A 114,560-nucleotide genomic window follows, 5' to 3' on the forward strand; every position below is an offset into this window, starting at 1 on the left:
ACATGCCCTGATCAATCATCCCCCTTGACAACCATATCCCCATACAAGCCCGGATGCTGGGATTGAATCACCTGGCCGACACTTGCCGCACGCATGACGTCACCAAGTGGGATCATCGGAATATAGGTGTCTCGCCTTATCCAACCGCTCTGGGTGGGATCGAACGAGAGCCAGAGATTGCGAACCAGGAGCTGGCCCTGATCGGGGGCGCAGGCTGAGAACGTGAAGTTCCGTTCGGCATGGATGATGGCTTTGAAGGATCATATCGTTCGGACTGGGCTAAGCCAGTCCGAAGCCGCCAAGCTGCTTGGTGTTACCAAGCCACGTATCTCTGATCTCATGCGCGGCAAGATCGAATTGTTTGGCCTCGATACCTTGGTCAATATGATCGGAGCCGCTGGCCTGCATGTTGAAATGCGCATCTCAGACGCAGCCTGATCCAAGGCCGGCTTGCCGACGGCGTCCCACCAACGCACCCGCGAGGGTGCGCTGCTAGATGCGCAAGTTGCACAGCAACTCACCTATTCCGGTGTCGACCTCGATCTGCCATCCGCACTGTTTCCGTCGCGCCTTCACGCGACCTTCAAGACTTCCTTGCTGTCGGCGTCCAGGAATCCCGTAAGCCGGCCCCTGATCAGCCGCTCGGCATCCGCCATAATACGGTCGATCAGTTCCTTCACCGTCGGGATGTCGCGAATGAGCCCTGCGACCATGCCGCAGCTCCAGGCGCCAGCGTCCATGTCGCCGTCGATCATCACCTTGGGATAGACGCCCGCCACCTGATCGTGGATATCGTCAATCTTGAGGCCTTTGCCCTTCTCTCGCTCAATCTCGAGCAGGTGCTCGACGCCCTTGTTGTTCAGCACCCGCTCGGTATTCCGCAGCGCGCGCATGACCAGGCGCGTGTCAAGCTCTGATGCCTTGACGAGCGCATTCTTGACGTTCTCGTGCACCGGCGCTTCCTTGGTGGCGATGAAGCGCGTGCCCATGTTCATGCCGGCGGCCCCCATCGCCAGCGCTGCAACTAGGCTGCGCGCGTCGGCCATGCCGCCGGAGGCGACGAACGGTATTTTTAGTTCCTCGGCCGCACGCGGCAACAAGATCATGTTGGGCATGTCGTCTTCACCGGGGTGGCCGCCGCATTCAAAACCGTCGACGCTCACGGCATCGCAACCGATCTGCTCAGCCTTCAGCGAATGCCGGACCGACGTGCATTTGTGGATCACCTTGATGCCGCCTGCCTTCAAGGCCGGCATGTATTGTTCGGGGCTGCGCCCGGCGGTTTCGACGACCTTGACGCCGCCTTCCCTGATGGCAGCGATGTATTCCGGATAGGGCGGCGCGGTAAAGGTCGGCAGAAAGGTCAGGTTCACACCGAACGGCTTGTCCGTCATATCGCGGCAGCGCGCGATCTCTTTGGCCAACAGTTCCGGCGTCCGTTGCGTCAGGCCGGTGATGATTCCGAGCCCGCCGGCATTCGACACCGCGGCGGCGAGTTCGGCGAACCCCACATAGTGCATGCCGCCCTGGATGATCGGATGTTCGATGCCGAACATCTCGGTAATTGCAGTCTTCACGTGTACCTCCGATAGGTTAGAGATCTACGGCCTTGCTGGCCCGTCGTTCGTCAGTGGACAATTTCGAGGAGGCCCGCGGCACCCATGCCGCCGCCAATACACATGGTAACAACAGCATACTTGGCCTTGCGCCGGCGGCCCTCGATCAGGGCATGGCCGGTCAGCCGTGCTCCGGTCATGCCGTAGGGATGACCGACTGCGATCGATCCGCCATTGACGTTGAGCTTTTCCGGGTTAATCCCGAGCTTGTCGCGGCAATAGATCACCTGCACCGCAAAAGCCTCATTCAATTCCCACAGATCGATATCATCGATCTTAAGTCCGTGACGCTTGAGCAGCCGGGGCACGGCGTAGACCGGCCCCACTCCCATCTCGTCAGGCTCGCAGCCCGCTGCGACAAAGCCGCGGAAGATACCGAGTGGCTTTAATCCTTTCTGCGCAGCCAGCTTGTCGCTCATGATGACGGCGGCACTGGCGCCGTCCGAGAGCTGGCTCGCATTGCCGCCGGTAACAGTGAAGCCCGGCCCCTTTGCCGGCTTGACGCCCGCAAGACCCTCGGCCGTGGTATCGGGACGCGGCCCCTCGTCGGCCGATAGCGTCACTTGCTGATACGACATGGCGCCGGTCGCCTTGTCCGTGACCGCCATCGTGGTCTTGATCGGTGCGAGTTCGTCGTTGAAGCGGCCGCCCTGCTGCGCTGCCGCCGTCCGGCGCTGGCTCTCCAGGCTATATTCGTCCTGACGTTCGCGCGAGATGTCGTAGCGCTTCGCAACGATCTCGGCAGTATCCAGCATCGCGATGTAGGCGTCCCCTTTCATCGCGAGCAGTTCGGGATCGACGGCATGAAAGCTGTTGAACTGGTTGTTCTGGACCAGGCTGATGGATTCGCCGCCGCCGCCGATGGCAACCTCCACGCCATCGAAGATGACCGAACGTGCAGCCAGCGCAATCGCCTGAAGGCCGGACGCGCATTGGCGATCGATGGTCGTCCCAGCCACGCTTACCGGAAGTCCGGCACGCAGCAGCGCCTTGCGGGCAATGTTGGTACCTGTGGTGCCCTGTTGCATGGCGCAACCCATCACGACGTCCTCGACCTCGGAGCCCTCCACGTTGGCGCGTGACAACGCAGCGGAAATGGCATGACCCAGCAACGTCGCGCCTTCGGTATTATTGAGGGCGCCCTTGTAGGCCTTGCCAATGGGGGTGCGAGCAGTCGAGACGATTACGGCTTCGGTCATTATTTACCTCTGGTCGGGGGCAGGCAGTCGATTTGCCGCGTTGGAAGGACATTCAGCTCTGCTGCGCGTACCGCATCAGGTGATAGGCAGGATCGCCGAACTGGACGTTGATGGAGCTTATTCGCTTGAAGTAGTGGCCGACGTTCAACTCGTCGCTCATGCCCATGCCGCCGTGTAGCTGCACGGCCTGCTCCGCGACAAAGCGTGCGGCGTATCCGACCTTCGACTTCGCGCCGGACGCCAGTTTCGATCCATTTGGCTCTTGGGCCGCGAGGCTGAGGTTCAGATGCTGGGTGAGCGAAATCGCCTCTTCGAGCGCGATGAACATGTCGACCATGCGGTGCTGCAACACCTGAAAGGTCCCGAGAGCGACACCGAACTGCTTGCGCGTTTTACTATACTCCAGCGTCGCGGAATTCAGCACAGACATGGCCCCGACCGCTTCGGCGCAAAGGGCTGCGATGGCACGATCGCGCGTCGCCTCCAGCGCAACCACACCCGCGCCGTCGCTGCCCAGCATCTGGTCGGCAGACACCTCGACGTTCATCAGCGTGAGTTCGGCGGCGCGCCGGCCGTCGATGGTCTTGAAGCTCTGCAGGTGAAGATTGGCTGCATGGCGATCCACGACAAACAGACTCACGCCGTCGCGATCGCGTGGTCCACCCGACGTGCGAGCCGAGACGATCAGCTTATCAGCCCACGGCGCACCGACCACCGCAGCCTTGGTTCCGCTCAGAACAAATTTGTCCCCTTGGCGGCGCGCGGTGGTGGTGACGTTGTTGAAATCATAACGTGACCGTCCTTCCGCCCAGGCCAGCGCCCATGTCGCCTCGCCCTCCATGATCTTCGGAAGGAACGCCTGGCGCTGCTCGGCCGAGCCGACGTCCTCGATCAGGCCACCGGCGAGGACAACCGTCTCGAAATACGGCTCGACAACGAGATTGCGGCCGAACTCCTGCATCACGATCATCGTCGCGAGCGAGCCGCCGCCAAGGCCGCCCGAGCTTTCCTGGAATGGCGCGGCGCAGAGCCCAAGTTCGGCGAAGGATTTCCAGTGCCTGCGGCTCCAGCCTTCATCGGTCGCCACGATCTTGCGACGCTCGTCAAAATCGTACTGCTCGCGCAGGAAGCGTTGAATGCTGGACCGAAGCAATTCCTGTTCTTCCGTCAACTGAATATCCATTGGATGCCTCGTGCGATGTGGTCAGAGACCCAAAACCGCTTTCGCGATGATGTTGCGCTGGACCTCGTTCGATCCCCCGTAAATGCTGAGTTTTCGGGAGTTCAGGTACTTCTCGGTCGCGGTGTGTCCGTAGTCCGGCCCCGGCATGAAGCGATTGGCGGTTACCGGGTGCTCGCGTATGGCCAGACCGTAGTTGCCGATCGCCTGATGTGTCAGGTCGGTGATGCGCTGGAATATCTCGGTGCCCCTGATCTTGAACAGCGATGCGGCCGGTCCCGGGTCGATGCCGCGCGACATCTGCGCGACGATGCGCAGTTCCGTCGCCTCCAGCGCGAGCACATCGAGCTCGACGCGCGCGATCTCCCTGATGAACTCCCCGAACGCTGGATCGTCCTCGTCGACTTCGGTTGTCACGATCTGCTTGAGACGCGCGAGATAACGTGTCGACCGCCCGATCCCGGCCATGCTGGTACGCTCGTTGCCCAGCAGGAATTTTGCGTAAGTCCAGCCCTTGTTTTCCTCGCCGATCAAATTTTCGGCCGGGACGCGCACGTCCTCGAGGAAGACGTCGTTCACCTCGTGCGATCCGTCGATCGTAATGATCGGCCGTACGGTGACGCCGGGCGACTTCATGTCGATCAACAGGAAGGAAATGCCGGCCTGAGGCTTCGCGCTGGGATCGGTTCGCACCAGGCAGAAGATCCAGTCGGCATGCTGAGCCAGCGTCGTCCAGGTCTTGTGGCCGTTGACGATGTAGTGATCGCCGTCACGCACCGCCTTGGTGCGGACCGAGGCGAGGTCGGAGCCAGAGCCCAGCTCCGAATAGCCCTGGCACCACCAGTCGTCACCGGACAGGATTCGCGGCAGAAACTTCTTCTTCTGCGCATCGTTGCCGAAGGTATAGATGACCGGGCCGACCATGGTGACGCTGAACGCCAGCGGCGGCAGCGTTCCGGCGCGCGAGGTCTCCTGCTCAAAGATGAAGCGCTGCGTGACAGACCAGCCGGGGCCGCCATATTCCTTGGGCCAGAGCGGCGCGATCCAACCTCTCGTGTAGAGGATCCGGTGCCATAGCAGCGACTGCTCCTTGGTCAAATCGGTCTCAGGGTTTGGAACGCACATTTCCTGCGGATAATTCTCCGCAATAAAGGCGCGCACCTCGTTGCGAAACGCAGCGTCTTCGCGGGAAAGATTGAGCTCCATCGTGCGAGGCTCCCGCTACCACTTCTCGCCGAAGGGACGGATCTCGAGCTCAAAGGTCCAGGCGCTTCTGGGCTGCTGATAAAGCAGCCAATAGGACTCCGCGACCGAGGACGGCGGCATCAAAGCGTCCGGATCATCCAGCGCACCCGGACCGAGCGCCTCGATCCGCCGCTGGCGCACCCATTCGGTGTCGACGCCGGAATCGATGATGAGATGCGCCACGTGGATATTCTTGGGCCCCAACTCACGTGCCGTCGCCTGTGCTACGGCCCGCAGACCGAACTTGGCGCTGGCGAACGCCGCATAACCCGCCCCACCGCGGAGACTCGCGGTCGCGCCGGTGAAGAAGATGTTGCCCTTGCCCCGGGGCAGCATCAGCCGCGCGGCTTCGCGCCCGGCGAGGAAGCCGGAATAGCAGGCCATCTCCCAGACCTTTCGGAACACGCGCTCGGTGGTTTCCAGGATCGGAAAATTGACGTTGGCCCCAATGTTGAAGATGCACACCTCAAGCGGCGCATGCTTATCGGCATCGCCGAGGAACGAGATGATCTCCTCCTCCTTGCGTGCGTCGAGCGAGCGCGCGTGAATTTCGCCGCCGGCCTTCTCGATCTCCTTGACGAGCGGTTCGAGCTTGGCGCCGTTGCGGCGCCCGGCAAACACCGTGAAGCCCTCTGAGGCGAACTTCTTTGCGATCTCGCCGCCGATAAAGTCACCGGCGCCGATCACAGCCACGGTTGCGTTTCTCTTTTGCAAAGGCCTTCTCCCGGTCAAGTTAACTGAGTTCGTCGTTGGAATTTCACCGCGTGCCTGGCAGCATCTCGGTCGCGATGCAAACAGGCCGCGAGCTCATGCTCGCGGCTCTTGCCAATTAAGCTTCCCGGCAAGACGTCGACCACGACGATTTTCGGCGGCGGAATATAGGCGGTGAGCCAAGGCTTGATGGAATCCATCAGATCCGTCGCCTTGACGCGCGCTCCTGGTGAAGGTTGCACGAACGCGACAAGCTCCCCATCACCATTAAGGCCTCGTCCAATGACGGTGGATTGCACATCCTCGTGTGAATTGAGAACTGCCTCGACCTTGGCTGAGACGGCGCCAATCATTTCTTTGGTACGACCGAGAATGTACAGGCAATCGCCGTCAAAGCGGGCAATATTGCCGGTATTGAACCAGCCTTCGCTGTCGATCACTTTGCCTGTCAGCTCGGGAGCGAGATAATAGCCGCGCATCACGTTGCGTCCGCGCACGTGGAGTTCTCCGACTTGTTCCTTTGATAGTGGTATGCCGTCGAGTGTTCTGATGCGCCCTTCTACTCCCAGCGGCAACGCGCCAACAACGCCCTGCCCCAGATCGCGGTGGCCCCAGGACGCCCCGTTCTCGACCAGCGCGATCCGGTCGGGGGCTTCGGCAACCTGTCTTGCCGTTACTTCATGGATCCGGCTCGGCAAGCTGGCAGCAATCTCGTCGAGATTGATCGCCTCCGAAAGCTCCGCCACGACTGACCTCCCGACCAAAGCATGCCAACTTTCGCACGCGGCACATTCGCCACCACCTAACGTTCTTTTTTAGAACTCGTCAATCGCTATTTCACCACCCTGCCTTCATAAACCTCGAAAGGGGCAACTTGGCTGCCCTATTCAACGGCGCATTGTTGAAGACGTTCGTTTACAAGGCATCGTATCGCCGCTAGGATTACAGTATCAAATCGGAACTGAATGGGAGAAACGGAATGGCGGGGGGCCGCGGCGTGGCGATACTTGTGGGCGCAGGCGACGCCATCGGAGCGGCCGTCGCACGGCGCTTTGCGAAGGGCGGCTATACGGTTTGCATCTGCAGGCGTGATGCGTCCAAGTCGCAGGGGCTTGTGGGCGAGTTGAGAGCTGCGGGACATAACATTCACGCGTTCAGTGTCGATGCCCGCCAGGAAGCAGAGGTCCAAGGCATATTCGCGCGAATCGAGAAAGAGTTCGGCCCCATCGAGGTCTGCCTCTTCAACGCGGGATCGAACGTCAACAAGCCATTGCTGGAGACAACCGAGAAGCTGTTCTTCAAGGCTTGGGAATTGGCCTGCTATGGCGGCTTCCTGGTCGGACGTGAGGCTGCGCGCGTCATGCTTCCGCGCAAACACGGCACCATCTTCTTTACAGGTGCCACGGCCAGTGTGCGTGGCGGCCAGGGATTTGCGGCATTTTCATCAGCGAAGTTCGGACTTCGAGCAGTAGCCCAGGCGATGGCGCGCGAGCTCGGGCCGAAGAACATTCACGTCGTGCACCTCCTGATCGACGCCGGCGTCGACAGCGAGGCAATTCACCAGCGCATGAAAGCGGCGAAGGGGATCGAGGCAAGCGAAATTCCCCCAGACAGCCTGACCAAGACGTCTTCCATTGCCGAAGCCTATTGGTTCACCCACCAGCAAAGCAGGGATGGCTGGACCCACGAGCTCGATCTCCGCCCCTCTGTGGAGAAGTGGTGACATGAACGCGACGCCAAACCTGACCCTGTGGGGCGTTGGGACAAGCCGCACCATTCGTCCGCATTGGGCAATGCACGAACTGGGCTTAGCCTACGAGACAAAGCCCATCGGACCGCGAACGGGCGAGACCAAGACCGCTGAATACACCAAGCTCAATCCGCGCCAGAAGATTCCCCTGTTGCAGGACGGCGACTTCTGCATCGGCGAGAGCGCCGCGATTGTTGCCTATCTGTCGCGAATGTATTCCACGACGGAACGCTCGCTGATTCCGGAAACCACCCGCGACTATGCCGCGTGGCTGGAGTGGTGCTTCTTTATTGTCGCGGAGCTGGATTCAACCAGCCTTTACGTGATGCGCCGCCATCGGGCCGACGCGCTCGGTCCGATCTACGGTATTGCGCCCGAGGTCGTTGCCCAGGCCGGCGAGTACTTTCGCCAACAGTTGCGCCATGTCGAAGTCGCGCTTGCAGACGGACGGCAATTCTTGATGGGCGCCCGCTTTACCAGCGCAGACATTCTGCTCACGACCTGCCTCGATTGGGCCATCGCTTACGGCGTCGGCATTTGTGAGAACGCACACCCCTATCTCGAACGCATCCGGAAACGGGAGGCCTTTCAGCGAGCCGTCGCGGCAAATGCTCCGTTGGCACCGATCACGCCGGCGCCGGCGAAAGCTTAGAACCAACCACCACTCGCGCAGGACGGCTTGGCGTCAGACCGCCACGCGCACGCTGCGTTCGGCGATCATCTTGTCGATGGCGCTATCGTCGTAGCCCAGTTCCCGCAACACGTCGCGCGAGTGCTCGCCGACCCGGGGAGCAGGCCCGCCGATCGCGGCCTCATTGATCTCAAAGCGGGCCGCCGGCTTCGGCTGCCGCACCCGCCCGACCTTCGGCTGATCGAACTCCGCGATGATCTGGCGCGCGATCACCTGTTCATTGTGGATGATTTCGCCTCGGCGCAAGATCGGCGCGCAGGGCACGTCGGCAGCGTCGAGTCGCTCAAGCCATTCAGCCGTCGTGTGCAGGCCGATATATTCCGCCATCTTGTTGATGCGCGCCGTGGCGTTGACCGAACGCGCCGATGGCGTCGCAAAGCGGGGATCCTTGGCAAGCTCGGGATCGCCCGAGGCCCGGCAAAACCCCTGCCATTCGGAATCAGAAATGGTACCGGCCGTGATGTAGCCATCGCTGGTCTTGAACACGAGATCCGGCCGGTCGTTGGGATCGGCGGCGGTGGCCTCGGCGCCTACCACCGTGTACTGCATCATGCCTTCCGGCCACAGGTAGGAAATCATCGCATCCAGCATCGCGACCTGAATATGATCGCCCTGCCCGGTTTTCTCGCGGGCGTAGAGCGCCGCAGCCACGGCCTGCGCGGTGAACACCGCGGTGGTCTTGTCGCATACGATGGTACGGATCATCTGCGGACGGTTCGTGACCGGCTGCGACTGGATATCTGCGAAGCCCGACAGGCCCTGAATGATCGGATCGTAGACGCGCTTCTTCACGTACGGGCCGGTATCGCCGACGCCGCTGATCGAGACGTAGATCAGGCGCGGATGGCGCTGGCGCAACTCATCGACGCCGAGACCGAGGCGCTCCATAGTGCCGGGCCGGAAGTTCTGCACCAGCACATCAGTCTGCGCGACCAACCTGGCGAGCACCTCGCGGCCGGCCGCGCTCTTGACGTCGATCGAGAGCGAACGCTTGCCGCGGTTCGAAGAGATGAACAGCGCGGAGAACTCGCCGTCCTTGTCGATCGTGGCACGGCTGCGGCGGGTGATGTCGCCGCCGATCGGCTCGATCTTCAGGACGTCGGCGCCCTGATCCGCCAGAAACATGGTCGCGAACGGGCCCGACACAACGCCAGTCAGATCGAGGACGCGAACACCGCTAAGCGGGCCAGGCATGGGCATTCTCCCTAAGTTTGCTTTTGCGGTCCGAGAGATTTGGCTTTTGCCACTTAACCCGCGACAGCCGCCGCTGTTAAGCCGTCTTGGGAACAGGTTGTCTGATCTGCTCGACGATCGACTCCTCGACGTCGCGAAGCTGATCCTTGCCGAAGAACATTTCCTTTCCAACAAAGAAAGTCGGCGATCCGAATGCTCCCCGGCTGACTGCATCGTTGGTCAGGTCGATCAGCCTCTTCTTGACGTCATCCTGTTGTGCGCGCGCGATCAACCGGTCGATATCGATCCCTGAGGAGATGAATGCATTCCGGAAGATTTCGACGTCGTCCATCTTCTTCGGCTCTTCCCACATATGATGGTAGGCGGCGCGGAAATAGGGCTCGAACACGCCTTCGAATTGGGCGGCGACGGCGCCGCGCATCAACATCAGCGTATTGACCGGAAAGAAGGGATTCTGACGGAATTTCGTGACGTTGTGGCGCCGGATAAACCGTTGGGTCTCGAGTGCCTGGTATTCCGGCTTGTTCTTGATTCCGCGAAGCGAGTCGAACGGCGACATATTGCCGGTGGCCTTGTAGATGCCGCCAAGCAGAACCGGGACGTACTCGAATTTCACACCGGTACGTCGTTCGATCCCCGGAATGGCTACTTCCGCCAAATAAGCGTTCGGACTGCCGAAATCGAACTGGAATTCAACCTTCAGGGGCATGTCGGCTCCTCCCGCGAGTGCATTGAATGATGAGGTTTGGTGTCCAGTAGCCGAACTCCGGCTACCAACTGTCTTTACAGTTCTAAAAACGAACTGTCAAATTCTTGCGAATTTCCACTGGTTTTACCTAATCCATAGGGGGATTGTTTGGAGCTGAGTACCTATCTAGAATGATAGAAAAGCTGAGGTTCCCTGGACGATTCGAGCGGAGTCTGGCTGCCGGATGGACTGGAGAGCAGGAAATGCGATGGGATGCCCTTGAAGAAGAGCCGTGTTCGATGGCCCGGACGATCGGCGTGATCGGCGACCGTTGGACCCTTCTTATCTTGCGCGAATGCTTCCTGCGCACGCGCCGCTTCGAAGGATTTCAGTCCGCGCTCGGAATAACACGCCATTTGCTCGCGGAGCGGCTGAAGAAGCTGGTCCGGCAAGGCGTGCTGCGCCGCATTCCCTATCAGGAGTCGCCCAAGCGGCATGAATACATCCTCACCCAGAAAGGACTCGATCTCTATCCGATCATGATGGCGATCGTGCATTGGGGCGACACGCACATGGTCGACGAACGTGGTCGGCCGTTGCTGCACCAGCACCGCAAATGCGGCAAGAACTTCGATCCGGTCATGGTGTGCTCGGAGTGCGGCGAGCCGCTTTCGGCCAAGGAGGTTCATACCCACCCCGGCCCCGGTGCCCGAAGCACCCCGGCAATAAAGGCGCCGGAGAAACCGAAGGCAAAGGCACGCCGCAGCGCCGCTTGAGGTGGCCGCTCACGCAGGCTACCGCAATGCTAAGCAGATGTCAGCGCAAGCATACCCGTAGGCACCAAATGGCGGACACGAGATGTCCGTCGACGGTCGCGAACGGCTGAGCTCGCCCTTAGACCCGAATTACATCTCGACTTGCTTCCTTGTGGTAGAGACGTTCGACCTGTTCAGAGCGATTTTTCAGCACAGCACGCTGATTGACATAGGCCTTGTCCGTGATTTCCCCTGCCGCCAATGACGGCGGCTCCCTCAGCAACAAGAAGGAACAGATTCCTTCGCTGCTTCCGACCGTTTCATTGTACTCCTGAAAACGTTCTTTCAGAAACTGAACCACGACAAGGTCGCAGGTCAAATCTGACGCTGGAGTCTTCGAAATCCGCGCCGCCTCGGTCGGATTCAACCAGCAGAGCAGCGCGCATGATTCACGATTTTCTCCCGCAACGACAATGTCCAGCAACACGCCGCGCGTTGCGGCCAAAATCGCCGCACGCATATTCCCGATCGAGACCCATGTGCCGTTCGCCAGTTTGAAGTTTTCAGAAATTCTGCCTGTAAAACGCAGCCCAAGCTCCGGCTTTTCAGGATCCAGAAACGAGACGGTATCGCCGATGCGATAGAACCCTTCCTCATCGAAAGCCTTTTCCGTCAAATCCGGCCTTCCGAGATAACCTGGCGTAACGTTGGGTCCCTTCACCCTTGCCTCGTAAGTATCGGACACCGGGATCAGTTTTAGCTGCAGACCCGGCGCGGGAAGACCAATCTCTCCCGGCTGGTCCGTCGCCCAGTGGGTCGTACTGATTGTCGGGGCGGTTTCGGTGGTGCCGTAGCCCGACATGACCGGAATTCGCCGGCCGGTGATCGACGATGTCAGCCGATAGAGTTTTTCAAGCGTGCCCTGCGAGATTGCAGCCCCGGCATAACTCAATCGATCCATCCGCTTGAACACGCTGGCGCCGAGATCGAGGTCGTTCTCGATCGCGTCACATAAGAGATTATAGCCGGCAGGTACGTTGAACATGGCGGTCGGCGAAATCTCCTTGAGATTCGCGACCGTCTTGTGGAAGAGCTGAGGCAGCGGCCGGCCATCGTCGATATAGAGGGTCCCGCCATTCTTGAGAATACCGTGAAGAATTACGTTACTGCCCATCGTATGGTGCCAGGGCAGCCACTCGACCTGCACCGGCGCGTCCGGAGGAGACACCAGCAGACTGCCCATTTGCAGGGAGCTCGCCATCATGCGGTGGGTATTGAGCACGCCCTTGGGGAAACCCGTCGAACCGGACGTGAAGAGAATCTTTGCGACAGCGTCGCAAGAAACCGCACGTGAAGCATCCGCGAATCCTTCACTCGCCGTTCGGGATGTCAGTACGCTGAACGGCACGGTGTCCGGCGCCCCATCGACACTGATCCAGGTTGCGGCTGCCAGCTCGGGAATGGAGCGCCCAGCCGAAAAGTCGCGCCCGCTCTGGACGAAAACGAAATTCGGGCGGAGCGCTTCCGCTATATCCCTGAGACGAGCCAGGCCGCCGGGCATCAGCGTGTAGTTCGGCGATATCGGCGCCAGGATCACCCCTATCGACATTGCGGCAAACGAGATCACCGCGTTCTCGATGGAGTTCCCTGAAAGTATCGCAAGCTTGTCAGCCGGCCTTGCGCCCATATCGATCAGGCTTTGGCCGACCGCCTGAACCTGCAACCATGCCTCGCTATAGGTGATCTCGTCCCATCCCCCTTTCGCATTGCGTTGTGCAAGAAAAATTCTATCGGGAACAGAATTTGCCCAGGCCGGAAGAAAATCGGTGATGCGCCAGTCACAGTTCCCCAGCTCAAGGGGCGAGCTCAACATGAGCGTGCCGTCGGTTCGACGCTCGATGGAAAGCTCCCTTGGCGCAAACGTCAGTGGCTTCGTCGACATCGAAAACAATCTCCTGAATTGCTGTGATGGTCCGATGAACGACCGGTCGGCAGTTGCACCCAACCCGCCAACTGCCGCGCCCGTCACTTCGCCGGTGCGCGGTTCACTCGGACCTGGCGTCCAGCACTTCCCCGAAAGCTTGCCAGCTCGTGCCGCTCCACCGCTGCAATCGCATCTGCGTCCAGATCATGTTCTCGGTGTCGGTAGTGTTGACCTTGATGCCGGGCAGCGCAGTCGGAACGACGAAGTCTTTCAGGTTCTTGGCCTGCGCAAGAATATTCTTGCGTGAAAGGTCATTGCCGCATTGCTTTAGAATCTGCTCGAGCAGGACACCTTGCTGATAGCCGGTCAGATAGCTGCCGTTGGTGATGTCGGCGCCCGGCAAATACTTGTCAAAGAACACCCGAAAGGCCTGCATGCCCGGGTCGTCTTTCCATGCCGAATCCAGAACATCCTTGTTGGTCGTACCGACGATCACGCCGACCGATTTGTCGAGACCGGCGGGCGCTAGCGTGCCTCCGACCGAGCCCGAAGGAAAATTAATGATCACGGTCGCCTTCCAACCGATCACCGAGGCTTGCCGGATGGCCTGAGCGGCGAACTTCGGTGTGCCGGCGATGACAAGCGCGTCCGCACCGGAACTCTTCAGGTTGACGACCTGTGAATCGACCGTCGGCTCGGTGACTTCATAGGAAGCGCTCACGACTTTTCGATCGAAGTCCTTGCCGAGAAACGCCTTGAAGGCGTTGAGGTAGTCCTTGCCGAGGTCGTCATTCTGGTAGAGGACAGCATACTTGGCGTTTGGCAGCGCCTTCGTCAGATATTTGGCGTAGATTTTTCCTTCGGTGTCGTAGCTGACAAGACCTGTCGTGGTGAGCGGGTAATTGGCGACGTCCGTGAATTTGGATGACCCGCTGATAATTGCGATGCTGGGCACCCCCTTCGACCGCAGGTATTTTGCGGTGGCCGAGATGCCGGGAGTGCCGAGCTGGCCGAACATAAACGACACTTCGTCGCTCTCAACCAGTTTGCGGACGTGCTCCACGGCTTTGGGAGGGCTGTAGGCGTCGTCATACGCGATGTAGTTGATCTTGCGTCCGTTGATGCCGCCGCGGTCGTTGATCGCCTGAATGTAGGCCATAACTCCCTTGCCCACGAGACCGATCGATGACGCAGGTCCACTGAAGGGAAACACCCCGCCGATCTTGATTTCGGTAGCAGAGATTCCCGGCTCGTCGGCCGCGAATGCCGGACCGCTCAAAAGCAGAGCCACAGCCGCAACAGCCTTCCATTTCACCAACATTGCTCGTCCTCCCGAACGCGCACCCTTCCGGGGTACGTCGTTCTCGCGAGACTACAGTTCTTTTTTAGAACCCGTCAAGCTCTTAGATGATCGTCTGCCGGCCGGCCGGCGGAAGCCGCTGACTCATGGAGAGCCATGCGCGATCGCACGCTGAATACCAGCCAGGAGAGTGAGGAGGCGTCCCTCTTCCAGCCGACGAGACCATTCCATTATCAAACTAACGATGACGTGGTGCGCCTTGATGATCGCCCAGTTCTCCTGCATTGTTGGCAGGCGACAATCAGGTCGCGCATGTGCTTTTCCTTGACCGGCGTCATCTTGTTGTGGCGGTGAACGACGGTCAGGCGCTGGTCGAGTTTCTCCATGGCCGGCGCGTTCGTGCGATCGCAACGGCGATGTCTTCCAGAACTGAGCAAGCGAAGTCAGCGAGCGAGAACCTGAACCGTCTCGCCCGACAACAGAGCCCTACTCGGCAGCCATTGCTGCTCGAAATTCCGGTTCCTCCGTAGAATCCTCATGGATCTCATCTGCAGTCGGCTTGATCCGAAACCACGCGGCATAAAGCGCAGGAAGGAACAGCAGGATCAGCACTGTGCCGACCGCGGTGCCGCCGATCAGCGTATAGGCCATCGATCCCCAGAAGACGGAGTGAGTGAGAGGGATGAAGGCCAGCACGGCGGCAAGTGCGGTCAGGATCACCGGCCTCGTGCGTTGCACTGTCGCCTCGATCACGGCGTGATAGTCATCAAGGCCGGCAGCTCGGTTCTCCTTGATTTGTTCGGTCAGGATCAGAGTGTTGCGCATCAGGATGCCCGCCAGTCCTATCAGGCCCAGAATGGCGTTGAATCCGAAGGGCTGATTAAAGGCGAGCAACATCGGCACGACGCCGACGAGGCCAAGCGGTGCCGTCAGCATGACCATGGCCATCGTCGAGAACGATCGCACCTGCAGCATGATGACGATCAGCATGGCGGCGATCATGGCGGGAAAGACCGTCGCCAACGCGTCATTGGCCTTGGTTGCCTCCTCGATCGATCCGCCCAATTCGATGCGATAGCCGGCCGGAAGCGATGCGATCAGTGGCTGAAGGGCCGTCCTGATCTCCTTGGAGACCTCTGGAGGCTGAGTGGCCTCATTGATGTCCGAGCGAATCGTGACGACGGGTGTGCGATCGCGGCGCTTCATAATCGGCTCTTCCAGACGGATTTCCGAATGGCCGATCTGGTCGAGCGGAATCGGGCGGCCGTCCCGGCTCATCAGTGAGAAATCCGCCAGACGCGTCGGATCCAGCCGCTCGCCGCCTGCGCTGCGTGCCACGATGGGGACATTGCGGATGTCCTCGCGGACTTGCGTAACGGCGACGCCGGTGAGAAGAAACTGCAGCTGCCGGCCCACCTCCGCCGGCGAGAGGCCGATGAGGTTCAATCGATCCTGATCCGGGATGAAGCGGAGCACGGGTGTGCGGTTACCCCAATCGCGGTTCGCTTGCCGCACATCGGAAACGCCACGCATGATAGCGAGGGCTTGTTCAGAGATGGCGTACAATCGCGCGGGATCAGGCCCCATGACCCGAAACTCGACCGGGAACGGCGTGTAGGGTCCGAACACAAGCTGAGTGACGCGCACACTAGCCTCAGGTGCAAGCCCATCTGACACCGCCTGTCTGAGCCGGTGCTTCAAAGCCTCGCGCGCCTCCGCGTCCGGCGTAAGCACGACGATCTTGGCGAAGGACGGATCAGGGAGCTCCGGCGCCATCGCGAAAAAGAAGCGGGGGGCCCCCTGACCGACATAGCTCGTTACGATCTTGGCCTCCGACTGATGGTCCAGCCACTGTTCGAGCTTCTCGACTGTGGCGGTCGTCGTCTCAATGCTGGTGCCTTCCGGCAGGCGAACCTCCACCAGCACTTCGGGGCGGTCGGACGTGGGGAAAAACTGCTGTTTGAGGGAGCCCATGCCGACAACGGAAAGCGCGAAGGCGATGGCGACGATACCGCTGGTTACGAACTTGTGGCGCACGGCGAAGGTGATGATCCCTCGCAGGCGCCGATAGTTCGGTGTGTCGTAGATCGCGTGGTGACCGCCTTCGACTGGTTTGATCGCGGGCAGCATCTTGACGCCAAGATAGGGCGTGAAGATCACCGCGACGATCCAGGAGACTATGAGGGCGAACCCCACGACCCAGAAGATGTTGCCGGCGTATTCGCCGGCCGTCGAGCGTGCGAAGCCGACCGGCAGGAACCCGGCGACTGTCACGAGCGTGCCCGACAACATTGGCGCCGCAGTGTGGCTCCACGCATAGGCCGCCGCCTTGATGCGGTCCATGCCCTCTTCCATTTTCACCACCATCACCTCGATGGCGATGATGGCGTCGTCCACGAGAAGGCCAAGCGCCAAGATGAGGGCGCCGAGCGTGATGCGGTCGAAGAACCGGCCGGTTTCCAGCATGATGAGGAACACGACGGCAAGCGTCAGAGGGACGGCAGCCGCCACCACGATGCCGACGCGCCAGCCGAGGCTGAGCAGGCTCACCAGCAGCACCACGCCGAGCGCCATCGCGAACTTCATCATGAATTCGTCAACAGCCGAGGTGATGTTGACGGCCTGGTCGCTGACCTTGGCCAGAGTCATGCCGAGTGGCAGCGTCCGAGCGATAGCTGCGGACCTCTCCTCCAGCGCCTTGCCGAGCGCGAGGCCATCCCAGCCCTCTTGCATCACCGCCGCGAGCATGATGGAGGGCTCACCCTGGTGTCGGATGAGGTAGGTGGGAGGATCCTCGTAGCCGCGGCGGACATCGGCGATGTCGGCGAGCTTCAGCGTCCGCCCCGCAGCGACGATCGGCGTGTCGGCGATCGCCTGGACGCTGTCATAAGCGCCCTCGACCCGGATGAAGACCTGCGGCCCCTTGGTGTCGATTGAGCCCGCCGGTGTGACGGTGTTCTGCCGCTGCAAGGCGGCAACGATATCCTGTGCCGACACGCCGAGGGTCGCCAATTTGGCGTAGGAGAACTCGATGAATATCTGTTCGGGACGTTCACCGACGATGTTGATCTTCTTGACGCCGGCCACGTGCAGGAGGTCCTGGCGAATGGTCTCGGCTTGCCTGGCGAGTTCCCGCATCGGCATGCCCTTCGCCTTGAGGGCATAAAGGGCGAAGCTAACGTCGGAATATTCGTCATTGACGAAGGGGCCGAGCACACCAGACGGCAGCTTGCGCGCTTCATCCCCGAGCTTCTTGCGGGCCTGATAGAACTCCTCCTGCACGCTGGATGGCGGTGCGCTGTCCTTCAGCGTAACCGTCAGATACGCATAACCTGGCCGTGTGGTCGTCTCCACCCGGTCGTACCAGGTCAGCTCCTGAAGCCGCTTCTCCAACGGTTCGGCGACCTGGTCCTGCATCTCACGCGCCGTCGCGCCCGGCCATACCGTCGTGACCGTCAGGGTCTTGATGGTGAAGGAGGGATCCTCTGCCCGCCCGAGCCTTAGGAAGCCGTAGACGCCTGCGAACGCCAGCAGGAGAATGAAGAACAGGGTTACGGCCCGTTCGCGGACGGCGATCGCGGAAAGATTGAAATTCATGATTTGGCCACTCCTATTTCCTCGACGTTCGTCCTGACGCTCGCGCCGTCCTGCAGCAGGTGGGCGCCGAGTGAACCGCGCTTACCTAAAAAGCGCGCGCCCTCTGACTGCGCTTCTGCGAGCTTTCAATTGGTTCGGCGACAGCTTCCTTGAGGCCGGCTGCCGCTTGGGCAGCAAGCCCACGGGCCGCTTCTTGTGAATCCTGAAATTCCTCGAGTGCGTAGACTCTACCCCACCGCAGGGTAAACACGTGGAGACCACGGTTGACGTACGACGCGTCGCCGTTGAGCAGCGTTGCGGTGGCGTCCCACTCGGCAAACACGGTGGTACGCCACGGCAAGCCCGTCACCCAGATGTTATTGATCGTGAGATGGAGATTGGGCAGGACACGGCCGAGGCGCTCAAACCAGCGGCGCAGATCTTCTTTGTTGTGGCGCTCACCACCAAGCGCGTGAGCGCCGGAAACGCGGTGATGGACATGCGGCGCGACCGCTTTCACCGCTTCATCCCAGCGATGGTTGTTGACGTGGTCGAAGGTCTTTCGGATTTCTTTCTTGACAATGTAGCTGTATAGCATTTGCCGTCCTCCGACGGTGATCGCGGAAAGATTGAAGCTCGTTAGTTTCCCTTGTTTTCAGATGCAGTCCTGACGCGAGCGCCCTCCTGGAGAAGGTGAGCGCCGAGGGAAACAATCGGATCACCAGAGCTCAATCCGGAGATCACGGCGGTTTCGCTGCTCACCCGAACAAGCTTGACGGGCCGAAAGTGTACGGTCGAGGTGGCGCCATCCAGGACCCACACACCGGTCTTCCTGCCGTCATCGAGCACGGCTCCCAGCGGCACCTGAACTTCCGGCTGACTCTCTTGGCTTGCCAGCCGAATGGTTACCGTCGCGCCAAGGGGTGCTGCCGCGGCCTCACCGTCGAGCACATAACGGGCCTCATAGGTACGGGTCTGAGCATCGGCGGCATCCGACAACTGCCGCAGATGCGCCGTATAGCGCCGCCCATCGGCTCCATACACGCGGGCCTCGGCCGCGGAGCCGATCGCTGGTCGGATCGTTTCGGGAAGCGCAACCACCGCTTCGCGGGGGCCGGCCTTTGCGATTCGAACGACTGTCTGGCCGGCAGAGACGACCTGCCCGGGCTCGCCAAGCGTTTCGACCACCGTTCCGTCCGCGTCCGCGACCAGAACCGAATAGGTCGCCTCATTCTCGGAGACCCGCGCATCAGCTTCAGCGGTGGCGAGTTGCGCCTCGGCCGTATCCAACGCGGCCTTCGCTTGCTCGTAGCGCTGTCGGGAAGCCCATCCGTTGCTCACCAGCTTGGCGTATCGCTGTTCATCCGCTTCGGTCTGAACGAAAGATGCTCGCGCTGCGGCAACGGCGTTGCGCTTTGCCGTGACCGCAAGGCGAAGGTCGGTTTCGTCGATCCGCATCAGCGGCTGACCGGCTTTGACCTGCTGACCCGTATTCACAAGCCGTTCCACGATCTTGCCGGCGACGCGAAAACCGAGGCTGCTCTGCACCCTCGCCCCGATGATGCCCGTGAAGCCGCGCTCGGATCCGGTCACTCGCGCTGCCGTGGCCAGTCTGACGACCGGTGGCTCCTGCCTTGGATCTCCAACGGCAGAGGCTTCCTGGGTGCGAAGTGTGACGAACGCAGTTGCCGCTAACGCCGCGATCAGAACGCCCCCTAACACGATGATAGGTCTTCGCTTTTTCATGTCCGCCTCCTCATCACATTTAGATTGCGTTCCAACTCTATATCTGATATAGATTACGAATGCAATCTAAAAAATGGAGGTCGACAATGCGAGTGAGTCGCATTCAGGCCGCGGAAAACCGCGAAACTGTAATCAATGTGGCAAGTCGCCTTTTTCGGGAGCGCGGCTTTGATGGCATCGGTCTTAAGGATCTGATGAGTGCTGCCGGCCTGACCCAAGGTGGCTTTTACAAGCAGTTCGCATCAAAGGAGGATTTGACGGCACTGGCGTCCAGGCGGGCATTGGAGAGCGCCTCCCGCCGATGGTCGGACGCGGCCGCGGAGAATCCTGATGATCCGCTTGGCGCGGTGATCGCGTTCTACCTCAGCGCCGACCATCGCGAAGAAAAGATGGACGGCTGCCCGATCGTGGCGCTCGGCTCAGATGCCGCCAGACAGGCGCCTGACGTGAAAGCGGCATTCGAAGCGGGGATCAAGGCGCATCTCGAAGTCCTCGGCCGCTTCATTGCCGAAACAGACGGCGAGGAGTCCAAGGGCAAGGCCATGGCCATTCTCTCGACGATGGTCGGTGCGGTAACGCTATCGCGCGTCGTCAATGACCCTGATCTGGCTCAGGCCATCCTGGATGCGGCGGTCGAACAGGTTCGCGAACGCGCCGCCGGTTGAAAGATCGCCCCCTCAAAGCACAGGAGAAATCGAATGCTTAGCGTGACGAAAGCCAAACCAAGTTTGCTCAAAATATCGGATACGCTTAGCCTGCGTTTTCAAAAGATCGGCAGCGGGCCTCCGTTACTCCTTATACATACGATCCGGACGCAGCTCGAATATTTCCGCAGTCTGGCGCCCCTCCTCGCGAGATCGCACACGGTGTACACCATTGACCTCCCAGGCCACGGACACTCACCAATAGATGCAAGCGCAAGCTTCGACGAACCCTACTTCAGGCAGGCCGTCATTCGCTTCATCGAGGAGCTAAACCTCTCGGTCGTCACGGTTGTTGGCGAGTCGATCGGCGGGGCATTGGCCCTTACAGTGGCGGCGGCGCTTCCGCAGCGGGTGAAGCGGGTCTATGCGATCAACCCCTACGACTACGAGACCCGCTACGGGGACGGTATTCGACGCGGCAACTGGTTCGCCAATTTTATCATCGGAAGTTTGCAGATCCCGATACTCGGCGCGATGAATGCATCGCTCGAAAACAAAATGGTTCTCGGCAAGATCATGGGCGGCGGATATCACGACCCGCGCAAACTGCCGGCCGATTTGCTTGCTGAGTTCGATGAAGTAGCCCACCGCCCGGGATACAAGCGGATCGCACGCAAGGTGCTGGCAGGCTGGCCATCCTGGAGCAAGGCACGCGATTACTATGGGCAGATCTCGGCGCCTGTGACGCTCATTTATGGCGATAGTGATTGGTCTAGGCCAAATGAACGCGAACGCACACGGTCCCTGATTCCTGCCTCGCAGATGGTGACACTCAAAAATACCGGCCACTTCTCAGCTGTTGAGAATCCGTCGGAGCTGGCTCGCGTGATAATGGGGACAGAATGGCCGCAATGATCAAACACAGGAGTGTGCAACTATGTTCAAGCGCTTCTGGGCGCTTCGCTAACTGCGGATTCGTTCTCATAGGTTACCTGGAGCAGATATGGGCGAAGTTATTCGATTTGTGCCAAAGTCTGAGCGCGAGCGAGACCATCTCATTCGAGAGGCGCGCGCGATTTATGACAGCATCTTCCCGCCGGCCGATCCAGTCAGCGAGAAGCGGAATAATGCACCGGTGAGGCATACTGTCAGCGGCGCTAATACCTATCGTAGCGACCAGTTTTTCCTGTCTTGATCAAGATCATTGCGCAGTCCTCGACTGCACCTTGCCGTCACTATTGATAACGTAGTCACTTGCTTTTTAAGGTAGGGAGGACAAAAAATGCGCAGGACTGGTGTACACAACTTTCCAGCAATTGATCGAGTCATCTATGGCAAAGCTGCGTCTGAAGCTCTGAACGAAGAGGCAGAGCGATTGAACGCAAAGCGCGTCTTCCTTCTCGCCAGTCGAACGTTGAATACCAAGACCGATGAGATCGAGAAGATTCGGCGTACGCTCGGCGACAAACATGTGGCGACCTTTGACGGAATTGCACAGCACACGACGCGCAAGCAAGCTGCCGAGGTTGCCCATCAAGCCAAAGACGCAAGAGCTGATCTGATTGTCGCTGTCGGTGGAGGCTCTGCCGTCGATCTCGCCAAGATTGTCATCATGGCAATGGAACACGATATCCGCGATGAAGCGGGCTTTGATCCCTTCCCCATGAGCCCGGGCGTGAACTATTCTCCGTTCCGCTCACCGACAGTCCGACAGATCGCAGTACCATCCACGCTGAATGGCGGCGAATACAATGCCGCAGCGCTCGTCACCGATGAGCGCAACAAGTTAAAGCAGATTTTCTTCCATCCCCAGATGATGCCAGTGGCGATTATTCTCGACCCTTCCCTCACCCTTCATACGCCTTCGAAACTCTGGATGGGATCGGGAACGCGCTCGATGGATCACGGCATCGAAGCATTGTGCTCGCCCGCCGGCACCCCCTTAGCTGACGAAGTCGTCTTGGCAGGCATCCGTATCCTGCGCGAGGCAATGCTCCGGACCTTGGATTATCCTGGCGACCTTGAGGCACGCCGTCTTGCACAACACGGCTCATGGCTCGCCTCCTTTGGCCTCCAGGCACGCATCCCGATGGGAGCAAGCCACGGAATTGGCCACGTGCTTGGAGGCACCTTCGGCGTTCCCCATTACTACTGCACACCTGTTATCATGCCGAGCCTGCTTCGTTACAACAAGCCATTCACCGAGGACGCGCAGAAGCGTCTGGCGACGGTTCTCGGCGCCCCGGGCATCGAAGCCGCAGACGCCTTTGCAGAATTCACCAATAAACTTGGACTACCTGGCCGCCTCGCCGATGTTGGCATCGGCGAGCATAAATTCGATCAGATCAGCAAGATTGCAATCAATCATCGCTTCGTGCAGGCCAACCCGCGGCCTTTCAAAAGTGAAGCCGATATCGTCGATCTGCTGCGAGCGGCCGCTTAGCCGAGGCGGATGTGAGGACAAGTCCGATGGTGGAAAGCTGACCAGCGATTGGCCTCGCGTATCTGGTCAGACGAGCGACCGCACAAGTTGAGATGGAGCGTTAGCTTTGACGTCTGGAACTGCGCCCGCCTCGCCGTAGCCCATTTGAAGTCATCACAGTCTTCCGGCAACGTTCCGTTGCCGTCGAGAGCAATTCACGGCCAAGATTGCTCGACGCCGGCAGCGCTCTGGCCAAAACCAACGCTCCGACCATACGACAAACCAGATCCACCGCTTCCTCGCGCGTAGACGTCTCAGGCAACGAACCTGCAATCGACAAGATCATCCGCTCGACGCCCTCGGCGAAAACACGTTTGATGCTATCCGGCTGTCGCGCGACCTCGCCGGCCAGCGCCGCCGCCGGGCACGTAGCGCCAGGCGCCTTCCGAGCCTCTTCCGACAGATAAGACGTAACGAACTCCTCAAGGCTCGGCATTTGTTCTCGCACGCCGTCCATCTGGCGGAATGCGTAGTCAAGAGCCTCGCATGCCAACGCGCTCTTCGATTCGAAATGATTGTAGAATCCGCCATGCGTGAAGCCCGCGGCTTTCATCAGATCGTTGACCGAAATGCCGTCGAAGCCGCTCTCGCGAAAGAGCTTTGATGCCCTTGCGACGACTTTTTGCCGGTTCTTCTGGGCCTGACTCTCGGTAATCCGCACGCACAATCTCCCAAATCTCACGATATTACGATGATACATGTCATTATTAGTGATTGACAAGGCTTGCATAGAATGATGATCATCAAATCAATAATGATGACCATCATCTATAAATCCCGGCGCATCTCGATTCAGGAGGGAAAATGCCGTTTTGGAAAATTTATCATCCGATCGGCGCCTTCACCGCTGAGGACAAGCGCGCCTTGTCACAGCGCATTACCGAGCTTTATCGCGCGCTACCGAAGTTCTACGTCATCGTCGTGTTTCAAGAGGTTGCGCCCGAGTCCTTCTACATGGGTGGCGAGCCGGCGCACAATTTCGTTCGCATCTGGGTAGATCATATCGCGCGATCATTCCCGCCCGACGCCAAGAAGCTGAAAGCCAAATGGATGGGCTGGGTTGAAAAGGCGCTAGAGCCCTACATCAAGGACCGCGGCAGGGATTGGGAAATCCACATCGACGAAACGCCTTTTGATCTCTGGCAGATCCAAGGCATGCCCGCGCCACCACCAAATTCCGAGTATGAGAAGCTCTGGCTCGAACAAAACAAGCCAGTGCCATACCCAATTCAAGAACCGGCCTAGATCCATGCCGAATGTTGGAGGCTTAGATTAAGATGAGGAATCACCACCGTTTTGCCGTTGTCACCGGAGCGTCGTCAGGGATTGGCGTTGCTTATGCCGAACGAATGGCGGAACGCGGCTACGACTTGATTCTCATCGCCCGCCGTCGAGACCGGCTAGAGGACGTCGCCAAAAGAATTACAACCAAGGCAACGCGCGCGGTCGAGATCGTGACTGCCGACCTCGCCGATGCGAAGGACCTGTCGCGCATTGAAGCACTAATAACCGAGCGGGAGGACATCGACGTCCTGATCAACAATGCCGGCTTGGGCGCACTTGGACCGACCTCGCAAGTAACTGCGGACGCGCTGGAGAACCTGATAAAGATCAATATCCTGGCACTGACGCGACTGACTCATGCCGCCCTGCCGGGCTTCCTGCGGCGCAATTCCGGTACGATCATCAACATCGCCTCCATGATCGCGGTCATGCCGACGCCCTCCGGCGCGGGTTATTCCGGCTCCAAGGCATATGTTTTGAATTTCACGCGCTCGCTCCAGATGGAGCTTGCCAAGACAAGCATCATCATTCAGGCGGTACTTCCCGGTCCAGTTCGCACCGAGTTTTTTGAAGCATCCGGTCTTGCGGCTGCCCCCTTCCCCAACGAACTCTTCATGTCCGCGGAGCAATTGGTCGATACCGCTCTCCAGGCATTGGACCAGGGCGAGCTTGTCTGCTTTCCGTCTTTGGAGAACGCGTCGCTCTGGACGGGCTTTGAGGACGCTCGCATCGCATTGAGCCGTGCGCTCATGCAGTCGGGTAGGCCGGCGACGAGGTATTTGGAAAAAGCTCAGTAATAAACAATGGGCTGTTATCGCCGTGGCGGGGCTTGCACCGCTCGGATGCGCGACGCTGATCAATTCCATCGAGGAGGCCTTTATGCGACGAGACGGTAAAGTGGCGATTGTGACCGGGGCTTCTGCAGGAATCGGGCAGGCCTCCGCAAAGGCGCTGCACCAGGCTGGATTCCGCGTGTTCGGCACCAGCCGGCGCGCCGTCGCGAGTGCCCTCGGGGGGATTACGATGGTCACCTGCGATGTGACGGACGACGCATCAGTGAAGGCGGCCGTCGACAAGGTGTTCGATACGACAGGCAGGATCGACGTTCTGGTGAACAACGCTGGGACCGGCCTGCTTGCCGGAGCTGAAGAATCTTCAGTGAACCAAGCCCAAGCGTTGTTCGACGTAAACCTTTTCGGAGTGATCCGCACGACCAACGCCGTCCTCCCGATCATGCGACGACAAAAGGCGGGACGGATCGTCAATATAAGTTCGGTCCTCGGCTTGATACCCGCGCCATTCTCGGCCCTTTACTCGTCCACGAAGCATGCTCTCGAAGGCTATTCAGAGTCTCTTGATCATGAGGTGCGGACCTTCGGCATTCGAATTTGCTTGCTTGAGCCGGCATATACCCGCACTTCGTTCGAACAAAACATGGTGCTTCCGGATCGGAGCCTGGACGCATACGTCTCGGCGCGAATGCGCTCCAGCGCGGTTATGCAAGAGGTCATGAAGACAGCCGATAGTCCCGAGGTTGTTGCCGAGAGGGTCGTGGAAGCCGCGACTACCGCATCGCCCCGTCGGCGATATACCTGCGGTAAGATGGCGCGGCAGGTGAGCGTGTTGCGTCGCTTCGTCCCTGAGCGGATGTTCGACAAGAGCCTTCGCAAGCAGATGGGATTACCGGCTTAGCCATACTGGCCAATCGGATATCGAAAGTCAGTCATCATGCGTCGCGTCGTCGTTACGGGATTGGGATTGGTGTCACCGTTGGGCTGCGGCAGTGAGTTGGCATGGTCCCGACTGCTCTCGGCCCGTTCAGGACTTGCCGCACTCCCGGAGTGGGCGGCCGCCCTTCCCGCGCGAGTCGCCGGAAGCGTCCCGATGAAAGCGAACGATCCGGATGGAGGCTTCGATCCGGATCTGGTCGTTCCTCCCAAGGATCAGCGAAGGATGGATCGCTTCATCCTCTTCGCACTGGTCGCCACGGCCGAGGCCATTGCACAAGCGGCATGGACTCCTTCGGACGCACACTCGCTGGAGCGCACGGCGACGGTGATCGCATCGGGCATCGGAGGCTTTCCGGCAATCGTCGAGGCAGTACGCACCACCGATCAGCGCGGGATCAGGCGCCTCTCGCCCTTCACCGTGCCGTCCTTTCTCGCAAACCTCGCGGCCGGTCATATCTCCATCCGCTACGGCTTCAAGGGTCCCATCGGTACGCCGGTCACCGCTTGCGCCGCGAGCGTGCAGGCGATCGGCGATGCCGCACGCCTCATCCGAACCGACGAAGCGGACGTTGCGATTTGCGGTGGCTCGGAAGCCTGCATCGATCTCGTGAGCCTCGGCGGTTTCGCCGCCGCCCGCGCCCTTTCGACCGGCTTCAACGAAACGCCAGCGCGCGCGTCCCGCCCCTTCGACCGCGACCGCGACGGTTTCGTCATGGGCGAAGGCGCCGGCATCCTCGTCATCGAGGAGCTGGAACACGCGCTCCGCCGGGGCGCCCAACCGATCGCCGAAATCATCGGCTATGGGACGACGGCTGATGCCTACCACATCACGTCGGGACCCGAGGACGGCGACGGCGCGCGCCGCGCCATGGAAGGCGCCTTGCGGCAGGCCGGCCTCGAGCCCGGCGATATCCAGCACCTCAACGCCCATTCCACTTCGACGCCAGTTGGCGACGTTTCCGAACTGGAAGCGATCAAAGCCGTGTTCGGCCGCGAAGGAAAAATTGCCGTGAGCGCCACCAAATCGGCGACTGGTCATCTGCTCGGCGCAGCCGGGGGAGCGGAAGCGATCTTCACGATCCTCGCGTTACGCGACCAGATCGCGCCGCCCACTCTCAATCTCGAAAATGGCGACGCGGCTGCGAAAGGCGTCGACCTCGTCTCCGGTGAAGCCAGGCGCATGACGATAGAGCATGCAATCTCGAATGGATTCGGCTTCGGAGGCGTCAATGCAAGCATCATCTTTCGACGCTGGCAATGAAGACTGCCGGCAGTTCCACGAACGCCGGATGATCCGGATGGGCGCGACGCTGCCGCGCCCACAGAATGCGGTACTCTCTTACTATTCCTCGCGAAACGCGCGGTTGATCTGATCCCGCAGTGGCTTGACCAGATAGGAGATGACCGTTCGCTCGCCGGTCTGAATAAATGCTTCGGCCGGCATCCCCGGCACCAGTGCCAGCTTACCCAGACGCGCAAGCTCCTGCGACGGCACGGCAATGCGAACGACGTAGTAGGATAGTCCGCTCTTTTGATCTTGTGTCAGATCGGCGGCAATGCGGCTAACCTCGCCGTTGAGCTCCGGTGTGGTTCGCTGATTGAACGCCGACATTCGCAAAACTGTTCGCTGGCCCAACCGGATCTGGTCGATATCCTGGGGCTGTATCTGCGCTTCCAACGCCAGCCTGTCGCTATCAGGCACGATCAACATGATCGTATCGGCCGGAGAAATTACGCCGCCCACCGTATGAACCGCCAACTCGTGCACCAGACCGCTTTGCGGTGCGACGAGATCGATGCGCTTCAACTGATCCTCAGCCGACACCTTGCGTTCGACGTATTCGGCGGTTTGCGCTTCGATCTCGCGTAGGCTGTTCGCCACTTCGCTGCGAAGGTCCTGATCGATCTGAATGATCTGCAGTTGTGTCTCCGCGATCTTGCCCGCGGACTGGGCCTGCGCTGCCGCGAGCCGGCCGCGCTCACCGTCCAGATTGGTGCCTTCACGCTCCAGCGCCATCATGCGCTGGATCGGCACGAGGCCTTTCTCCCAGAGTCCACGCACCCCCTCAAGCTCGCGCTCGATCAGCGCGATGCCTCGCACCTTTGCGTCTTCCTGGGAAACCAGACCACGTACTTCTTTCTCGTACTGAAGGATGCGTTCGCGCAACTGAGCCTTCTGCCCGAGCCGTGCTTCGCGGCGAAGTTCGAACAGTTTGCGTTCCCCCGCCAGTAGCTGCGCCATATCGGCGTCGCCTGAGCGCGCCATCAGCGCTGTAGGAAATGAAATCGCTGGCGCTTCATCGCGCTCCGCCTCCAGCCGCGCGCGCCGTACCGCGAATTCGTCCAGCCGCTTTGTGACGATGGCGAGGTTGGAACGGGTCTGCGTCGCATCCAGCCGCATCACGACGTCACCCGCGGTGACGCGCTGGCCCTCGCGCACCAGGATTTCGCCAACCACACCGCCGGTCGGATGCTGCACCTTCTTTACGTAGGAATCGACGACGAAATGCCCGGTCGCGACCACGGCGCCAGCCAGATTGGTTGCCGCCGCCCATCCGCCGATACCTGCCACGAGAAACAGGCTTGCAAGGCCGCCGACAAGGAGATGGCGCCGGATCGAGCGCGCGAGACTTGCATGGTCAGCGTTCGACATCGGCTTCATCCGCATGCTGGTCGGGCGATCTACCTGCTCCCGGTTCGGTGGCGCCCGTCGCGACAACGCGGAATGGAGCGATAGCGCGAAAACCGGTCGAGTAGCCCGCGGCCGTCGTCACGGTGGTCGCCGGAGGATTTGCACCTTTCAGGGTGCGCGACAGCACCTCGTCGCGCGGACCGAAGGCCTTCATTCTTCCTGCTTCGATGACTGCCACGAGGTCCACCACGCCGAGCGCGCTGGGTCGATGCGCTACCACTATGACGATACCTTTGCGTTCACGCACCGACGTCATTGCCTGGACGACGGCCTTCTCGCCTTCCGCATCGAGGTTCGCGTTGGGCTCGTCGAGCACGACGAGAAACGGATCGCCATAAAGCGCGCGAGCGAGACCAATACGCTGGCGTTGTCCCGCCGACAGAGCCGAGCCCGCCTCGCCGATCCGGGTCTCATAACCGTTGTCAAAGCGAAGAATGAGATCGTGTGCGCCCGCCGCGCGGGCCGCGGCGACGACGGCGACAGCATCGGCGTCCGCTTCAAAACGAGAGATGTTCTCGGCGATGGTGCCGTCGAACAGTTCGACACCTTGCGGCAGATAGCCGACGTGGCGACCCAGCTCTTCTCGGTTCCATCGATCGAAGCCCGCGCCATCGATGCGCACCTTGCCGCTTGCCGGCGCCCAGACGCCGACCAGCGCGCGCGCGAGTGTGGATTTTCCGCTGCCGCTCGGTCCGATGATGCCAAGCGCGCTTCCCGCCGGCACAACAAAACTGGCTCCCGTAAGGGTGGGCTTCTTCTCGCCGGGAGGCGCGACGCTGATCGCTTCCGCGCGCAACTCGCGCTCCGGCTTCGGCAGCGCCATGATCGCACGTGTCTCAGGCATCATCGCGAACAGTTCCTTAAGCCGGCCCCAGCTTTGCCGGGCCATCAGGAATGGCCTCCAGCTTGCGATTGCGAGATCGACCGGCGCCAGCGCGCGGCCCATCATGATCGAACTCGCGATCATGACGCCGGCGCTCGTCTCCTGCCTGATGACCAGGTAGGCACCGACCGCCAGCATGCCCGACTGCAGAATCATGCGCAGCGATCTGGACGCGCCGCCGAGGCCGCCGGCGATATCGCCGGTACGCCGGTTTGCGGCGAGATAGTCCGTATTCGCGTTCTGCCAACGTTCCGCGACGCGACCGCCAAGCCCCATGGCGCGGACCGCTTCGGCATTGCGCCGGCCCGCCTCCATCATCGCATTGCGCGCCATGCCGTGCAGCATCGCCGCGCGCGTCGGTCCGCGCGACAGCACATCTGTGATGACCGTGAGTGACACCAGAACGATCGCGCCGACAAGTGCAGTGATTCCGATCCAGAAATGGAACAGGAAGCAGATGCCGAGATAGAGCGGCATCCATGGCAGGTCGAACAGTGCCGTAGGCCCCTGCCCGGACAGGAAGCCGCGAACATTGTCGAGATCCCGCAGCGGCTGCAGGCCGTCGCCCGGCATCCGGGCCTCAAGTGGCAGAGAGACGATCGCCTCATGCACGCGACCGGACAGTTTGCGATCGAAGGTCTCTCCCATCCGCAGCAGTACACGACCGCGGATCACATCCAGCAGCGATTGAAACCCAAACAGAACCGCGGCCAGCGTCGCAAGCCCGATCAGGGTGGACACACTGCGGCTCGCCAAGACGCGGTCATAGACCTGCAGCATGAACAGCGGCGACGTCAGCGCCAGGATATTGACCACGCCGCTGACCACCGCAATTCCGACAAGCGCCGGCGCCAGCGGCGACAGGACCGCCGCAGCCAACGGCTGCGACGGTTTGCGATGCGGGGTTTTGAGCACGGATCGCACTCAGACCAGGATATTGCCGCAGAGAATCAGATTGGCAATGTCGGTCCCGACGTAACCGTCGAGTTGGAGCGTATTCTCGCCATCGGTGATGGTGAGAACCCCGGTATTGTCCCACCAGTTGCTGTGGTTGAAGACCAGATCGACATAATTCGAAATGCCAGTCACCGCCTGCAGGTCAATGACATCGTCATTTCCGGTATCGGTGCCGAAATCGGCGATGACGTCGTTGGCCCAGCCGTCGGCAAAGGTGAACGTATCATCGCCGAGGTTGCCGGTGAACGTGTCGTCTCCGGCAAAGCTCAGCATGACGTCGTTGCCCACGGTGCCGTTCTGGATGGTCCCCTGCTCGGCGAAATAGCCGTAGAGGCCATCCAGGCTGCCGTTCTGAGACAGATCGGCAATCGCAGCATCGAAAGCCGGCGTCAGCGTTGCGCCGCTGAAATTGACTGACAGGCCTTCATCTTGCACCCACTGATCGGTGGGCGACACGTAAGCGAGATTGCTGCCGAGCGTGAGCGTGGAGACCGTGCCATCGACAACGCCAGGCGTGTAGCTGAAATCGGCCCCGTTCACGATCACGGATGACTTGTCATTGTCCACGCCACCGACGATACGCGTTCCGGCGTACCACTGGTCCGACACGTTCCTCACGGCATTGAAGCCGCCCGTGCCACGATACTCGAAGTTGTCGATCCAGTTGTCCAGGAACGCGGGAAGGTTGCTGCTCGCGCTCGTGTAGTCCAGTACCAATGCCATTCTCTAATTCCTCAGATTTTCTTTGACGATAATCGGAATTATTTGCAGGCTTCCGCCGCGTTCCTAGATGAACGCGGCGCTGCCTTTGCAAAAGTCGGGATTTCCCTCAAGCGAACTCAAAGTTCGCGGCCGTCAGGCCCGTTACGCCCGTAATCGTAATACCGTCCGTGAAATCGGAGCTGCTGATTACGGTGTCGGTTCCGATCGTGGAGATAAACAGGTCTCCCAATCCCGCTGCACCCCACGCCGAGACGTCGAGGATATCCATGGCAAGATCGAAGCTGTTGACGGTGTCGAACGAGGATCCGTCCTGGAATACGAAAGTATCCTGGCCGCCGAAACCGAGCAGCGTATCGTCCAGACCCAGATTCCCAACCTGCATTGTGCCTTGCTCGGCAAAGTAGTCCGTCAGACCCGGGAAGGTCCCCAGACCGTCAACGGCTCCGCCGTGCGACAGGCTGTAGATCGCATAGGCGAACGTGGTCGTATCCGGCATGTAGCCGCTCACGTTCGTGATGATTAGCTCTTCATCCTGCACCCACAGATCCCGGCCTGCATCATATTCGAGGTTGCGGCCGAGCGTGAGCGAGGTGACATCGCCGCTAAACAGGCCCGGCGAATAGCTGTAGTCGTCGATCCCCATGATGACCGAGGGAATGTTGTTGTCGACGCCTTCGGTATCGAAGCCGGCGGACCACTGATCCTGTCCGGTAGAGAAGGACCGGGAGAACCAGCCGTTGCCGTTGTAGGAGAAGTTCGTGTCATAGGCTGCCAGGTAGGCCGGAAGATTGCTGCTCGCTGCGGTCAGCTCAATCAACAGTGTCATTTCTTGTTCCCTTTTGCCTGTTTCATCCGTTCGCCCCACGGCGAACCTCGCATCCACAGCCTGCGACCATGGAATTCCCTAGAATTTGTAGTTGAGCGATACCGTGGCCGTTCGTCCGGGCGCGGCGTAGAAGTTGGCACCAACGGCAGGAGCGTAGGCAACGTCCGTGAGATTGGTGACCGAGAAACGCAGCTTCGTCATCGGATCGAAGGCATAGGATCCGTAGATGTCGTAAACCCGGTAGCCATCCATCTCGTAGCCGGTCCGAAGGGAGCCCAGCACCGGCTCCGTCTTCGAGACGTCGGTGATGCGGCCGCCCAACGTCAGCCTTTCTTCGAACAGGCGCACGCCTGCATCAAGCGTGACCCGCAGCTTGGGCTGTTCGAAGATAATCGCGGCTCCTTGTCCGCTATTGATGGGCATGCTTCGACCGGCAGGAGACGTAAAGCTGTCGGCGAGCTCCGTATCGATGCGCGTGATTGTCCCGCCAATATAGATAAATCTGGCATCGTAGTTGGCCTCGACTTCGATCCCTTTCATGCGGGTCACGCCGTCAAGGTTCACATACGAAGTGTAAGGCACGTTGCTTTGGGCGGTGCGGATTTTGCCAAAGCTGATGTAATCGGTGATTTCCCTGTAGAAGCCCACGGCCTTGAACCGAAACGTATCTCGCTCGGTCAGAATTCCGTTGCTTGAGACGTTTGCACCCACCTCGTAGGTTTCGCCTCGTTCGGGCCTGAGAGCCGAATTTGGCGCATATTCAGTGACGCTATTTCCGTCATGCCCGCCATTGAGAAACGACTCCATGATCGTAGGCGGCCGGTAGCTCTTCGAGTATTTCACGAAGGGCTGCAGCCATTCGAATGGCTTGACCGCAATGGTCACCGACGGCAGCAAGGCTCCGCCGGAGTTATCGACTTTGACGTCATGTCCCTTGTAGTATTCCGGCCCGTAGATCGGCTCGGTTCGAGCGGGAATGCCAGGTTTGGCTTCAGTGCATCGGAAATTGGGAGGGAACGGCGGAGAAGGCCAGCAGACCCGCGGCACAGGAGGTACAGCAGGGATAACGATGTAACCTATGATGTCCTTCGTCTTGTCGTCGCCGTAGATCGTCGTTGTTCCCGCCACATGATACCAGTCATAACGCAAGCCACCTGAAACGGTCAGCCAATCGGTGGGCGTATATTTCGCGTTGCCGAAACCACTGACGATCTCGCGCTTGCCGCTCGGCGTGCCGCCCGAAAGCGTGCTCGAGTAATCAATGCCGTCGGCTGATACAAAGCCACGAGTGAGAACGGTCTTGCCGTCGTCGCTGAAGGCTTCCATGCCGTAGTTGAGAGCCAGACCTCCCAGAGCCGTGTCGAAGCGGCTGGTGTTCTCGACGCTGCCGCCGAGGGTCCCCATGACGTAGTTCGACGGTCCCGCCGAAAGGATCGAGCCTTCCTCGACCTTGTTGTTCCTGATGTTGTTGTAATAGAAGCGGGCCTTCAGATCGATCAGCTCGCTGTCGGGCTTCCAGTCGAGCGCAGAGGTGTAAGTGTTATTGACGACACCTTCCGTCGCCTTCTGCAGGTTGCCTTGGCTCCCCGCGGAGTCGTAGGTTCCGGTGTTGAACCTGGAATCGTTCCGCACCCAGCCAAGCGTGAGCTTGACGTCTTCCGTGGCCCAGGCCTCGGCTTTCAGAATGCCGGAGCGGACCTCCTGGCCGGAGAACAGCAATACGTCCCCGGCATAGGTCGCCGCACTATTGATGGTGCCGTTCTTGCCGATATCATAGGCGCCGATATTCTTGTAGCTGATGCCGCCGAGAACGGAAAACCGGTCGGACAGGCGGACCGCGGCCGCCGTCGAACCGTCGAAGTTGAACTGGTTGGTCCCGGTGGTGAGATTGACCTGGCCGCCGTACTGCTTGCCCGGTGCGATCAGGTCCTCCGCCAGAAGCGTTCGGAAATTGACAGAACCGCCCAGAGCGCCGGCGCTGCCGACGCCGGATGTCGTGCTTTTCTCGATGTCGACGGCACGAATAAAGGCCGTATCGACATAAGTACGCTGCGTGGCGCCATGCGCACTGCGCTGAAAACTCTGCCGCGCGCCATCGATCATGGTGGCGATGCGATCCTGGTCCTGAAGGCCGCGGATATTGACGCTGATGCCCGGGTTCTGCGCTTCCGAGCGGTTTGCATAGACGCCGGCGACGTTGTCGAGCAGGTCGCGGGCGTTGCGGGTTGGGCTGTTCTCGATCGCCTCGCGCGAAATCACGCTGACGGCCGCCGGCGCCTGATAGACCCAGTCCGGCGTCCCCTGGTAGCCGGACCCCGAAATGGCATTTCGGCCACCCGATATGATCAGCGGATCGAGCTGGATTGCGCCGGGGACATATACCTCCGCCGCCGGCGAGGCCGTCGCTCCGATAACGGCCGTACGATCGGCAGTGACGCGAAACGCGATACCCGTGTTTCGCAACAGAAGCGCCAGCGCTTGCTCCGGGGTGAAGCTGCCGTTGACGGCATTGGATGTCAGCCCGCGCGACGTTGCGGCTGACAATGTCACCTGCAGGCCGGACTGACGGCCGAAGGCATTGAGCGCAAGACCGAGCGGCTGTGCGGGAATATTGAAGGTTCGCGGCGCCGCCGCGTCACCGCCCTGGACTTGAACTATTCCAGAACCGGGCGAGGTCTGCGCGAATGCACGCGAGGCGCTGTCTGCCGCAACTAGCGCGGCAAGAAGGCACGCAATATGTGCAACGTTCGCAGCTCTTTCATTGATTTGATTGAATATAGTCTTCTTCGAAACGCACATTACAGCCCCGTACTCTAGTCTGCCACCGCGCGCATTTTCTTTTTCGAAATGCGCTTCCCGACTAAAGACGATCGGCTCGATACTTTTTTTCAGGATTATCGCGCGTTCGGCGCGAGAAACGGCTTCGCAGTTTAGATTCGACTTAAAGTCGCGAAACGATGCGAGCGAAGCGGGAGACCTCGTGAACTTTGCCACCGTGCGGTTGTACCAGCGCACGCAGTGCGCGGTCGGGGTCGCGCAGATCATACAGGCCGGTGACTGTCTGCTGGGCCAGCGTGGTGTCTGGAACGGCGATCCATGCAGCGTGATAGCGCTGTATCTGTTCGACGACGGCGCCGATCGTTGCATCGTTGACGAACAATCTTCCTTCGCGCCAGGCGCCAATATCCTCAGGTGCGATATCGCTCTTTGTCATCGCGCCCGACTTGCGATCGACGACCAGCATCTGACCCGGAGCCAGCACGGCGGGGGAGCCACGCTGGGCCGGATCGAAGGAGACACCGACTGCGCCCCGCGCGAGCTCCACTTGCGTCGCCGACGATGAGAGACGGACATCGAAGGCCGTTCCCGTCACCTCGACCTTCACGCCGCTCGCATCGACGACGAACGGCCGGCCCGGATTGCGGATCACATCAAAGAACGCTTCCCCCGCCAGCAACCGGACCTGACGACGGCTTGCCGAAAAGTCCGTCTTGATGGCGCTGTCAGCGGCGAGATAGACGGTCGTACCGTCTTCGAGCGTCACCAGGCGGCTTTGTGCAGTCGTGGTGAGATGGTCCGCCTCCAGCCGCACGAGAAGCGAGGGGATAGCAACGACAAGCAGACAGGCAGCCAGACCAATAGCTGAAATGGGCGCCGCCCACCGCCATCGCCGCCGCGCCGCGCGCGAATGATTTCCAGGCTGAACGCGGGATACCCTGCCGACACCAGTTGGCGGCGTCTGCAACGACCGTGGCCGCCAGACATGCTCGTACACCGGCCTCCCCTCGCCCAGCAGATGCCAGCTTTTCCGGACCCGGTGCCACGCAGCGCGGTGCTCGCTGGAGCGTGAAAGCCATGCGTTGAAGTCATCCTGCACGCGCTGGTCGCCCGCCGCTTCCCGAAGGCGCAGCAGCCAGCCCGCCGCTTCGTCCAGCAGGGCTTCGGGCTTGCCTCCATTCTTGTTCAGCGACATCCCGTGATCCTCATCCCGAGTCCCATCCCCAGCGCACGCGATCCGTGTCTCGCCTGCTCTAAATAGACGAATAGGTCGGAATTCTTTTTCACACCGGGAGAATTATGTCACGTTTACTCGCGACCGGTCCGCTTTGCGATATCCACCAGTGCCGTGTGGATCATCCGGTGCACCGTTGCGACCGAGAGACCGAGATGCGCCGCAATGTCCTGAAGCTTGTGCCCTCCAAAACGGTGCATTTCGACGGCGATCCTGGTCTCTGTCGGCATTTCAGCGAGCATCGCAGCGATCTGACGAATGTCGTCGCGCAATAGAGCGTTCTGTTCCGGTGAAGCTTCGGGCCGCGGCACCGCCCAATAGGACGTTTCGTCGAGTGGATCCCGGCTTTCGAGCTTTTTGCGCCGCAAGAGGTCGAGGGAGAGATTGCGGACGATGCGGTAGAGATACGCTGCCGGCTGCTCTGGCGCGTCGGCTGCCGGCCGGGGCGGTACGAATTTGAGAAACGCTTCCTGCACGATGTCCTCGGCCGTCTCGCGGGAGCCGAGAATTGGTGTCGCATATTCGATCAGAGCTGCACGATGTGCGAGAAAAATCACGCTGCGGCTATCGCTCCCCTTCACGTCAGCGCTCCACCGGACGACTGGCGCGGGCCAATTGCAGGATTGTGAAAAGGTCGCGCAAATTACATTCCCCACACGCGATGTTCATCGCACGCGCGGTCGTCACAATAAGTGCTGGTCCCTCTCGTCCCTGCCCGGAAGTTAACGCCTGGACTGTCCGACAGGCAGCTACCGCGAGGCCCCAACCCGCTTTCTCTCTAATGGCGCCTCAGGCGTTTCACAACTATGGATGTTTAGATAGGCTCCAAGCAGCATGCTTTGCCTCCCGGAAATCCTGAGATCGATCTGTTGATTTCATGGCATCGTCCGCCTCACGGTTCGTATTGGATGAGAACGGTGAGCGTGATGGCGCTGCCCGCGACATCCGGCGGGGGAGCCGGCACCGGACTGGCGTTACGGGGCGTCGAAACAGCCTTCGCGTCCATCACCGGATTTCCGGAGCTTCGGACGAGACGCGAACTCACCACGCCGCCCGAGCGGTTGATGATGAAAGCCACCACGACCGTGCCGACTGCGCCATTCGGGCTTCCCCCTTTATGCCGGTTGAGGTGAGCGTTGACGCTGCTCTGCCATGTGGCGGGTGATGTCGAGGGATTGAAGGCCGAACTCGACGACGGCGCGGCCAACCGGTCCGCCCGCGGATTTGAGTTGGCCAACGGCGCCGTTGTGCGATCCATCTTGCGGTCGTCGGCCGTGGTGCGGACGGGCTTCTTTTTTGGAGGTGGCTTCTTGTCGGCCTTCGGCTGGGGCGGTGGCGGTGTCAAGCTGGCTTCTGCGTTCGCCGCTTCCGGCAGCTTCGGTGTCTCGATTTCCGGCGGCGTCTGCGGCAACACGATCTCAACGGGCTTCTTTACCTCTGCGACGACCGGCTCTGGCTTCTCCTCCGCCAATTCAACAGGCTTGTCGCTCGTTTCCTGCTCGGGAGAAGGTTGCGCTTCCGTCATCCGTTCATCGGGTGGCAACCGATCCGGCGGTGCTTCGGGCGCAACGGCCAGCGGCGCCAACTCCATCATCACAGCGGCTGGCGGTTCACCCGCAGCCGAGGCTTCTTCGCGGCTGAGCGCCAGCCAAATCCCGCCCGCATGCAATCCTGCGACCGCGGCACCTGCCAGCGTCCATCGCAACAGGGAACGCAACGCGACGCGGTCCGGCCGCGCGTCGGGATCATGCCAGCCGAATCTCATGGCTGGACTGCCGGCGCGGCCTGTTGCGCGGGCAACTGTCCGCCGATTGCGATGCCCTGCCCGGTATCTTCCAGCCCAACCAGCGCGACCTTGAGATAGCCCGCGCTGCGCAGCAGATTCATCACGCCCATCAGTCGCGATAGGCGACCACGCCGTCGGCCCGCAGGAATATCCGCTGCTGGCGATCGCCGTTCGTCTGCCTGTCGAGCGTCGCCTGCAACGCTCCGCGCGGAACATCATCGTTGCCGAGCGCCAGAGTGAGGTCCGGTTTGACGCTGAGAAAGATCGGCTTGTCCGGCCGTGCCTGCGGCGGTGCGCTGGAGACCGGCAAGTCCACCGCGACATCCACGGTCGACAAGGGAGCGGCCACCATGAAGATGATGAGAAGGACAAGCATGACGTCGATGAAGGGCGTGACGTTGATCTCGGAGAGTTCGGTGACGTCGCCGTCCTGCGGGTCCCTGAGCGAGACTGCCATGATCGCTCACTCCGCCGCCGAAGCGACAGTGCTCATATTCGGAACGGCACGGATGGTTCTTCCGGGCGCAATGCCTTTCTCCTGCCGTTCCAGATCGCGTGACATGTGCTGCAGGACTTCGCCCGAAGCGTCCGACAGCAACGCGCGGTAGCCGGCTATGGCGCGAGCAAATACGTTGTAGATGATCACCGCCGGAATAGCCGCGACAAGGCCGATCGCGGTGGCGAGCAATGCTTCGGCGATGCCGGGCGCAACGACGGCAAGGTTCGTCGTCTTCGATTGCGAGATGCCAATGAACGAGTTCATGATACCCCACACCGTGCCGAACAGGCCGACGAACGGGGCCGTTGCGCCGATCGTCGCGAGAAGCCCGGTGCCCCGCGCCATGTCGCGGGCAGCTTTCGCCTCGATGCGGGACAGCGCGATCGCGAGGCGCTCCTTGATTCCCTCGGCGGACAGGTCGGCCGAGCGCTGCAGCTCCTGAAGCGCAGCGTTGACAAGATCGGCGACACGGCCATTCCTCGTCCACCCGGCATTGATCTGCCGTGATGCGTCCGCAAGGCTTTCGGCGCCACTCAGCTTGCGTGTGGCGCTACGTGCGTTGCGCTTGGTGCCTGTGAGTTCAACGCCCTTGGCCAACCATACCGTCCAGGTCAATAGCGACGCGAAGGCAAGGCCGACCATCACCGCCTTCACGATCATGTCCGCCTGCATGAACATGCTCCACGGCGACAGATCATGCGGAAGCGTCGCAGGGCCGGCCGCCGGGGCGGCGGGTGGCGCATTCGGAGATGTCGGCGCACCGGCCGAGGGTTCGGCCACTACCGACGACGCCTGCGGCATCGGCGCTGCGGATACCGGAGCGTCAGCGCCGACAGATGTAGCTGATGATGACGATGTTGCCGGCCGCTCCGCGTCGAGCGCGACAGATGCTGGCGCATGAGCCGACGGCTCCACCTGCTGGGCCACCACTGGGACGGTGACACCAGCCGACACGATAAGCGCCATCAACGTCATCCACGCAACCCGGAGTCCTGCCCTCCGGGCTCCGGCCAGTTTCGTCATCGCACACGTCATTGTTTCAATCCCACAACGCCTCTAAGCTAAGACGTTTGACGACGATGTTTTTCCCACCGTGACCCGCACTATTTTTGAGCGGCCGGTCCATGATTACGGCCCGCTTGCGCCTGTTCTAAGCGCTGCGGCTCCACTTATGCTGCCGCACCAGGCGAAATTAGAAACTCTCAAAATCTGCGAGACGAATGATCGCATGTGCGATCGCACGTCATGGCTCATGCACGTCCGACAGGCTGCATGACGCGCAAGTCCGCAGGCGGGATAGCCTGTGTTGTCGCTGCCAGCGCTGCCTGCAGAGCCTCAACATCCGCACGCAGGTTCGGCTTCCAGCCGCAGGGACAACCGCCATCGGAACGATGCTGATCGGCGACTTCCCTGTAGACCGTTCCGAGAGCTGACGCGGCGAGACTCATCACCGTCATCGGCGGAAGCCGGGTGGTACGAAGGACATCGCAGAAAGCCGTCATGATGGACCGATGCATCTCTGCACCGGCAGATTCACTGTCAGTATCTGGCTGCATGACTGCTCGCGTCCTCTTCCTTGTTGGCACCTTGCGGGCGGGCGCGGAGGCCGCGATGCGCTCAGAAAAGCGAAACGCTGCGCTCAACGCCAAGGACCGATACGCCCTGACGTAATCGCCATCAAGCTATCGCCTGCGTTTAATAATTTGAATGCCTCGAAAATGGGAAAGAAGGCCGTGCGCATCGCCGCGCGACTGGATCGTGTCCGCGCTTCAGTAAATCGCGTCCACGGAACCTGCGGTTGCAATCGCCATATCTGCGAAGCGGTGTGATGGAACATTCACCTTTGTGTCGACGGACCGATGCAGGGCGGGCGCGTTCCATCCCGCACTCGCACGCACTTTCCAAATCGCAGATCATCATCACCGCAAATCGCAAGCGGACTTCCGCCGACCTGCAAAATCGCAAACTCACAACTTGGAGACACGAGCGCGTGAGTTGTGAAGCAATTCACGGCCGCGGGTCGCAGCCCGACCTAATCAGGCCGCCGCAAGCTGACCTATCGAAATCGAACAGGAGGTTTCACATGAAGCGTCCGATGATTTTTGCAATCGCAGGCGTCAATTCGCTCACGAGTCGGAAAGCAGCCGCGGCGTCCAGCCATCACGACGGCGCCGAGGCAAGTCGACCTGGATGGGGAACACGGTTCTTGAGCTGGTGTGTCCGGTGTTCGGAGCGGTCGCGCCAGCGACAAGCCCTTGCGGAGCTCGATGACCACCATCTCAAGGACATCGGCAAGACGCGCCAAGAGGCAATGGCCGAAGCATCCAAGCCGTTCTGGAAATGACGTCGTTCATCGCGGACTTGCTGCCGGCGCTGGCGCTAGGCTTGTGCGTCGCCATCCCGTTCGGCCCGGTTGGCTTGATGTGCGTGCAGCGGACGCTGGCATTCGGAATCTGGTTTGGTATAGCGAGCGGCATGGGTGCGGCAACAGCTCACGGCATGTTCAGTTGCCTGGCCGCCGCGAGCGGGACCGTGTTGACGCAGAAGATGCTCGCCCTGCACACGCCGCTGCGCATCACCGCAGGGATCGTGCTGGTCTTGATGGGCCTCAGGACCATTCTCGTGTCCACGCGCGCGGCGCACAGCGCGACATGCGAAGAAGCGACATGCGGTGATTTGCTTTCGGCCTATACGTCGACCCTGTTGATCGCCGCTGCCAATCCGATGACGATACTGGCGTACCTGGGCATCACGTCTGCGCTGGAAAACGGCAACCCGCTGATCATGGATCGCGCGCTGGTGACGTCCATCGGTGTGATGCTGGGCAGTGCATCCTGGTATCTCCTCCTCGCCCTCAGCACGAACGCCATGTTTCGGAGCTTGCAGAAAACCGTGCTGGATTGGCTCAACAGGCTCGCCGGGATCCTCCTGATGGGCCTGGGCGTTTCGCTATGCGCCCGCATCGTCTGACGGCGACAGCAGCGAAAGAGCTGGCGCCATCCGCAGCACGCCGGTCGCGCTGCGCGCCTGATACAGCGAACAGAAGATGGCAGGAGGCCGCGCTCCCAACTACAAAATATGGAAAACAACCCCATGCAAAGTAGCAATAATTGCCGGCATGATACCTTGAGCGATCCCGCGAACACTTGACACGTCGGGCAAATCAGCGGCACTAGTCCATCATCGCGCAGACTACCTATGGGCCTGCTGTAACGCCGCCCCTCCTCGCGATTGCACACCAAATCCTTTTGACAATTGAAGTCGCCGCAACGAGCCATCGCCTGCGCGTTGCTGAACCGCGCGCGCTTCCGGCGCGTGTCGAGAAATATCGACATGAACACCGTTCCGGACCTCAATCTGCCGACGGCGACAGCCGCAACCGATCCAACCAAGGCCGCCGCAACGCCGCGGATAAAGCTCTCGCCACCTGCAATGGCTTCCCTTCGGTAATCGACGGCGGGAAAAGTCTAGCAGTGTTGTGCAATATCTCGGCCGCCTTATTGCGGCCGGAACTTGACTGCACTACGTAAGTTACGTACAAATGCATGGTACGTTAATTACGTAGTAACTGGACCGTGCACACTGTAGCCCGCACTAAAGCTTTTGATACAGCCGCCAAGCAAGCGGCCCTGACCGAAGATGAAATCTTCGACATCATTACCTTTCTGGCTGAAAACCCTGAAGCCGGCGAGGAAATGGTTGGCACTGGCGGCTGCCGGAAGGTCCGGTTCGCGGGCCGCAGTAAAGGAAAGCGTGGTGGCTACAGGACTGTCACGTTCTACTCTGGTGAGACGATGCCAGTCTTTCTCATCACAGTATTTGCAAAAGGGGAGAAGGCAACATTGACCGGCAAAGAGGCGGCAGGGTTGAAAGCCCTGACCAAACTCATTGTAGATGAGTACAAAAAGAAAAAATCCAGCTTGGCAGAGCGGAGAGGATTAGCAGGATGAGTAAGAAAGCATTCGACAAGATCGCAGCGGGCCTGACCGAAGCGCTTGAAATAGCGCGCGGGAATGCGAAGCCTACCAAGCTCTATGTCCCTGCTGAGATCAATGTTCGTGCTATTCGAAAAAAGCTTGGGCTCTCGCAGGATGATTTTGCGCAAGAGTTTGGGTTCACCATCAATCAGATTCGCGATTGGGAGCAAGGCCGCTCCCGTCCGCTCGATGGTCTGCGCGCGTATCTCATGATTATCGAGAAGAACCCTCAAGCCGTGCTAAATCTCCTTCGAAGCAGCGCGAAGATCGCGCGGAAGGCTCGCAAGGCAGCCTGACGCAGGCAAACAACAACCAAGGGAAGCCCGCCCCCAACCGGCGGGCTTTTGCTGAGACGATCATCCTTCGAACTTCTCGCGGCGAGATTTCGCGAGCTGCTCCGAACGCCGGCTATCTTGGATTTTCCCTTGGCTTTGCCGCGGGCGCATTGGGTTCATTCGGCTGCTGACCCAAGGTCACGCTCAATGAGCTCTCTTTTCCTTGCCGAAGCACCGTGAGCTGGGTCGAAGAGCCCGGCGCCATCGCACCGACTTTCCTGGTCAGCTCGTTGGCGTTCTTGACTGACTGGCCACCCACCGAGGTGATCACGTCTCCGCTTCTCAATCCGGCTTTCGCAGCGGGACCATTGTCTTGAACCATTGCCACGATCGCACCGCGGAGATTGCTCAGTCCGAGGCCGTCGGCAAGTTCAGGAGTGACCGGTTGAACTTTAGTCCCGATCCATCCGCGCGTGACCGCGCCCTTCTCCTTTAGCTGCGGTATCACCGCCTTGACCGTATCGGCCGGGACCGCAAAAGCAACGCCCACGGAGCCTTGGGCGGGTGAAAAGATCATGCTGTTGACACCGACGACATCGCCCCGGGCATTGAAGCTCGGACCGCCGGCATCGCCGCTGTTGATGGCCGCATCGATCTGGATGAAATCTTTCCCTGAACCAACCTCGATGTCGCGTTCGCGCGCTGAAATAATACCGGCTGTCACGGTACCTCCGACCGCAAGCGGATTTCCGGCGGTAAGCACCCAATCGCCCACGCGCGGCGGCTGGTCGGCGAGCTTCACGTAGCTGAAGTCCGTGCGTCCGTCGACTTTGATCAAGGCGATATCACTCCACGAGTCCCTTCCTATGACTCTTGCCGAATAGGCCTTATCGTCGCTGGTTCGGATCTCGGCCGTGTCGTTGCCTTCCACGACGTGACTGCTGGTCACTGCATAACCGTCCGGAGAGATGAAGAAGCCTGATCCAGCACTGATCAGTTCGAGCGTCTTCGCTGCCTTCCCTCGATCGGGCGCATCCGGATCCGCTCCTTTGGAACGTACCCCAATCACGGCCGGTTGAACTTTTTCGGCGAGATCGGCGAAATCGCCCGGCCCACCACCAGCTTCAGTATCAGCAACCCGCTCGATCAATGTCGCCGGCCTGCCCACGAATGAAGCCTGGCCCGGAGAATTTGCCGTTGCCTCCGCGATATCAGCGATCACCGGAATCGCGAAAGCGACCGTCCCGGCCATCATCGACGCCCGCCGCCAGTTGAAAACCAAATCTACACGAGCCATACACGAGCCATAGCCTATCATCGCCTCACCGCGGTTTTGACGTCAGACGCCGGCACGTTTAGCTCGCCGTCAGTTCTGTGAGAGCGCTCAGACGCTCGCGGCAACTGCAGGCTCAACAATCTGCTGCGCCAGCAGTTCCTTCCAGCCCGCGGTGGATAAGGAAGATCATCCAAATGCTGGAAAGCTATGCCGACTGATACCAGGCTCGCGGGCCTGGAAGGGCTCAACGGAACCGGCGGCAGCCGTTGGCGGCCCGGATATCACGAATCCGCCGCAACCAACCTCTCACCATTTCGTTTAGTTTAGAGTGGCTTAGGCGCGTGTTTGGACGCGGAGATCGTCTTCCGGGCGCTGTCAGACCCGATTGCAAATGAAAAGGCAACCATAATGCAGATCAACAACCTCAAGGACATGTATATTGCCGAGCTGCAGGAACTGGTGAGCATGGAAGGTCAGCTCGCAGGCGCATTAAAACGGATGGCCGCAGCCGCATCTCATCCGTCTCTGAAGGAAGCCTTCATGCTCCATCAGGAAGAAACGCTGGTTCAGCGGCAACGACTTGAATCGATCTTGCAAAAGCATGACGCAAGTGCGGCGGCACATATCGACCAGTCGATGCAGGCCCTCATACAAGAAACCAAGAAGATGTTGGCAATGCTGAAAGGCGACGAGCTACGCGATGCGGGGCTTATCGCATCGGTCCAAAAGCTCCAACATTACGAGATTGCAGCCTATGGCTCCGCAGCGGCTTTGGCGGGTCAACTCGATCTGCGCGACGATCAGAAGATCTTGCATGAGAGCCTGGAAGAGGAAAAGGAGACCGATGTTCTGCTGACGAAACTCGCCAAGAGCGAGGTGAACCAGCAGGCGGTTGCAGCTTAGCGTTGGCCCGCGCTCTTCGCCGGCGCTGCACGCCGGAGGGCCGGGCTTACGCCAAACGGTTCTGCACTTCGCCGACCGTCCGCTCTCCTCCTCCTCTGGATTTCCTGCTCCGGAGTGGGCCTGCGCGTGCCCGCGCACTGAGCGAGGCAATTGCAACCAGCCAAATCAAGCGCGCGCGAAGCCTGATCGAGGGCTCGCGAAGTCTGCCCATTGCATGCTCCGCACCAGCGTCACAACGTCCGACTCAGGCGGCAGCAGAACTCTGGTTGTGCTGCATGCTCGGCTGCGCAATGCCACGTAGCGCCCTGGCGGTCCCCGGTGCCTTGGATGCCAGGTCGCCGAGCGAGACGATGCCAACGAGACGCTTGTTTCGGTCCAGGACTGGCAGCCGCCGCACCTGGATTTCGCTCATGTTCTCACAAACGTGAGACACAATCTCGTCCTCGAAACAATATTTCACCTCTTCCGTCATCGCTTCACGAACTTTGGCATTCGGGCCCTTGCCCTCAGCGACGCATCGTACCGCGATATCGCGATCTGTGATCATGCCGACGAGGCGGTCATCTTCGGCCACGGGCAATATGCCGCAATCACACTCCTTCATGAGCTTCGCTGCGTGCCGGAGCGTGTCGTCTGGAGTTGCAAGTTTGGTATCTCGCGTCATCACCTCACGGATCTTCATGGGCACCTCCTATGTGCGCCACCGAAGCGGCCCGGGAATAAGCCTGGGTGGGCCGTCTCGATGATGTGTGGACACCATCTCAACGGACCTGATGCCCGCGCGTTCCCCACTCCGGAAGCGTTTAGTTCCGCCTGCTTGCGGTGATATCGACGCGGGGTGTTCTGAACGCATGGTCAGTCGCGCCCGTCACTGCCTGGTTTCGTCGGGCTCACCAACGTGAACCTGTGACAGAAGCCCGCGTTATTTTATCGCATCGAAATTCTCGTCCGCCCCTCGGTTTCGCGGCGCGGGAAAGGACCTGCATGATGGTCGATTGTCCGTTTTGCAAAATCGCCCGTGGCGAGATTCCGTCAACAAAAGTGTACGAGGACGATGAGCATCTTGCCTTTCTCGACATTCGCCCGCAGTCTCCCGGTCACACGCTTGTGATCCCAAGAAGGCACGTCCGCTGGGTCTGGGACGTGCCGGATGCTGGTGCGTACTTTGAAGTCGTACGGACGATTGCACGGGCAATGCAAAAGGCCTTCTGCGAGGAAATACATTCCCGCATCATGGGCGAAGAAGTGCCGCATGCGCACATTTGGCTGTATCCTGCTCCAGGCAGGGCAATCGGCGATCCGAGAGATTTTGAGCGGAATGCAAAAGCAATCCGCGACGCGCTTGTGCGATCTCCGACCTATCCGGCCGCATAGCGACCTAGCCGTTGCGACCGCGTCGCGTAAGCGGCCGATCTCGCGCGGTCGCCCCGCGCGGTGACGGGCGATCCTCAAGGCGCCTGACAGTTCACTTGACCTCGACTATCGGGGATAGCTCGTTGACGAGTACCCGCATGTTCTCGCTGTAATCGACGGGCACTACGACAAGATGCACGCCGCCTTCACTGAAAGCAGCTTCCAGCATTGTCGCGAGCTCCGAGACTTTGCCTACGCGGGAGCCCTTGGCGCCATATGACTTGGCATAGGCGACGAAATCAGGATTGCCGAAGTCGAGACCGAAGTCGGAAAATCCGTCGACCTCCTGTTTCCATCGGATCATACCGTAGGCACGATCCTCGAGCACGAGCACGACGAGATTCAGTTTGAGCCGCACGGCCGTCTCAAGCTCCTGCGAATTCATCATAAAGCCGCCATCGCCGCAGACGGCGAGCACGCGCCTGTCCGGATAAATCAGCGACGCTGCAATCGCCGAAGGAAGACCCGCCCCCATGGTCGCGAGCGCGTTGTCGAGCAGCAGCGTGTTGGCGACGCTGGTGCGATAGTTGCGGGCGAACCAGATCTTGTACATGCCGTTGTCGAGGGCAACGATGCCGTCCGGCGGGATGACCTGGCGGACGTCGTGCACGATGCGCTGCGGCGTCAGAGGAAACCGATCCTCCGTCGACCGCTCGGCGAGGTGGGCAAGGATCTCTTCCCTCAAACCCAGCAACGTCTGACCATTGGGGAGCTTGCCTTCGAGGCGATCGGCCAGGCTTGTGAGGCTCGCGCCGACATCGCCGACGATCTCCGCCTGCGGAAAGTATACCTGTTCCACCGTCGCCGGCGTGGCGCCGACATGGATAACCTGCGGTCCATCATGGCCCATCAGGAAAGGCGGCTTCTCGACGGTGTCGTGGCCAATCGAAATAATCAGATCGGCCTGGTCGATGGCCTTGTGAACCCAATCCCGCTCCGACAGCGCGGCCGTGCCCATATAGAGGTTGGAGCCGGCATTGACCGCGCCCTTCCCCATCTGGGTATTGAAGAATGGAATCCTGCATCGTCGCACGAACGCCGACAGCGGCTCGGCGAGATGCGGGCGGCTCGCCGCGGCGCCCAGCATGACGAGCGGCCTGCTGGCGCCCATGATCATGGCTGCGGCGCGCTCGATGGCCGCCGCAGGCGCGACCGGAAGCTCGACGACATGCGGGGGAATGATGTCGGCCGCGGCTTCGTCGGCCGCGATATCCTCGGGTAGTTCGAGATGCACGGGGCCCGGCCGCTCCTGCTGCGCGACCCGGAAGGCGTCGCGAACCAGGGTCGGAATACTTTGCGCGGAGACGATCTGCGTCGCCATCTTGGTGAGCGGCCGCATGGTCGCGACGATGTCGACGATTTGGAAGCGCGCCTGGCGGCTGCTCCGGATCGCCTTCTGTCCTGTGATCATGACCATCGGCATCGCGCCCAAATGCGCGTAGGCCGCGGCCGTCGTCAAATTGAGCGCACCGGGACCCAGCGTCGTCAGGCAGACGCCCGCGCGCCCGGTGAGGCGCCCGTGGGTGGCCGCCATGAAGCCGGCAGCCTGTTCGTGGCGCGTCAGCACCAGCTTGATCTTCGAGCGCCGCAGCGACTCCAGCACGTCGAGATTCTCCTCGCCAGGAATGGCAAAGATGTATCCAACGCCCTCGTTCTCAAGGGCGGCCACCAGCAGATCGGAAGCGTTTGTCATGCGGCCGAAACTCCGCTCGCGCCTGGTTCGGCTTTCTCGGCCCGATGCGGCAGCATCCATTCCGGCCGAATGAAGTGACAGGTGTAGCCGTCAGGATACTTTTCCAGATAATCCTGATGCTCGGGCTCGGCCTCCCAGAACGGTCCGGCAGGGGCCACCTCGGTGACAACCTTGCCCGGCCAAAGGCCGCAAGCATCGACATCGGCGATGGTGTCTTCAGCGATCCGCTTCTGCGCGTCGCTGGTATAGAAGATGGCCGACCGGTAGCTCGCGCCGCGGTCGTTGCCTTGGCGGTTCAGCGTCGAGGGATCATGGATCTGGAAAAAGAATTCCAGCAGCCTGCGATAGCTGATGGTCTGCGGATCGAAGGTGATCTCAATGGCCTCGGCGTGATTGCCGTGGTTGCGATAGGTTGCGTTTGGCACCTCGCCGCCGGTGTAGCCGACCCTGGTCGAAATCACGCCGGGATAGCGGCGTATCAGATCCTGCATGCCCCAGAAGCAGCCGCCGGCCAGGACTGCGCGTTCCGTCGAAACCGTCATGTCTATCCTCCCTGGATACGCCGCGGGCGTCGTTCCCGAAACTATCAGGGACGCATAATGCCGCCGAACGATGCAGAAACGCAATGATCCACGAAGGTGCGATCTGCGCCTGCCACAAGCCGACATTCCCTCTCGCGCGATGCACAGTTCATTGCGAAAGACCTCGGGACGTCAGCCGCAGGCGCCGGACAATTGATGTCCACCTATTCGGCTGCCCTCAGACCGCCCACCGCGAAGGCGCCGATCCCCACAACGAAATAGCCGAATGCGAGTGCGACGAGTTGTGTTCTATGCACGCAAACTCACCTGAGCTGAACGAATTGTTCGATCAGCGCAATCAGAATTTCCGGTACATCCTCCTGGCAGTAGTGACCCGCATTTTCCAACTCGATCACGGCTCCATCCGGAAATGCTGTGCGAAAATGAGTAAGCGCAGTTTCCGGCAGCACGGCCTTGTCCCGCATACCCTCGGCAAGCATTGCCGGCTTCCGTCTGACTGCCTCGGCCTGATCCGGCCTCCCGGTCTGAAATTGCGCTTTGCCAAGTGCAAAATCGAGAGGAAAGTTGATCGCACCAATACAGTCCTCCTTGGTTCGGAAATGGGCGCCGTATGCCTGAATCCACGTCTGGTCGACGGCTGCGCTGTTCTCGAATCCAAGAAGCTTCATGACGCTTAAGACTGTCACATCGAGATGACCAAGTACGTTCTCCAGCGATCCATCGTCGTGCGATTTTCGTATCCAGCGAAACCACTCCGATTCCATATTCTTGGGAAAGAGGTCCGGCTCCAGTGGAAGGCCGAGCGGCACGATTGTATTCAGCAGACAGAGCCGCTTGACACGATCGGGATGACGGCAGGCGAACCCTCCTCCGATCGGCCCACCCCAATCCTGCATGACCAGAGTGATATCGGCGAGGTTAAGCCCGAGGAGGAGCGCCTCGAGATTGTCAACGTGGGTTCGGAGCGTGTACTCGCGGTCAGACGGGGTCTCGCTCTTCCCAAATCCCATGTGGTCGGGAACGATGACGCGATGTGATCTGCTGAGCGACGGGATGAATTTTCGATATATGTAACCCCAGGTCGGCTCACCATGGAGACATACGATCGGCTCTCCATGACCTTCATCGACGTAGTGCATACGGAATCCTGGAGCGCTGGTGAAGTTAGGCTTGAATGGATAGGTGCCATTGAAGGTTTCGTTTGCCGGTATCATTGGAACCTCCTGTTCGAACAGGGCAACTGCTCCCTTCGATATGTCGTGGCGTAGGCTCTCGCTTGGGAAAAATTGCTAAAGTTGCCGGGCTGAGCGGAGCGGCCGGGCGGCTATGTTGCTTGAGGAACCCGCGGCCAAATTTTTCGTTGTGGGGTATGGTACTCAGCATTCAGCTACTGGCGTCCGGCCCGGGGTGGAGCGTGCGTGATGTAATTTACGACTACGGACCGCACGATCACTCCTTCGTAGAGGACGATCGCATTCAAGGCCGGCTTCAGAGATCTCGCCACCTTTAACCGACGCTTTCACCGGCTGATCGGCACAACCCCGAGCGCCTACTGCACGGTGGGCCGGATGTAGATCGCGCTAACTGAGACTAACCCGACCCTTCGGTCTCCAAGCCGGCGCGACGGCGGTTTGGCGCTTCGTTCAATAACCCGGCAAGTCGCAAGCCTTCCAGAATTCCTTCCAGCCGCTGCTCACGGATCATCGCGGCAACCATCGAAACGGCGTCCTGCTGCTGGATCGTGAAGTGTACGTCGGGCAATTGCTCTGAGATCGCCTCGAAGAATGTTTGCGGATTTGTGACGTGATCCCGGAGCGCATACGCCGCGTCCTGCGCAAGGTAAGTCGCGAGATCGCCGTCGATCATCCCCTCGAAATTGGAGTCATAGTGGGTGCGGTCCTTTATCGATCGCCGAATCAGCTCGTTCTGCTGCTTTGCCTCCATGAAAAGCAAGAACACCGCATCCGGCAGATTTTCGCGAGGCACTTTCTTCAAGTCAGCGATCCCTGCGTAGATAGCCTTGCCGGCACGCTTGTTCCGCTCGAATCGCGCCTCAGCCTCCTCGGCTTCATGCTCGCGCAAAATCTTCTCTCGCCGCCTTTTTCCAAACATCGTAGCGTCCTCCGGACCGCGATATAGGTCGGTTCTCGTACCACAGGAAAGATCAAAATCACTCAGCGAGCGCGAAGGGCTCCGATGAGCAGCTAGACAAAAAAACAAGTCTGGAGCATATCGACAGGGCTGGGGAATGAGCGTGATCTGGAGTGGAACCGCAAGGACTCGCAATGGCAAAGAACACGATTTGCCTCTGGTACGATAAGGACGCCGAGGCTGCTGCTCGCTTCTACGCCGAGACTTTCCCCGACAGCGCGGTCGGCGCCGTCCACCGTGCCCCCAGTGACTACCCATCCGGCAAGGCGGATGACGTGCTGACGGTCGAATTCACGGTTGCCGGCGTCCCTTGTATCGGCCTCAACGGCGGCCCCGCGTTCAAACATAACGAAGCCTTCTCGTTTCAGATCGCTACCGACGATCAGGATGAGACCGACCGCTACTGGAACGCCATCGTCGGCAATGGCGGGCAGGAAAGCGCGTGCGGCTGGTGCAAAGACAAATGGGGCGTTTCCTGGCAAATCACGCCGCGCGTGCTAATCGAGGCGTTAGCGGCCGGCGGTGATGAAGCAAAACGCGCATTTGATGCGATGATGGGAATCAGAAAGATAGACGTCGCCGCGATCAAGGCGGCGCGTCGCGGTTGACGTTGCAATTGCAGGTGCCTGCGATCCCCTATTGAAGGCAGTGGCAAGACCAGGCCACGCAATCTTCATGCGACCAGCAAGACGCTTGGTTTCGGTGGAATGAAAAGACCGCAGGCATTTTCGCGCTGCGGCCCACCGGGTTCAAAATACATCGGTATGAAAAACGTTCGATCCGCCATCCCGGTTCTTGAACACTGAGCCTGATATCGCCGGGTGTGGAGTCGCAAAATACTGTTCCTGATGAGGAACACATCGTGTGTTGCGCAACGGATACAGCATCGACCGCTTCGCTCCCGGAAGCGGACCGGACACGGTCTCACGTTCTTCAGCTCCTGCCAGGACAACAGCAGCAGACCGGACCTGAATTACGAACTCCGCTTCTGGCGCAGTGAAATCGGTCCCAAAAGTTGCTACGCTATCTGCAAGTTTAGCTGGAGCCGTTGAATGCCGTCGCATCCAACCCTCCTGATCGCCTCGCCTTGCGGACATCCGACGCAGTGCGACGTTCCGAATCCCGACAGCGAGACAGCCATGGTGAAACCGTTTCCGTCGAAGACCCACATCGGCAACCACATGCTGCATCCCGAAACGCTGATGCTGAACTACGGCTACGATCCGCAACTGTCGGAAGGAGCCGTCAAACCACCGGTCTTCCTGACCTCGACCTTCGTCTTCAGGACCGCCGAAGACGGACAGGACTACTTCGACTTCGTCTCAGGCCGGCGCGAGCCGCCCGAGGGGATGGGCGCCGGTCTAGTGTACTCGCGCTTCAATCACCCAAACAGCGAGATCGTCGAGGACAGGCTTTCGGTCTACGAGCGCGCCGAGAATTGCGCGCTGTTCTCTTCGGGCATGGCCGCAATTTCGACCACAATACTGGCTTTCGTCCGCCCCGGCGACGTCGTTCTGCACTCTCAACCGCTGTATGGCGGGACGGAGACTCTGTTCGCGAAGACGCTTGCGCGTCTCTCCATCGGCGCTGTGGGCTTTTCCGACGGCATCGACGAAACCGCGGTCAGAGCGGCAGCGGAGGAAGCCATGCGCAAAGGCCGGGTTGCGATGATCTTCATTGAGACGCCGGCCAATCCCACCAACGGCCTGGTCGACATAGCGATGGTCCGCCGCGTCGCCGAGATGATCGGTCAGGCCCAGGGGAATACGCCGATCATCGCATGCGACAATACCTTGCTCGGGCCGGTGTTTCAGAGACCGATCGAACACGGCGCGGATCTTTCGTTGTACTCGCTGACCAAATATATCGGCGGGCATTCCGACTTGATCGCAGGCGCTGCGCTCGGCTCGAAAGCGCTCATGAAAGAAGTCAAAGCGTTGCGAAGCGCGATTGGCACCCAATTGGACCCCCATTCCTGCTGGATGATCAGCCGGTCGCTCGAAACACTGAGCATCCGCATGGAGAAGGCTGACCGAAACGCGCGGCTCGTCGCAGATTACCTGCGCGACCACGCCAAGGTGGCTAAAGTCCATTACCTTGGTCACCACGATGAGCTGTCCCCTGCTGGCCGTCTGTTTGCAAGGCAATGTACAGGCGCCGGCTCCACATTTTCGTTCGACATTGTCGGCGGCCAAGCTGCCGCATTCAAATTCTTGAACGCGCTGCAGATCTTCAAGCTGGCCGTGAGCCTGGGCGGCACTGAATCGCTTGCCAGCCTGCCTGCAAGCATGACCCACTCCGGCGTTCCCGCTGACATCAGGCAAAAAATCGGCGTACTCGACTGCACGATCCGGCTGTCGATCGGCATCGAACACCCGTCCGATCTGATCGCAGACCTCGGGCAGGCCTTGAACGAGGCATAGCTGCATGCCACGCGTGATACTGGTGGTCGTCGCTGAGCGGCTTTAACAACAAACGAACGCTTTGTTTCTGCAGGAGTGACGCGCGTGACTGATATCTCGGCGACGACGACGGATAGGCCCCGCGATCCGCGGCTGAACTGGGCAACCCTTTCCCAGGCGGAGCGCGACGCTGCCTATGACAATAATGCGGCGGTAAAGAACAGCGCAGCGCTGATCGCGGAAAGAAACCGGATGTCCGAAACGCTGCGCGCCAGCCGCAACTCGCTTCTTGATGTTCCCTATGGCGACCGCGAAAGGACGAAGATTGATCTCTATCCGGCCGCCGACAAGATGGCACCCTGCCTGGTATTCCTGCATGGCGGTTACTGGCAGCGGAATTCGCGCGAAGTGTTTGCCATGCTGGTCGAAGGCGTCGCAGCGCATGGCTGGTCGGTTGCCATTCCCGGATATTCGCTGGCTCCCGACGCGTCGCTGACGGAGATCGTGACGGAGATATCCCAGTCGCTCGACTGGCTGGCCCAAAACGGAGCGTCATACGGCATCTCCGGGCCCGTCGTGCTCTCGGGCTGGTCGGCCGGCGCTCACCTCGTCGCAATGGCACTCGATCATCCGCGCGTCACCGCGGGACTGGCGATTTCCGGCGTGTATGATCTTGCACCCATCCGCGACACCGGGCTGAACAATGCGCTGAAGCTGACCGATCAGGAAGTCGCAAGTCTTTCGCCGCTTCGCCTGCCTGCCGTTCACAAGCGCCTCGACATCGCCTATGGCACGGCTGAGCTGCCGGCGCTGGTTTTCGATTCGGTAAAGCTTCATGAATCGCGTATGGCCGCGCACGTGCCGGGCAATCTTTTCCCGATCGAAGGTGCAGACCATTTCAGCATCCTCAGCGAACTGCGGCGCCCTGACGGCGCGCTTGTCGCTATCGCCCGAAAGCTCGTCGGCTAATTCGCCGGCGACCTGATCGCATCTGCGTCGATCCAGACCTGATCGTCTCTGATCCGGACCGGGTAGAGCCGCAACGGCCGGCTCGGCCAGCCATAGGAAATCCGGCCATTACGGAGATCGAATGAGGCCGCGTGACGGGGACAGAACAAGCGTCCTCCCGACAGGTGTCCAAGACTGAGGTCAGCCTGTTCGTGCGGGCACATCCGTTCGCAGGCGACCGCGCGTCCTTCGCTCCAGACCAGGATCAGATCGACGCCGGTCACGCGGACACAGACGATCGTTTGTGAAATCAGCCGGCTGAGCCCGCAGACCGGCATCCATTTCCCGTCGCCTGACAACGCCGCCGTTTCGGGCTCATCCGCCAAGATAGGCCTTTCGCACGTGCTCGTTCTCGATCATCTCGGCGCCCGGTCCGGACAGAACGATGCGGCCAGCTTCCAGCAGATAGGCGTGGTCGCACATATCGAGCGCCGCAAACGCGTTCTGCTCGACCAGCAGGACCGTCGTTCCGGCATCGCGGATGCCGCGGATGATCGCAAAAGTCCGCTCGACGATGTTGGGCGCAAGCCCGAGGGAAGGCTCGTCGAACATGATCAGGCGTGGACGTGACATCAGCGCCCGGCCGATCGCCAGCATTTGCTGTTCGCCGCCCGACAACGTGCCGGCCGCCTGCCGCTTGCGGTCCGCCAGGCGCGGAAACTCGGCATAGATCCGGTCGCGGTCCGCCGCGATCTCGGCAGCACTGGTGCGCAGATAGGCCCCCATGTCGAGATTTTCCTCGACCGTCATGTGCGGAAATACCCGCCGTCCTTCCGGACAATGCGCGATCCCGCTGGCCACCACGCGCGGCGGCCTGGCGCCCGCAATGTCCTTGCCCTCGAACAGCATCGACCCCGAGCGCGGCGCAACGAGCCCGGAGATCGCGCGCAGCGTGGTGCTCTTGCCGGCGCCGTTGGCGCCGATCAGGGCGACGAGCTGTCCGGCCTTGACCTCCAGCGAAATGCCGCGCAATGCCGTGACGCCGCCGTAGCCACACACCATGTCTCGGATCTCAAGCACGTGTCGCTCCCTGCCCGAGATAGGCCTCGATGACGGCCGGATCGTTCCGGATCACGTTTGGCGTCCCCTCCGCAATGATCCGGCCATAGTTCAGCACCACGATTCTATCGGAGACACTCATCACCATCGGCATGTCGTGCTCGACAAGCAGGATGGTGACGCCGCGATCCCGGATGTTACGGACCAACTGCACGAAGGTATGGGTTTCCGAGGCGTTCATACCGGAGACCGGCTCGTCGAGCAGCAGCATCGACGGCTCGGCGGCCAGCGCCAGCGCCACGCCGACAAGCCGCTGCTCGCCGTAGGACAGCGAGCCCGCAAGATCGTGGGCGCGGCGTTCGAGGCCGACCCATTCGACCAGTTCGCTGGCCCGCTCCCGCAAACGCCGATGCGACGACCGGGCACGCGGCAGGCCCAGAATAGCCTCGAGCAGGCTAACCCTACCCCGGCGATGCAGCCCGACCAGCAGATTGTCGTAAACGGTGTCGTTCGGAAACACGCTGGTGCGCTGGAACGTGCGGATCAAGCCGAGATCGGCGATCTGATGCGGCTTCAATCCGTTGAGTGCCGTCCCGCGATAGCTCACGGCGCCGTGGGTTGGATCCAGAAAGCCGGTAACGACGTTGAACGCCGTCGTCTTGCCGGCGCCGTTTGGCCCGATCAGGCTGACGATCTCGCCCTCGCCGACCGTGAAGTTCATGTCCGAGAGTGCGACGAGCCCGCCGAAATGCACGGCGACCTTCTCGACCTTCAAGGCGATCGCCGTCATCACGCGTGCTCCTTGGCGTCGCGTTCGGAAAAGGCAACCGGGGCAAGCGTCTCGGCCCGACTCTTCGGTTTCCTAAATCGGAGCGCCAGCGACGGTACGATGCCGCGTGGCAATACGAACAGGATGACGATCAGCACGCCGCCATAGGCGATCCATTGCGCCTCCGGCGCCATGATCGGTCGCAGAAACACGGGCAACAGCCCGAAGATCATCCCGCCGACGACAGGCCCGGCGAGCGATCCCTTGCCGCCGGTGATGACCATGATCACCATCGTCACCGTGTTGATGAAGGCGAACACCTCGGGATCGATGATCCGGATGTAGTGTGCATAAAGACTGCCGGCTGCGCCTGCGATCCCGGCCGAGATCACCGCTGCCAGCGTGAGCGTCCTTGTCACGTCGATGCCGACGGATACCGCCAGTGTTTCGTTTTCCATCAGCCCGCGCATGGCGCGGCCGAAATGCGAATGGACCAGGCGCGAGATCAGCACATAGGTGACAACAGCGACGGCAAGCACGAGGTAGTAGTTCTGCAGCTTGGTGCGGAGGGTCAGATCTCCAAGACCTGGCAATCCGATTGTAATCGATGGAATGTTGGTCAGCGCCAGCGGTCCCTGCGTCAACTCGACCCAGTTCAGCGCGACCAGCCGTACCACTTCGGCAAAGGAAATCGTCACGATCACGAAATAGGCGCCGCGGACGCGAAACGAGAGCAGCCCCACGAGGTATCCGCATAATCCCGCAACGACGATGGCCAATACAAAGCCCACGATCGGCGGCCAGGGAACATGAACAATGCGGAAGCCGAAGGGCAAGCCGACATCAAAACCAAGCGACGTCAATGCGCTGACATAGGCGCCGATACCGAAGAACGCGATGTGACCGAGGCTGAGCTGGCCGGTGAATCCGAGCAGCAGATTGAGGCTCATCGCGCCGATGATGAAGATGCCCGTCGTGATCAGCGCATTCATGAGATAGGGATCGCGCAGCCAGAGCGGTACCGATGCGAACGCGACGATTGTGAGAATGGCGATCCCTGACCTCATCCGACGCGCTCCGAGCGCGCGAAAAGTCCGGTCGGCTTGAAGATCAGAACTGCGATAATGATCAAAAAGCCCATGGCGTCGCGGTACCCCGACGAAACATAGCCAGCCCCCAGCTCCTCCGCCAAAGCCAGGATGAAGCCGCCAATCACCGCGCCGGTGATGTTGCCGAGCCCGCCGAGGATCACGATCGCGAATGCCTTGACGGCGGCAAGATCGCCCATCTGCGGGAAGATCACGTAGACGGGACCGAGCAGCGCGCCTGCCGCGGCGGCAAGGCTCGAACCGATCGCGAAGGTCGAGGTGTAGATCAGATCGACATTGACGCCCATCAGCGAGGCGGTGTCCTGATCCTGAAACGTCGCCCGCATCGCACAGCCGAGCTTTGTCCTGTTGATCAGGAGATAGGTGACGACGATCAGCATCGCCGCCGCCGCAAGCACGAACAGCCGCAGCCAGGACACCGAAACCGGCCCCAGTACCAGCGGCGCCTCGGGGAACGGCGTGGTCACCGATTTCGCCACGCCGCCCCATATCCACAATGCGCCGGACTGCATCGCGATCCAGGCGCCGATCATGACAAGCATGGTCGTGTCGATGTCGGAGCCGCGCAGCGGCCGCAGCAAGGTCAGCTCGATCGCCGCCCCAAGAAGCCAGCCGGCCAAGACGGCAAGAGGCAGCGCCAGGAAGAAGTTAACTCCGAGCTGATGCACCACGATGAACATGATGTAGGCGCCGAACGTGTACAGCACCCCATGCGTGAAGTTCACGACGTTCATGATGCCGAAGATCAATGTCAGCCCGATGCCCAGCAGCGCATAGGTGCCGCCGAGCACCAGCATGTTGATCAGATGTTGCAGAAACTCGCTCAAGGTGGCTCCCCAAATGTCCTGTGCCGTCGAGGGCCGCCGCCTGCCGCGGCCCTCGCCGTCAGTAACGTGACGTCAGAGCGTCTTCATGCCGATCTTGCCGTCGGTGATTTCGATCAGATAAACGTTGGGCTGGCTCTGACCGCTTTCCTTGCCTTCGGGACCGGACTTGCGGAACACGATGTCGCCGTTGAGGCCCTTCACCTTGATGTCCCAAAGTGCCGCCTTGATCGCCGCAGGCTCTGCCTTGCCTGCCTTTTCGATCGCCGCCGCCGCGGTGCGGATACCGTCATAGCCACGGAAGCTTTCGGTGCAGCCGGCGAAGTCGTAGCCGCGCTTCTTCCATTCGGCGATGAAATAGCTGGTCGCCTCCGGGTTCGGCGTCTTCTCGGGGAACCAGGGCAGGAAGGTCGTCAGATGCATGGTGCCGTTGGCGGCGGCGCCCGCCTGCGCGATGATCTGATCCGGATTCTGCGAACCGCCGGTGGTGATGATGCGCTTCTTGAGGCCGAGTGCTGCGGCCTGTTTGAAGATCAGCGTCAGCTGGTCCACTGCCGTGGTCACGATGATGGTCTCGGAATCGGTGCCCTTCAGCTTGGAAAGCTGCGCACTCATGTCCTGGGCGCCCTGATCCATGGTCTCGACGGCCCCGACCGTAATCCCCTTTTCCTTCATCATCTTGCTGAAGTCTTCAGCGGTGCCGCGACCCCAGTCATTGTTGATGACGAGGAAATCGACCTTCTTCAGTTCGAGTTTGTCGACGATCCCCTTGAACGCCGCAGCCTCAATCGCCGACGGCGGCGAGATACGGAAGATATATGGATTGCCGGTCGTGGTGATCTTGCCCGACGAGGACGTCTCGACCACCATCGGCGTTTCGTATTCCATCAGCTTGGGCATCACGGCAAGCGTCAGGCTCGAGCCCCACGCTCCCATCAGCACCGGCACCTTATCGCTCGTGATCAGCTTTTCGGCGACAGCGGCTGCTTCGGTCGGATTGCTCTTGTTGTCCTCGATGACGAGCTCGAGCTTCTTGCCGAGAATGCCGCCCTTTGCGTTGATCTCATCGGCCGCGATCTTGGCGCCGTTGACGACGTAGGTACCGGACGCGGCGAACGCACCCGTTAGAGGTTCATTGACGCCGATTTTGATGGTCTGAGCCTCCGCGGCACCACCCAGCAAGCCGACCGCCAGCGCAATCGCCGGAATAATTCTGAAAGTCCGTGTCATGTGGTTCTCCAATCTCACGCTGTTCATCTATCCGCAGTCCAAACCTCGTCGTTTCCGCGTCACGCGGAGACTTCGACCCATCACGTCGCTCCGTCCTTGTTGGACGAGAAACGACCAACCCAGCCCGCGACCCGCGCGCGCAAAAGACCGAAAAGCAGCGCCATTCCGTTCAGTTCGACCGCTGTAGCGTCAGCCGGTGACGTACCCGACAGGCGGCGGTCGAGATTGCCGGCAAACTCTGCGATCAATCGTGCCGCAAGATCGCGCACCAGCCTCGGCCTTCCGACTTGCGCCAGCATGCCCGTCAGCGTGTATCCGATGGAGAGATCGACACGCGTCCCCTGCCCGGTCGGCACCAGCCGATAACGAATTTCGCCCTGCGTCGAAGACCGGCTGCGCCGGTCGTTGCCGATGCCGACAATGCGGCCGGACATATCGGCGGGGCTTCGCTCGATGCGTGCGGCGCCCTGGAACGTCGCGGCGATCGGACCGATCCTGACACGGATCGCTCCTTCGACACGCTCAGGCTTGGGGGGCGCCGTCAACGATGCGCCGGGAAGGCAGGCCGCGACGGCGGCGATATCGTCGAACAGCGCAAACACCTGCTCGGGCGGATGGGCAACGATGAACTGCTGCTTCAGGACAGTGGCCGGGGTGAAGTCCAGAATCGCAGGAACCGAACTGGCCGTTTCAGGCAACATTTGTTCGCTTGCTGCCGGCCGGAGGCGTTCGACCCGGTCGGCACCGTCATGCACGCTTCGACCTGAGCCGGCGGGACCCAGGATCTTTCGGCCTCCGTCCGGCTCGGGCGCGATATCGCGGGCGCGCCGCGCTTCGATCACCGATTGCACCGCCCGCACGATGCCGACATAGCCGGTGCACCGGCACAGATTGCCGCTCAATCCGACGCGTATCAGGCGCTCGTCGGCTTGCGGCAGCCGCAGCACGAGATCGCGCGCCGAAACCAGCATTCCCGGCGTGCAATAGCCGCATTGCAACGCATGCTCGCGGGTGAAGGCCGCGCGAAGTTCTGTCGTAACGTCGTCCTCGTCGAGCCCTTCGATGGTGGTGACCTCGGCCCCTTCGCAGGCAACGGCATAGGTGATGCACGAACGTGCCGGCACGCCGTCGAGCAGAACGGTGCAGGCACCGCAGACGCCATGCTCACAGCCGATGTGCGTACCGGTCAGGTCGAGCTTCTCGCGGACGAAGTCCGCAAGATTGGTGCGCGGTTCCGCTGATATCCGGACCGCGCGCTGGTTCACGGTGAGTGCGATCATGCTCATGCGCCGGCCTCCCGGACCGCACGCTTGAGCACGCTCACATGAATATGGCGATGTGCCGCGTTCGAGACGCCCGCGTTTGCCAATAGGACATCGGCTATACGCGCGTCGAAGCGATCCTTGTAGTCGCCGGCAATGCGTCCGCCGAACAATTCCGCCGCATTCGTGATGACGATCGGCGCGGAATCGATCGCACCAATCACGACGCGGGCGGTTGCGGCGCTCGGATCGATCAGGATCGCGCCGATCGCATGCGCGAACTCGCCTGTCTTGCGGCAACTCTTGGCATAGCCCCAATGCGCCGATGCCGGCATCGCCGGGACATGAATGGTCTCGACGATCTCGCCATCGCGCAGCGCAGATTCCAGCGCACCGACGATGAAGTCCTCCATTGCCACCATGCGCGCGCCTGAAAGATTTCGCAGCGTCAATCGTGCACCGAGCGCCGAGAGCGCGGACAGCCAGTCTGCTGCGGGATCGGCATGGCTGAGCGATCCGCCGACCGTGCCGCGGTTGCGCACGGCGCGATAGGCGATGTTGCCGGCGACCCCCTGCATGGCGCCGCGCGTGACGTCTGGAATGCGTCCGTCTTCGATGTCGGCGTGGGTGACACAGGCCCCCAGCACGAGTTCGTCGCCACGACGCTCAGCCTGCTTGAGCTCGGCAAGACCGGTGATGTCGACGATCAGCTGCGGCTCCACTAGCCGCAAATTGAGCATCGGACCAAGCGACTGGCCGCCGGCGATGATCTTGGCAGAAACCTTGGCCTCGCCGAGCACGGCAAGTGCCGCCTGCAAGTCGCGTGGACGCTCATAGCCGAAAGGCGCCGGTTTCATGCCGCCGGCCTTTCTGCGTCGCGCGCGGCCAGAACCGCCTCGACGACGCGGTAGGGCGTAATCGGCGACTGCATCAGTTCCACGCCAAGCGGCCGCAGCGCGTCGTTGACGGCGTTGGCGATCGCGGCCGGCGGAGCGATGGCACCGCCCTCGCCGATGCCCTTCACGCCGAACTGCGTATAAGGCGACGGCGTCTCCATGTGATCGAGACGCGGCGCCGGCACTTCGGTCGGACCGGGCAGCAGATAGTCCGCGAGCGTCGTTGCCAGCGGCTGACCGGCCGCGTCGAACGGCATCTCCTCATACAGCGCGGTGCCGATGCCCTGAGCCAGACCGCCGTAGATCTGGCCGTCCACGACCATCGGATTGACGAGAACGCCGCCGTCCTCGACGATCACGTAATCAAGAATCTCGACCTCTCCCAAATCAGGATCGACGGCGACGACCGCGGCATGCGCGGCATAGCTGAAGGTCCCGGTATCGCGCCGCGGCTTGTAGCCCGCCGTGACCTCCAGTCCGCCGGGATCGACGTCAGCAGGCAGATCCTGCGGCCGGCGATACCAGGTATGGGCGATTTCCTTCAAGGTGACGCTGCCGTTGACGCCCCGAACCTCGCCGTTCTGCAGCACGACCGCAGCCGGATCGTGCTGCAACAGCTTGGCACCGATGCGTCTGGCGCGCTCGCCCAACTCGCGGCAGGCGGCTGCGACCGCGCCGCCTGCCATCACCATCGAGCGCGAGCCCCAGGTGCCGGTCGAATACGGCGTCATCGCCGTGTCGCCGTGAATCAAGCGCACCCTGGCGACGTCGACACCCAGCATCTCGTAAGCGACCTGTGCGAGCGTTGTTTCCATCCCCTGCCCGTGGGAATGCACGCCGACACGAAGCTCGAGGCCGCCGTCCGGCGTCAGGCGCGCGGAAGCCTGTTCATGGCCGGGCACCATCGGAATGCCCCATCCGGAATAGACCGAAGTCCCATGCGCGGCCTGCTCGCAATAGATGGAGACGCCGACGCCGATCCGGCGGCCGTCCGCCTCGCCGTTGCGCTGGCGTGCCCGCACGCCTTCGATGTCGATGGACGCAAGCGCCCGTCGCATCGCCTCGGGATAGTCGCCGCTGTCGAAGTGCTTGTTGGTGATGTTGTCAAACGGCATCTGCCCGGGCTGCACCAGATTGCGCAGGCGCACTTCGCCCGGCTCCAGCCCGGCTTCCGCCGCGACCAGATCGAGCATCAGTTCCAGCGCGAAGCAGACGCCGGTACGCGCCACGCCGCGATAAGGCAGGATCGGACACTTGTTGGTCGCGACCGAAAACGTCCGGCAGCGGTAGGCCGGCATCAGATAGGGTCCCGGCAGGATGCTGGCGACCTGCGCCGCCTCAAGGCACGCCGAGAACGGATAGGACGAGTAAGCGCCGGAATCGACGGTCGCTTCGCAGTCGATGCCGCGCAGCCGGCCGTCGCGATCGGCATAGACGGTGATCTTGTAGTGGTGTTCGCGGCAGTTGGAGCTGGCGGTGAGATGCTCGCGGCGATCCTCGGTCCAACGCACCGGATGGCCGCGACGCATCGTCAGCCAGGAAAGGCAGACTTCTTCCGGCAGCAGGATGCCCTTGTGCCCGAAGCCGCCGCCGACGTCAGGCGAAACGACACGGATTCGGCCCTGCTCCATGCCGAGGCATTCGGCGAGCCCGCTGCGCGTGATGTGCGGCATCTGGGCCGAGGAATAGAGCGTGAGTTGATCGAGACGGTGATCGAAGGTCGCAACCACGCCGCGCCCCTCGAGCGGCGACATGCACTGCCGCGCGGTCGATATCTCACGTGACACCTTGATCGGCGCATCGAGCGCGCTTGAGATGTCGACCTCGAAACTGGTTTCGAGAAAAACGTTGTCGCCCCAATGCTCATGCACCAGCACTGAGCCCGGCTCGCGCGCTTTGCGCATGTCGTAGACGGCGGGGAGCTCCTCCAGATCGAGCGTCACCGCCGCCGCGATGTCCTCGGCCTCGGCACGCGTCGGCGCCACGCACATGGCGACGAGTTCGCCGACCTGACGCACCTTGCCGGTGGCAAGCACCGGCTGCTCGGAAATCTTGAATCCCGGCAGCCCTGAAACTGCGCGGATCGGATTGACGCCGACGAGATCCGCCGCAGTGAAGACGCTCCCGCGAAAACGCTCCGGCACATGAATGCCGCGGATCAGCGCGTGCGCCAAGGGGCTGCGCACAAAAGCGACGTCCTGCAACCCGGCCAGGCGAATATCGGCCACGAACTGGCCGCGGCCGCGCATCAGCCGATCGTCTTCCTTTCGCGGCAGCCGAGCGCCGACGCCTTGTCCGGCGCCTGCTCCGCCTGCGGAAGGAAACTCGCGCTCATTGCGCACGGTGATGTTCTCCCCGATCGAGTTGACGCTGATCTCCCTACGCTGCAACAGCCCGCGGCAGAATTGGCGCCACCGCGTCGTACCTCGTACCGGCCCGCAGGCAGAACTCAGGCTGCAGCAGATGCTCGGCGATGACTTCGTTGTCCTCATTGTCGCGAAGGACAAATCGTCCGCTCTGCTGCGTGAGGACCGAGACGTCGGCCTCCCTGCCAATCCTGAGGGCGCCGATTTCGTCAGCACGGCCGAGCATTCGGGCCGGGTTCGACGTCACCATCGGCACGACCTGTTCAAGCGCGAGGCCGAGCGCCATCATCGAGCTCATCGCCTGGACAAGGCTGAACTTGGCCTGACCGGCGAAGGGATGATTTTCGTCGTCCTCGTGCTGGTCCGGGGTGCCGGCGGGCGCCGGCACGTGGGTGTTGTAACCGTGAATGTCCGCGCCGAGCGTGGTGGGAATAATGCCGGCGGCGAGCGCCTTTTTGGCAAGACGATAGGAGAAATGGCTGCCGTGACCGACGTCGACCTTCAAGCCGCGATCGAGCGCCGCCTGAATCACCGGATGTACTTCACCCTCGCGGTTGACGAACCCGCCGGGATGCCGCGTGAACGGATGCGCCAGCACGTCGCCCTCTCGCAGCAAGGGAACTACACGCGCTAAAATCGTGTCGACATCTTCGCCGTTGGTGCCGCTTTCGGGCAGGCCCCAGAGCTGACCGAAATGCACATAGACCGGCAGATCGGCGCGGCGTCCGATCTCGGCTGCCATTTCGATGACACGAATGCCCCAGCGCGCGAAACCGCCGATCTCCGCATGCGCCTTGATGCCGCGAACAATGTCGAGATTGGCCGTCGCCGCCTTCACCGTGGCGTCGATATCGACACCTTCGGGACTATAGAGCTGCGGATAGTAATGGCCCTCCAGCCCACCGACCAGGTAAGCCGACAGGAACGCAAAAACGCGCGACTTCGAAGGCTCAGCGACAAAGTGCCGGAAGCCAGGCAGTGTCATGCAGGAGGGACCGCCCTGATCGACCAGTGTCGTCACGCCGGACTGAACGCCCACCATGTCGGCATTCATGCCGAAGCGGCCGGTGACATACTGATAGACATGCGCGTGCGTATCAATGAGGCCCGGCAATACCAGCTTGCCGGTCACGTCGATCACCTCTCTGGCGCTGGTCGGCAAAATGTCGCTCTGCACCGCCGCGATCTTGCCATTGCGAATGGCGACGTCCCTGATCCCATCGATGCCCGAAGCCGGGCAGATCACGCGGCCGCCGCGCAGAAGCTGGTCGAAGCTGGCGCTGATAGACATGGTGATCTCCTTTATTTCCGTCGGCGGGTTCATCCCCGCTCCTGTCGAGATACGAAGCATACTTCGTATTTTACAAAAGCAAAGCTCGTGCCATGATCTAATCGTGGCGCTGGCGGTCCGAATCGGGCTACTCGCGCCGGGTTCCGAGGCTGGGAGAGTGCGTTGCGGAAGGCAAAAAATCGTCGCGGCGAGACCAGGCACCGCCCCTGGCCGCTGTCACAACGGCCGGGATTTCTGATCCGGCGGCTGCATCAGATCCATGTCGCCCTGTTTCAGGAAGCATGCGGCGAATTCGAAATCACGCCGCTGCAATACAGCCTTCTTTCCGCGCTTGCGGTGCGAAAAACCGCTGATCAGACCACGTTGGCGGCCGATATTGCTCTGGACAGGACGACGACGACCGGAGCGCTCAAGCGGCTGGCCGCCCGCAATTTCGTCGAGAGAGCCGTAGATGATGAGGACCGCCGGGCGCGGCTCTGCAAATTGACCCCGGCGGGAGCGGCGCTTCTGGCAAAAATCGAGGCATCGGCGCGGGCGGCGCACCGCGCCACGCTCGACAATTTAAGCGAACGGGAGCAAGCCGCATTCGTTGACATGATGCAACGCATCGTCGCGGCGCACTCAAATCGCGACAGCGCTACTGCCATATTCGATTGAGCGGCTCGATACGATCTGCTGCTTTTTTGGTTCGATCTGCATAATTTGTAATCATCGGCACTTGCGCTGTACCCGTTGGACGCAACGCCGGCGTCGCGCCGGTCAATCAGCTCACAGTCGCAGCCAGTTTTGGCTCGATGTGCGGTACGGCTTCGACCAGCTCGCGTGTGTAAGCGGTTTTCGGATTGTCGAACATCGCCCGGCTCTCGCCCTGTTCGACGATGTGGCCGTTTTGCAGCACGATGGTGCGATCGCACATCATGCGAACGACGTTGAGGTCGTGGCTGACAAAGAGGAAGGCCAGGTCATCCTCGCGCCGCAACCGGTCGAGCAGTTGCAGCACCACCGCCTGCACCGAGACATCGAGCGCCGCCGTCGGCTCGTCCAGCACCAAGAGGCGCGGCCGGCAGGCGATGGCGCGGGCAATGCCGACGCGGGCCTTCTGACCGCCCGAAAGCTGGTGCGGGAAGCGCGTCAGCAGTTCGATCCCCAGTCCCACGCGCTGCGCGCACTCCTCCACCCGCTGCCGCAGCGCGTCGCCCGGGCGCATGCCACCCAGCCGCAGCAACGGATGGGCGATGCAGTCAAAGGCCGTGAAACGCGGGTTGAGGCTGTCGTTCGGATCCTGAAAGACGATCTGGATATCCTTGCGAAACAGTGACCGGTGAAAATCGCGTGCCGGGATGTGGCCGATCGACTGTCCCTCGAATGCGATCTCCCCCTCGCTCGGATCGATCAGCCGGCAGATAATGCGCGACGTCGTGCTCTTGCCGGAGCCGGATTCGCCGACCAGACCGACGCTCTCGCCGGCGCTGATCGTCATCGAAAAATTTGCTACCGCGGCGGTGCCTTGATCGAACCGCTTTGTGAGCTTCTGTACCTCCAGCAGCGGCGGCGTACCCGGCGCAGGCTGAGGCTTGGGCGGGACGTGCATCGCAACTGGTCGCCCCCTCTCCTCGTTCGGCACCAGGTCCACGATCCGCGAACTCGCCGTGGGCGAAGCCGCCACCAGACGCCTGGTGTAGGGGTGCTGCGGCGCGCGGAAGAGAGTCTTCGGCTCGGCCTCCTCGACCAGCCGGCCCTGCTCCATCACCACGACGCGGCGACAGTAGCGCGCGGCGAGACCGAGGTCATGGGTGATCAGGATCGTCGCCATGCCGCGCTCGGCCGCAATGCCGGTCAGAAGGTCCATCACGACCTTTTGCGTGGTGACGTCGAGACCGGTAGTCGGCTCGTCGGCGATGAGGAGCGCGGGGTTGCAGGAAATCGCCATGGCGATCATCACGCGCTGGCACATGCCGCCGGAGAGTTCGTGCGGGTAAGCGGCCATCCGTTTTTCGGGATCGCGAATTTGCACCGCGCGCAATAGCCCCAGCGCCTGCGCGCGCGCTTCATCTCGCCGCATTCGCTTGTGTGCCGTAATCGCATCGGCGATCTGGTCCCCGACGGCGCGGATCGGATTGAGCGCGGCACGCGGGTTCTGGAAGATCATCGCCATCGCCGCGCCATGCAGATGGCGGAAATCACTGCCCGATATCCGCGTGATGTCCTGCCCGCGAAACCGGATGTCGCCCGCCGTGATCCGCCCGGCCGCATCGAGCAGCCGCGTGATCGCAAAGCCGGTGACGGACTTGCCCGAGCCGCTCTCGCCGACAAGGCCGAGCATCTCGCCCTCGCCGAGCGACAGCGTGACACCGCGGACCGCCTCGACAAGGCCACGCCGTGTCGAGAAGGTGACGTGCAGGTCGCTTAATGCCAGCAGCAGCGACTTGGTCATGTTCGCATGCGGGGGTCGAGAATATCGCGCACCCCGTCGCCGAGCAGGTTGAAACACAGCACCGTCAGCATCAACGCCAGGCCAGGAAAGGCGACCAGCCACCATTTTCCGGTGGAAATGAAGCGCGCGCCCTCCGCAACCATGATGCCCCATTCCGGCGTCGGCGGCTTGACGCCGAGGCCGATAAAGGAAAGTCCGGCGGCATTGAGGATCGCCCAGCCAAGATTGAGCGATATCTGCACCGCCATGGCCGGCAGCACGTTCGGCAGCAGGAAGCGCAGCACCACCGAGAGGTGGCTATCGCCGCAAGCGCGCGCCGCTTCGACCCAGCCGACATTGCGACGGACATTCACCTCCGCCCGCGCAAAGCGGATATAGAACGGCAGATTGATGATGGCGGTCGCGATGACGATGTTCTCGACCCGGTTGCCGAGCGCCGCAACCATCGCCATTGCCAGCACGAAAAGCGGAAAGGCCATCACGACGTCGACGAAGCGGCCGACGCCGCGATCGAGCCGGCCGCCGGCATAGCCGCAGATCGCGCCGATCACGGCGCCGATGGCAAAGGAGATTCCGACCGCCGAGACGGCGATGGCGAGATCGAGCCGTGCCGCGACGATAAGGCGGCTGAACACGTCGCGGCCGAGCTGATCGGTGCCGGCGATGTGTGCCGCACTCGGCGGCATCAGTGCTTGCGACACGTTCGAGACGATCGGATCATACGGCACGATCCACGGCCCGAAAATCGCGATCAGCGCGAGCAGGAAGACGCCGGCAGCGGCAACGGCGGTGAGCGGGTTGCCGCGCAGAATCCAGCCGGCATGGCGAAGCGTCGCTGAGGTCATCCGATTGTCACCCGTGGATCGGCGATACCGTAAAGGATATCCACCAGCAGATTGACGATCACAAACACGGTGGCCATCAGCAGCACAAAACCCTGTACCGGCGCATAATCGGACGACAGCAACGCATCGAGCGCGTAGGAAGCAACGCCCGGCCAGGAGAACACCTTCTCCACCAGGACATTGGCGCCGAGCATGGTCGAGAACACGATGCCTGCGATGGTGATGACCGGCAGGATGGCGTTGCGCAGCGCGTAGGTGACGACGACCTGCCACCAGGGAAGACCAAGGGAACGCGCGGTGCGCACGAAATCGCTGCCCAAAGAGACCAGCATCGAAGCCCGCGTGATGCGCGCCAGCGGCGCCACCACGAACAGCGCCATGCTCAGCGCCGGCAAGATCAGTTGCCTGAAGGCAGCCCACCATCCATCGAAATCACCTGCGAGCAGGAAATCAATCAACAGGAAGCCGGTCTGCCTTGGCGGCAGTGACGCGAAGATATCGACCCGGCCGGTCGGGTCGGGCGCGAGCCCGAGCAGGTAATAGAACACATAGATCAGCAACAGGCCCGAGACGAACGTCGGTACGCAGACGCCGAGTGCGCAGAAGAAACGCACGCCATGGTCGATAATGGAGCCCGGTCTCAGCGCCGCCAGCACACCGAGCGGCACCGCCGACAGCAACGCGATCAGCAGTGCTGTAAGAGTGAGCTCCAGCGAGGCCGGCAGCCGCTCGCGGAGATCTTTGGTGACGAGCTGCCCGGTCATCATCGATCTGCCGAGATTGCCGCTGCCGACATCATAGAGATACAGCATCAATTGTTCCGGCACCGGCTTGTTGAGGCCCATCTGCTTGCGGATGACCTCGATCTCCTCCTTGCCGGCATTCGGCCCGGACGCGAAGAACACCGCCGGGTCCCCCGGCAGCACCCGCATCAAGAGGAAGGTGAAGACGAGCACGCCAAAGAGCGCCGGCAGCGAGGACAGGAAGCGCCTGCCCGCCCGTATCACCGTTGCTCCAAGGGCAGCCATCGGACCTACCGGTTACTTGCGATTGAGATCGCGATAATCGACCTGGCGGTGGAACTGGTAAGTGTAGCCTTCGACCGAGGACGCCATCACGGCGTCCTGGCTGGGCTGCCAGAGCGGTATCTGCGGTATCTCGCTGAAATGGATGGCGTTGAGCTTGATGCCGTCTTCCTCATACTTGGCCGCATCGGGTTCGAAACGGGCTTTCTGCGCGATCTCCACCAATTCCGGATTGTTGATCGATGAGTAGTTCCAGCGCTGATTGCCGGTGTAGAAGTTGCGGTAGAAGTAATCGGTCGACGGCAGCCAGGCGACGATGCCCTCGGTGAAGAAGGGAAGCTTCTTCTCATTGATCTGCGTCGACATCTGGGCGTCCGGCAGCTTCTGGATATCGACCTTGATGCCGATCTTGGCCAGCGATTCCTTCACCAGGGCCGCCATCGGTTCGGCGGTCGACGCCTGGCCGACATTGAAGCTGAACGTGGTTGAGAAGCCGTCAGGCATCCCCGCCGCCTTCAGATATTCCTTGGCTTTGTCGAGATCGAGCTTCACCGGCTGCGGGATCGGATAGGCGCCGCTCGATGGCTTGCCGTCCGCCCAAGTCGCGCCGAACAGCGGCGATCCGCGGCCAAACAACGCCGCCTTGAACATGTCTTCGTAGGGCAACGCAAAGGCGACGGCGCGACGCACATTGACGTTGTCGAACGGCGGAATCTGGTTGTTCATCGAGACGAACGTGACGGCATTATATTGGGGCGTCGAAGTCACCTTCAGCTTGCCCTTGGCCTCGAGCGACTGGACATCGCTCGCCTGCAGATCGATGACGAGATCGGCATCGCCACGCTCGACAAGGTTGGCGCGAGTCGCGGGCTCCGGCACCGACTGCACGATGACGCGCTTGAAGAACGCCGACTTGTCGGCGGTGCCGCGATTCCATGCCGTGTTGCGGCTCATGATCACCTGCTCGCCCGGCTTGAACGTTTCGATTTTATAGGCGCCGCTACCCGCCGTGTTCTCTTTCAACCATGCCAATGCCCAGGGGTCTTCTGCCGTCGCATGTTCTTTGGCGACCTTGGAGTTGATGATGATCGGATAGACGGTGGCGAGATTGGGCAAGGCAAGCTTGTCCGGCTTCGGCAGCGTCACCTCGATGGTCAGCGGATCGATCACCTTGAACTGGTCGGCCGACGTCATCGATCCCGTGAGGAGCTGTGCCTTGCCGAGGACCGGCGCCGTGACGACCCGGTCGAGCGACCATTTGACGTCTTCCGCCGTGACCGGCGTGCCGTCCTGGAACTTGGCGTCCTTGCGCAGGCGGAATGTCATCTTCAACCCGTCCGCGCTGACTTCGTAGGATTCCGCCAACTCCCCCGTGATCTTGCCGAGATCAAACACCCATTTGCCATTGAGTTGTTTGCGGCCGAAGGAAACCAGCCGGTCGTAGGTGCTAAGACTCACCGCAAAAGCTTCGCGGGTCGAACCCGGAATATTCGGATCGAGCGTATTGACGGACGCCCCGGTCACGTAGCGCAACGTTTCGGCGCGCGTTTGCGCCTGCACCGATCCAGCCGCCAGTGAAACCGCGATAAAGGCAACCACCGCAAGCAGACGCCTGGATCCTGTAACGCTCATCGGACTTATTCCCTGTTTTGCCAAGTTGTTTTCTGAATGAGAACATCAACTTAAAGCAAAGGATATGCCAACAGGATCGGCGGCAACGACAAGCATAGGAGGTATGAGCCAAGCTTCCCTACACCATCGCGAACGGTTCACGGTGCCCCGCCCGTAGCGGGCGCTGACCGCTCGACGACGGCCTGGGGCACGTCATACGCCTTGAACGAAGCCCAGTGCCGCTCGATGTCCGCGCGAAACAGGCCGCGTGTCAACCCATGCACCAGCTTCGGCACGGCCGTGGTCATCGCATTGATCGATGAGCCGGAAGCACCGAAGCTCATGGTGGAGGCGATCGCGAAGACATGAATGTTGGCGATCCACGGTGTTTCACCGGCAACGCGCTCCATCAGCGCGTAGTCATCAGCGAGATAGGGAAAACGCCCAAGCCGCGGGCTGCGCTCGTCCGGCGGCGGCTGGTAGCGATCGGCCCATACAGCAATGTTGGCGGCGCAGTTTCGGAGTTCGGGCCGGCCCGCAAAATTCATGTCGATCCCTGTGCCGCAAATCACGAAATCCGCGGCGAACACGCCCCGCGGCGTCTGCAATTCGACGCCGCGAGTCGTTTCGCTGGCGGCTTCGATCGGCGCGCCCTCTTGCAGATAAAAATTGGGATGGCGGACACAGCGATCGTAGGTCGCCTGCGGAAAGCCTTCCCGCATCTCCAGGACGGCGCGCATGAAGCGCCAGCGCCAGGCGTCGTCCAGATCACAGAAGTGGCGCAGGAAGCCGCGGAAGGTGAGCCAACGGTAGGGCTGGATCACCTGGATCTCCGCCCTGCGGCAAAGCAGATGCACTTCGGACGCACCTGCCTCCAGTGCGGCCGCGGCATTGTCGAAGGCCGAGGCGCCGGCGCCGATCACCGCAAGGCGTTTGCCGCGCAAGGACACGAAGTCGATCGGCTGCGCCGCATGTACGCAAAGCGACGGCGACAGATGGCGCACCGGCTCCGGAACGGTCCAGTCGCCCATGCCTTCCTGCCCCGTCGCCAGCACGATCTTGCCGCAAGGACGATGTCGACGCCATCAGCGGTCTGCACCTTGGCCGCGAGCAATCCGCCAGCCGCGGGCGATATCTCGATGACCTCGCAACCATTGCGCACCGGCAGGTCCAGGATGCGCCTGAACCAGAGCAGATATTCCGCCCAAAGCTCGCGTGAAATCAGGTCGAGATTCCGCCAATCCTCCTCGCCGAAGCGCGCCTCGTGCCAGGACTGGTAGGTCAGGCTCGGAATATCAAGATCGGGCCCGGTGAAATGCTTCGGACTGCGCAGCGTATGCATGCGGGCATAGGTGAGCCACGGTCCTTCCCGCCCCTTCTCGGATTTGTCGAGTACAAGGATATTGGTCACTTGTGAGCGCATCAGCCCAAACGCTGTCGCAAGACCCGACTGCCCGGCGCCCACCACGAGCACATCCAGTGCCGGTCTGCTGTCCGGCCCGAGCTTGGGCGTAAGCCACTCGGCATTCGGATGCGCGATCTTGGCAAGATCGACGCGAACCTGGGCTTCGAGAGCGATAAGGGCGCTGCTCATGCCGCGAGCCAGCCGCCGTCGACCACCATCACGGTGCCGGTCGTAAAGGAAGACGCATCGCTGGCAAGATGAAGCGCGGCCTCGGCCACCTCCTCGGCTTTGCCAAACCGTTTCATGGCATGGCGGCTGCGCGATGCTTCGCGCACCGGCTCGGGATCGGCATGACGGGCAAAACTGCGCCGCAACATCGGTGTGTCGATGGCACCGGGCGCGATCGCATTGACACGGATGCCGTCGGCCGCGAAATCGAGCGCCATCGTCCGGGTCAGGCTGATGATGGCCCCCTTCGCAGCGATATAGGCGCTGTTGCCCTTGCCGCCGGCGATCGCAAGCTGCGATGCCAGCGTGATGATCGAGCCGCTGCCCTGCCGCTGCATCTCCGGCACCGCCGCGCGCGACCAAAGCCAGGTGCCGCCGACATTGGTGCGGAACACCGCGTCCCAATCGGCGGGATCGGTGGTCAGCACCGTCCCTCCGCAGGAAAAGCCTGCAGCGGCCATCAGCACATCGAGGCGGCCGCGCCGCGCCATGACGTCGGCCACGGTATCTTTCGCGAAATCGGCCTCGCTGACATCGCCGACATGCATCGACGCTTCGCCCTTCACGCCGTCGATCGCCGCCAGCGTCTCCTGCAAGCCTGCACGGTCACGATCGACCAGCGCAACAAAGGCGCCTTCCTTCGCGAAAAGCGCTGCGCTGGCCCGGCCGATGCCGGAGGCGGCACCGGTCACGATCGCGGTCCGTCCTGCCAATCTCATGTCAGCTTCCCCCTCGATGCTCGCTCCACCAACGGCTCAGATCGGCAGCGGAATCGGCGCAGCCGAACCGCGCGCTCCAGCCGAACTCTTCTGTCAGGCGTGCGACCGAGAGCGGTGCCCGGTCGGCTGGACTATGCAGGTCGATCGTTGCCACCTCACCGGCATCAGTCAGCCGGCAAATCAAACCGGGATGCAACGCGGCCAGCTCCTGCCCCCATTGCAACGCCGACCATTCCACGCCGGTTGAAACGTTATAGAGCTGATGCTTCGGCTTCGCGGCCTCGATCAGCAATGTCACGGCCTCCGCGAGATCCACGGCATAGATCCAGTCCCTGACGCCCGGACGCGAGAGAACGGCCTCGTACCCTTCTTGCATCGCAGCCAAAATCTGCGCCTGCGGGCTTGGCGTGTCGCGCACGTCGTTGCTCCGCTCCCACGGCCCGAACGCGGCGCTCAGCCGCACGCTGATGATCTCGCATTGCCAGAGACCGGCCAGACGCGCCGCAATCTTCTCCGAAGCGAATTTGGTGATGGCATAGAGCGAAGCCGGATCGCAGGGCGTTTCTTCATCGAGCAGCACGTTCCGGAATGCGCTCGCGCCGTAGGCTGCTGCAGACGACAGATTGATGATGCGTCTCACGCCGCTGCTTCGCGCTGCAATCAGGATCGGCGTCTGAGCCAGCAGGTTTACCCGCAAGATGGTCTCGGGATCGCTCGCCTCGCGCGCCGGTCCGGCTGTGATTGCGGCTCCCAGGACGATGGCCTCATACCCCGTAGCGATCACCTGTTCCACGGCTCTATTATCCGTGATGTCGCCCTGGATAGCCGTCAGCCGATCGCCATGAGAGGCAAGATCTTTCTGTGCGTCAGACGGCAAGCCCGCGCGGTCGAACAACGTCACCGCATGACCGCGCGCCAGCAGTGCCGCGGCGATATTGAGTCCGACGAAACCGGTGCCGCCGAAAACGAGGATTCTCATCGCTCGATCCGACATTGCGGCGGATGGATCACAGCAGGGTCGCGCCAAAGTTCTGCTCGGGATCCATGTCCGGCAGCAGGCGCCCGGTCGGTTTCGCCGCCTCGCCTCCCGTGCGTGCGAGGAAACGCCCCGAGCCCGCTTCGACCGAACGTTTGCCGTCTGCCACGATGACGCGCCCGCGCGATAGCACCGTGACCGGCCAGCCGCGCAGTTTGCGGCCGGTAAACGGCGTGTAACCGGCGAAGTCGTGCATCATCGCATCGCTCAGCGTGACCTCGCGCTGCGGGTCCCAGATCGCGATGTCGGCATCGGCGCCGACTGCGATCGAGCCCTTGCGCGGATGCAGATTGTAGATCTTTGCCGGTGCGGTCGCGGTCAGTTCGACGAATTTTTCGAGGCCCAATCGGCCCTTCGAAACCATGGCATCGAATAGCAGCGGCAAGCGGACTTCGAGGCCAGGCAGACCGTTCGCCACCTGCTTGAAATTGGGATTGGGGCCGGCGCGCAGTTTGCCCGTTTCGTCGAACCGGTACGGCGCATGATCGGACGAAACGGTCTGGAGATCGCCGAGGGCAAGCGCCTGCCACAGCGCTTCCTGATCGGCTGCACGGCGCGGCGGCGGGCTGCACATCCATTTGGCGCCTTCCACGCCGGGCTTGTCGAGATCATCGGCGGTGAGAAAAAGATATTGCGGGCAGGTCTCCGCGAACACTTTCAGGCCCTGCCCGCGCGCATCGCGGATCACCTTGGCGCCTTCGGCTGTCGACACGTGAAAGATCATGATCGGCTGGTCGATCAATGCCGCCATGCCGATAAGCCGGTTGAAGGCTTCCGCTTCGGAGATGCGGGCATGGCTGATGGCATGATATTTTGGATCGGTATAGCCGCGCGCCAGCAGCCGCTTCACCATCCAGGAGATGATGCCGTGGTTCTCGGCATGCGCACAGAGCATCGCGCCGCCGTCGCGCGCCGCAAGCAGAATGTCGAGCAGCGGTTCGTCGTCGATTTTCAGACGATCATAGGTCATGAAGATCTTGATCGAGCCATGGCCCTGCTTGATCAGCGCGGGCAGATCCACTTCCAGCGTTTCCCTGGTCGGATCGGCTATGATCATGTGAAAGGCATAATCAATGACAGCGCCCTTTCTCGCGAGCGCGTGATACTCCTCCAGCACCTGCTGCAGTTTCATGCCAACGTGCTGGGCCGCGAACGGGATCACGGTAGTGGTGCCGCCGAAGGCTGCCGAGACGGTTGCGCTCTCGAACGTATCGGCATTCATGATGCCAGCGGCCGAGAGCTGCTCGATATGGGCGTGGCTGTCGACGCCGCCGGGCAGCACCAGCTTGCCTCGCGCGTCGATCTCCCGCCGAGCGCCCGGCAGGCCGCGGCCGACGGCGGCGATCGTCTCGCCGGAAATGGCGACGTCGGCCTCGAACACGTCACTTGCAGTCGCGACGCGTCCGCCGCGAATGAGAAGGTCATAAGCGGGCTCGGTCATGGCAAGCTCCTCAACTATTGAGTCCTGAATCCTAAGTCCTGCATTCACCGGATGAAAGCACAGATCGTGCCGTTACCCTCCCTTGCGCTTTCGCGGCAGACAGTGGACCATGCATCGCTGGATGGCATGGTCATTGCTTCCATTGCCATCTTGTTGCGCGCCAGTCTCGCCGTATCGACCGACGCGTCATACCGCAGGAAAATGCCATGTCCCGGCCACGCATTCTCGTCATCAATCCCAACTCCAACCAGCTCGTGACACAAGGGCTGGCGCAAGCCTTAAAGCCGCTCGACTTTGAAGGCGGACCCGAGATCGTCTGCGAAACGCTGACCGAGGGTCCCTACGGGATCGAGAGCCAGGCCGACGTCGATGGCGTTGCGATGCCGCTGCGCCGCCTCGTCGAAGGCGACAACCATTCGGCCGCCTTCGTCATCGCCTGCTACAGCGATCCGGGCCTGCATGTCTGCCGCGAAGCAACCGACCGACCCGTGTTCGGTATCGCCGAATGCGGCGTGCTGACGGCGCTGGCGCGCGCTGAAACTTTCGGCGTCATTGCGATCGCGCAGCGCTCGATTCGCCGTCACGTCCGTTACCTCAGGCAGATGGGCCTGATGGATCGCCTGACCAGGGAGCGGCCGCTCAACATGAGCGTGGCGGAGACAGCGTCGGGCGAAGGCACGCTCGCGAAGATGATCGAGGTCGGACGCGCACTCAAAGACGAAGACGGATCCGGTGCCATCGTGATGGGCTGTGCCGGCATGGCGCGCCACCGCCGGCCGCTGGAGCAGGCGCTCGGGATTCCCGTGATCGACCCGACTCAGGCGGCCGTGACCATGGCGCTCGGCACGGTGCAGTTCTCGCATCACTGACTGCGGCCGCGGCACGACGATCCCACGCAGCAACTTGTATCGGTCGTGCGGGTCAAGTTCGCGCAAAGAGATGCCGAACATCTAGTCTTCCGGAGGCGGCACCGCGCCGGTGCGGCCGGTAATCAGGCCATAATGCTCAACGCGGCGGTGGCGCGCAAAATTGAAGATCGTGTTCTTGCCGAAGATGGTGGCGTCGAGATCGCAAGGGTGAATCAGGAGTTCGTCCTCCTCGGTCTTGGCCTCGACGACGATCTCGCCGTCCGGATCGACAATCAGGCTGCCGCCGATCAAGGGGTGGTCGTCCTCGACGCCGGCCTTTGCAACGCACACAACCCAGGTCGAGTTCTGGTAGGCGCCGGCCTGCGCGGAGAGCCGGTTGTGGAACAAACGTTTCTCGGGCCCCTCCTCGGGCTTCTCGGCATTGACCGAGGGCGTATTGTAACCGATCAGCACCATCTCGACGCCTTGCAGGCCCATCACGCGATAGGTCTCCGGCCAGCGCCGATCGTTGCAGACGGCCATACCGAAGATGCCGCCGAGCGCGCGCCAGACGTTGAACCCGAGATCGCCCGGCTCGAAGTAACGCTTCTCCAGATGCTGGAACGCGCGTTTCGTGTCGAACTCCGAATGACCGGGCAGATGAACCTTGCGGTATTTGCCGACAATTTTTCCGGATTTTTCGGTGAGGATGCAGGTGTTGAAATGATGCCCATCCGGCGTCAGTTCGGCATAGCCAAAATTCATTGCGATCTTGTGATGCGCGGCCCGCTCGAACAACGGCCTTGTCGCGGCATTCGGCATCTCGCGTTCGAACCATTTGTCGACCTCGGCCTGATCCTCCATGTACCAGCGCGGAAAGAACGTGGTGAGGGCGAGCTCCGGATAGACGATCAGATCAGCGCCTCTCGCCTTGGCTTCATCCATCAGCGCGATCATGCGCTTGACGACGGCTTCGCGGCTGTCGGCTTTCTGGATCGGACCCAACTGGGCGGCGGCAACATTGATGACGCGCATGGATAACTTTCTGGATGCTTCCATTTGAGGCGGCGCTTGCATGAAAATGAAGCAGCCTCGGAGCTCGGATTCTTGTCCGGCTCAATCGAAGTCAGCAGTTAAAGTTTTGGTTCACACGAAGTCAATTCCGGAGACAGTCCGCGTGACGCACGTCAGTTCTGCGTTTCTGCTCGCCACCCGCGAGCGGCAGTTCTGATGCGGCGACGATCGCCTGGACAACGAAACGACGGGTTATCGAGCGTGCCCGATCGCATACGTCAGGCGCACGACAAATGCGGTCCCCGCTTCCCGATCTCGTTTTCAGTTACCACCCACGGCCGCGCCAGAACCAGCAGCGCCCCTCTGCTCTGAAAGGGTTAACGGCCGAGGTGGCCCCAGCGGGCCGCGTTCAAATGGCCGTTGTGCTCACTCGAAATCTGATTATACTACTGTCTCAGCCGCAACCGCTGCTGAGATTTAATTATTGGTGACAAGGCCCGTCTGTTTAGGCGGGCCGTCGCCGTTTCAGGGTTCGTGGCTATGACTCGTTCCAATCGGATTGATCATATTCGCATTACGTCGCACCCGGCACCGGGTGCCAAGCTTAAATTTCCGATCGCCTGGGGCGCACCCAGCGCGCGCGAACGCGGGCCGGTGATTGGCACGGTGTCACGCCCGGCGGACCGCAACGTGATCGGTACGCATGGCGGCTCCTATTCGGTCTATCGCGCGCTTGCCGTCTCATCCGGCGCACTCGACCCGCTCAGGCGCCCGGATCTGACCAATACCCACCCTGCCGAGACGATCGGACCGTTTCCGCAATGGACCGAGCCGCAGCGGATCGTCTCGCTCGATCCATGGGGGCATCTCGCCGCGGAAAACTTCGCGAGCGAGATCGCCGAAGGCATCGACATCCGTCCGAGCATTGCCATCACGCGCGCCCGACTTGATCTGCCCGAACTGCAAGCCGCGGTCGAAGCCGGACGGCTCAAGCAGGATGGCGAGGTCGTGCACAAGAATGGCAGCGTCTCCGTGGTCAAGATTGCGATCGATCCGGTCTGGCATCTGCCCGGCCTGGCAGCGCGCTTCGCCACCACCGAAAACAATCTGCGCCGGCAATTGTTCGAGCAGACCGCGGGCATGTTTCCGGAACTGGTGACACGGCCCGACCTGCAGGTCTTTCTGCCGCCGATCGGCGGCACGACAGCCTATCTGTTCGGCGACGTTACCAAACTGCCGGACCACTCCACCAGGATAACCTGCCGTGTGCATGACGAATGCAACGGCTCCGACGTGTTTGGTTCGGATATCTGCACCTGCCGTCCGTACCTGATTCACGGCATCGAGGAATGCGCGCGCGCAGGCCAAGGCGGCGGGCTCGGCATCATCATCTACAATCGCAAGGAAGGCCGCGCGCTCGGCGAGGTCACGAAATTTCTGGTCTATAACGCCCGCAAGCGCCAGGAAGGCGGCGATGCCGCGGCCCAGTATTTCGAGCGCACCGAATGTGTCGCCGGCGTGCAGGACGCCCGATTCCAGCAGCTTATGCCGGATGTGGTGCACTGGCTCGGCTTGAAGCGTATCGACCGCTTCGTTTCCATGAGCGACATGAAGCACGATGCGCTGACCGGTCAGGGCATCGAAATCGTCGAGCGCGTGCCGATTCCCGATGATCTTGTGCCTGCCGACGCGCATGTGGAAATCGCGGCAAAGAAGGCCGCGGGTTACTACACGCCCGAACCGCTACAGGAGGATTTGATCAACTCGGTCGGCCGTCCGCTCGAAAAATATTGAGAGAGGCGGCGGCCGTGCCCCTTGCAAATCCGGAGACGTCAGCCGCTTTGACGCTGTTAAGCGCGAAGGCGGTCCGCGAGCGCGCGCACCGCATGCTCGCGATCGGCCTCGAAGGCAAGCTTCCGAACTTCCGCATCGACCTCGATCGCATGGACGGCGCCATCGATCTGGTGCTGGAAACGACGCGTAACGCCTATCCGTCGTTCGAGGTGCCGTTTCATTCGCGCTGGCGGCACTTCGTCACCGACGGGGATAATCGATGGACTGCTGTCGCCGACCGGGCCGATTGGCCCGATCGCGCGGCCCGCGCCCGGGCTGAATTCGATCTGGCCATCGTCAGCGTCTTCCTCGATGCCGGCGCCGGTCCATCGTGGCGCTACCACGATCCGAAAACCGGATCAGCCATCGGCCGCTCGGAAGGATTGGGGCTGGCCAGCCTTGCGATGTTCACGGGCGGCGCATTCTCGTCTACGCCCCTCGAGCCCTTGCGCGTCGATGCCGATGCCCTCACGAATCTTGGCGTTGCCGACCTCGAGCGCGGCATGCAGGTCTCGGATATCAATCCGCTGGTCGGGATGGACGGACGCGCCGACCTCTTGCGTCGCCTGGGCCGGCTGGTGGCCTCGAAACCGGAAATATTCGGCAGCCGCGACACGCCGCGGCCCGGCGGCCTGTTCGACCGGCTTGCGATGCTGGCAGAAGGTGGAAAGCTGCCCGCGCCGACGATTTTGACGGAATTGCTGCAACAGCTCGGGCCGATCTGGCCATCGCGGCTGACACTGGGCGGGATCGCGCTCGGCGACTGCTGGCAGCATCCGGCGCTGACGACCGCGGATGCGACCAGTGGCCTGGTGCCACTGCACAAGCTCTCGCAATGGCTCGCCTATTCTCTCATCGAGCCGCTGCAAACATCCGGCATCAGCGTAACCGATATCGATGGCCTGACCGGCCTTGCCGAATATCGCAATGGCGGGCTGTTCGTCGATACCGGCGTGCTGGTGTTTCGCGATGCAGAGGCGGTGCAGCAAGAACACGAGGTATCGTCACAGCTTGTCGTGGAATGGCGTGCGCTGACAGTGGCGCTGCTCGACCGCGTTGCTGATGGTCTGCGGCAACGGCTTGGACACGATGCGACGTCGATGCCGCTGGCGAAAATTCTCGAGGGCGGCACGTGGGCTGCGGGCCGACGGCTGGCACGCGAACGCCGCGCCGACGCGTCGCCTCCGGTGAAAGTCGTCAGCGACGGTACGGTTTTCTAGATCCGAGGTCAGAGAAAATGGATGGCGTTACGATCGTTAGTCACCCGCTGGTGCAACACAAGCTGACGCTCCTGCGGAAGAAGGACATTTCAACCAAGTCGTTTCGCGAACTCCTCAAGGAGATCGGGATGCTGCTTTGTTACGAGGTCACCCGTGACCTGCCGCTGGCCGATATCGAAATCGAAACGCCGCTTGCACATATGAAGTCGCCGCAGATCGCAGGCAAGAAGCTGGTGTTCGCGCCGGTGCTGCGTGCCGGCGTGACCTTTGCCGACGGCATGCTCGATCTGGTGCCGACTGCGCGGATCGCGCATATCGGCCTCTACCGCGAACCGGAAACCTTCACTGCGGTGGAATATTTCTTCAAGGCGCCGAGCGATCTGCACGAGCGGCTGGTGATCGTGATCTCGCCGGTACTGGCGACGGCGAACTCCGCCGTTGCCGCGGTCGACCGGCTGAAAGAGCGCGGGGCTAACGACATTCGACTGGTCTGCCTGATCGGCGCGCCGGAAGGCGTTGAACGGATGCGCGGCATTCACCCGGACGTTCCGATCTGGCTCGCGGCGATCGACCAGGGCCTGGACGGCAATGCCTACATCGTGCCGGGTCTCGGCGACGCCGGCGACCGCACCTACGGCACGAAGTAGGTTGGCGCGCTACAGCGCCAGACCGGGCAGATCGAGCCCGTTGGCCCGGGCGCACTCGATCGCAGTTTCGTAGCCCGCGTCGGCATGACGCATGACCCCTGTCGCCGGATCGTTCCAAAGCACCCGCTCGATGCGGCGCGCAGCCTCCGGCGTTCCGTCGGCGACAATTACCATGCCGGCGTGCTGCGAATAGCCGATCCCGACGCCTCCGCCGTGATGCAGCGAAACCCACGTCGCCCCGCTGGCACAGTTGATCAGCGCATTGAGCAGCGGCCAGTCGGACACCGCATCCGAACCATCGCGCATCGCTTCGGTTTCGCGGTTCGGGCTCGCAACCGAGCCGCTGTCAAGATGATCGCGACCGATGACGATTGGCGCCTTAAGTTCGCCGCTCGCCACCATTTCATTGAAAGCCAGGCCCAGCCGGTGGCGATCGCCAAGGCCGACCCAGCAGATCCGCGCCGGCAGTCCCTGGAACTTGATCCGCGCCTTCGCCATGTCGAGCCAGTTGTGAAGATGCTTGTCGTCCGGCATCAGCTCCTTGACCTTGGCGTCGGTGCGGAAGATGTCTTCGGGATCTCCTGAGAGCGCCGCCCACCGGAATGGTCCGACGCCGCGGCAGAACAGCGGACGGATGTAGGCCGGAACAAAGCCTGGGAAGTCGAACGCGTTTTTCAATCCCATATCCTTCGCCATCTGGCGAATGTTGTTGCCATAGTCGAGCGTGGGAATACCTTGAGCGTGGAAATCCAGCATGGCCTGGACGTGGCCGACCATGGAGGTCTTGGCCGCGACTTCGACCGCTTTCGGGTCGGCGTTGCGTCTTAACTCCCACTCCGCAAGCGTCCATCCCTTCGGCAGGTAACCGTTGATCGGGTCGTGCGCGCTGGTCTGGTCGGTGACAATGTCCGGCCTGACGCCGCGACGCACCAGCTCGGGAAAAATATCGGCGGCATTGCCGAGCAGGCCGACCGAGACCGGTTCCCTATCCTGCGCCGCCTGCGCCATGATCGCGAGCGCCTCATCCAGTGTGCTGGCCTGCCGGTCGAGATAGCCGGTGCGCAGCCGCATCTCGATGCGGCTCGGCTGGCACTCGATCGCAAGCATCGACGCACCGGCCATCGTCGCAGCAAGGGGTTGGGCGCCACCCATGCCGCCGAGACCCGCGGTCAGGATCCACTTGCCCGCGAGGCTTCCGCCGTAATGACGCCGCCCCACTTCGACGAATGTTTCGTATGTCCCCTGCACGATGCCCTGGCTGCCGATGTAAATCCATGATCCGGCCGTCATCTGCCCGAACATCATCAACCCCTGCTTGTCCAGTTCGTTGAAGTGATCGAGCGTCGCCCAGTGCGGCACCAGGTTCGAATTCGCGATCAGCACGCGCGGTGCATCAGGATGGGTACGGAAAATTCCGACCGGCTTGCCCGACTGCACCACCAGCGTCTGGTCGGCCTCGAGCTTGCGCAACGAGGCGACGATCCGGTCAAAGCTGTCCCAGTCGCGGGCAGCGCGGCCAATTCCGCCATAGACGACAAGCTCGCTCGGCCGTTCGGCAACATCAGGATCGAGATTGTTCATCAGCATCCGGAGCGGTGCTTCCGTCAACCAGCTCTTGGCACTGATCTCGGACCCGCGGGGCGCGCGGATCGTACGGTCGTTGTCCAGTCGGCGGTTCATGACAGATGACCTCTCTCGGCAAATCTTGTCTCGGCAAGTCTTGTCTCGGCAAATCTTGGAAACGGGTTTTTCTTGAGCACCGAAGTCGCGGCAGCCGGCAATGTGCCGGCTGCGACCAGCGCCGTTGCCTTTGCGATATCGTCGGCCATATAGCGATCGCCACCTAGCGCCGGCACCTGCTCGCGCAACACGGCAATGACCGCCGCAAGCGCAGGGCTGGTCGTATGCGGCGCGCGCAACCCGATGCCTTGCGCCGCAACCAGCAGCTCGATGCCGAGAATGGCGGCAAGGTTGTCCGCCATATCAGACAAACGGCGCGCCGCATGCGCGGCCATCGACACGTGATCTTCCTGGTTGGCGCTGGTCGGCGTCGAATCGATCGAGCAGGCCGCAGCGCGTTGCTTGTTCTCGGCATAGAGGGCTGCCGCCGTCACCTCCGCAATCATAAAGCCGGAGTTGAGACCGGGATCAGGCGTCAGAAACGGCGGCAGGCCAAAATTCAGCGCGGGGTCGACGAGGGTAGCAATGCGCCGCTCGCTGATCGCGCCGATCTCTGATAACGCCAATGCGATCTGGTCGGCTGCGAATGCGACCGGCTCGGCGTGAAAATTCCCACCCGAGACGATCTCGCCGCTCTCAACCAGCACCAGCGGATTATCCGTGACGGCGTTGGCCTCGATCGTCAGCGTCCGGGCGGCTTGCATCAACAGGTCAAGCGCGGCGCCGGCCACCTGCGGCTGACAGCGCAGGCAATAGGGATCCTGCACGCGCTCGTCGCCTTCGAGATGCGACATGCGGATGTCGCTGCCTTCCAGCAGCGTCGTCAGGGCGACGCCGGCCGCGACTTGTCCGTCATGCCCCCGCAGTTGCTGGATCTCCGGGCGGAACGGGGCTGTCGAAGCCATGGCCGCGTCGACCGACAAGGCGCCTGTCACCAGCGTGGTGCAGAGAAGGCCATAGGCGCGCAGCAAGCCGGAAATGGCATAGGCCGTCGAAAACTGCGTACCGTTGATCAAAGCGAGGCCTTCCTTCGGCCCGAGGGTGATCGGCGCGAGATTGGCCGCGGCCAGCGCATCGCGGCCCGGCACAATTTTTCCGCCGACAAGCGCCTGCCCCTCGCCGATCATGACGGCGGTCATATGCGCAAGCGGTGCCAGATCACCGGATGCCCCGACCGATCCCTGCTGCGGCACCAGCGGACAAACGCCGTGCACCAGCATGGCCTGGAGTTGTTCGATGATGTCGCGGCGAACGCCCGAAGCACCTCGCCCCAATGAGATGATCTTCAGCGCCATCATCAGACGCACGATCGGTTCGGGCGTCGGTGCCCCTACCCCGCAGCAATGCGACACAATGAGGTTGCGCTGCAGCACTGCGGTCTGGTCGGGAGGAATTCGCTTCGACGCCAGTTTTCCGAACCCGGTATTGATACCGTAAACCGGCGCTTGCGCATCGGCTGCCTGCGCAACAATGGCCGACGCCGCCTCGACGCGCGGCCAGAACGTTGGATCGAGCACGACGGCCGCGCCGGCAAGCACCTGCGCCAGATCGTCGAGGCTGACCCTTCCCGGCGAAACGACGATGGATGCGTCGAGGCCGCTCATTTTCCCCTCCACACCCGGCGGTGCAGCGGGTTGAAACCCATCCGGTAAATCAGCTCGGCGGGCCGGTCGATATCCCAGATCGCGAGATCACAATATTTGCCGGCCTCGAGCGTGCCGGTCTCACCGAGAACTCCCAGCGCCCGCGCGCCTTCCCGCGTAACGCCGGCGAGGCATTCGGCAACCGTCATCCGGAACAGCGTCGCGCCCATATTCATGGCCAGCAGAAGTGACGTCAGCGGCGAGCTGCCGGGATTGCAGTCGGTTGCCAGCGCCATGTTCACGCCGTGGGCACGGAACAGCTCGACCGGCGGCTTCATCGTCTCGCGAATGAAATAGAACGCGCCCGGCAAGAGCACGGCTACCGTACCTGCCCGCGCCATCCCCGCGACGCCGGCCTCATCCGTGTGCTCCAGATGGTCGGCGGACAAGGCCGAGAATTCCGAAGCAAGCGCCGCTCCGCCGAGGTTCGACAACTGGTCCGCGTGCAATTTGACCGGCAGTCCGAGCGTCTTTGCCGCACGAAACACCCGTGCCGTTTGATCTGCCGAAAAAGCGATGCCTTCCATGAAGGCGTCGACTGCGTCTGCAAGGCCGGCATGCGCCACCGCCGGAAGCATCTCGCGACAAACAAGGTCGATGTATCGATCCTTGTCGCCACCGGCCTCTGGCGGCAGTGCGTGCGCGCCAAGAAACGACGTCCGGATGCTGACCGGCCGGTTGCGGCCCAGTGAGCGCGCAGCCGATAGCTGGCGCAGCTCGGTTTCCGTGTTGAGTCCGTAGCCGGACTTGATCTCGATCGTGGTCACGCCCTCGCCGATCAGGGCATCGAGCCGCGGCAGCGCCCCGGCAACGAGTTCAGCCTCACTGGATGCCCGCGTCGCGGCGACCGTCGAGACAATGCCCCCGCCCGCGCGCGCGATCTCTTCGTAGCTTGCTCCCTGCAGCCGCAGCTCGAACTCGTGGGCGCGGTTTCCGCCGAAAACCAAATGGGTATGACAATCGATCAGTCCTGGCGTGATCCACCGCCCGCTACAATCGATCCGTTCGGCCGCATCGGCGTCAGATGGAAAGTCGGACCGGCTGCCTGCAAAGGCGATGCGGCCATCCCGCGCGGCTATCACGCCACGCTCAATCACGCCGAGACCGGGCAGATCACCCCGAACGGTGGCGAGCCGGGCATTATGCCAGATTCGATCGAAGCGTTCGGCCATGCAGCATTTCCCTCAAGGGCAGAAACTTGACGGGGGTATCAATATGTCTATACATATTCCTGTGTTGGTGTTCTGTCCACCCGGTTTGGAAACATGTCCACTCTGCATTTCGGATCAGCGCTGCTTCCCTCCGGATGGGCTGACGACGTGCAGGTGGTTGTGACCGATGGAACCATTACGAAGGTAACGGTCGGCGCAGCGCCGGGCGCGCACGATGAACGCCACCAGTTGGCCATCCCGGGAATAGCGAGCCTGCACAGTCACGCGTTTCAGCGTGGCATGGCCGGCCTCGCCGAAACGCGCGGCAACACCGCGGATACGTTCTGGACATGGCGCGAGACGATGTATCGCTTCGCGCTGGACATGACCCCCGAAGACACGGAAGCCGTCGCAACGCTGCTCTATGTCGAGATGCTCGAGCAAGGCTACACGCGCGTCGGGGAATTCCACTATCTCCATCACGACCGCGATGGCAGGCCCTATGCCAATCCTGCCGAGATGGCGACGCGAATTGCGCGTGCCGCCGAGAACACCGGCATCGGGCTTACCCTGCTGCCGAGTTTTTACGCGCACAGCTCCTTTGGCGGGGCCGCACCGCATGCCGGCCAGCGCCGGTTCATCTGCTCGGTCGACCAGTTTGCCAAGCTGATTGCCGCGACGGAGGTGGCCATCCGCGAATTGCCTGGGGCCAATCTCGGTATCGCCCCGCACAGCCTGCGGGCCGTGACGCCGGACGAATTGACGACAATCGTACCACTCGCCGAAGGCAGGCCGGTTCATATTCACGCCGCCGAACAGATCAGGGAAGTCGAGGAATGCATCGCCTGGTCGGGCCGGCGGCCGGTCGAGTGGCTGCTCGAACATGCACCCGTCGACCGGCGCTGGTGCCTGATCCATGCGACCCATACCACCGCAACGGAGGTCGCCGCGCTTGCCAGGAGCGGCGCCGTCGCAGGCCTCTGCCCGATTACCGAGGCAAGCCTCGGCGACGGCATTTTCGCAACCCGCGAATTCCTTGACGCAGGCGGCCGGTTCGGCGTCGGCACAGATTCCAATGTCCTGGTCGGCGTGGCCGATGAACTGCGTCAGCTCGAATATGGCCAGCGGTTAAAGCACCGGGAGCGCAACGTGTTGTCCGGCGGCCCCGGCGTTTCGACCGGCCGAGCGCTGTTCGACGCTGCGCTGGCTGGCGGCGCCCAGGCACTCGTGCAGCCGATTGCCGGGCTCCAGCCAGGCGCACGCGCTGATATCGTAACCCTCGACACCGCGCACCCCTCACTCGCCGGGCGTCGCGGGGATACCGTCCTCGACGGCTGGATTTTTGCAGCGGGCTCGGGTGCCGTCGCATGTGTGTGGGCGGGCGGAAACAAAGTCGTCGAGGGTGGGCGCCACCGGCTCAGGCAAAAAGCGCGCGACGCATTCAACGCAACCGTGCGGAGGCTGGTGGCATGAGCCTCTCGGTCGATCGCGACAAATTCCAGGCAGCCGACAAGCCGACGCTGTACAAGCAGATCCGGCTCGACATCGAGCGCCGCATCCTGACCGGTGAGTGGCCGCCGGGTCATCGCATCCCGTTCGAGCACCAACTAATGACGCGCTATGGCTGCTCGCGAATGACTGTGAGCAAGGCGCTATCGGAACTGGCGCAAGCCGATCTCATCGAGCGGCGGCGGCGGGCCGGCACATTTGTGCGGCGTCCCAAATTCCTGTCAGCAGTCCTGACGATTCCGGACATCCGCGCGGAGATCACCACGCTCGGCCGCAGCTACGGTTACCAGTTGATCCAGTGTTCGCGGCGAGCAGCCAACGCCGCCGACCGTGCGCGTCTTGGAGTACAGAAAGCCGGCAAGGTGATCGCGATCTCATGCCGTCACAGCGCTGACGGCGTGCCGTTCGCGATCGAGGACAGGCTCATCGATCTCGACGCGGTGCCCGAAGCCGCCACGGCGGATTTTGCGATCGAACCGCCCGGCACGTGGCTGCTCCACCATGTCCCGTGGACGGAAGCAGAACATTCGATCAGCGCGATCGTGGCCGATAGCCAGACTGCAGCGGCGCTGGATATCGCGAGCGGCGCACCCTGCCTCGTGATCGACCGGCACACCTGGCGCAGCGCACGGACGCTCACCGCCGTGCGCCTCGTCTATCCAGGCGAGTCCCACAAACTGGTTGCCCGCTTCAAGGGCGGCTGAGAGGGATATCGATGCAAACAAAGTCCGGCACAGTTTATGCAGCTATAATTCATGCAGCAGTAGGATGAACAGGACCCAATCCATACACCCGGCAGAAGGAAGACAATCATGCTTAGTTATAGAATATTCGCCGCAACCGCCGCCGCTCTTCTAGTATCCGCGCCAGCCGTCGCACAGGACGTGAAGGTCGGCATCGGCATTTCGGGCTGGACCGGCTTTGCACCGCTCACGCTCGCAAACCAGGCGGGCATCTTCAAGAAGAACGGTCTTGATGTGACGATCAAGAAGATTCCGCAGAAGGATCGACACCTGGCGATCGCCTCGGGTGACATCCAATGCGCGGCAACCACGGTCGAAACCTGGATATCCTGGAATGCCAATGGTGTTGCTACCAAGCAGATCTTCCAGCTCGACAAGAGCTACGGCGCCGACGGCATGGCTACGCGAAACGATGTCGCGTCGATCAAGGATCTGAAGGGCAAGACGGTCGCGGCGTCCGCGCCCGGCACCGCGCCCTATTTCACCCTGGCATGGATGCTCAAGAAGAACGGCCTCTCGGTCAAGGACGTCACCGTCGTGAATCTGGAGCCCGCCGCTGCCGCGCAGGCATTCGTGGCCGGCCAGAACGATGCCGCCATGACCTATGAGCCTTATCTCTCGACGGTGCGCGCGGCGCCGGACAAGGGAAAGATCATCGCCACCACGCTCGACTACCCGATGATCATGGACACGTTCGGCTGCACGCCGAAATTCCTGACCGACAATCCGAAGGCCGCGAAAGCGCTGGCTGACAGCTATTTCGAGGCTGTCGCGCTGATCGAAAAGGACCAGGCAAAATCCTACGAGATCATGGGTTCCGACGTGAAGCAGTCTGCCGAGCAATTCGGCAATTCGGCAAAATATCTGCGCTGGCAGGACAAGGCCGCGAACCAGAAGTTCTTCGCGGGCGAGTTCCAGGCCTTTACAAAGGAAGCCGCAGACCTGTTGCTCGAGATCGGCATCATCAAATCGATTCCGAAAATCGAAGACCTCGTTGACACGAGCTTCATCAAGTAGGTTCGCTCGGCGCCGCGCTGGTCCCGCTTCCACACATGTGGATGCGGGGCTTTCCGCGATCAGCGCACCGCTTTGAGGAATATGCCCTGTGATGCGTCCCCTGGATCCCGTGACGTCGAAGCAACGCGCAGCCTACGGCTTTGCGTTCTTCGTCCTGTTCGTAGCCCTGTGGGCATGGGCAACTTTTGGCGGCTACGTGTCGAAAACGTTTCTCGCGAACCCCCTGACCATGCTGCAGGAGGGCTTTGAACTCCTGACCAAGCACGGCTTCCTGTTCGATATCGGCATGACGATCTGGCGGGTTGTCGGCGGCTTTGCGCTGGCGGCCGTCATCGCGGTGCCGCTCGGCGTTCTGATGGGCGCCTACAAACCGATCGAGGCGTTTCTGGAGCCGTTCGTCTCGTTTGCCCGTTACCTGCCGGCCTCGGCCTTCATCCCGCTGTTGATCCTGTGGGCGGGCATCGGAGAGCTACAGAAGCTGTTGGTGATTTTCATCGGCTCGGTATTCCAGATTATCCTGATGATCGCCGTGAATGTCGGGAATACCAGGCGCGACCTCGTTGAAGCAGCCTACACGCTGGGAGCCGGCGACAGCGGCATCATCCGCCGCGTGCTGCTGCCCTCCTCCGCCCCCGAGATCGCGGAAATCCTTCGGCTCGTTCTGGGTTGGGCGTGGACCTATGTCATCGTCGCCGAACTCATCGGTTCATCGTCGGGCATCGGGCACATGATCACCGACAGCCAGGCCCTGCTCAACACCGGCCAGATCATCTTCGGCATCATCGTCATCGGGCTAATCGGGCTGGTGTCGGACTTCCTGTTCAAGGCCTTCAACGCCTGGCTGTTTCCGTGGAAATTGGCATGACCGAGCTGAAGATCGATCAGGTCTCCCGCATTTTCCCCGCGCGCCAGGGCAATGCGCCGACGCGGGCGCTGGAGCCGACCAATCTCAGCGTCGGCAACAACGACTTCGTCACCATCCTCGGCCCGTCGGGCTGCGGAAAATCCACGCTGCTCCGGATCATCGCCGGGCTTGATCGGCCGACAAGCGGCCGCGTCATTCTGGACGAGCACGAGGTCGCGGGACCCGGCGCGGATCGCGGCATGGTGTTTCAATCGTACACACTGTTCCCATGGTTGACGGTGCGCGAAAACATCGCGTTCGGCCTGCGCGAGCGCGGGATATCCGAGACGGATCGCGGCAAGATCGCCGATGGGTACATCCATCGGGTCGGCTTATCCGGCTTCGAAAACCACTGGCCGAAGCAGCTCTCCGGCGGCATGCAGCAACGCACGGCGATCGCCCGCGCGCTTGCCAACGATCCTAAGATCCTGTTGCTCGACGAACCCTTCGGGGCGCTGGATAATCAAACCCGTGTGCTGATGCAGGAAATGCTGCTCGGCATCTGGGAACGCGACCAGAAGACCGTGCTGTTCGTCACCCATGATATCGAGGAAGCGATTTTCCTCGGCAGCCGCGTCATCGTCATGAGCGCCCGCCCCGGTCGCATCAAGGCCGAGATCGCGATCGATCTGCCCCACCCGCGATCCTACAAGATCAAAACCGCGCCTGAATTCGTCAGGCTGAAGGAACGGCTCGTCGAGGAAATCCGGGCCGAGGCATTGAAGGTTGCGGTTGACGCCTGACGGCCGCTCGCGCGAGCCTGGATCTGGCTCGTGTTTCTAATCCCGTGGTCTAGGGTGAATGAGCCGGAAAGCGGGTGCGTAGAGCGGAATCGGACAAGGCATGGCCGTTTTGGGAAAGACGCGGCACCTGTCCGGTGCCTAAACAAGCATCAAATGCTCACGCCCAAGATTTCACCATGTCCAGGTTCTCGACCGACGCCGCCACGCCCGCCTCCATCATCGAAGCCCTGAAAGCGGTAGCCGGCAATCCACCGAAGGTGCGGCCGAGCTTCGCCAGGGGCCGATGCGTTCGCGGAACCTATGCCGCGTCTGATCGGGCAGCGGAGATTACGAAATCCCGCAGCTTTACAAGACCATCACGAGTGCTGGCCCGCTTCTCGCTGGGCGGCGGCGATCCCGACAAATTCGTGCTTCGCGGCTTCAGCTTCAGGCTCGGCGGTGATGGCCATCGTTCGGACATTCTCGTGCAAAGCGCGCCGGTGCATTTTGCGCGGACACTCGACCAGATGCTGGCTTACCTCAAGGCGCGCATGCCGGGGCCGGGCGGCAAGCCGAACATGAGGAAAGTCAGGGCATTCTCCGCCACCAATCCCGAAACACTTCATCAGACAAACTACATCGCTGCGCACCCGCCGCCCCGGAGTTTTGCCGATATCATCTATTGGGGAGTGCACGCCTTTCCCGCAACGAATGCGAAAGGCGAAACGCGGTTCATCAAGTTCAAGATCGTTCCGGTTGGCGGAGAAGTCGCGCTGACCAAGGACGAGGCCGAGGCGAAGCCTGTCGACTTCCTGCACGATGATCTCGAAACCCGGATCGCTGCAGGCGATGTCCGGTTCAACGTGATGGCGCTGCTCGACTGTCCCGGCGATCCCACCATGGACGTGACTATCCGGTGGCCGGATGAGGATCATCGTGAAGCGATACGACTGGGAACGATCGTCATCACCGGTATTGAAGCAAACGAGGTGTGCGACGTGTCCATCTTTGATCCGGCCAATCTCGCCGAAGGCATCGGTCATCCGCCCGACGAGATCTTTGCGGCGCGCCGCGACGCCTACGCCATCTCACTGGCGAAACGTCGCTAATCGCCCGGCATTGCCTGGATCAGGTCTCGCCTTCCGAAATGCCCTGCGCTTCGCGGCGCCAAACGCCCGGGCTGACGCCGACCATGGCCGAAAACACCCGCGTAAAGTGGCTTTGATTGGCGAAGCCGGCCGACATCGCGATCTCGGACAGCGGCAGGTCGCGGACTGTCATCAATTGCTTGGCCGCTTTCACACGCTGCTGAAGAAGCCACTGATGGGGCGGCAGGCCGGTGGAAACGCGAAATGCGCGTGAAAAATGGCTGACCGAGAGGCCGAACTCAGCCGCGATCTGTTGCAGTGAAAGCTTTCCGCCGAGGTCGGACTCGAGTTTTTCGCAGGCGCGCCTCGCCTGCCACGGCGCGAGACCGCCGCGGGTCGGTTCGGTGCCGGGCCGAAACCCGCCATAGGCCTGGGCGACATGCGCGGTGAGCGCGAGCATCATGTGATCGATGAAAAGCTGATTGGTCTCGTCCGGCCGACGCAGCCCGGCCTGGAGCGATGAGCCGATATGACGGACGATCGCATCGTCATGGCCAACGCCGAGCTCGCAGGCGAGCTCTCCCACGCGCGGCTTGCGGGACTGTTCGGTGAGGCCGTCGAGCGCCGAGCGCGGCAGATAGAAAAACAGGGAGTGGAACGGCTTGTCGATCACATAGCGCGGATCGCGCTTGAGATCGTACAGATATGTTGCGCCCGCCGGGACATCCGCCTTCATCACGCACTTGCCGTTCTCCCAGAGCTCGCAGTCCGGGAACTCGCGAAGTTTCAGGCTGACGACAAAGGCATCCTCGGCAGTGAACGAGCCGGACAGACCCGGCACAGGGTTATCATCGCGTGTTTCGGTAACCGCGAGTTCAACGCCGCGCAATGAACGCGTGATCAGCGACGGCGGTGCATCCTTCAGGTGCAGGAATTTTCCGAGCCTCTGTCCGAAGGCGCCTGCCTGTGTCATCTGGGTTGGTCTCATGATTGGAATCGGACGAGGCAGATCATCGTCGCCGTGTGAGGTCACCGCACATTATCGGAAATCGGCGAGCGATCGTCCAGACTTGCTCGTGATACGCGAAGCTGTTGTGACAGCAATCGAGCCAATCGCATCAAAACGATTTTTGTAGCGATTTCAAAACGATCTGGCCGCTGGATCGCTCGGTCGCGCGTCCGCGGTGACCAGGCAGTACGCATCACAATTGCGCGCTTGGAGCAGGTTCCGACAAAGGACAGCGGCTTTAGGAAAGACGCCGTACTTGCACGGAGTTTAGAACGCACACCGAACGCTCGAACCCCAGCGAGCGACCGCTGCAGACACGGAGCAGAAGCGATCAGGAGGCTACGCAATGCTTGGTATCACTGCACTCGCCGGCTCATCCGCCTTACCGCCCTTATCCCGCATTCCCATGAGCATCGCTGCCGATAATGTGGACCGGCCTCTCGTCTTGATCGTGGACGATGACGAGGAGGTGCGGTCCGCACTTGAAGAGCTTCTTCTGTCGGTGGGGATCGACGCGTGCTGTTTTGGGTCTACGCAAGACCTATTGCACGCAGACCTTCCGGATCGCCCGGGCTGCCTGATTCTCGATGTCCGCATGCCCGGAGCAAGCGGCCTGGATCTGCAGCAGCATCTCGCCTCGAACGGCAATACCCGGCCGATCATCTTCCTTACCGGCCACGGCGACATCGCCATGACCGTTCACGCGATGAAGGCGGGAGCCGCCGATTTCCTGACAAAGCCGGTAAGAGACCAGACGCTCCTTGATGCGGTTACGGCGGCGATCGAGAAAGATATTTCGCTGAGAACCGTAGCCCGGCATATCAAGCAACATCTCGACCGCTACGCGAAGTTGACGCCGCGCGAACGCGAGGTCCTGCGTGAAGTGGCAAAGGGGCGCCTCAACAAGCAGATCGCGTTCGATCTCGGCATCAGCGAGATCACCGTCAAGCTGCACCGCGGCAATTTGACGAAGAAGATGCAGGCGACGTCCGTCGGTCAGCTCATCCGCATCTGGGAATTGCTGCCTGCGGAGATCCAACAGGAAAACTCAGCCTAGATCGAAGGATGGACCAATGCGGACGATGCCTGAACCGCCGAAAGCAGTGGCTGGCTTGAGATGGACCGTGACATTGACCATCACGGCGTGCTAATATTTCTTTCTTCGCTCTCAACGAGGCGAGCCAAAAAATGGCCCCCGCTATCAGAGGCGACCGCAATAATCCTTTATCCGTGGCGGGAGCTGACAGACGTGATGACGCAAGCGCGTCCGTCGAGCTTACATTTACCTTTGGGCCATTCCGCCTTGTCCCGCGCCAGCAGCTACTCCTTCGAGGCGACAATCCGGTTCCGCTCGGAAGTCGAGCTTTTGAAATTCTCGTAGCCTTGGTTGAGCACGCCGGCGAAGTGGTCGACAAAGATGACCTCATTGCCCGCGTGTGGCCTGGCCTCACAGTCGAGGACTCGAACGTTCGGGCTCAGATCAATGCTGTGCGGCGTACACTCGCGGAAGGTAGGACCGGCGAGAATTATATCGTTACGGTGCCCGGTCGGGGATATCGCTTCGTTGCGACGGTTTCACGGTCCACCGGCGATGCAGCCCAAGCCTTCCCCGCCCCGCATAAAGGGCACAATTTGCCCGACCGCCTCACCCGACCGATCGGCCGCGCTGATATCGTTGCCATGGTGAGCAGCAGGCTACAGCGAGGCCGCTTCATCACGATCGTCGGACCGGGCGGAATCGGCAAGACCACAGTTGCTCTGGCGGTCGCCGACCAGTTGATAGCCTCTTACAAAGATGGTGGACGGTTTGTCGATCTTGCTCCGCTCAACGATCCCCAGCTTGTGCCGAGCGCGCTCGCTTCTGTACTTGGTGTTCCGATCCGCTCGGAGAATCCATATCCCGCACTGACGTCCTTTCTAAAGGACAAACAGATGCTGCTCCTGCTCGACAACTGCGAGCATGTCTTGCTGGCGGCCGCGGAGTTGGCTGAAGAACTTTTGAAAGGCGCACCGGCTGTTCACATCCTTGCCACCAGTCGAGAACCTCTACGTGCCGAAGATGAGCGCGTGCAGCGCCTACCGCCGCTGGAAACTGCTCCTGTCGAGGCAGGATTAACAGTCATGGAAGCGCTTAGCTACCCGGCGGTACAACTCTTTGTCGAGCGCGCGTCAGCGAGCGCCGGCGGATACGAACTCAGGGATGAAGATGTCCCAGTTGTCGCGCAAATCTGCCGGCGGCTCGATGGAATTGCGCTGGCCATCGAGCTTGCTGCGTGTCGCGTTGACGCCTTTGGGGTTCGCGGAGTGGCCAGTCGCCTGGACGATCGATTTCATCTGTTGACACGCGGTCGGCGCACTGCGCTGCCACGGCATCAGACGCTTCGTGCAGCGTTCGATTGGAGCTACGATCTGCTCTCCGAAGTCGAACGCGTCGTCATGCGCCGGTTGGGTCTTTTTGCCGGACGCTTCACGATGGAGGCTGCCAGCGCCGTCGCCGGAGACGACGAAATAATCGCGTCCGAGGTCGACGGGGTCGTTGCCGACCTTGTCGAGAAGTCGCTGGTCATAGCGGATGTGGCAGGCGCGACCGTATACTATCGCTTGACTGATACAGCGCGAGCCTACGCTCAGAAACGGCTGACTGAAGAAGGTGAAACGCAAGCTGTGAGGGAGCGACACGCGCTCTACCAGCTTGACCTGTTCGAGCGCGCCCTTGCCGAGTGGGAGACGTGGCCCACTACCGAATGGTTGTCTGCGTATGCTCCACAGATCGACGACCTTCGCGGCGCACTTGATTGGGCATTTTCGCCGGGCGGCGATCCTGGCGTCGGTGTAGAGCTGACGGTCGCGGCAGTGCCTGTTTGGTTCGAGATGTCGCTGATGGAGGAATGTCGCACCCGGGCCGAGCGTGCACTGGCTACGCTCGGCGAAAGCACAAAGGACGAACGCCGCCGGATGCATCTCTATGCTGCGGTTGCCTGGTCGCAGATGTACACGACAGCATCGGCCCGAGACACGGGAGCGGCGTGGGCGACTGCGTTCGAAATCGCGGAAGGCCTGGACGACACTGATTACCGCTTACGAGCGCTCTGGGGAATGTGGGCTTCGCGAGTCAACCGCGGAGAGTTCGTCGAAGCTCTGAAACTCGCGAAGCGGTTTTCTTCGGTTGCCGAGAAGACGGCGGATATCAACGATCGATTGCTCGGCGATCGATTGACAGGTGCGTCGCTGCACTTCCTGGGCAACCAATCGAGTGCAAGACAGCACATTGAGCGGATGCTTGCGCACTACGTAGCTCCCGTCCGTCGATCACATGCGGTGCGCTTCCAGTTCGATCAAGGGGTGACAGCGCGCATCACGCTCGCACGAGTGCTATGGCTGCAGGGGTTCGCGACTGAGGCGCTACGCTGTGTCGAGAATAACGTCAGCGACGCCCTTTCGATCAATCATAGGCTCTCGCTCTGCAACGCGCTTGCTCAAGCAGCGTGTCCGATTGCCCTCATGGCTGGCGATCTGTTGGCCGCGGAACGCTACACAAAGATGCTGCTCTATCAGACAGCCAGCGACGAGCTTGATATCTGGCGCGCTTATGGGCGCTGCTTCGAAGGAGAACTGCAGGTCAAGCGCGGCAATCTCGCCGCCGGCTTGCAGCAGCTAAAAGTTGGTATCGACGAACTTCGCCGAGCCAGATTCGTCCAGTATCTCACGACCTTCCTGGGCGCCCTGGCCGAGGGGCTGGCGATCGCCGGAGACGCCCTACTGGCAAAGACCGCGATCGATGAAGCGATCGGACGAAACGAGCAGAGCGAGGAGCGCTGGTGCAGTCCGGAGCTGTTGCGGATCAAGGGTGTAGTCACTTTGCAGCGAGACGCCAGTCAGGCCGAGGAAGATTTTCTGGCGTCGATTGAGCTGGCCCGAACGCAGGAGGCTCTCGCATGGGAGCTGCGCACCACGACTAGCCTGGCGCGACTGCTGCGGGATCAAGGGAGGGTCGGCGAAGCGTACGAGCTGCTCGCTCCGCTCTATAGCCGTTTCAGCGAGGGCTACGAAACCAACGATCTTAAGATCGCGAAGGGTCTGCTGGATGAACTCTCGGGCCAGCGCTAGCCCAGATCAACGCAGGCCGTTTCACATCCGCTGCTGAGATTTCACGGAAATTCACAATGCTTCATGGGGAGGTTTCACGCCTCCTTCCCGGACTTTGCGAGAATTCACAACGTTTGTTTAGGGCTTTATCGCACGAGCGCGCATGATGCCTGTCGGGCGGTCCCGTTCGGATGGATATCGATGCTTGAGAAAGCTGCACCAGCAAATATTCGCGACGTAGCGTTGCTTGAGCCCTTGACGCAGCAGTTTGTAGACGCGATCGCAAACGGCCCGACGATGGGTAAACTGTCTCCCGAAGAAGCACGAAGATTTCTGGCGGATATCCAATCAGGCATCATCGGCAAGCCGGCCGTGCGTTTTGAGGATATGGTAGTCCCTACCGGCCGCACCGGAGTGGTGCCAATTCGCATCGTTCGACCGGAGAGGGCAAGTGAAACGCTGCCCGCATTGGTGTATGTCCATGGCGGCTGGGCTTTCGGCGGCAAAGAGACGCACGACCGCTTGATTCGCGAAATCGCGGTCGGTGCACACGTTGCGTTGTTTTTCGTGGATTACGATCGCTCGCCGGAGGTCAGATATCCGGTAGCAATCGAACAAGTCTATGCCGTCGCCAAGTACCTGATAGAGCATGCTGAACATCTAGGGATCGATTCCACGCGCCTGGCCATCGCTGGCGACGGCGTCGGCGGCAACATGGCCGCCGCTGTCACGCTCATGGCGAAGGAACGGCGCGGCCCCAAGATCGATGCGCAGGTGCTGTTCTATCCCGCCGTCAGCTCGATGTTCGACACCGAGTCTTATGCTTCGTTCGCAAGTGGCCCGTGGCTGACAAAGCGGGCGATGGAATCGTTCTGGAACGCTTATCTTCCGGACGCCGCCGCGCGCAAGCAGATCACCGCGGCACCGCTCAATGCCTCGATCGACCAGCTGACTGGCCTTCCGGATACGCTTATCATCGTTGCCGAGAACGACGTGCTCCGTGATGAGGGTGAGTGCTACGCGCGCAAACTGGTTCGTGCGGGGGTGCGCGTCACCTCCACAAGATACAACGGCACCATTCATGATTTCGTCATGCTCAACGCACTGGCCGATACCCCTGCGGCCAGAGGCGCTATTGCGCAGACCAACGCCCTTCTCCGGTCCATTCTTGAATAGGCGACCGACCGCGACAGACAACGGAGCAGAAGCGATCAGAAGGAGGCTAGCAATGGTTGGTACAACTGGATTCGCCGGCTTGTTTGCTTTACCACCCTCACCCCGCTTTCCCATGAGCGTAGCTGCCGGTAATACGGACCGCCCTCTCGTCTTGATCGTAGACGACGACGAAGAGGTGCGGTCCGCACTTGAAGAGCTTCTTCTGTCGGTGGGGATCGACGCGTGCTGTTTTGGGTCTACGCAAGACCTATTGCACGCAGACCTTCCGGATCGCCCGGGCTGCCTGATTCTCGATGTCCGCATGCCCGGAGCAAGCGGCCTGGATCTGCAGCAGCATCTCGCCTCGAACGGCAATACCCGGCCGATCATCTTCCTTACCGGCCACGGCGACATCGCCATGACGGTGCAGGCGATGAAGGCGGGAGCCGCCGATTTCCTGACAAAGCCGGTGAGAGACCAAACGCTCCTTGATGCGGTTACGGCGGCGATCGAGAAAGATATTTCGCTGAGAACCGCGGCCCGGCATATCAAGCAACATCTCGACCGCTACGCGAAGTTGACGCCGCGCGAACGCGAGGTCCTGCGCGAAGTGGCAAAGGGCCGCCTCAACAAGCAGATCGCCTTCGATCTCGGCATCAGCGAGATCACCGTCAAGCTGCACCGCGGCAGCGTAACGAAGAAGATGCAGGCGACATCCGTCGGTCAGCTCATCCGCATCTGGGAACTGCTGCCTGCGGGGATCCGGGAGGAAAAATCACCCTAGACCAAAGGATGGTTACGATCAGGCCAGCAATGGGTCAGACGAGGGAGACGGCCATCCGGCCGTGCAAGCGAAGAGTCATCCGTTGTCCAAAGCGCCTTTAGTCGCGATCGTAGATGACGATGAAGCTGTGCGAGAGGCCCTTTCCGATCTCCTTCTGGTGCTGGAACTGTCGTGTCGCACTTTCGATCGAGCGGAGGCCTTCATGGCGGAGTACGTCCCGGGCAGGTTCGACTGCCTGATCACCGATGTGAGCATGCCGGGCCATAGCGGGCTCGACCTGTTGCAGCGGCTGCGGACCATCGGCTCCCCAATGCCGGTGATCATCGTCACGGCCGACACCACTCCGGCGACCCGATTGCGTGCCATGAGATGCGGCGCTTATGCCTTTCTGACCAAGCCGGTGAGCAGCGAAGCACTCCTTCGTCATCTGCGGTCCGCCCTGAGACACGCGGGCTCCTGCCCTGGCGCAGATGGACGGGAGACGCCTCGCGATGGCTAGCCCCGTCCACAAGACCGTGACGGGTGGACACGAACACCCTTCCGTGTCTCCTCCCGGAATGGAGTTGTCCGATTTCGCATCCGAAAGCGTGATTGTCAGCGACGAGCACGGCGTCGTGAAATACTGGAATGCGGCTTCGGAAGCCCTTTATGGATGGCCCGCCATGGCCATGATCGGGCAGAATCTTGCCGCGCTCCGCACACCCGGCCAGCACGACCCCGAACCCACTAGCGTGCTACTGCGGGAAGGCCGATGGGAGGGCTTGGTCCGCCGGCGCAGCCAGGCTGGAGCAGAAGTTACAGCCGCCATCAGGAAGATCGTAAGGCGGGATGCAGCCGGCATACTCCTCGATATCGTTGAATTCGGACGAGACGCTGGAGGGATGTCCGAAGCGGCAACCATACGCGTGGATGCCGAGCTGCAGGGCTATCTGGCCGCTTGCTGGGAACTCGATACGTCAGCCGCCCGCTCTGTGCTCCAAACAATCGCCGGGCTCAGAAGTCGTAGCGTAATCGATGATCTCGATGAACACCCGGAATGGGTTGACAAGCTTCTGACCGCCACCCGCATCTCAGCCGTCAATGATCGCGCGGTACGGATGTTCGGCACCCATGCCGGTCTGGAGCAGATGATCGGCAAGCCCGTCGGCGCATTCTGGCCGGCCGAGAGCCGCTCGGTGCTCGCTGCCCTCCTCGAAAAGGTGGCAACCGATCCCTCGCGCCTCGAGATGCGCAAAATGGTCTCCAGTGGAACCATACGCAACCCCATCATCAGGGCATGGCACTCCGCGGAGCCGAAGCCCCCCGGAACGGTGTTCGTAACCATCAATGGCGAGGCGAACGACGATCGCACATCCTGGGAACTGCAGGCCAGCGAGGAACGCTATCGTAAACTCATTGAGTATCTGCCGACCGCACTCTGGCAGGTCGATTCACGTCGCGCGGGCGAAGTGTTTGATCAGCTCAAGGCAAACGGCATCCGCGATATCGGAGCCTACCTCGACCGGAATCCGGACCTCATCGAACACGCCAAGGATTTGGTGCGGGTTACGGAAGTCAACCGGGATGCGGTGTTGCTGTTTCGGGCCAAGAATGCCGCCGATCTCATAAATCCCGTTCGATACATTTTTGCCGCCGCCCCCGGGCTTGCCAAGCGGGTCATGGTTGCTCACTTTGAAGGCCGGCGAAATTTCTTTGAAGAAACGAAGATCCTCGCCTTTGATGGCACGATTATCGATGTTCTGTTCACGGTCACATATCCGGTATTGCCCGAGCAACTGGATACGACCTTCATCACCATGCAGGACATCAGCGAACGATTGAATACGGAACAGCAGCTTCGAAAGCTGCAGGCCGACTTCACGCATGCAGGACGCATCGCAACGCTCGGCGAGCTGGCAACCTCGATCGCGCATGAGGTCAACCAGCCGCTTTCGGCAATCGTCACCAATGCAGAGACGAGCCTGAGGTGGCTGGCGCGCGCCGATCAAAACACTGAAAAAGTCACGCAGCTCGTCTCACGAATCGCATCAAGCGCGCGCCGCGCGGGTGAAATCATTCACCGCATACGAGGCATGGCGGCGAAGAATGAGCCGGAGAAACGTCTCATCGACCTCAATGAGGTCGTTGAGGAGGCTCTCCTGTTTATCCGCCATGAGATCGATTCGAAGTCGATTGCTTTGTCGTCGGTATTAGAAGCCGGACTTCCGCAGGTGATGGGCGATCGGATCCAGTTGCAGCAAGTAATCATCAATTTGCTGGTCAACAGCGTCCAGGCGGTCGCGCAGTCGGGACAGCCAACACGCCGGATCGACATCGAGACGTCGATCGATGACAGCGGCTGGGTCGCCTTTTCCGCCTTCGATAATGGTCCAGGCATCGCCGACGGCAACATGAAGCATATTTTCGAAAGCTTCTTCAGCACCAAGGACGCAGGGATCGGTATCGGGCTGGCCATTTGCCAGTCCATCATTACCGCGCATGGCGGCCGCATCGCGGGTTCAAACCGCCCGAACGGCGGCGCACACTTTCGCTTCACACTGCCAGTGCCAACGGCTGCCGAACTCGATTCCGCGGTTGTCGGCTTTATTCGGCCCGCTCAATGAGCTTCGTTTCATGGCGCGAATATCTGCGCGATTGCACCCATCGCGTCCACCTATCCCAAGGTGCAGGTTGATCTACCCACCGAACCAGCGCCACTAGACTCGCTGCACGATACCATCGCACGGCGTTTGCCATCATTGTTGCGAGCACACAGGAAGCAGCGCGCCGACTCTCTGGTCCAGCGCGGTCCGCGGAGCGCGCGCATAACCTCTCCAATGCGAGCACAACCCATGAGCAAACCGGTCTTGCACAATTCTTCGGCAGGCCTGCCGGCTGCAGCCGAGGCACCACGCCCGAACGATCAGCCAAATGCCGAGCGCCGTCCTGCCGACGTGGAGATGGCACGCGTGCTTCACACCAAACCAGTCAGCATGGCTTTGGACCCCTCCGGGAGCGCGATCGCCCACTGGAAACATGAGCCATTGCACGACGTCGTCGAGCCTATGAGCCACCACGTCATTATGGCTTACAACGGCTCGATGCAGCGCATGGAGCGCCGGACAGGCAGATCGGTTGCGATCGGAACGTTTCGTCCCGGGGTTTTGATAATCATTCCGGAAGGATCAAGCTCACGATGGGATATTCCGAAACCTGTTGATGTCGTTCAGCTCTATCTTCCTCACACAGTGCTCAAGCGCGTTGCTGACGAAGCCGACATCGCCACACCGCTCGATCTCCTGGAGCGAACGGCGCATCCCGACCCCATTACATCCCGATTGATCTTGAGCGCGACGGATGTCCTGGAGAGCAATGAGGCGCTGGATACGCTGTTCAGGCACCAATTGATAGACCTCCTGGCCACGCGTCTTCTGGCTGCGCACACCGGCTCGCCAACGACGATCCAGCCAACAATGGGTGGACTTTCGCCGAAGGTGCTGCAGGGCGCTATCGAACGGTTGCGCTCGGACAGCGACGCGGACGTCTCCCTCGCGGCGCTAGCTTCGGATGCCGGTCTATCGCGCTTTCATTTCTGCCGTGCCTTCAAGGAAAGCACTGGGCTTTCGCCGCACGCCTGGCTGCGCCAGCACCGGCTTGAGCAAGCCATGAACATGCTGCGCGACACCGACGCTTCGGTCGTCTCAATCGCAGCGGAGCTTGGCTATGCCTCCCAGACCGCCTTCGCCGCGGCGTTCAGGAAGCTGACCGGCGAAACCCCGAGCGATTGGCGACGGCGGATGCGCTAGCAGCAATCTCTCTACAGGTACGGCAATCGCTCTGGCGCAGTCGCAAATCAGGTTCGTTATCGTGGTGCCTACGTTGATAATGGAGGAGACAGCGATGACCTGGAAGAAATTCGTCATCCCCCTGGCAATCGCACCGCGACGAAGAGCAGTTGCGACCGCGCTCATATACGGACTTTCGCTGGCCGTTCGCTTCACTTCGGCGGCAGGCGAAGAAACGGAGGTTCCGGCACCGGCCGCTCGAAGCGCCAATCCCATGGCTTCCATCATGATCAATGATGGCGCCCAGCTCTTGCACAGGAATTGGCCGCCAAAGCCCGTTCTGCCGATTGCCCTTAACCGCGGCTGGCCGCTGGGCCCCAGAAGCTGCCATGCTGCATGTGAAAGCCGCGTGCCGATCTCGGCAATGCCGAGCTGCCCACCATAGGTCAGCCCGTCTTCGTTACACATCCTCGCGTCCTCGTCGATCTCAGGAGGCCTTGCCGCCAATGAACAGCGGCGGCAGTGACGCGCCTTTGCCTGAACAACTCAACCCACAGGAGATAATCACATGCGACTCATCATCATTGGCGCCGGCTTCGCCGGCATGTACGCCGCACTTTCCGCCGCCCGCCTGCGCGACATCCAGGGCGTTTCTCCCGAAGAACTCGAGATCGCGCTGGTCGCGCCGGAGCCGACGCTGGTGGTTCGCCCGCGGCTGTACGAACAGAAGCCCGAGACCCTGACGGCGCCCCTGCTGGATGTCCTGAAGGCGATCGACGTTGTCTACGTGCAGGGCAGCGCCGAGACCATCGACACCAAATCCCGCGTGGTGCAGATCGCGACCGCCAAGGGCACGCGAAAGACGCTATCCTACGACCGGCTGGTCGTGGCGACCGGCAGCAGGCTGTTCCGCCCCAACATTCCCGGCCTTGCCGAACACGGCTTCAGCGTCGACCAGCTCGACGATGCGATTGCTCTCGACCGGCACCTGCACAACCTTCCTGACCGACCGGCAATGAACGGGCGCGACACGGTCGTCGTTGCCGGCGGGGGCTTCACCGGCATCGAGGCGGCGACGGAAATGCCGGCGCGGCTTCGCAAAATCCTCGGCAAGGATGCCAAGCCCCGCGTCATCATCGTCGACCGGAACAGCGCGATCGCCCCCGATATGGGTGAAGGTCCTCGCCCCGTCATTGAGGAGGCCCTGCGCAAGGTCGGTGTAGAGACCCGGCTCGGCGCCGGCGTCGCCTCGCTGGACAAATCCGGCGTCACTCTCTCCAATGGCGATCACATCGAAACCGAAACCGTGATCTGGGCGGCGGGTATTCGCGCCGCGCCGTTGACCCAGCAGATCCCAGCCGAACGCGACAATTTCGGCCGGCTGCTCGTCGACCGCGACTTGCGCGTGCCGGGGGTGGCCGGCGTCTTCGCCACCGGCGATGCGGCTCGCGCGCCATGCGACGATGTCGGCAACTACGCGCTGATGTCGTGCCAACACGCCACGCGGATGGGCGCCTTCGCCGGCAACAATGCCGCGGCCGAACTGCTGGGCGTACCGACCAAGCCGTATCACCAGAAGGGATACGTCACCTGTCTCGACCTCGGAGAGGCCGGCGCGCTGTTCACCGTTGGCTGGGAACGCCAGGTCAAGATGGTCGGCGACGTCGGCAAGAAGACCAAGCAGGAAATCAACACCGTCTGGATCTATCCGCCGCGTGCCGAGCGCGCTGCCGCGCTGGCCTCTGCCGATCCGGAGCGTGTGACTGACGTGAGTGGCTTCTTTTAGACCCTTCACGCGAAACGGGCCGCGCTTCTCGCTGGCTGCGCGGCCTGCTCAACCGAGACCAGCCAGTAGCCTTGAACATGAAACAGGAGACAAACATGAACCTAGACACAAGCCTGGCCAACACCTCACACCCCGGTGGACCTGGCCCCAACGAGTTGGTTCCGTCGCGCTACGCGGTGCAGGTCGGCGACATTGACGTGCTGGTGGTCAGCGATGGCGTGCTACCGCTCCCAACCGCAATGTTGGCACACAACATCGACCCGGCCGTTCGGGCGACCTGGCTGAAAGACATGTTCCTGCCGCCGGACGCTTACGATTGGGCGCTGAACGTGGTCGTGGTGCGTAGCGGCGACCGGACCATACTCGTCGATGCTGGGCTTGGGCTCGACCCGGACCTGCACTTGCCGCGGGCCGGGCAATTGATCAAGCGACTGGAGGCCGCCGGCATCGATCTTGCGTCCGTGACCGACGTGGTGCTGACCCACATGCACATGGACCACATTGGCGGGCTGCTCGTCGACGGGGTCAAGGAACGGCTACGTCCGGATCTGCGGATCCACGTGGCGGCCGCCGAGGTCAAGTTCTGGGAGGCGCCCGATTTCTCCCACGTCTCCATGCCGCCGGGGTTCCCGGACGCGCTTCGATCGACCGCCAAGCGGTTCGTGAAAGAGTACCGCAGCCAGCTGCGGCCGTTCGAGGAGGAGTACGAGGTGGCGCCGGGAGTGGTCGTCACTCGCACCGGCGGCCACACCCCCGGGCACAGCGTGGTCCGCGTGGCGTCCGGCGGCGACCGGCTGACGTTCGCCGGAGACCTCGTGTTCGCCGTCGGGTTCGAGCACCCCGAGTGGTACAACGGCTTCGAACACGACCCCGAGGAGTCGGCCCGCGTTCGTATCAGTCTTTTGCGGGAACTGGCTGAGACCGGTGGGCTGCTGGTGGCCACTCACCTGCCGTTCCCGTCCGTCGGACATGTGGCGGTCGACGGCGACGCCTTTCGTTGGGTACCGGTCTTCTGGGACTACTGACCGCACGGTCCGAACGAGAGGCGCCTCGTAAGCGCTTCACTCGATACGGGCCGCGTTTCCAGCGCGGGAGCGCGGCCCGCTCACCCAAAATCCTCTTGGAGCTCGACCTCGATGAAACACGAGACCGTGCGCGCCTCGCAGCTCAACGGCTGCGCCTTTTGCGTGAACATGCATGTCAAGGAAGCCACCTTCCACGGTGAGTGCGCGCTCCCGTTGATGACCCGGGCGCTACCTGGGTGTCCGCGCAAAGATGCTGCTGGCTTCACGGACCAAACCACTCCGCACGGCGATCGCGCTTCGAAGCCGCGCGATGAGAGGGTGTGATGAACGTCGTGGTCTTTGGTGCAACGGGGTCGACAGGACGGCTCGTCGTTGAGTCCGCGTTGTCCGCGGGTCACGTCGTCACTGCCTTTGTCCGTGACCCAAAGCGCATGCCCTTGACGCATCCGAATCCCAGAATCGTCAAGGGCGATGCAATGGATCCAGCCTCGGTGGCTTCTGCGGTCCAAGGTGCGGATGCGGTCATCTGCGCGTTGGGGATGATACCTCAGGCGAAAGAGGATCTGGGTCGACGCCAGCCCGGCGTCCCGGTTTGCTCGGTGGGAACCAAGAACATTCTGGCCGCCATGCCTCCAGGCCGGGGCCGACTCATCGTTGAGAGTTCGGTGAGTGTCGGTGAGAGCTACCACACCGGGAGTTTCGGCGCAGGCTTCATGGTCAAGCTCGCACTCAAGGAGGTGATGGCAGACAAGGAGGCGCAGGAGACAGCTGTTCGGGAGAGTGACTGCGATTGGACGATCGTTCGACCGGCAACGCTGACATTCAAGCGTGCTCGCGGAAAGCTGAAGGCCGGCACCGATCTGCGCTGGAACATCACCTCAACAGCCACCCGCGCGGACGTGGCCGAGTATATGGTCAAGATCCTCGATGACCCCGCGACATATAAGAAGGCCATAACGGTGCGCAACTAGGTTTGAAATCTACCGATGCGGGCCGCGTTTCCAGCGCCGGAGCGCGGCCCGCTCACCCAAAACTTTTTGGAGCTCGACCTCTCGTTCGACTTCGCCTCGCCGGCGCAACTTGGCGGCACCGTCGCTTTTCTGTGCTCGGCTGCGGCAGACCAGATCATGGGCACCGCAACCTCGGTCGACGGCGGCTGGACCGCACGGTAGGCCCGGGTGAGTGAGCGGTCGCTTCAGCGAAAACAACTGTTGCAGGAGGGTATCGTGGTGCATCTTAACAAGAAGAAGGCGGTCGGGTTGTTGCTGTGCCTCGGCGCCGTCGTGGTCGTGGCCGGCGGATGGGTCTATGCCCGTTCAAACGAGACGTTCACCGACAACGCCTATATTCGCGGGGACATGACCTCGCTCGCGCCAAAGGTTGCGGGCTACGTCACGGCCGTAGAGGTTCAGGATAACCAGACCGTTCGTGCAGGCGACGTCCTGTTCCGGATCGACGACCGGGACTACCGCGCGCGGCTTGCGCAAGCAGAGGCCAATGTCGAGGCCGCCCAAGCCCGCCTCGCCAATGTCGATGCCGAGACCCAACTCCAGCACGCCCTGATAAGGCAGGCCGAAGCTCAAAGACTTGCGAGCGTGGCCGAGATGAATCTGGCTCGCAAGGCCTCCGATCGGCGCCGCGAGCTGATCCGCACCAATGCCGTCAGCCAGGCGCAGGTCGATGAAAGCGATGCGGCGCTGTCGAGAACCGAGGCGGGCGTGTCGGCGGCCTCCGCAACGGTGGAGGCCCAACGGCAACGCATCGCCGTCCTTACCAGTCAGCGCGAAGCTGCCGTCGCTGCCGTGGCGCAGGCGCACGCCGCACGCGACCTCGCCCAGATCGATCTCGAGCACACCGTCGTGCATGCGCCGGTCGACGGCGTCGTCGGCAATCGCCAGGTCCGCATCGGCCGGCTTGTCGCGCCAGGCACCTCCTTGCTCGATATCGTTCCTGTCAAGGACGTGTGGGTCGTGGCGAACTTCAAGGAAAGCCAGATCGAACACATCCGGCCAGGACAGCGCGCCCGCATCACAGTGGACGGCTATCCCAACCAGACCATTGAAGGCGTGGTGGACAGCTTTGCGCCCGGCAGTGGGTCCGCGTTCACCCTGATCCCCACCGACAATGCGACAGGCAACTTCATTCGTGTCGTTCAACGCGTGCCTGTGAAAATACGGTTCGCCAGAAATCCATTGCCCGGCCGCGTCGTGCCCGGTCTGTCCGCGCGTGTCGAGATCGACCGAGGAAGCGGCACATGAACATGATCGCCGACGCCACGCCAGGCTACGACAGGCGCGCGGCAGGAAGCATTCTTGTCGCAGGCATCGTGCTCGCCACTTTGACGGAGGCGATCGCAAGCACCGTCCTGTCGCTCGGGCGCAACGACATCATTGGCGACACCCATGCGACTCCCGACGAGTTCGCCTGGCTGGACATCGGATACACCGCTACGAAGCTTATTGGGTTCATGGCCGCCTCCTGGCTCATGACGCGCACCAATCCGCGCAGCCTGATCATCGGCTCGACTCTGGTCATGGGCACGGCCTGCGGCATCGCCGCCATCACATATCAGCTGGACCTACTGATTGTACTCCGCATGATACAGGGTTTCTCCGGCGGCACCTTGCTTGTCGCGGGGCAGGCGATCATTTTTCTCGCCTATCCGCGATCCTGTCAGCCGATCCTGCAAGCGCTGTTTGCGATGGGATCCGTCGTGGCTCCCGCGACCATCGCCCCGGCGCTGCAGGGATGGTTGATCGACAGCCAGTCGTGGGCATGGATCTTCTTCGGCGTCGTTCCGGTGGCCCTCGCCGCTGTCGGACTTTTGTTGATCGCTGACGGCCCGAGACCCGTTACGACCGCGCGCCTTCCGTTCGACTGGGCCGGCTTCTTGCTGATATCAGTCGCATTTTTCTGCCTCACCTACGTTCTCAATCAGGGCAGCCGATGGCGTTGGTTCGAGGAGCCTCGCATCGTGTGGCTGACCGTGATCGGCGCAGCAGCCCTGCTGGCATTTCTCGGCCAACAGGTGATGGCCAAAAGCCAAGGCCTGCTGGATTTCACCCTGTTCCGGTCGAGCGATTTTTCATTCGCATTCATCGTCAGTTTTGTCGCTGGTGCCGCCTTGTTCGGCAGCGCGTATCTGATCCCGTCCTTTGCCGTGTCCGTTCTCGCGTTCACGCCTACCGATGCAGGCCAGCTCCTGTTGCCAAGCGGCGCGCTTTTCGTCGGCGCCCTCCTCGTGGCCGCCTTCCTCATGCAGGTCCGCGGCGCTCCGCCGATCGTCACCGTGCCGTTCGGCATCCTGATGATTATGGCGGCGATGTGGTTGCTGTCCGGCTCGACCAGCGAGAGTGGCGCCGACGACATGATGGCAGCCATCCTGCTGCGCGGATTTGGACTTGGCTTCCTCTTCCTGTCGATCACTCTCATCGCCTTCAGCGAGCTGAACAACCGCAATCGTGCGTCTGGCATCGGCCTCTTCAATGCGGGCCGCCAGATCGGTGGCCTCATGGGGGTAGCCGGGCTCCAGACCATGATCGACCACAATGTTACCTCCAACGCTGCAGTGCTTGGCGCCAGCGTCACCGCAGGCGTCCCTGCGGTCAGCGAGCGGCTGGCGACAGTAAGCGCCATGCTCGCGGCACGAGGGATGGACGGCGTGGCGGCCGGCCGTGCCGCGATGGGCCTGTTGGGCCGAACCGTTACCGGTCAGTCCACCGTGATCGCTTTCGATACGGCGTTCGCTGCGGTCGCTCTCCTTTTCGTCATCGCCGCGCCCGTGCTGGTCGCCATCAAGATCGCGTTCGCCCTGCACGCGAAGAAGCGCGTGGCGCAGTTGGCCCGAACCGAGGAGCCGTACATGACACATCCCGCGCCGAAGCCCTCCCGACAAGACAATGCCGTATCGAGGCCAGACCCTCGCGCCGAGATCGTGCTGGCGGTCAGCGAGGCTCTCGCCAATCCGAGCGGCGCGCCCGCTGACCTCGATAGTATCTTGGATCGAAGCGGATACTCGAAGGAAGACATTCTATCGGCATTCGAGAGCGTCGACGATCTCATCGTCGCAATCGCCGAACACAAAGCCTCGCTCATATCGCAACCATTGGTGAGGAGAGCGCGCCCCGGCACCGTAGACGATGCATGCGAAACCCTCATCGCATTCGGACGCGTTGCCTGGAAGGAATACTCGACCACCCTGGTCGGGTTCATTCGGATCATGATGACCGAAGGTGCACGCAATCCTGCGCTCAAGAAGCGGGTGCACGAGGCCGGGCAAGCGATTGTCACACTCAAGCTGCGGGAGTTTCTGTCGGCAGCAAATGAAAAGGGAATCCTGTCGATATCGGACGCTCAGCTATACGCCGAGCAATTGCTGGGACTGCTGAGGGAACCACTCTACCAGGCACTGATGCTGAGTCCTGCAATGCGCCAGGAGGGAGGAGCCGCCGACCGCGTCAGAGCCAGCATCGAAAGGTTCATTCATGGATGCGCGAGCGCGAGGAGCATTACCCGATGAGCGCGGCTAACGATATTGCCCGATCGAGACGGTTTTGGCTGAAGCGAAACAGCGAGCGCCCTTCAAGACTGGAAGTCGTCGGCGATGTCCCGCCAGACTTGGCAAACAACATCGACGAGAATGGATCCCTGGTGACCGTCGATCCAGCCGACTGGATCGTCTGTTTCGTACCCGGCCTTCGACGGCAGTGGTGGCATCGGTTCGTCCACCACAGGCATAAGCACGTCTTTGCCATGCGACCCACGGGCACGGGGAGTTGGCTACTCGTGGAGCCGTGGTGGACGCGCATGATGGTGACGATCTTGCCGCCGGCCGATGCAGTCAGATTTCTCCGGTGGGGTGCGACGGGCGATATCCTTCGCGTCCGCGAAGCCGTCCCGGGTAAAGCGAGCCAGATTCGCGGCTGGTCCAACTGCGCGGTTCTCTCGGCGTTCTTGCTGGGGCGATCGAGCTGGGCATGGACGCCGCACGGTCTCTACCGGCAATTGCTCCGGGAAAAGTCGACACGACACGAGAATGTTCAGCAACTTCTCGTCGACCAATTCACCAAAGTCGTCGGCCATCACTCGTCCAACGCACTGAGTGTCAGCGCCGACCAGCTTTCCCTCCCACTACGGGAGTTGCTCATCATCATTGGACGCAATCTTCTCGAGACGATGATGACACCGTCGTTGCTGGAGGTTTGCTACACCGCCATCCTTGAAGCGGACCGCTACCCCTATGCGACACAGGCCTACGCGCAACACGGCCCTAAGCCGGCCATCGCGGTCCTTACGAAAATTCTCGCGAAAGCGAAGCAGGCCGGCGAAATCGATCTCGCGGATTGCGAAGCCGGCGCCCGCCAGTTTCTTGGAATGCTCCACGGAAACGTTCACCTGGAAGCTGTGCTTCAGCTCGGCGAGATACCAACGCTTTCCGAAATCGATTTGCGCGCCCGCACCGCGGTGAAAGTCTTTCTCGGCGGCGCCGAGCCAAACGAGACAGCAATTATCGCACCACTGAAGGAGATCGAACATGCACAGTGAAAAGGTCGTTATCGTGACGGCCGGCAGCTCCGGCATCGGGCGGGCAGCGGCGCTTCGTTTCGCCAGACAAGGCGACAAGGTGCTCGTTCCCGGCCGCCGTCCCGGCCCAGTCGAAGCGACGGTTGCCGAGCATGAGAACATCGCAGGCCTGGTCCGGGACCGCCAGGCGATCAATTGGCTTCAACGTTCCGTCCCCGGCCCGAGAGATAGATGCGCGCCGCGTTACCGCCAAAGATAGCTGCGTTTTCATCACGCGACAGACCGGCCAGCATGGTTTCGGCGGCGGCAAGCCATTTTTCATAACCGCCCGCCAAATTGACCACCGGCCAGTCGCTTCCCCATAGCAGGCGATGTGGCCCGAAGCACGCAACGACGTGATCCACGGCCTTCCGCAGATCGGCAATTTGCCAGCCTGGCGCGGCCTCGGTTGCCAAACCCGATAGCTTGCAGACGATGTTGGGGCGTTCGGCGAGCGACGCGATATCATCCTGCCAGACCGCGAGCTCGCCGGTTGCAAGCCCCGGCTTGGCGCAATGGTCCAGCACGAACTGCAGCTCAGGATAATCATCAACGACCCGCAGCAGCCGCGGCAAATGGCGCGGCAACACCAGCGCGTCGAACACCAGGCTGTTTCGAGCCATTGCCGCCAATAGCGGCGCCAAGGCAGGGCGGAGCAGCCAATCGTCATCGGGAATGTCCTGCACCATCGGCCGCAATCCAACCAGGAGTTTGCGCGCAGCGAGCGCATCAATGCGCGCCGCGCCGTCGGCTGCGTCGAAATCCGTCCAGCCGACCACCCCCCGCACCACCTGCGCCTTCGCGGCGATGTCGAGCAGAAACATGGTCTCCGCCTCGGTCGGTGCGGCCTGCACCAAAATCGTCCCCTTGATGTCAGCGGCAGCGAGGTGCGGCGCCAGGTCCGAAAGGGAAAAGTCACGATGGATCGGTGCGAGCGCAGGCGTCAGCCAACCATAATCGCCCCGGGCGAGACTCCACAAATGGTGGTGCGCATCGATCCGCATCAGCCGGCTGCCGCCCGCGGAACAGGCGCTTCCGCATCCAGCAGACCCTTGGCCTTCAGATCGGCCCAAAGCGCGGTTGGCACCTCGATGGACAGCGCGGCTACGTTGCGCTCGACCTCCTGCGGACTCTGGCCTCCCAGCACAACGCTCGCCACCGCCGGATGGCCCAGAGCGAAATGCAGTGCCGCGGTCGGCAGGGCGACGCCATGCGCATCACATACACGTTCGATCTGCGCCACCTTTGCCAGGATCTCAGATGGCGCATCCCTGTAATTGTATTTGGCGCCGCTCACCGCGCCGGTCGCCAAAATACCTGAATTGAATACGCCGCCGAGCAACACACCTATTCCCTGTTGCTGCGCAAGCGGCAGAAATTCCGCCAGCGCCGGTTGCTCGAGCAGGGAATAGCGCCCGGCGAGCAGCATGGTATCGAATGATCCGGCTTGCGCGAAACGCACGCACATCTCGGCCTCGTTCACGCCGATCCCGATACCCGCAACAACGCCCTCTCCGCGAAGCCGGTCCAGCGCGACGTACGCCCCAGCCATCGCTTCGCGAAACCGCTCCTCGATCGCGTCGATGCCATGAGTCCAGACGTCGACGTCGTGAATCAGCAACAGATCCAGCCGGTCAGTCCCCAGCCGCAACAGCGATTGTTCCACCGAACGCATGGTGCCGTCATAGGAATAGTCGAACACTGCCCGGTGCGGCAGCCCACCCACAAAGCCGGAGCCGTCGCCTCGCGCATGAAACGGGTCCATCCAGCGACCGACCTTGGTGCAAACAACGATGTCCTGGCGCGGCACGCACCTGATCGCCGTGCCGCAACGATGTTCGGCAAGGCCGTTGCCATAGTGCGGAGAAGTATCGAGGAGATTGATGCCGAGCTCGAACGCGCGTTTCACCGTATCGACGGCCGTGTCGTCATCCAGTTGCACGTAGAGGTCACCAAGCGGCGCGGTTCCGAATCCTAGAACCGAAACCTGAAGCCGCGTCCGACCAAGGGTACGGCGCGGCACTGCGAGCACCGGGTTCATGTCGATTGGCACATTTTGGATCGCCCAAGTGCGCGTTGCATAGATCACGGCGGTGCCTGGCCACGGCCTGCAGCGGCCAGACGCCGGATTCTGCCTTCTCGCCGTCACTTCTTGACGGCGAACACCCAAACGACGCCGCCCTGCGGCACGTTATTCTCCAGGCCAGGGACCTTGCCCACCAATGCGTCCTGGATACGCTGCGCGTCCACGCCCCAGCCCGACTGGACGGCGATATACTGGGTGCCGTCTACTTCATAGGCGATCGGCATGCCCATGATGCCGGAGTTGGTCTTTTGCTCCCAAAGCAGTTCGCCGGTCTTGGCATGGAAGGCGCGGAACATCCGGTCATTGGTGCCACCGACCAGGATGAGATCGCCCGCGGTTGCCGTCACCGAGCCGAACAGGTGTGACTTGGGAAAATTGTGCGACCAGACCTTCTTGCCCGTGGCCGGATCCCACGCCTGCAGTTCGCCAAAGTGGGTGGCGCCGGGACGAGGCGTCAGGCCGATATCCTCGGGCTTCGTCCCGAGCCAAAGCTGGCCGGGAACCAGCGGCACTTTCTCGCCGGTGAATCCGCCACAGAAATTCTCGTTGGCCGGAACGTAGACCAGTTTGGTGTTCTGACTATATGCCGCCGACGGCCAATCCTTGCCGCCCCACAATGACGGACAGAACTCGACCCGCTTGCCAATGCCTGGCTTGTGAGCGGGATCGGGAATCGGCTTGCCGTTCGGATCGATGCTCTTCCAGACATCGGTATAAACGAACGGCCAGCCCGCCACGTATTTGATGCCCTCCGGCTTGCGCTCGAGCACCCAGAAAATCGCGTTGCGTCCCGGATGGATCAGACTCTTGATGGTGCGGCCGTCCCTTTGCAGGTCGATCAGCATCGGCGCGTCCACCTCGTCCCAGTCCCAGGAATCGTTTTGATGGTACTGGAAGTATGATTTCATCTTGCCGCTGTCGGGATCGAGCGCGAGCACCGATGTCGAGTAGAGATTGTCGCCGGGGTGCGTTTCGCCCGGCCAGGGAGCAGCATTGCCGGTGCCCCAGTAGATCGTCCTGGTATCGACATCGTAGTTGCCTGTCATCCAGGCGGGCGCGCCGCCCGTTTTCCAGTCGTCGCCTTTCCAGGTTTCATTGCCAGGTTCTCCCTCGCCTGGAATGGTGAAGGTTCGCCACAGCTCCTTGCCGGTGTTGGCGTCATAGGCAACGATGTAACCGCGCACGCCGAATTCGCCACCTGAACCGCCGACGATCACCTTGCCGTCGACGACCAACGGCATCAGGGTCAAATACTGCCCCTTCTTGTAGTCCTGAACCTTGGTATCCCAGACCACTTTTCCGGTCTTGGCATCGAGCGCTACCAGGTGGTCGTCCGTCGTGGCGAGGTATACCTTGTCCTGCCACAGGCCGACGCCGCGGTTGGTCGGGTGCAATTGGAAGAGATCTTCGGGGAGCTGGCGCTTGTATCGCCAGTACTCGTCGCCGGTCTTGGCGTTGAGCGCAATCACCTGCCCCATCGGCGTTGCGACGAACATCACGCCATTGTTGATGATCGGCGGGGCCTCGTGTCCCTCGACTACACCGGTCGAGAACGTCCACACCGGCACCAGGTTTTTCACGTTCGAGGTGTTGATCTGGTCGAGCGGGCTGTATCCCTGGCCGTCATAGGTCCGGCGATAATGCATCCAGTTGCCAGGCTCAGGATTCTTGAGTCGCTCGGCAGTCACCGGACTGTAGTTCTCGATCGGGCCGGCGGCAGCGATCGAAACGAGGCATGTGGACGCGAGCAAACCCGACAAAAGCCATTGCTTCAAGGCCATAGCGCAACCTCCCCTTTGTTTTTCGTCTCACGAATTCTGTTTTTTCATTGTCGTGGATCGACGGCGGCCCGCCGTCACCTGGCCTGCTGCGCACCTACCTTTCCAACGAATGCCGCGGCCACCGTCAGTGGACCGTCTTCTGCCGCCAACGGAAGCGCCGGCAGACGCCGGGGCGCCGGCCCAAACACCGCTTGCCCGCTTTGTCTCGGGTCAAATTCCGAATTATGGCAAACACATTTGAACACGTCCTTGTCGCCGCCAGCCGCCTTTACCCATGCGG

Annotated in this window: 104 protein-coding genes and 5 pseudogenes (1 of these 109 running past the window's edge); 50 read left to right on the forward strand and 59 right to left on the reverse strand. The window is 61.4% G+C overall.

Going from position 1 to position 114,560, the window contains the following annotated elements:
• Positions 1 to 11: 11 nt before the first annotated feature.
• Complete coding sequence (locus CP49_RS49325; protein WP_082646130.1) at positions 12 to 248, reverse strand: hypothetical protein; 237 nt, start codon at positions 246 to 248, stop codon at positions 12 to 14.
• Here CP49_RS49325 and CP49_RS20995 point away from each other — a divergent pair.
• Positions 220 to 438: pseudogene (locus CP49_RS20995) on the forward strand (helix-turn-helix domain-containing protein); the annotation flags it as partial. The gene CP49_RS49325 and the pseudogene CP49_RS20995 sit on opposite strands and share 29 nt — an antisense overlap.
• A 134-nt stretch (positions 439 to 572) precedes the next feature.
• On the opposite strand, the gene CP49_RS21000 reads toward CP49_RS20995, so the two are convergent.
• Genes CP49_RS21000 through CP49_RS21025 form a run of 6 tightly spaced genes read right to left on the reverse strand, consistent with a single transcriptional unit; the run spans position 573 to position 6,697 of the window.
• Positions 573 to 1,577, reverse strand: coding sequence for an NAD(P)H-dependent flavin oxidoreductase (locus tag CP49_RS21000; RefSeq protein WP_057852105.1), 1,005 nt, complete (start codon positions 1,575 to 1,577; stop codon positions 573 to 575).
• Positions 1,578 to 1,627: 50 nt separating this feature from the next.
• Complete coding sequence (locus CP49_RS21005) at positions 1,628 to 2,815, reverse strand: acetyl-CoA C-acyltransferase (RefSeq protein WP_057852106.1); 1,188 nt, start codon at positions 2,813 to 2,815, stop codon at positions 1,628 to 1,630.
• Between the two features lie 52 nt (positions 2,816 to 2,867).
• Entirely contained in the window at positions 2,868 to 3,998 is a 1,131-nt protein-coding gene (locus CP49_RS21010; protein WP_057852107.1) for an acyl-CoA dehydrogenase family protein, read from the reverse strand.
• Positions 3,999 to 4,019: 21 nt separating this feature from the next.
• Positions 4,020 to 5,201 carry an acyl-CoA dehydrogenase family protein gene (locus tag CP49_RS21015; protein WP_057852108.1) on the reverse strand — a complete coding sequence of 394 codons (1,182 nt, stop codon included), beginning with the start codon at positions 5,199 to 5,201 and terminating at the stop codon, positions 4,020 to 4,022.
• A 15-nt stretch (positions 5,202 to 5,216) separates the two neighbouring features.
• A complete protein-coding gene (locus CP49_RS21020; protein ID WP_057852109.1) occupies positions 5,217 to 5,954 on the reverse strand; it encodes an SDR family oxidoreductase in 738 nt (245 codons plus the stop codon).
• Positions 5,955 to 5,968: 14 nt separating this feature from the next.
• A complete protein-coding gene (locus tag CP49_RS21025; RefSeq protein ID WP_057852110.1) occupies positions 5,969 to 6,697 on the reverse strand; it encodes an acyl-CoA synthetase family protein in 729 nt (242 codons plus the stop codon).
• Between the two features lie 233 nt (positions 6,698 to 6,930).
• On the opposite strand from CP49_RS21025, the gene CP49_RS21030 reads away from it, so the two are divergent.
• Positions 6,931 to 7,674 carry an SDR family NAD(P)-dependent oxidoreductase gene (locus CP49_RS21030; protein WP_057852111.1) on the forward strand — a complete coding sequence of 248 codons (744 nt, stop codon included), beginning with the start codon at positions 6,931 to 6,933 and terminating at the stop codon, positions 7,672 to 7,674.
• 1 nt (position 7,675) lies between these two features.
• The gene (locus CP49_RS21035) at positions 7,676 to 8,353 is read left to right on the forward strand and encodes a glutathione S-transferase family protein (protein ID WP_057852112.1); all 678 of its coding nucleotides are present in this window, start codon (positions 7,676 to 7,678) and stop codon (positions 8,351 to 8,353) included.
• A gap of 33 nt (positions 8,354 to 8,386) precedes the next feature.
• Here the strand turns inward: CP49_RS21035 and CP49_RS21040 are convergent, their stop codons facing one another.
• Together CP49_RS21040 and CP49_RS21045 are read right to left on the reverse strand one after the other, a co-directional pair.
• Positions 8,387 to 9,586, reverse strand: coding sequence for a CaiB/BaiF CoA transferase family protein (locus CP49_RS21040; RefSeq protein ID WP_057852113.1), 1,200 nt, complete (start codon positions 9,584 to 9,586; stop codon positions 8,387 to 8,389).
• A 76-nt stretch (positions 9,587 to 9,662) separates the two neighbouring features.
• Complete coding sequence (locus tag CP49_RS21045) at positions 9,663 to 10,295, reverse strand: 2-hydroxychromene-2-carboxylate isomerase (protein WP_057852114.1); 633 nt, start codon at positions 10,293 to 10,295, stop codon at positions 9,663 to 9,665.
• A gap of 242 nt (positions 10,296 to 10,537) precedes the next feature.
• Here CP49_RS21045 and CP49_RS21050 point away from each other — a divergent pair, with 242 nt between their 5' ends.
• Complete coding sequence (locus CP49_RS21050; RefSeq protein ID WP_057852115.1) at positions 10,538 to 11,050, forward strand: winged helix-turn-helix transcriptional regulator; 513 nt, start codon at positions 10,538 to 10,540, stop codon at positions 11,048 to 11,050.
• A 118-nt stretch (positions 11,051 to 11,168) separates the two neighbouring features.
• Here CP49_RS21050 and CP49_RS21055 read toward each other — a convergent pair whose 3' ends face one another.
• The 6 genes from CP49_RS21055 to CP49_RS21075 all read right to left on the reverse strand — a co-directional run bounded on the left by CP49_RS21055 (position 11,169) and on the right by CP49_RS21075 (position 19,575).
• Positions 11,169 to 12,971 carry an AMP-binding protein gene (locus CP49_RS21055; RefSeq protein ID WP_057852116.1) on the reverse strand — a complete coding sequence of 601 codons (1,803 nt, stop codon included), beginning with the start codon at positions 12,969 to 12,971 and terminating at the stop codon, positions 11,169 to 11,171.
• A 103-nt stretch (positions 12,972 to 13,074) separates the two neighbouring features.
• On the reverse strand, positions 13,075 to 14,274 hold the full coding sequence (locus CP49_RS21060; RefSeq protein ID WP_057852117.1) for an ABC transporter substrate-binding protein: 1,200 nt from the start codon (positions 14,272 to 14,274) through the stop codon (positions 13,075 to 13,077).
• Between the two features lie 212 nt (positions 14,275 to 14,486).
• The gene (locus CP49_RS44875; RefSeq protein WP_156438555.1) at positions 14,487 to 14,639 is read right to left on the reverse strand and encodes a hypothetical protein; all 153 of its coding nucleotides are present in this window, start codon (positions 14,637 to 14,639) and stop codon (positions 14,487 to 14,489) included.
• Between the two features lie 100 nt (positions 14,640 to 14,739).
• Entirely contained in the window at positions 14,740 to 17,850 is a 3,111-nt protein-coding gene (locus CP49_RS21065) for an efflux RND transporter permease subunit (RefSeq protein ID WP_057852118.1), read from the reverse strand.
• Between the two features lie 85 nt (positions 17,851 to 17,935).
• Positions 17,936 to 18,427 carry a nuclear transport factor 2 family protein gene (locus CP49_RS21070; RefSeq protein WP_057852119.1) on the reverse strand — a complete coding sequence of 164 codons (492 nt, stop codon included), beginning with the start codon at positions 18,425 to 18,427 and terminating at the stop codon, positions 17,936 to 17,938.
• A gap of 41 nt (positions 18,428 to 18,468) precedes the next feature.
• On the reverse strand, positions 18,469 to 19,575 hold the full coding sequence (locus CP49_RS21075; protein WP_057852120.1) for an efflux RND transporter periplasmic adaptor subunit: 1,107 nt from the start codon (positions 19,573 to 19,575) through the stop codon (positions 18,469 to 18,471).
• Positions 19,576 to 19,661: 86 nt separating this feature from the next.
• Between CP49_RS21075 and CP49_RS21080 the strand changes: the two genes are divergently transcribed.
• From CP49_RS21080 to CP49_RS21090, 4 genes are all read left to right on the forward strand, one after another.
• Positions 19,662 to 20,240, forward strand: a complete 579-nt coding sequence (locus CP49_RS21080) for a TetR/AcrR family transcriptional regulator (protein ID WP_057852121.1) — start codon at positions 19,662 to 19,664, stop codon at positions 20,238 to 20,240.
• A gap of 33 nt (positions 20,241 to 20,273) precedes the next feature.
• Positions 20,274 to 21,134 (forward strand): alpha/beta fold hydrolase, encoded by an 861-nt coding sequence (locus CP49_RS21085; protein WP_057852122.1) that lies wholly within the window; start codon positions 20,274 to 20,276, stop codon positions 21,132 to 21,134.
• A gap of 88 nt (positions 21,135 to 21,222) precedes the next feature.
• Positions 21,223 to 21,414, forward strand: a complete 192-nt coding sequence (locus CP49_RS43020) for a hypothetical protein (protein ID WP_082646133.1) — start codon at positions 21,223 to 21,225, stop codon at positions 21,412 to 21,414.
• An 87-nt stretch (positions 21,415 to 21,501) separates the two neighbouring features.
• Complete coding sequence (locus CP49_RS21090; RefSeq protein WP_057852123.1) at positions 21,502 to 22,662, forward strand: iron-containing alcohol dehydrogenase; 1,161 nt, start codon at positions 21,502 to 21,504, stop codon at positions 22,660 to 22,662.
• Positions 22,663 to 22,762: 100 nt separating this feature from the next.
• On the opposite strand, the gene CP49_RS21095 is transcribed toward CP49_RS21090, so the two are convergent.
• On the reverse strand, positions 22,763 to 23,431 hold the full coding sequence (locus CP49_RS21095) for a TetR/AcrR family transcriptional regulator (RefSeq protein WP_082646134.1): 669 nt from the start codon (positions 23,429 to 23,431) through the stop codon (positions 22,763 to 22,765).
• A gap of 74 nt (positions 23,432 to 23,505) precedes the next feature.
• Here CP49_RS21095 and CP49_RS21100 point away from each other — a divergent pair, with 74 nt between their 5' ends.
• From CP49_RS21100 to fabF, 4 genes are all read left to right on the forward strand, one after another.
• The gene (locus CP49_RS21100; RefSeq protein WP_057852125.1) at positions 23,506 to 23,946 is read left to right on the forward strand and encodes a tautomerase family protein; all 441 of its coding nucleotides are present in this window, start codon (positions 23,506 to 23,508) and stop codon (positions 23,944 to 23,946) included.
• Positions 23,947 to 23,978: 32 nt separating this feature from the next.
• On the forward strand, positions 23,979 to 24,782 hold the full coding sequence (locus CP49_RS21105; RefSeq protein WP_057852126.1) for an SDR family NAD(P)-dependent oxidoreductase: 804 nt from the start codon (positions 23,979 to 23,981) through the stop codon (positions 24,780 to 24,782).
• Positions 24,783 to 24,864: 82 nt separating this feature from the next.
• Positions 24,865 to 25,677: an oxidoreductase gene (locus tag CP49_RS21110; RefSeq protein ID WP_057852193.1), complete on the forward strand. Its 813-nt coding sequence runs from the start codon at positions 24,865 to 24,867 to the stop codon at positions 25,675 to 25,677.
• A 36-nt stretch (positions 25,678 to 25,713) separates the two neighbouring features.
• Positions 25,714 to 26,976, forward strand: coding sequence for a beta-ketoacyl-ACP synthase II (gene fabF, locus CP49_RS21115; protein ID WP_057852127.1), 1,263 nt, complete (start codon positions 25,714 to 25,716; stop codon positions 26,974 to 26,976).
• A gap of 81 nt (positions 26,977 to 27,057) precedes the next feature.
• Here the strand turns inward: fabF and CP49_RS21120 are convergent, their stop codons facing one another.
• The 10 genes and pseudogenes from CP49_RS21120 to exbB all read right to left on the reverse strand — a co-directional run bounded on the left by CP49_RS21120 (position 27,058) and on the right by exbB (position 39,068).
• Positions 27,058 to 28,368 (reverse strand): HlyD family type I secretion periplasmic adaptor subunit, encoded by a 1,311-nt coding sequence (locus CP49_RS21120; RefSeq protein ID WP_057852194.1) that lies wholly within the window; start codon positions 28,366 to 28,368, stop codon positions 27,058 to 27,060.
• Entirely contained in the window at positions 28,355 to 30,205 is a 1,851-nt protein-coding gene (locus tag CP49_RS21125; protein ID WP_057852128.1) for a type I secretion system permease/ATPase, read from the reverse strand. Before CP49_RS21125 ends, CP49_RS21120 begins: the two co-directional genes overlap by 14 nt.
• A gap of 9 nt (positions 30,206 to 30,214) precedes the next feature.
• Complete coding sequence (locus CP49_RS21130; RefSeq protein ID WP_057852129.1) at positions 30,215 to 30,970, reverse strand: hypothetical protein; 756 nt, start codon at positions 30,968 to 30,970, stop codon at positions 30,215 to 30,217.
• Between the two features lie 106 nt (positions 30,971 to 31,076).
• Positions 31,077 to 31,796 carry a hypothetical protein gene (locus tag CP49_RS21135; protein WP_057852130.1) on the reverse strand — a complete coding sequence of 240 codons (720 nt, stop codon included), beginning with the start codon at positions 31,794 to 31,796 and terminating at the stop codon, positions 31,077 to 31,079.
• A 78-nt stretch (positions 31,797 to 31,874) separates the two neighbouring features.
• Positions 31,875 to 34,595, reverse strand: coding sequence for a TonB-dependent receptor (locus CP49_RS21140; RefSeq protein WP_063791731.1), 2,721 nt, complete (start codon positions 34,593 to 34,595; stop codon positions 31,875 to 31,877).
• Between the two features lie 142 nt (positions 34,596 to 34,737).
• A complete protein-coding gene (locus tag CP49_RS21145) occupies positions 34,738 to 35,769 on the reverse strand; it encodes a FecR family protein (RefSeq protein ID WP_057852131.1) in 1,032 nt (343 codons plus the stop codon).
• A 113-nt stretch (positions 35,770 to 35,882) separates the two neighbouring features.
• Positions 35,883 to 36,389 (reverse strand): sigma-70 family RNA polymerase sigma factor, encoded by a 507-nt coding sequence (locus CP49_RS21150; RefSeq protein ID WP_063791732.1) that lies wholly within the window; start codon positions 36,387 to 36,389, stop codon positions 35,883 to 35,885.
• Positions 36,390 to 36,700: 311 nt separating this feature from the next.
• A complete protein-coding gene (locus tag CP49_RS21155) occupies positions 36,701 to 37,573 on the reverse strand; it encodes a TonB family protein (protein ID WP_057852132.1) in 873 nt (290 codons plus the stop codon).
• Positions 37,570 to 38,051, reverse strand: a pseudogene (gene exbD / locus CP49_RS21160) (TonB system transport protein ExbD). The gene CP49_RS21155 and the pseudogene exbD overlap by 4 nt, the downstream one beginning before the upstream one ends.
• Positions 38,052 to 38,057: 6 nt before the next feature.
• Entirely contained in the window at positions 38,058 to 39,068 is a 1,011-nt protein-coding gene (exbB, locus tag CP49_RS21165; protein ID WP_420807628.1) for a tonB-system energizer ExbB, read from the reverse strand.
• A gap of 1,120 nt (positions 39,069 to 40,188) precedes the next feature.
• On the opposite strand from exbB, the gene CP49_RS21175 reads away from it, so the two are divergent.
• The 4 genes from CP49_RS21175 to CP49_RS21195 all read left to right on the forward strand — a co-directional run bounded on the left by CP49_RS21175 (position 40,189) and on the right by CP49_RS21195 (position 42,366).
• Positions 40,189 to 40,437, forward strand: coding sequence for a DUF1127 domain-containing protein (locus CP49_RS21175; protein ID WP_082646142.1), 249 nt, complete (start codon positions 40,189 to 40,191; stop codon positions 40,435 to 40,437).
• Complete coding sequence (locus CP49_RS21180) at positions 40,434 to 41,063, forward strand: LysE family translocator (protein ID WP_057852136.1); 630 nt, start codon at positions 40,434 to 40,436, stop codon at positions 41,061 to 41,063. The genes CP49_RS21175 and CP49_RS21180 overlap by 4 nt, the downstream gene beginning before the upstream one ends.
• Before the next feature lie 605 nt (positions 41,064 to 41,668).
• Positions 41,669 to 42,043, forward strand: coding sequence for a type II toxin-antitoxin system RelE/ParE family toxin (locus tag CP49_RS21190; RefSeq protein ID WP_057852138.1), 375 nt, complete (start codon positions 41,669 to 41,671; stop codon positions 42,041 to 42,043).
• On the forward strand, positions 42,040 to 42,366 hold the full coding sequence (locus CP49_RS21195; protein ID WP_057852139.1) for a helix-turn-helix domain-containing protein: 327 nt from the start codon (positions 42,040 to 42,042) through the stop codon (positions 42,364 to 42,366). The genes CP49_RS21190 and CP49_RS21195 overlap by 4 nt, the downstream gene beginning before the upstream one ends.
• Positions 42,367 to 42,478: 112 nt before the next feature.
• Here the strand turns inward: CP49_RS21195 and CP49_RS21200 are convergent, their stop codons facing one another.
• Positions 42,479 to 43,597 (reverse strand): S1C family serine protease, encoded by a 1,119-nt coding sequence (locus tag CP49_RS21200; protein WP_245310785.1) that lies wholly within the window; start codon positions 43,595 to 43,597, stop codon positions 42,479 to 42,481.
• 369 nt (positions 43,598 to 43,966) lie between these two features.
• Between CP49_RS21200 and CP49_RS21205 the strand changes: the two genes are divergently transcribed.
• Complete coding sequence (locus CP49_RS21205) at positions 43,967 to 44,524, forward strand: YciE/YciF ferroxidase family protein (RefSeq protein ID WP_245310786.1); 558 nt, start codon at positions 43,967 to 43,969, stop codon at positions 44,522 to 44,524.
• 244 nt (positions 44,525 to 44,768) lie between these two features.
• Here CP49_RS21205 and CP49_RS21210 read toward each other — a convergent pair whose 3' ends face one another.
• Positions 44,769 to 45,206 carry a CBS domain-containing protein gene (locus CP49_RS21210; protein ID WP_057852141.1) on the reverse strand — a complete coding sequence of 146 codons (438 nt, stop codon included), beginning with the start codon at positions 45,204 to 45,206 and terminating at the stop codon, positions 44,769 to 44,771.
• Between the two features lie 302 nt (positions 45,207 to 45,508).
• On the opposite strand from CP49_RS21210, the gene CP49_RS21215 reads away from it, so the two are divergent.
• Complete coding sequence (locus CP49_RS21215; protein WP_057852142.1) at positions 45,509 to 45,898, forward strand: HIT family protein; 390 nt, start codon at positions 45,509 to 45,511, stop codon at positions 45,896 to 45,898.
• A 91-nt stretch (positions 45,899 to 45,989) separates the two neighbouring features.
• On the opposite strand, the gene CP49_RS21220 is transcribed toward CP49_RS21215, so the two are convergent.
• From CP49_RS21220 to CP49_RS21230, 3 genes are all read right to left on the reverse strand, one after another.
• Positions 45,990 to 47,630: an acetolactate synthase large subunit gene (locus tag CP49_RS21220; RefSeq protein ID WP_057852143.1), complete on the reverse strand. Its 1,641-nt coding sequence runs from the start codon at positions 47,628 to 47,630 to the stop codon at positions 45,990 to 45,992.
• Positions 47,627 to 48,172, reverse strand: a complete 546-nt coding sequence (gene msrA, locus CP49_RS21225; protein ID WP_057852144.1) for a peptide-methionine (S)-S-oxide reductase MsrA — start codon at positions 48,170 to 48,172, stop codon at positions 47,627 to 47,629. Before msrA ends, CP49_RS21220 begins: the two co-directional genes overlap by 4 nt.
• 302 nt (positions 48,173 to 48,474) lie before the next feature.
• The gene (locus tag CP49_RS21230) at positions 48,475 to 49,386 is read right to left on the reverse strand and encodes an alpha/beta fold hydrolase (protein WP_057852145.1); all 912 of its coding nucleotides are present in this window, start codon (positions 49,384 to 49,386) and stop codon (positions 48,475 to 48,477) included.
• 255 nt (positions 49,387 to 49,641) lie between these two features.
• Here CP49_RS21230 and CP49_RS44880 point away from each other — a divergent pair, with 255 nt between their 5' ends.
• Entirely contained in the window at positions 49,642 to 49,746 is a 105-nt protein-coding gene (locus CP49_RS44880) for an AraC family transcriptional regulator (RefSeq protein WP_156438560.1), read from the forward strand.
• A 16-nt stretch (positions 49,747 to 49,762) separates the two neighbouring features.
• Here the strand turns inward: CP49_RS44880 and CP49_RS21235 are convergent, their stop codons facing one another.
• Positions 49,763 to 50,392, reverse strand: a complete 630-nt coding sequence (locus CP49_RS21235; RefSeq protein ID WP_156438556.1) for a hypothetical protein — start codon at positions 50,390 to 50,392, stop codon at positions 49,763 to 49,765.
• Between the two features lie 65 nt (positions 50,393 to 50,457).
• Here CP49_RS21235 and CP49_RS21240 point away from each other — a divergent pair, with 65 nt between their 5' ends.
• The 3 genes from CP49_RS21240 (at position 50,458) to CP49_RS21250 (ending at position 53,694) form a co-directional block, all read left to right on the forward strand.
• Positions 50,458 to 50,931: a VOC family protein gene (locus CP49_RS21240; RefSeq protein ID WP_057852147.1), complete on the forward strand. Its 474-nt coding sequence runs from the start codon at positions 50,458 to 50,460 to the stop codon at positions 50,929 to 50,931.
• A gap of 531 nt (positions 50,932 to 51,462) precedes the next feature.
• Positions 51,463 to 52,746: a cystathionine gamma-synthase family protein gene (locus CP49_RS21245; protein ID WP_057852198.1), complete on the forward strand. Its 1,284-nt coding sequence runs from the start codon at positions 51,463 to 51,465 to the stop codon at positions 52,744 to 52,746.
• Between the two features lie 84 nt (positions 52,747 to 52,830).
• Positions 52,831 to 53,694, forward strand: a complete 864-nt coding sequence (locus CP49_RS21250) for an alpha/beta hydrolase (RefSeq protein WP_245310787.1) — start codon at positions 52,831 to 52,833, stop codon at positions 53,692 to 53,694.
• Here the strand turns inward: CP49_RS21250 and CP49_RS21255 are convergent.
• The 10 genes from CP49_RS21255 to CP49_RS21300 all read right to left on the reverse strand — a co-directional run bounded on the left by CP49_RS21255 (position 53,691) and on the right by CP49_RS21300 (position 64,479).
• Positions 53,691 to 54,059 carry a Rieske (2Fe-2S) protein gene (locus CP49_RS21255; protein ID WP_245310788.1) on the reverse strand — a complete coding sequence of 123 codons (369 nt, stop codon included), beginning with the start codon at positions 54,057 to 54,059 and terminating at the stop codon, positions 53,691 to 53,693. The two genes, CP49_RS21250 and CP49_RS21255, sit on opposite strands and share 4 nt — an antisense overlap.
• Positions 54,049 to 54,753, reverse strand: a complete 705-nt coding sequence (locus tag CP49_RS21260; protein ID WP_057852148.1) for an ABC transporter ATP-binding protein — start codon at positions 54,751 to 54,753, stop codon at positions 54,049 to 54,051. Before CP49_RS21260 ends, CP49_RS21255 begins: the two co-directional genes overlap by 11 nt.
• Positions 54,746 to 55,522, reverse strand: coding sequence for an ABC transporter ATP-binding protein (locus CP49_RS21265; protein WP_057852149.1), 777 nt, complete (start codon positions 55,520 to 55,522; stop codon positions 54,746 to 54,748). Before CP49_RS21265 ends, CP49_RS21260 begins: the two co-directional genes overlap by 8 nt.
• Positions 55,522 to 56,568: a branched-chain amino acid ABC transporter permease gene (locus CP49_RS21270; protein WP_057852150.1), complete on the reverse strand. Its 1,047-nt coding sequence runs from the start codon at positions 56,566 to 56,568 to the stop codon at positions 55,522 to 55,524. The genes CP49_RS21265 and CP49_RS21270 overlap by 1 nt, the downstream gene beginning before the upstream one ends.
• Positions 56,565 to 57,437, reverse strand: coding sequence for a branched-chain amino acid ABC transporter permease (locus CP49_RS21275; RefSeq protein WP_057852151.1), 873 nt, complete (start codon positions 57,435 to 57,437; stop codon positions 56,565 to 56,567). The genes CP49_RS21270 and CP49_RS21275 overlap by 4 nt, the downstream gene beginning before the upstream one ends.
• 72 nt (positions 57,438 to 57,509) lie before the next feature.
• Entirely contained in the window at positions 57,510 to 58,664 is a 1,155-nt protein-coding gene (locus CP49_RS21280) for an ABC transporter substrate-binding protein (protein ID WP_057852152.1), read from the reverse strand.
• 80 nt (positions 58,665 to 58,744) lie between these two features.
• Positions 58,745 to 59,950, reverse strand: coding sequence for a xanthine dehydrogenase family Fe-S subunit (locus CP49_RS21285; protein ID WP_057852153.1), 1,206 nt, complete (start codon positions 59,948 to 59,950; stop codon positions 58,745 to 58,747).
• Positions 59,947 to 60,783, reverse strand: coding sequence for an FAD binding domain-containing protein (locus CP49_RS21290; protein ID WP_057852154.1), 837 nt, complete (start codon positions 60,781 to 60,783; stop codon positions 59,947 to 59,949). Before CP49_RS21290 ends, CP49_RS21285 begins: the two co-directional genes overlap by 4 nt.
• Positions 60,780 to 63,071, reverse strand: a complete 2,292-nt coding sequence (locus CP49_RS21295) for a xanthine dehydrogenase family protein molybdopterin-binding subunit (RefSeq protein WP_245310792.1) — start codon at positions 63,069 to 63,071, stop codon at positions 60,780 to 60,782. The genes CP49_RS21290 and CP49_RS21295 overlap by 4 nt, the downstream gene beginning before the upstream one ends.
• A gap of 130 nt (positions 63,072 to 63,201) precedes the next feature.
• Positions 63,202 to 64,479, reverse strand: coding sequence for an amidohydrolase/deacetylase family metallohydrolase (locus CP49_RS21300; RefSeq protein WP_057852202.1), 1,278 nt, complete (start codon positions 64,477 to 64,479; stop codon positions 63,202 to 63,204).
• A gap of 162 nt (positions 64,480 to 64,641) precedes the next feature.
• Between CP49_RS21300 and CP49_RS48690 the strand changes: the two genes are divergently transcribed.
• On the forward strand, positions 64,642 to 65,136 hold the full coding sequence (locus CP49_RS48690; RefSeq protein ID WP_057852155.1) for a MarR family winged helix-turn-helix transcriptional regulator: 495 nt from the start codon (positions 64,642 to 64,644) through the stop codon (positions 65,134 to 65,136).
• 106 nt (positions 65,137 to 65,242) lie between these two features.
• Here CP49_RS48690 and nikE read toward each other — a convergent pair whose 3' ends face one another.
• The 8 genes and pseudogenes from nikE to hydA form a co-directional block, all read right to left on the reverse strand.
• A complete protein-coding gene (gene nikE, locus CP49_RS21310; RefSeq protein WP_057852156.1) occupies positions 65,243 to 66,913 on the reverse strand; it encodes a nickel ABC transporter ATP-binding protein NikE in 1,671 nt (556 codons plus the stop codon).
• On the reverse strand, positions 66,910 to 67,758 hold the full coding sequence (locus CP49_RS21315) for an ABC transporter permease (RefSeq protein WP_057852157.1): 849 nt from the start codon (positions 67,756 to 67,758) through the stop codon (positions 66,910 to 66,912). Before CP49_RS21315 ends, nikE begins: the two co-directional genes overlap by 4 nt.
• Positions 67,755 to 68,786, reverse strand: a complete 1,032-nt coding sequence (locus CP49_RS21320; protein ID WP_057852158.1) for an ABC transporter permease — start codon at positions 68,784 to 68,786, stop codon at positions 67,755 to 67,757. Before CP49_RS21320 ends, CP49_RS21315 begins: the two co-directional genes overlap by 4 nt.
• A 12-nt stretch (positions 68,787 to 68,798) precedes the next feature.
• Positions 68,799 to 70,415, reverse strand: a complete 1,617-nt coding sequence (locus CP49_RS21325; RefSeq protein WP_057852159.1) for an ABC transporter substrate-binding protein — start codon at positions 70,413 to 70,415, stop codon at positions 68,799 to 68,801.
• A 137-nt stretch (positions 70,416 to 70,552) separates the two neighbouring features.
• Positions 70,553 to 71,988 (reverse strand): annotated as a pseudogene (locus CP49_RS21330) (NAD(P)-binding domain-containing protein).
• The gene (locus tag CP49_RS21335; protein ID WP_057852160.1) at positions 71,985 to 72,746 is read right to left on the reverse strand and encodes an SDR family oxidoreductase; all 762 of its coding nucleotides are present in this window, start codon (positions 72,744 to 72,746) and stop codon (positions 71,985 to 71,987) included. Before CP49_RS21335 ends, CP49_RS21330 begins: the two are co-directional and overlap by 4 nt.
• A gap of 1 nt (position 72,747) precedes the next feature.
• Positions 72,748 to 73,725 (reverse strand): NAD-dependent epimerase/dehydratase family protein, encoded by a 978-nt coding sequence (locus CP49_RS21340; RefSeq protein WP_057852161.1) that lies wholly within the window; start codon positions 73,723 to 73,725, stop codon positions 72,748 to 72,750.
• A gap of 28 nt (positions 73,726 to 73,753) precedes the next feature.
• The gene (gene hydA, locus CP49_RS21345; protein ID WP_057852162.1) at positions 73,754 to 75,223 is read right to left on the reverse strand and encodes a dihydropyrimidinase; all 1,470 of its coding nucleotides are present in this window, start codon (positions 75,221 to 75,223) and stop codon (positions 73,754 to 73,756) included.
• Positions 75,224 to 75,429: 206 nt separating this feature from the next.
• Here hydA and CP49_RS21350 point away from each other — a divergent pair, with 206 nt between their 5' ends.
• Positions 75,430 to 76,092, forward strand: coding sequence for an aspartate/glutamate racemase family protein (locus CP49_RS21350; protein WP_057852163.1), 663 nt, complete (start codon positions 75,430 to 75,432; stop codon positions 76,090 to 76,092).
• An 81-nt stretch (positions 76,093 to 76,173) separates the two neighbouring features.
• Here the strand turns inward: CP49_RS21350 and CP49_RS21355 are convergent, their stop codons facing one another.
• Entirely contained in the window at positions 76,174 to 77,106 is a 933-nt protein-coding gene (locus CP49_RS21355; RefSeq protein ID WP_057852164.1) for an N-carbamoyl-D-amino-acid hydrolase, read from the reverse strand.
• A gap of 519 nt (positions 77,107 to 77,625) precedes the next feature.
• Here CP49_RS21355 and CP49_RS21360 point away from each other — a divergent pair.
• Genes CP49_RS21360 through upp form a run of 3 tightly spaced genes read left to right on the forward strand, consistent with a single transcriptional unit; the run spans position 77,626 to position 80,785 of the window.
• A complete protein-coding gene (locus CP49_RS21360; protein WP_057852165.1) occupies positions 77,626 to 78,879 on the forward strand; it encodes a GTP cyclohydrolase II in 1,254 nt (417 codons plus the stop codon).
• Between the two features lie 14 nt (positions 78,880 to 78,893).
• Positions 78,894 to 80,138, forward strand: a complete 1,245-nt coding sequence (locus CP49_RS21365; protein ID WP_057852203.1) for a URC4/urg3 family protein — start codon at positions 78,894 to 78,896, stop codon at positions 80,136 to 80,138.
• A gap of 17 nt (positions 80,139 to 80,155) precedes the next feature.
• Positions 80,156 to 80,785: a uracil phosphoribosyltransferase gene (gene upp / locus CP49_RS21370; RefSeq protein ID WP_057852166.1), complete on the forward strand. Its 630-nt coding sequence runs from the start codon at positions 80,156 to 80,158 to the stop codon at positions 80,783 to 80,785.
• A 9-nt stretch (positions 80,786 to 80,794) separates the two neighbouring features.
• On the opposite strand, the gene hutU is transcribed toward upp, so the two are convergent.
• Genes hutU through hutI form a run of 3 tightly spaced genes read right to left on the reverse strand, consistent with a single transcriptional unit; the run spans position 80,795 to position 85,280 of the window.
• Positions 80,795 to 82,465, reverse strand: a complete 1,671-nt coding sequence (hutU, locus tag CP49_RS21375) for a urocanate hydratase (protein WP_057852167.1) — start codon at positions 82,463 to 82,465, stop codon at positions 80,795 to 80,797.
• Positions 82,462 to 84,069 (reverse strand): histidine ammonia-lyase, encoded by a 1,608-nt coding sequence (hutH, locus tag CP49_RS21380; RefSeq protein WP_057852168.1) that lies wholly within the window; start codon positions 84,067 to 84,069, stop codon positions 82,462 to 82,464. Before hutH ends, hutU begins: the two co-directional genes overlap by 4 nt.
• Positions 84,066 to 85,280, reverse strand: coding sequence for an imidazolonepropionase (hutI, locus tag CP49_RS21385; protein ID WP_057852169.1), 1,215 nt, complete (start codon positions 85,278 to 85,280; stop codon positions 84,066 to 84,068). The genes hutH and hutI overlap by 4 nt, the downstream gene beginning before the upstream one ends.
• Before the next feature lie 93 nt (positions 85,281 to 85,373).
• Between hutI and CP49_RS21390 the strand changes: the two genes are divergently transcribed.
• From CP49_RS21390 to CP49_RS21415, 6 genes are all read left to right on the forward strand, one after another.
• Complete coding sequence (locus tag CP49_RS21390; protein ID WP_057852170.1) at positions 85,374 to 86,732, forward strand: formimidoylglutamate deiminase; 1,359 nt, start codon at positions 85,374 to 85,376, stop codon at positions 86,730 to 86,732.
• Entirely contained in the window at positions 86,729 to 87,472 is a 744-nt protein-coding gene (hutC, locus tag CP49_RS21395) for a histidine utilization repressor (protein WP_057852171.1), read from the forward strand. The genes CP49_RS21390 and hutC overlap by 4 nt, the downstream gene beginning before the upstream one ends.
• 108 nt (positions 87,473 to 87,580) lie before the next feature.
• Positions 87,581 to 88,528 (forward strand): ABC transporter substrate-binding protein, encoded by a 948-nt coding sequence (locus CP49_RS21400; protein WP_057852172.1) that lies wholly within the window; start codon positions 87,581 to 87,583, stop codon positions 88,526 to 88,528.
• Positions 88,529 to 88,619: 91 nt separating this feature from the next.
• Complete coding sequence (locus CP49_RS21405) at positions 88,620 to 89,393, forward strand: ABC transporter permease (RefSeq protein ID WP_057852173.1); 774 nt, start codon at positions 88,620 to 88,622, stop codon at positions 89,391 to 89,393.
• Positions 89,390 to 90,175 carry an ABC transporter ATP-binding protein gene (locus CP49_RS21410; RefSeq protein ID WP_057852174.1) on the forward strand — a complete coding sequence of 262 codons (786 nt, stop codon included), beginning with the start codon at positions 89,390 to 89,392 and terminating at the stop codon, positions 90,173 to 90,175. Before CP49_RS21405 ends, CP49_RS21410 begins: the two co-directional genes overlap by 4 nt.
• A gap of 176 nt (positions 90,176 to 90,351) precedes the next feature.
• A complete protein-coding gene (locus tag CP49_RS21415; protein WP_057852175.1) occupies positions 90,352 to 91,263 on the forward strand; it encodes a catalase family peroxidase in 912 nt (303 codons plus the stop codon).
• A 19-nt stretch (positions 91,264 to 91,282) separates the two neighbouring features.
• Here CP49_RS21415 and CP49_RS21420 read toward each other — a convergent pair whose 3' ends face one another.
• On the reverse strand, positions 91,283 to 92,215 hold the full coding sequence (locus CP49_RS21420; RefSeq protein ID WP_057852176.1) for a helix-turn-helix domain-containing protein: 933 nt from the start codon (positions 92,213 to 92,215) through the stop codon (positions 91,283 to 91,285).
• 442 nt (positions 92,216 to 92,657) lie between these two features.
• Here CP49_RS21420 and CP49_RS21425 point away from each other — a divergent pair, with 442 nt between their 5' ends.
• From CP49_RS21425 to CP49_RS43025, 17 genes and pseudogenes are all read left to right on the forward strand, one after another.
• Positions 92,658 to 93,308, forward strand: coding sequence for a response regulator transcription factor (locus CP49_RS21425; protein ID WP_057852177.1), 651 nt, complete (start codon positions 92,658 to 92,660; stop codon positions 93,306 to 93,308).
• A gap of 131 nt (positions 93,309 to 93,439) precedes the next feature.
• Entirely contained in the window at positions 93,440 to 96,358 is a 2,919-nt protein-coding gene (locus tag CP49_RS21430) for an ATP-binding protein (RefSeq protein WP_082646136.1), read from the forward strand.
• Positions 96,359 to 96,538: 180 nt separating this feature from the next.
• On the forward strand, positions 96,539 to 97,513 hold the full coding sequence (locus tag CP49_RS21435) for an alpha/beta hydrolase (protein WP_057852178.1): 975 nt from the start codon (positions 96,539 to 96,541) through the stop codon (positions 97,511 to 97,513).
• A 112-nt stretch (positions 97,514 to 97,625) separates the two neighbouring features.
• Positions 97,626 to 98,276 carry a response regulator transcription factor gene (locus CP49_RS21440; protein WP_057852179.1) on the forward strand — a complete coding sequence of 217 codons (651 nt, stop codon included), beginning with the start codon at positions 97,626 to 97,628 and terminating at the stop codon, positions 98,274 to 98,276.
• Positions 98,277 to 98,358: 82 nt separating this feature from the next.
• A complete protein-coding gene (locus CP49_RS21445; protein ID WP_057852205.1) occupies positions 98,359 to 98,775 on the forward strand; it encodes a response regulator transcription factor in 417 nt (138 codons plus the stop codon).
• 64 nt (positions 98,776 to 98,839) lie between these two features.
• Positions 98,840 to 100,879, forward strand: coding sequence for a PAS domain-containing sensor histidine kinase (locus CP49_RS21450; protein WP_197423171.1), 2,040 nt, complete (start codon positions 98,840 to 98,842; stop codon positions 100,877 to 100,879).
• 228 nt (positions 100,880 to 101,107) lie between these two features.
• Positions 101,108 to 102,061 (forward strand): helix-turn-helix domain-containing protein, encoded by a 954-nt coding sequence (locus tag CP49_RS21455; RefSeq protein WP_057852181.1) that lies wholly within the window; start codon positions 101,108 to 101,110, stop codon positions 102,059 to 102,061.
• A gap of 547 nt (positions 102,062 to 102,608) precedes the next feature.
• Positions 102,609 to 103,826, forward strand: a complete 1,218-nt coding sequence (locus tag CP49_RS21465; protein WP_057852182.1) for an NAD(P)/FAD-dependent oxidoreductase — start codon at positions 102,609 to 102,611, stop codon at positions 103,824 to 103,826.
• 95 nt (positions 103,827 to 103,921) lie between these two features.
• Positions 103,922 to 104,851, forward strand: coding sequence for an MBL fold metallo-hydrolase (locus CP49_RS21470; protein WP_057852183.1), 930 nt, complete (start codon positions 103,922 to 103,924; stop codon positions 104,849 to 104,851).
• A gap of 126 nt (positions 104,852 to 104,977) precedes the next feature.
• Positions 104,978 to 105,067: pseudogene (locus tag CP49_RS49330) on the forward strand (carboxymuconolactone decarboxylase family protein); the annotation flags it as partial.
• Between the two features lie 107 nt (positions 105,068 to 105,174).
• Positions 105,175 to 105,822, forward strand: coding sequence for an NAD(P)-dependent oxidoreductase (locus CP49_RS21480; protein WP_057852185.1), 648 nt, complete (start codon positions 105,175 to 105,177; stop codon positions 105,820 to 105,822).
• Between the two features lie 15 nt (positions 105,823 to 105,837).
• Positions 105,838 to 106,023 (forward strand): hypothetical protein, encoded by a 186-nt coding sequence (locus tag CP49_RS47540; RefSeq protein WP_057852186.1) that lies wholly within the window; start codon positions 105,838 to 105,840, stop codon positions 106,021 to 106,023.
• Positions 106,024 to 106,077: 54 nt separating this feature from the next.
• Positions 106,078 to 107,109 (forward strand): HlyD family secretion protein, encoded by a 1,032-nt coding sequence (locus tag CP49_RS21490; RefSeq protein WP_197423172.1) that lies wholly within the window; start codon positions 106,078 to 106,080, stop codon positions 107,107 to 107,109.
• A gap of 2 nt (positions 107,110 to 107,111) precedes the next feature.
• Positions 107,112 to 108,680 (forward strand): annotated as a pseudogene (locus CP49_RS21495) (DHA2 family efflux MFS transporter permease subunit); the annotation flags it as partial.
• 33 nt (positions 108,681 to 108,713) lie between these two features.
• Positions 108,714 to 109,370, forward strand: coding sequence for a TetR/AcrR family transcriptional regulator C-terminal domain-containing protein (locus CP49_RS48695; RefSeq protein WP_276326846.1), 657 nt, complete (start codon positions 108,714 to 108,716; stop codon positions 109,368 to 109,370).
• Positions 109,367 to 110,395, forward strand: coding sequence for a TetR/AcrR family transcriptional regulator C-terminal domain-containing protein (locus tag CP49_RS21500; RefSeq protein WP_082646145.1), 1,029 nt, complete (start codon positions 109,367 to 109,369; stop codon positions 110,393 to 110,395). Before CP49_RS48695 ends, CP49_RS21500 begins: the two co-directional genes overlap by 4 nt.
• Positions 110,385 to 110,633, forward strand: coding sequence for an SDR family NAD(P)-dependent oxidoreductase (locus CP49_RS43025; protein WP_082646141.1), 249 nt, complete (start codon positions 110,385 to 110,387; stop codon positions 110,631 to 110,633). The genes CP49_RS21500 and CP49_RS43025 overlap by 11 nt, the downstream gene beginning before the upstream one ends.
• Here CP49_RS43025 and CP49_RS21505 read toward each other — a convergent pair.
• The 4 genes from CP49_RS21505 to CP49_RS21520 all read right to left on the reverse strand — a co-directional run.
• Complete coding sequence (locus CP49_RS21505) at positions 110,566 to 111,417, reverse strand: amidohydrolase family protein (RefSeq protein WP_245310789.1); 852 nt, start codon at positions 111,415 to 111,417, stop codon at positions 110,566 to 110,568. The two genes, CP49_RS43025 and CP49_RS21505, sit on opposite strands and share 68 nt — an antisense overlap.
• Positions 111,417 to 112,454 (reverse strand): aldo/keto reductase, encoded by a 1,038-nt coding sequence (locus CP49_RS21510; protein ID WP_057852188.1) that lies wholly within the window; start codon positions 112,452 to 112,454, stop codon positions 111,417 to 111,419. The genes CP49_RS21505 and CP49_RS21510 overlap by 1 nt, the downstream gene beginning before the upstream one ends.
• A gap of 104 nt (positions 112,455 to 112,558) precedes the next feature.
• Positions 112,559 to 114,280 carry a methanol/ethanol family PQQ-dependent dehydrogenase gene (locus tag CP49_RS21515; RefSeq protein ID WP_057852189.1) on the reverse strand — a complete coding sequence of 574 codons (1,722 nt, stop codon included), beginning with the start codon at positions 114,278 to 114,280 and terminating at the stop codon, positions 112,559 to 112,561.
• A 74-nt stretch (positions 114,281 to 114,354) separates the two neighbouring features.
• Positions 114,355 to 114,560: the 3' end of a QcrA and Rieske domain-containing protein gene (locus CP49_RS21520; protein WP_245310790.1), read on the reverse strand. The gene runs 382 nt beyond the window's last position; only the last 206 of its 588 coding nucleotides appear in the window; its start codon lies beyond the right edge, outside the window — the gene reads right to left on this strand; its stop codon occupies positions 114,355 to 114,357.

This window comes from Bradyrhizobium valentinum (genome assembly GCF_001440405.1).
Taxonomy (GTDB): Bacteria; Pseudomonadota; Alphaproteobacteria; order Rhizobiales; family Xanthobacteraceae; genus Bradyrhizobium; species Bradyrhizobium valentinum.

What these genes read in the sequence shown, in the direction of transcription:
- CP49_RS21240 (WP_057852147.1), top strand. Translation starts at nt 50,458, where the DNA reads ATGGCAAAGAACACGATTTGCCTCTGGTACGATAAGGACGCCGAGGCT.
- CP49_RS21030 (WP_057852111.1), top strand. Translation starts at nt 6,931, where the DNA reads ATGGCGGGGGGCCGCGGCGTGGCGATACTTGTGGGCGCAGGCGACGCC.
- CP49_RS21130 (WP_057852129.1), bottom strand. Translation starts at nt 30,970, where the DNA reads ATGGCATTGGTACTGGACTACACGAGCGCGAGCAGCAACCTTCCCGCG.
- msrA (WP_057852144.1), bottom strand. Translation starts at nt 48,172, where the DNA reads ATGACGGTTTCGACGGAACGCGCAGTCCTGGCCGGCGGCTGCTTCTGG.
- CP49_RS21085 (WP_057852122.1), top strand. Translation starts at nt 20,274, where the DNA reads ATGCTTAGCGTGACGAAAGCCAAACCAAGTTTGCTCAAAATATCGGAT.
- CP49_RS21230 (WP_057852145.1), bottom strand. Translation starts at nt 49,386, where the DNA reads ATGATACCGGCAAACGAAACCTTCAATGGCACCTATCCATTCAAGCCT.
- CP49_RS21180 (WP_057852136.1), top strand. Translation starts at nt 40,434, where the DNA reads ATGACGTCGTTCATCGCGGACTTGCTGCCGGCGCTGGCGCTAGGCTTG.
- CP49_RS21440 (WP_057852179.1), top strand. Translation starts at nt 97,626, where the DNA reads ATGAGCGTAGCTGCCGGTAATACGGACCGCCCTCTCGTCTTGATCGTA.
- CP49_RS21410 (WP_057852174.1), top strand. Translation starts at nt 89,390, where the DNA reads ATGACCGAGCTGAAGATCGATCAGGTCTCCCGCATTTTCCCCGCGCGC.
- CP49_RS21405 (WP_057852173.1), top strand. Translation starts at nt 88,620, where the DNA reads ATGCGTCCCCTGGATCCCGTGACGTCGAAGCAACGCGCAGCCTACGGC.
- CP49_RS21430 (WP_082646136.1), top strand. Translation starts at nt 93,440, where the DNA reads ATGGCCCCCGCTATCAGAGGCGACCGCAATAATCCTTTATCCGTGGCG.
- CP49_RS21005 (WP_057852106.1), bottom strand. Translation starts at nt 2,815, where the DNA reads ATGACCGAAGCCGTAATCGTCTCGACTGCTCGCACCCCCATTGGCAAG.
- CP49_RS21435 (WP_057852178.1), top strand. Translation starts at nt 96,539, where the DNA reads ATGCTTGAGAAAGCTGCACCAGCAAATATTCGCGACGTAGCGTTGCTT.
- fabF (WP_057852127.1), top strand. Translation starts at nt 25,714, where the DNA reads ATGCGTCGCGTCGTCGTTACGGGATTGGGATTGGTGTCACCGTTGGGC.
- CP49_RS21280 (WP_057852152.1), bottom strand. Translation starts at nt 58,664, where the DNA reads ATGACACGGACTTTCAGAATTATTCCGGCGATTGCGCTGGCGGTCGGC.
- CP49_RS21320 (WP_057852158.1), bottom strand. Translation starts at nt 68,786, where the DNA reads ATGGCTGCCCTTGGAGCAACGGTGATACGGGCGGGCAGGCGCTTCCTG.
- CP49_RS21295 (WP_245310792.1), bottom strand. Translation starts at nt 63,071, where the DNA reads ATGCGCGGCCGCGGCCAGTTCGTGGCCGATATTCGCCTGGCCGGGTTG.
- CP49_RS21210 (WP_057852141.1), bottom strand. Translation starts at nt 45,206, where the DNA reads ATGAAGATCCGTGAGGTGATGACGCGAGATACCAAACTTGCAACTCCA.
- CP49_RS44875 (WP_156438555.1), bottom strand. Translation starts at nt 14,639, where the DNA reads ATGGAGAAACTCGACCAGCGCCTGACCGTCGTTCACCGCCACAACAAG.
- CP49_RS21015 (WP_057852108.1), bottom strand. Translation starts at nt 5,201, where the DNA reads ATGGAGCTCAATCTTTCCCGCGAAGACGCTGCGTTTCGCAACGAGGTG.
- CP49_RS21415 (WP_057852175.1), top strand. Translation starts at nt 90,352, where the DNA reads ATGTCCAGGTTCTCGACCGACGCCGCCACGCCCGCCTCCATCATCGAA.
- CP49_RS21515 (WP_057852189.1), bottom strand. Translation starts at nt 114,280, where the DNA reads ATGGCCTTGAAGCAATGGCTTTTGTCGGGTTTGCTCGCGTCCACATGC.
- hutI (WP_057852169.1), bottom strand. Translation starts at nt 85,280, where the DNA reads ATGGCCGAACGCTTCGATCGAATCTGGCATAATGCCCGGCTCGCCACC.
- CP49_RS21200 (WP_245310785.1), bottom strand. Translation starts at nt 43,597, where the DNA reads ATGGCCGGGACGGTCGCTTTCGCGATTCCGGTGATCGCTGATATCGCG.
- exbB (WP_420807628.1), bottom strand. Translation starts at nt 39,068, where the DNA reads ATGACGTTGATGGCGCTTATCGTGTCGGCTGGTGTCACCGTCCCAGTG.
- CP49_RS21140 (WP_063791731.1), bottom strand. Translation starts at nt 34,595, where the DNA reads ATGTGCGTTTCGAAGAAGACTATATTCAATCAAATCAATGAAAGAGCT.
- CP49_RS21100 (WP_057852125.1), top strand. Translation starts at nt 23,506, where the DNA reads ATGCCGTTTTGGAAAATTTATCATCCGATCGGCGCCTTCACCGCTGAG.
- CP49_RS21400 (WP_057852172.1), top strand. Translation starts at nt 87,581, where the DNA reads ATGCTTAGTTATAGAATATTCGCCGCAACCGCCGCCGCTCTTCTAGTA.
- CP49_RS21390 (WP_057852170.1), top strand. Translation starts at nt 85,374, where the DNA reads ATGTCCACTCTGCATTTCGGATCAGCGCTGCTTCCCTCCGGATGGGCT.
- CP49_RS48695 (WP_276326846.1), top strand. Translation starts at nt 108,714, where the DNA reads ATGACACATCCCGCGCCGAAGCCCTCCCGACAAGACAATGCCGTATCG.
- CP49_RS21035 (WP_057852112.1), top strand. Translation starts at nt 7,676, where the DNA reads ATGAACGCGACGCCAAACCTGACCCTGTGGGGCGTTGGGACAAGCCGC.
- CP49_RS21465 (WP_057852182.1), top strand. Translation starts at nt 102,609, where the DNA reads ATGCGACTCATCATCATTGGCGCCGGCTTCGCCGGCATGTACGCCGCA.
- CP49_RS21065 (WP_057852118.1), bottom strand. Translation starts at nt 17,850, where the DNA reads ATGAATTTCAATCTTTCCGCGATCGCCGTCCGCGAACGGGCCGTAACC.
- CP49_RS21355 (WP_057852164.1), bottom strand. Translation starts at nt 77,106, where the DNA reads ATGCGCGTCATCAATGTTGCCGCCGCCCAGTTGGGTCCGATCCAGAAA.
- CP49_RS21315 (WP_057852157.1), bottom strand. Translation starts at nt 67,758, where the DNA reads ATGACCTCAGCGACGCTTCGCCATGCCGGCTGGATTCTGCGCGGCAAC.
- CP49_RS21500 (WP_082646145.1), top strand. Translation starts at nt 109,367, where the DNA reads ATGAGCGCGGCTAACGATATTGCCCGATCGAGACGGTTTTGGCTGAAG.
- hutH (WP_057852168.1), bottom strand. Translation starts at nt 84,069, where the DNA reads ATGAGCGGCCTCGACGCATCCATCGTCGTTTCGCCGGGAAGGGTCAGC.
- CP49_RS21300 (WP_057852202.1), bottom strand. Translation starts at nt 64,479, where the DNA reads ATGTCTATCAGCGCCAGCTTCGACCAGCTTCTGCGCGGCGGCCGCGTG.
- CP49_RS21135 (WP_057852130.1), bottom strand. Translation starts at nt 31,796, where the DNA reads ATGACACTGTTGATTGAGCTGACCGCAGCGAGCAGCAATCTTCCGGCC.
- CP49_RS21245 (WP_057852198.1), top strand. Translation starts at nt 51,463, where the DNA reads ATGGTGAAACCGTTTCCGTCGAAGACCCACATCGGCAACCACATGCTG.
- CP49_RS21455 (WP_057852181.1), top strand. Translation starts at nt 101,108, where the DNA reads ATGAGCAAACCGGTCTTGCACAATTCTTCGGCAGGCCTGCCGGCTGCA.
- CP49_RS21425 (WP_057852177.1), top strand. Translation starts at nt 92,658, where the DNA reads ATGAGCATCGCTGCCGATAATGTGGACCGGCCTCTCGTCTTGATCGTG.
- CP49_RS21120 (WP_057852194.1), bottom strand. Translation starts at nt 28,368, where the DNA reads ATGTCGAACGCTGACCATGCAAGTCTCGCGCGCTCGATCCGGCGCCAT.
- CP49_RS21110 (WP_057852193.1), top strand. Translation starts at nt 24,865, where the DNA reads ATGCGACGAGACGGTAAAGTGGCGATTGTGACCGGGGCTTCTGCAGGA.
- CP49_RS21175 (WP_082646142.1), top strand. Translation starts at nt 40,189, where the DNA reads ATGATTTTTGCAATCGCAGGCGTCAATTCGCTCACGAGTCGGAAAGCA.
- CP49_RS21010 (WP_057852107.1), bottom strand. Translation starts at nt 3,998, where the DNA reads ATGGATATTCAGTTGACGGAAGAACAGGAATTGCTTCGGTCCAGCATT.
- CP49_RS21290 (WP_057852154.1), bottom strand. Translation starts at nt 60,783, where the DNA reads ATGAAACCGGCGCCTTTCGGCTATGAGCGTCCACGCGACTTGCAGGCG.
- hydA (WP_057852162.1), bottom strand. Translation starts at nt 75,223, where the DNA reads ATGACCGAGCCCGCTTATGACCTTCTCATTCGCGGCGGACGCGTCGCG.
- CP49_RS21155 (WP_057852132.1), bottom strand. Translation starts at nt 37,573, where the DNA reads ATGAGATTCGGCTGGCATGATCCCGACGCGCGGCCGGACCGCGTCGCG.
- CP49_RS21055 (WP_057852116.1), bottom strand. Translation starts at nt 12,971, where the DNA reads ATGTCGACGAAGCCACTGACGTTTGCGCCAAGGGAGCTTTCCATCGAG.
- CP49_RS21270 (WP_057852150.1), bottom strand. Translation starts at nt 56,568, where the DNA reads ATGAGGTCAGGGATCGCCATTCTCACAATCGTCGCGTTCGCATCGGTA.
- CP49_RS21040 (WP_057852113.1), bottom strand. Translation starts at nt 9,586, where the DNA reads ATGCCTGGCCCGCTTAGCGGTGTTCGCGTCCTCGATCTGACTGGCGTT.
- CP49_RS21145 (WP_057852131.1), bottom strand. Translation starts at nt 35,769, where the DNA reads ATGTCGCTGAACAAGAATGGAGGCAAGCCCGAAGCCCTGCTGGACGAA.
- CP49_RS21095 (WP_082646134.1), bottom strand. Translation starts at nt 23,431, where the DNA reads ATGCAAGCCTTGTCAATCACTAATAATGACATGTATCATCGTAATATC.
- CP49_RS21325 (WP_057852159.1), bottom strand. Translation starts at nt 70,415, where the DNA reads ATGAGCGTTACAGGATCCAGGCGTCTGCTTGCGGTGGTTGCCTTTATC.
- CP49_RS21220 (WP_057852143.1), bottom strand. Translation starts at nt 47,630, where the DNA reads ATGACAAACGCTTCCGATCTGCTGGTGGCCGCCCTTGAGAACGAGGGC.
- CP49_RS43025 (WP_082646141.1), top strand. Translation starts at nt 110,385, where the DNA reads ATGCACAGTGAAAAGGTCGTTATCGTGACGGCCGGCAGCTCCGGCATC.
- CP49_RS21090 (WP_057852123.1), top strand. Translation starts at nt 21,502, where the DNA reads ATGCGCAGGACTGGTGTACACAACTTTCCAGCAATTGATCGAGTCATC.
- CP49_RS21340 (WP_057852161.1), bottom strand. Translation starts at nt 73,725, where the DNA reads ATGAGAATCCTCGTTTTCGGCGGCACCGGTTTCGTCGGACTCAATATC.
- hutC (WP_057852171.1), top strand. Translation starts at nt 86,729, where the DNA reads ATGAGCCTCTCGGTCGATCGCGACAAATTCCAGGCAGCCGACAAGCCG.
- CP49_RS21285 (WP_057852153.1), bottom strand. Translation starts at nt 59,950, where the DNA reads ATGAGCATGATCGCACTCACCGTGAACCAGCGCGCGGTCCGGATATCA.
- CP49_RS21350 (WP_057852163.1), top strand. Translation starts at nt 75,430, where the DNA reads ATGTCCCGGCCACGCATTCTCGTCATCAATCCCAACTCCAACCAGCTC.
- upp (WP_057852166.1), top strand. Translation starts at nt 80,156, where the DNA reads ATGGATGGCGTTACGATCGTTAGTCACCCGCTGGTGCAACACAAGCTG.
- CP49_RS21470 (WP_057852183.1), top strand. Translation starts at nt 103,922, where the DNA reads ATGAACCTAGACACAAGCCTGGCCAACACCTCACACCCCGGTGGACCT.
- CP49_RS21075 (WP_057852120.1), bottom strand. Translation starts at nt 19,575, where the DNA reads ATGAAAAAGCGAAGACCTATCATCGTGTTAGGGGGCGTTCTGATCGCG.
- CP49_RS21265 (WP_057852149.1), bottom strand. Translation starts at nt 55,522, where the DNA reads ATGACGGCGATCGCCTTGAAGGTCGAGAAGGTCGCCGTGCATTTCGGC.
- CP49_RS21510 (WP_057852188.1), bottom strand. Translation starts at nt 112,454, where the DNA reads ATGAACCCGGTGCTCGCAGTGCCGCGCCGTACCCTTGGTCGGACGCGG.
- hutU (WP_057852167.1), bottom strand. Translation starts at nt 82,465, where the DNA reads ATGAACCGCCGACTGGACAACGACCGTACGATCCGCGCGCCCCGCGGG.
- CP49_RS21060 (WP_057852117.1), bottom strand. Translation starts at nt 14,274, where the DNA reads ATGTTGGTGAAATGGAAGGCTGTTGCGGCTGTGGCTCTGCTTTTGAGC.
- CP49_RS21045 (WP_057852114.1), bottom strand. Translation starts at nt 10,295, where the DNA reads ATGCCCCTGAAGGTTGAATTCCAGTTCGATTTCGGCAGTCCGAACGCT.
- CP49_RS21050 (WP_057852115.1), top strand. Translation starts at nt 10,538, where the DNA reads ATGCGATGGGATGCCCTTGAAGAAGAGCCGTGTTCGATGGCCCGGACG.
- CP49_RS21335 (WP_057852160.1), bottom strand. Translation starts at nt 72,746, where the DNA reads ATGAGATTGGCAGGACGGACCGCGATCGTGACCGGTGCCGCCTCCGGC.
- CP49_RS21105 (WP_057852126.1), top strand. Translation starts at nt 23,979, where the DNA reads ATGAGGAATCACCACCGTTTTGCCGTTGTCACCGGAGCGTCGTCAGGG.
- CP49_RS21070 (WP_057852119.1), bottom strand. Translation starts at nt 18,427, where the DNA reads ATGCTATACAGCTACATTGTCAAGAAAGAAATCCGAAAGACCTTCGAC.
- CP49_RS47540 (WP_057852186.1), top strand. Translation starts at nt 105,838, where the DNA reads ATGCGGGCCGCGTTTCCAGCGCCGGAGCGCGGCCCGCTCACCCAAAAC.
- CP49_RS21420 (WP_057852176.1), bottom strand. Translation starts at nt 92,215, where the DNA reads ATGACACAGGCAGGCGCCTTCGGACAGAGGCTCGGAAAATTCCTGCAC.
- CP49_RS21195 (WP_057852139.1), top strand. Translation starts at nt 42,040, where the DNA reads ATGAGTAAGAAAGCATTCGACAAGATCGCAGCGGGCCTGACCGAAGCG.
- nikE (WP_057852156.1), bottom strand. Translation starts at nt 66,913, where the DNA reads ATGACCAAGTCGCTGCTGCTGGCATTAAGCGACCTGCACGTCACCTTC.
- CP49_RS21505 (WP_245310789.1), bottom strand. Translation starts at nt 111,417, where the DNA reads ATGCGGATCGATGCGCACCACCATTTGTGGAGTCTCGCCCGGGGCGAT.
- CP49_RS43020 (WP_082646133.1), top strand. Translation starts at nt 21,223, where the DNA reads ATGGGCGAAGTTATTCGATTTGTGCCAAAGTCTGAGCGCGAGCGAGAC.
- CP49_RS21215 (WP_057852142.1), top strand. Translation starts at nt 45,509, where the DNA reads ATGATGGTCGATTGTCCGTTTTGCAAAATCGCCCGTGGCGAGATTCCG.
- CP49_RS21080 (WP_057852121.1), top strand. Translation starts at nt 19,662, where the DNA reads ATGCGAGTGAGTCGCATTCAGGCCGCGGAAAACCGCGAAACTGTAATC.
- CP49_RS21360 (WP_057852165.1), top strand. Translation starts at nt 77,626, where the DNA reads ATGACTCGTTCCAATCGGATTGATCATATTCGCATTACGTCGCACCCG.
- CP49_RS21480 (WP_057852185.1), top strand. Translation starts at nt 105,175, where the DNA reads ATGAACGTCGTGGTCTTTGGTGCAACGGGGTCGACAGGACGGCTCGTC.